The 98,613-nt window shown below is 68.2% G+C and carries 73 protein-coding genes and 1 tRNA gene; 47 read left to right on the top strand and 27 right to left on the bottom strand.

Annotation, left to right across the window (positions count from 1 at the left end):
• Nucleotides 1-271: 271 nt before the first annotated feature.
• Nucleotides 272-1,654, bottom strand: a complete 1,383-nt coding sequence (locus B0E52_RS18090; protein WP_077486084.1) for an L-serine ammonia-lyase — start codon at nucleotides 1,652-1,654, stop codon at nucleotides 272-274.
• 65 nt (nucleotides 1,655-1,719) lie between these two features.
• On the opposite strand from B0E52_RS18090, the gene B0E52_RS18085 reads away from it, so the two are divergent.
• Complete coding sequence (locus B0E52_RS18085) at nucleotides 1,720-1,950, top strand: glutaredoxin family protein (RefSeq protein WP_077486082.1); 231 nt, start codon at nucleotides 1,720-1,722, stop codon at nucleotides 1,948-1,950.
• Nucleotides 1,951-2,018: 68 nt separating this feature from the next.
• Here B0E52_RS18085 and B0E52_RS18080 read toward each other — a convergent pair whose 3' ends face one another.
• Genes B0E52_RS18080 through B0E52_RS18070 form a run of 3 tightly spaced genes read right to left on the bottom strand, consistent with a single transcriptional unit; the run spans nucleotide 2,019 to nucleotide 3,765 of the window.
• Complete coding sequence (locus B0E52_RS18080) at nucleotides 2,019-2,576, bottom strand: YceI family protein (RefSeq protein ID WP_077486080.1); 558 nt, start codon at nucleotides 2,574-2,576, stop codon at nucleotides 2,019-2,021.
• Nucleotides 2,577-2,584: 8 nt separating this feature from the next.
• Nucleotides 2,585-3,145 (bottom strand): cytochrome b, encoded by a 561-nt coding sequence (locus B0E52_RS18075; RefSeq protein ID WP_077486078.1) that lies wholly within the window; start codon nucleotides 3,143-3,145, stop codon nucleotides 2,585-2,587.
• Complete coding sequence (locus B0E52_RS18070; protein WP_077486076.1) at nucleotides 3,142-3,765, bottom strand: YceI family protein; 624 nt, start codon at nucleotides 3,763-3,765, stop codon at nucleotides 3,142-3,144. Before B0E52_RS18070 ends, B0E52_RS18075 begins: the two co-directional genes overlap by 4 nt.
• 182 nt (nucleotides 3,766-3,947) lie before the next feature.
• On the opposite strand from B0E52_RS18070, the gene B0E52_RS18065 reads away from it, so the two are divergent.
• Together B0E52_RS18065 and B0E52_RS18060 are read left to right on the top strand one after the other, a co-directional pair.
• Entirely contained in the window at nucleotides 3,948-7,526 is a 3,579-nt protein-coding gene (locus B0E52_RS18065; protein WP_343124511.1) for an ATP-binding protein, read from the top strand.
• 229 nt (nucleotides 7,527-7,755) lie between these two features.
• On the top strand, nucleotides 7,756-11,283 hold the full coding sequence (locus B0E52_RS18060; protein WP_343124510.1) for an ATP-binding protein: 3,528 nt from the start codon (nucleotides 7,756-7,758) through the stop codon (nucleotides 11,281-11,283).
• A gap of 5 nt (nucleotides 11,284-11,288) precedes the next feature.
• Here B0E52_RS18060 and B0E52_RS18055 read toward each other — a convergent pair whose 3' ends face one another.
• Both B0E52_RS18055 and B0E52_RS18050 read right to left on the bottom strand, forming a co-directional pair.
• Complete coding sequence (locus B0E52_RS18055; RefSeq protein WP_077486070.1) at nucleotides 11,289-11,708, bottom strand: DNA polymerase III subunit chi; 420 nt, start codon at nucleotides 11,706-11,708, stop codon at nucleotides 11,289-11,291.
• A gap of 86 nt (nucleotides 11,709-11,794) precedes the next feature.
• Nucleotides 11,795-13,285 (bottom strand): leucyl aminopeptidase, encoded by a 1,491-nt coding sequence (locus B0E52_RS18050; protein WP_077486068.1) that lies wholly within the window; start codon nucleotides 13,283-13,285, stop codon nucleotides 11,795-11,797.
• Nucleotides 13,286-13,380: 95 nt separating this feature from the next.
• Between B0E52_RS18050 and lptF the strand changes: the two genes are divergently transcribed.
• Genes lptF through recQ form a run of 4 tightly spaced genes read left to right on the top strand, consistent with a single transcriptional unit; the run spans nucleotide 13,381 to nucleotide 18,489 of the window.
• Nucleotides 13,381-14,493: an LPS export ABC transporter permease LptF gene (lptF, locus tag B0E52_RS18045; protein ID WP_077486066.1), complete on the top strand. Its 1,113-nt coding sequence runs from the start codon at nucleotides 13,381-13,383 to the stop codon at nucleotides 14,491-14,493.
• Nucleotides 14,490-15,584, top strand: a complete 1,095-nt coding sequence (gene lptG / locus B0E52_RS18040) for an LPS export ABC transporter permease LptG (protein ID WP_077486064.1) — start codon at nucleotides 14,490-14,492, stop codon at nucleotides 15,582-15,584. Before lptF ends, lptG begins: the two co-directional genes overlap by 4 nt.
• Nucleotides 15,585-15,594: 10 nt before the next feature.
• A complete protein-coding gene (ltaE, locus tag B0E52_RS18035; protein WP_077486062.1) occupies nucleotides 15,595-16,614 on the top strand; it encodes a low-specificity L-threonine aldolase in 1,020 nt (339 codons plus the stop codon).
• Between the two features lie 60 nt (nucleotides 16,615-16,674).
• Nucleotides 16,675-18,489 (top strand): DNA helicase RecQ, encoded by a 1,815-nt coding sequence (gene recQ, locus B0E52_RS18030; protein WP_077486060.1) that lies wholly within the window; start codon nucleotides 16,675-16,677, stop codon nucleotides 18,487-18,489.
• A gap of 148 nt (nucleotides 18,490-18,637) precedes the next feature.
• On the opposite strand, the gene B0E52_RS18025 is transcribed toward recQ, so the two are convergent.
• The gene (locus B0E52_RS18025; protein ID WP_077486058.1) at nucleotides 18,638-18,898 is read right to left on the bottom strand and encodes a hypothetical protein; all 261 of its coding nucleotides are present in this window, start codon (nucleotides 18,896-18,898) and stop codon (nucleotides 18,638-18,640) included.
• Nucleotides 18,899-19,201: 303 nt separating this feature from the next.
• On the opposite strand from B0E52_RS18025, the gene B0E52_RS18020 reads away from it, so the two are divergent.
• Nucleotides 19,202-20,926 carry an MASE1 domain-containing protein gene (locus B0E52_RS18020; protein WP_168174227.1) on the top strand — a complete coding sequence of 575 codons (1,725 nt, stop codon included), beginning with the start codon at nucleotides 19,202-19,204 and terminating at the stop codon, nucleotides 20,924-20,926.
• A gap of 24 nt (nucleotides 20,927-20,950) precedes the next feature.
• Here the strand turns inward: B0E52_RS18020 and B0E52_RS18015 are convergent, their stop codons facing one another.
• The 6 genes from B0E52_RS18015 to ftsY all read right to left on the bottom strand — a co-directional run bounded on the left by B0E52_RS18015 (nucleotide 20,951) and on the right by ftsY (nucleotide 25,396).
• A complete protein-coding gene (locus B0E52_RS18015) occupies nucleotides 20,951-21,409 on the bottom strand; it encodes a hypothetical protein (protein ID WP_254426864.1) in 459 nt (152 codons plus the stop codon).
• Between the two features lie 193 nt (nucleotides 21,410-21,602).
• Nucleotides 21,603-21,678 (bottom strand) — tRNA-Phe (locus B0E52_RS18010).
• A gap of 81 nt (nucleotides 21,679-21,759) precedes the next feature.
• Complete coding sequence (locus B0E52_RS18005) at nucleotides 21,760-22,038, bottom strand: oxidative damage protection protein (RefSeq protein ID WP_077486052.1); 279 nt, start codon at nucleotides 22,036-22,038, stop codon at nucleotides 21,760-21,762.
• 101 nt (nucleotides 22,039-22,139) lie between these two features.
• Nucleotides 22,140-23,186 carry an A/G-specific adenine glycosylase gene (gene mutY, locus B0E52_RS18000; protein ID WP_077486050.1) on the bottom strand — a complete coding sequence of 349 codons (1,047 nt, stop codon included), beginning with the start codon at nucleotides 23,184-23,186 and terminating at the stop codon, nucleotides 22,140-22,142.
• A complete protein-coding gene (locus B0E52_RS17995) occupies nucleotides 23,183-24,289 on the bottom strand; it encodes a membrane assembly protein AsmA (protein ID WP_077486048.1) in 1,107 nt (368 codons plus the stop codon). The genes mutY and B0E52_RS17995 overlap by 4 nt, the downstream gene beginning before the upstream one ends.
• A 24-nt stretch (nucleotides 24,290-24,313) precedes the next feature.
• Nucleotides 24,314-25,396 carry a signal recognition particle-docking protein FtsY gene (gene ftsY / locus B0E52_RS17990; protein WP_077486046.1) on the bottom strand — a complete coding sequence of 361 codons (1,083 nt, stop codon included), beginning with the start codon at nucleotides 25,394-25,396 and terminating at the stop codon, nucleotides 24,314-24,316.
• Between the two features lie 77 nt (nucleotides 25,397-25,473).
• Here ftsY and rsmD point away from each other — a divergent pair, with 77 nt between their 5' ends.
• From rsmD to bla, 8 genes are all read left to right on the top strand, one after another.
• Complete coding sequence (rsmD, locus tag B0E52_RS17985; protein ID WP_077486044.1) at nucleotides 25,474-26,043, top strand: 16S rRNA (guanine(966)-N(2))-methyltransferase RsmD; 570 nt, start codon at nucleotides 25,474-25,476, stop codon at nucleotides 26,041-26,043.
• Nucleotides 26,044-26,073: 30 nt separating this feature from the next.
• Nucleotides 26,074-26,628: a pantetheine-phosphate adenylyltransferase gene (gene coaD / locus B0E52_RS17980; protein ID WP_077486042.1), complete on the top strand. Its 555-nt coding sequence runs from the start codon at nucleotides 26,074-26,076 to the stop codon at nucleotides 26,626-26,628.
• The gene (locus B0E52_RS17975; RefSeq protein WP_077486040.1) at nucleotides 26,621-27,127 is read left to right on the top strand and encodes a hypothetical protein; all 507 of its coding nucleotides are present in this window, start codon (nucleotides 26,621-26,623) and stop codon (nucleotides 27,125-27,127) included. The genes coaD and B0E52_RS17975 overlap by 8 nt, the downstream gene beginning before the upstream one ends.
• A 102-nt stretch (nucleotides 27,128-27,229) precedes the next feature.
• Nucleotides 27,230-27,490 (top strand): YfhL family 4Fe-4S dicluster ferredoxin, encoded by a 261-nt coding sequence (locus tag B0E52_RS17970; protein ID WP_077486038.1) that lies wholly within the window; start codon nucleotides 27,230-27,232, stop codon nucleotides 27,488-27,490.
• Between the two features lie 22 nt (nucleotides 27,491-27,512).
• The gene (ggt, locus tag B0E52_RS17965; protein ID WP_077486037.1) at nucleotides 27,513-29,237 is read left to right on the top strand and encodes a gamma-glutamyltransferase; all 1,725 of its coding nucleotides are present in this window, start codon (nucleotides 27,513-27,515) and stop codon (nucleotides 29,235-29,237) included.
• Between the two features lie 189 nt (nucleotides 29,238-29,426).
• Nucleotides 29,427-30,293 carry an MBL fold metallo-hydrolase gene (locus B0E52_RS17960; protein ID WP_077486035.1) on the top strand — a complete coding sequence of 289 codons (867 nt, stop codon included), beginning with the start codon at nucleotides 29,427-29,429 and terminating at the stop codon, nucleotides 30,291-30,293.
• Nucleotides 30,290-31,345: a TMEM43 family protein gene (locus tag B0E52_RS17955; RefSeq protein WP_254426863.1), complete on the top strand. Its 1,056-nt coding sequence runs from the start codon at nucleotides 30,290-30,292 to the stop codon at nucleotides 31,343-31,345. Before B0E52_RS17960 ends, B0E52_RS17955 begins: the two co-directional genes overlap by 4 nt.
• A gap of 96 nt (nucleotides 31,346-31,441) precedes the next feature.
• Entirely contained in the window at nucleotides 31,442-32,329 is an 888-nt protein-coding gene (gene bla, locus B0E52_RS17950; protein ID WP_077486031.1) for a subclass B3 metallo-beta-lactamase, read from the top strand.
• A gap of 1 nt (nucleotide 32,330) precedes the next feature.
• Here bla and B0E52_RS17945 read toward each other — a convergent pair whose 3' ends face one another.
• Both B0E52_RS17945 and B0E52_RS17940 read right to left on the bottom strand, forming a co-directional pair.
• A complete protein-coding gene (locus B0E52_RS17945) occupies nucleotides 32,331-32,897 on the bottom strand; it encodes an NUDIX hydrolase (RefSeq protein WP_077486029.1) in 567 nt (188 codons plus the stop codon).
• Nucleotides 32,897-33,898, bottom strand: coding sequence for a polyprenyl synthetase family protein (locus B0E52_RS17940; RefSeq protein ID WP_077486027.1), 1,002 nt, complete (start codon nucleotides 33,896-33,898; stop codon nucleotides 32,897-32,899). Before B0E52_RS17940 ends, B0E52_RS17945 begins: the two co-directional genes overlap by 1 nt.
• A 136-nt stretch (nucleotides 33,899-34,034) precedes the next feature.
• On the opposite strand from B0E52_RS17940, the gene B0E52_RS17935 reads away from it, so the two are divergent.
• From B0E52_RS17935 to B0E52_RS17895, 9 genes are all read left to right on the top strand, one after another.
• Nucleotides 34,035-35,030: a DedA family protein/thiosulfate sulfurtransferase GlpE gene (locus B0E52_RS17935; protein WP_077486025.1), complete on the top strand. Its 996-nt coding sequence runs from the start codon at nucleotides 34,035-34,037 to the stop codon at nucleotides 35,028-35,030.
• A 280-nt stretch (nucleotides 35,031-35,310) separates the two neighbouring features.
• A complete protein-coding gene (gene kdpF, locus B0E52_RS17930) occupies nucleotides 35,311-35,403 on the top strand; it encodes a K(+)-transporting ATPase subunit F (protein WP_077486023.1) in 93 nt (30 codons plus the stop codon).
• Nucleotides 35,400-37,202: a potassium-transporting ATPase subunit KdpA gene (kdpA, locus tag B0E52_RS17925; protein WP_077486021.1), complete on the top strand. Its 1,803-nt coding sequence runs from the start codon at nucleotides 35,400-35,402 to the stop codon at nucleotides 37,200-37,202. Before kdpF ends, kdpA begins: the two co-directional genes overlap by 4 nt.
• A 3-nt stretch (nucleotides 37,203-37,205) precedes the next feature.
• On the top strand, nucleotides 37,206-39,278 hold the full coding sequence (gene kdpB / locus B0E52_RS17920; protein WP_077486019.1) for a potassium-transporting ATPase subunit KdpB: 2,073 nt from the start codon (nucleotides 37,206-37,208) through the stop codon (nucleotides 39,276-39,278).
• A gap of 53 nt (nucleotides 39,279-39,331) precedes the next feature.
• Complete coding sequence (locus B0E52_RS17915) at nucleotides 39,332-39,565, top strand: hypothetical protein (RefSeq protein WP_077486017.1); 234 nt, start codon at nucleotides 39,332-39,334, stop codon at nucleotides 39,563-39,565.
• Between the two features lie 46 nt (nucleotides 39,566-39,611).
• On the top strand, nucleotides 39,612-40,424 hold the full coding sequence (locus tag B0E52_RS17910; protein WP_077486015.1) for a TorF family putative porin: 813 nt from the start codon (nucleotides 39,612-39,614) through the stop codon (nucleotides 40,422-40,424).
• 52 nt (nucleotides 40,425-40,476) lie between these two features.
• Nucleotides 40,477-41,061, top strand: a complete 585-nt coding sequence (kdpC, locus tag B0E52_RS17905) for a potassium-transporting ATPase subunit KdpC (RefSeq protein WP_077486013.1) — start codon at nucleotides 40,477-40,479, stop codon at nucleotides 41,059-41,061.
• Between the two features lie 75 nt (nucleotides 41,062-41,136).
• Nucleotides 41,137-43,812 carry a sensor histidine kinase KdpD gene (locus B0E52_RS17900; RefSeq protein WP_077486011.1) on the top strand — a complete coding sequence of 892 codons (2,676 nt, stop codon included), beginning with the start codon at nucleotides 41,137-41,139 and terminating at the stop codon, nucleotides 43,810-43,812.
• The gene (locus B0E52_RS17895; RefSeq protein ID WP_077486009.1) at nucleotides 43,809-44,498 is read left to right on the top strand and encodes a response regulator transcription factor; all 690 of its coding nucleotides are present in this window, start codon (nucleotides 43,809-43,811) and stop codon (nucleotides 44,496-44,498) included. Before B0E52_RS17900 ends, B0E52_RS17895 begins: the two co-directional genes overlap by 4 nt.
• A 28-nt stretch (nucleotides 44,499-44,526) precedes the next feature.
• Here the strand turns inward: B0E52_RS17895 and B0E52_RS17890 are convergent, their stop codons facing one another.
• Nucleotides 44,527-46,002 (bottom strand): PLP-dependent aminotransferase family protein, encoded by a 1,476-nt coding sequence (locus tag B0E52_RS17890; RefSeq protein WP_077486007.1) that lies wholly within the window; start codon nucleotides 46,000-46,002, stop codon nucleotides 44,527-44,529.
• A gap of 431 nt (nucleotides 46,003-46,433) precedes the next feature.
• On the opposite strand from B0E52_RS17890, the gene B0E52_RS17885 reads away from it, so the two are divergent.
• From B0E52_RS17885 to B0E52_RS17830, 11 genes are all read left to right on the top strand, one after another.
• Entirely contained in the window at nucleotides 46,434-46,685 is a 252-nt protein-coding gene (locus tag B0E52_RS17885) for a transposase (RefSeq protein WP_168174226.1), read from the top strand.
• 240 nt (nucleotides 46,686-46,925) lie between these two features.
• Complete coding sequence (locus B0E52_RS17880) at nucleotides 46,926-50,009, top strand: TonB-dependent receptor (protein ID WP_343124509.1); 3,084 nt, start codon at nucleotides 46,926-46,928, stop codon at nucleotides 50,007-50,009.
• A 140-nt stretch (nucleotides 50,010-50,149) separates the two neighbouring features.
• Complete coding sequence (locus B0E52_RS17875) at nucleotides 50,150-51,112, top strand: thioredoxin family protein (RefSeq protein WP_077486001.1); 963 nt, start codon at nucleotides 50,150-50,152, stop codon at nucleotides 51,110-51,112.
• A gap of 544 nt (nucleotides 51,113-51,656) precedes the next feature.
• Nucleotides 51,657-54,269 carry a Fe/S-dependent 2-methylisocitrate dehydratase AcnD gene (acnD, locus tag B0E52_RS17865; RefSeq protein WP_077485997.1) on the top strand — a complete coding sequence of 871 codons (2,613 nt, stop codon included), beginning with the start codon at nucleotides 51,657-51,659 and terminating at the stop codon, nucleotides 54,267-54,269.
• Nucleotides 54,266-54,850: a 2'-5' RNA ligase family protein gene (locus B0E52_RS17860; protein ID WP_077485995.1), complete on the top strand. Its 585-nt coding sequence runs from the start codon at nucleotides 54,266-54,268 to the stop codon at nucleotides 54,848-54,850. The genes acnD and B0E52_RS17860 overlap by 4 nt, the downstream gene beginning before the upstream one ends.
• A gap of 29 nt (nucleotides 54,851-54,879) precedes the next feature.
• The gene (prpF, locus tag B0E52_RS17855) at nucleotides 54,880-56,064 is read left to right on the top strand and encodes a 2-methylaconitate cis-trans isomerase PrpF (protein ID WP_077485993.1); all 1,185 of its coding nucleotides are present in this window, start codon (nucleotides 54,880-54,882) and stop codon (nucleotides 56,062-56,064) included.
• A 312-nt stretch (nucleotides 56,065-56,376) separates the two neighbouring features.
• Nucleotides 56,377-56,886: a single-stranded DNA-binding protein gene (gene ssb, locus B0E52_RS17850; protein ID WP_077485991.1), complete on the top strand. Its 510-nt coding sequence runs from the start codon at nucleotides 56,377-56,379 to the stop codon at nucleotides 56,884-56,886.
• 271 nt (nucleotides 56,887-57,157) lie between these two features.
• Nucleotides 57,158-57,766, top strand: a complete 609-nt coding sequence (lexA, locus tag B0E52_RS17845; RefSeq protein WP_217316713.1) for a transcriptional repressor LexA — start codon at nucleotides 57,158-57,160, stop codon at nucleotides 57,764-57,766.
• 1 nt (nucleotide 57,767) lies between these two features.
• Nucleotides 57,768-58,382 carry a translesion DNA synthesis-associated protein ImuA gene (gene imuA, locus B0E52_RS17840; RefSeq protein WP_077485987.1) on the top strand — a complete coding sequence of 205 codons (615 nt, stop codon included), beginning with the start codon at nucleotides 57,768-57,770 and terminating at the stop codon, nucleotides 58,380-58,382.
• A gap of 3 nt (nucleotides 58,383-58,385) precedes the next feature.
• The gene (locus B0E52_RS17835; RefSeq protein ID WP_077485985.1) at nucleotides 58,386-59,813 is read left to right on the top strand and encodes a DNA polymerase Y family protein; all 1,428 of its coding nucleotides are present in this window, start codon (nucleotides 58,386-58,388) and stop codon (nucleotides 59,811-59,813) included.
• Entirely contained in the window at nucleotides 59,810-62,881 is a 3,072-nt protein-coding gene (locus tag B0E52_RS17830; protein ID WP_077485983.1) for an error-prone DNA polymerase, read from the top strand. Before B0E52_RS17835 ends, B0E52_RS17830 begins: the two co-directional genes overlap by 4 nt.
• A 98-nt stretch (nucleotides 62,882-62,979) precedes the next feature.
• On the opposite strand, the gene B0E52_RS17825 is transcribed toward B0E52_RS17830, so the two are convergent.
• The 7 genes from B0E52_RS17825 to B0E52_RS17795 all read right to left on the bottom strand — a co-directional run bounded on the left by B0E52_RS17825 (nucleotide 62,980) and on the right by B0E52_RS17795 (nucleotide 70,281).
• Nucleotides 62,980-63,255 carry a DUF4234 domain-containing protein gene (locus B0E52_RS17825; RefSeq protein WP_077485981.1) on the bottom strand — a complete coding sequence of 92 codons (276 nt, stop codon included), beginning with the start codon at nucleotides 63,253-63,255 and terminating at the stop codon, nucleotides 62,980-62,982.
• Between the two features lie 83 nt (nucleotides 63,256-63,338).
• Entirely contained in the window at nucleotides 63,339-64,184 is an 846-nt protein-coding gene (locus B0E52_RS17820; protein WP_077485979.1) for an AraC family transcriptional regulator, read from the bottom strand.
• A 61-nt stretch (nucleotides 64,185-64,245) separates the two neighbouring features.
• Nucleotides 64,246-65,847, bottom strand: a complete 1,602-nt coding sequence (locus B0E52_RS17815; protein ID WP_077485977.1) for an alpha-amylase family glycosyl hydrolase — start codon at nucleotides 65,845-65,847, stop codon at nucleotides 64,246-64,248.
• A complete protein-coding gene (locus B0E52_RS17810; RefSeq protein ID WP_077485975.1) occupies nucleotides 65,844-66,668 on the bottom strand; it encodes an alpha/beta hydrolase-fold protein in 825 nt (274 codons plus the stop codon). The genes B0E52_RS17815 and B0E52_RS17810 overlap by 4 nt, the downstream gene beginning before the upstream one ends.
• Nucleotides 66,665-67,783, bottom strand: a complete 1,119-nt coding sequence (locus B0E52_RS17805) for a zinc-binding dehydrogenase (protein WP_077485973.1) — start codon at nucleotides 67,781-67,783, stop codon at nucleotides 66,665-66,667. The genes B0E52_RS17810 and B0E52_RS17805 overlap by 4 nt, the downstream gene beginning before the upstream one ends.
• Nucleotides 67,780-68,619: a phytanoyl-CoA dioxygenase family protein gene (locus tag B0E52_RS17800; protein WP_254426862.1), complete on the bottom strand. Its 840-nt coding sequence runs from the start codon at nucleotides 68,617-68,619 to the stop codon at nucleotides 67,780-67,782. The genes B0E52_RS17805 and B0E52_RS17800 overlap by 4 nt, the downstream gene beginning before the upstream one ends.
• Before the next feature lie 213 nt (nucleotides 68,620-68,832).
• Complete coding sequence (locus B0E52_RS17795; protein ID WP_254426865.1) at nucleotides 68,833-70,281, bottom strand: MFS transporter; 1,449 nt, start codon at nucleotides 70,279-70,281, stop codon at nucleotides 68,833-68,835.
• A 315-nt stretch (nucleotides 70,282-70,596) separates the two neighbouring features.
• Between B0E52_RS17795 and B0E52_RS17790 the strand changes: the two genes are divergently transcribed.
• The 7 genes from B0E52_RS17790 (at nucleotide 70,597) to B0E52_RS17760 (ending at nucleotide 86,774) form a co-directional block, all read left to right on the top strand.
• A complete protein-coding gene (locus B0E52_RS17790) occupies nucleotides 70,597-72,558 on the top strand; it encodes a serine hydrolase domain-containing protein (RefSeq protein WP_077485969.1) in 1,962 nt (653 codons plus the stop codon).
• A 245-nt stretch (nucleotides 72,559-72,803) separates the two neighbouring features.
• Nucleotides 72,804-75,506 carry a glycoside hydrolase family 2 protein gene (locus B0E52_RS17785; RefSeq protein WP_305793692.1) on the top strand — a complete coding sequence of 901 codons (2,703 nt, stop codon included), beginning with the start codon at nucleotides 72,804-72,806 and terminating at the stop codon, nucleotides 75,504-75,506.
• Nucleotides 75,503-78,094 carry a glycoside hydrolase family 3 protein gene (locus B0E52_RS17780; RefSeq protein ID WP_254426861.1) on the top strand — a complete coding sequence of 864 codons (2,592 nt, stop codon included), beginning with the start codon at nucleotides 75,503-75,505 and terminating at the stop codon, nucleotides 78,092-78,094. Before B0E52_RS17785 ends, B0E52_RS17780 begins: the two co-directional genes overlap by 4 nt.
• Nucleotides 78,091-79,536 carry a glycoside hydrolase family 125 protein gene (locus B0E52_RS17775; protein WP_077485963.1) on the top strand — a complete coding sequence of 482 codons (1,446 nt, stop codon included), beginning with the start codon at nucleotides 78,091-78,093 and terminating at the stop codon, nucleotides 79,534-79,536. The genes B0E52_RS17780 and B0E52_RS17775 overlap by 4 nt, the downstream gene beginning before the upstream one ends.
• A gap of 37 nt (nucleotides 79,537-79,573) precedes the next feature.
• Entirely contained in the window at nucleotides 79,574-82,024 is a 2,451-nt protein-coding gene (locus B0E52_RS17770) for a GH92 family glycosyl hydrolase (RefSeq protein ID WP_077485961.1), read from the top strand.
• A 3-nt stretch (nucleotides 82,025-82,027) separates the two neighbouring features.
• Complete coding sequence (locus B0E52_RS17765) at nucleotides 82,028-83,395, top strand: alpha-L-fucosidase (RefSeq protein WP_077485958.1); 1,368 nt, start codon at nucleotides 82,028-82,030, stop codon at nucleotides 83,393-83,395.
• 352 nt (nucleotides 83,396-83,747) lie between these two features.
• Nucleotides 83,748-86,774, top strand: coding sequence for a TonB-dependent receptor (locus B0E52_RS17760; RefSeq protein WP_077485956.1), 3,027 nt, complete (start codon nucleotides 83,748-83,750; stop codon nucleotides 86,772-86,774).
• Between the two features lie 123 nt (nucleotides 86,775-86,897).
• Here B0E52_RS17760 and B0E52_RS17755 read toward each other — a convergent pair whose 3' ends face one another.
• From B0E52_RS17755 to B0E52_RS17740, 4 genes are read right to left on the bottom strand one after another with little or no spacing between them, the layout of a single operon-like run.
• Nucleotides 86,898-88,136 carry an AGE family epimerase/isomerase gene (locus tag B0E52_RS17755; RefSeq protein ID WP_077485954.1) on the bottom strand — a complete coding sequence of 413 codons (1,239 nt, stop codon included), beginning with the start codon at nucleotides 88,134-88,136 and terminating at the stop codon, nucleotides 86,898-86,900.
• Nucleotides 88,137-88,162: 26 nt separating this feature from the next.
• Nucleotides 88,163-89,137 carry a carbohydrate kinase gene (locus tag B0E52_RS17750; RefSeq protein WP_077485952.1) on the bottom strand — a complete coding sequence of 325 codons (975 nt, stop codon included), beginning with the start codon at nucleotides 89,135-89,137 and terminating at the stop codon, nucleotides 88,163-88,165.
• A 1-nt stretch (nucleotide 89,138) separates the two neighbouring features.
• Nucleotides 89,139-90,473, bottom strand: a complete 1,335-nt coding sequence (gene fucP, locus B0E52_RS17745) for an L-fucose:H+ symporter permease (RefSeq protein ID WP_077485950.1) — start codon at nucleotides 90,471-90,473, stop codon at nucleotides 89,139-89,141.
• A gap of 29 nt (nucleotides 90,474-90,502) precedes the next feature.
• Nucleotides 90,503-91,561 (bottom strand): LacI family DNA-binding transcriptional regulator, encoded by a 1,059-nt coding sequence (locus B0E52_RS17740; protein ID WP_077485948.1) that lies wholly within the window; start codon nucleotides 91,559-91,561, stop codon nucleotides 90,503-90,505.
• Between the two features lie 176 nt (nucleotides 91,562-91,737).
• On the opposite strand from B0E52_RS17740, the gene B0E52_RS17735 reads away from it, so the two are divergent.
• The 4 genes from B0E52_RS17735 (at nucleotide 91,738) to B0E52_RS17720 (ending at nucleotide 98,460) form a co-directional block, all read left to right on the top strand.
• Nucleotides 91,738-94,056: a GH92 family glycosyl hydrolase gene (locus B0E52_RS17735; RefSeq protein WP_077486086.1), complete on the top strand. Its 2,319-nt coding sequence runs from the start codon at nucleotides 91,738-91,740 to the stop codon at nucleotides 94,054-94,056.
• Nucleotides 94,057-94,450: 394 nt separating this feature from the next.
• Nucleotides 94,451-96,247, top strand: coding sequence for an ATP-binding protein (locus tag B0E52_RS17730; protein WP_077485946.1), 1,797 nt, complete (start codon nucleotides 94,451-94,453; stop codon nucleotides 96,245-96,247).
• On the top strand, nucleotides 96,244-96,690 hold the full coding sequence (locus B0E52_RS17725) for a response regulator (protein ID WP_077485944.1): 447 nt from the start codon (nucleotides 96,244-96,246) through the stop codon (nucleotides 96,688-96,690). Before B0E52_RS17730 ends, B0E52_RS17725 begins: the two co-directional genes overlap by 4 nt.
• Nucleotides 96,691-96,900: 210 nt before the next feature.
• Nucleotides 96,901-98,460 carry a response regulator gene (locus B0E52_RS17720; RefSeq protein WP_077485942.1) on the top strand — a complete coding sequence of 520 codons (1,560 nt, stop codon included), beginning with the start codon at nucleotides 96,901-96,903 and terminating at the stop codon, nucleotides 98,458-98,460.
• Nucleotides 98,461-98,613: the final 153 nt, after the last annotated feature.

The following is a 98,613-nucleotide window of genomic DNA, read 5'->3' as shown; positions in this document are numbered from 1 at the left end:
ACGTCATCGAGTGCTAGGCGCGAGGCCGCCGCGCGAGGTCGAGCCCGAATCGACATGCGTTGAAGCGCATGTCGATCGGAGCGAGGGCGAGCCGTGAACCGGCGAGCGGTGAAATGGCAGAGCCGGCCTCGCGCCTAGCACTCGATGACGTTCACCGCGAGGCCGCCGCGCGAGGTCGAGCCCGAATCGACATGCGTTGAAGCGCATGTCGATCGGAGCGAGGGCGAGGCGTGAACTGGCGAGCGGTGAAACGGCAGAGTCGACCTCGCGCCTAACACTCGATGACGTTGACGGCGAGGCCGCCGCGCGAAGTCTCCTTGTACTTGTCCTTCATGTCGCGGCCGGTGTCGCGCATGGTCTTGATCACCTTGTCCAGACTGACGCGATGCTTGCCATCGCTCTTCAGCGCCATGCGGCTGGCGTTGATCGCCTTCACCGAGCCCATCGCGTTGCGCTCGATGCAGGGGATTTGCACCAGGCCGCCGATCGGGTCGCAGGTGAGGCCGAGATTGTGTTCCATGCCGATCTCGGCGGCGTTCTCGACCTGGTGGATGCTGCCGCCCAGCGCGGCGGTGAGGCCGCCGGCGGCCATCGAACAGGCCACGCCCACCTCGCCCTGGCAGCCGACCTCGGCGCCGGAGATCGAGGCGTTCTCCTTGTAGAGGATGCCGATCGCGGCGGCGGTGAGCAGGTAGTCGATGATGCCGTTCTCGTCGGCCTTGGGGCAGAAGCGCAGGTAGTAGTGGCCCACCGCGGGCACGATGCCGGCGGCGCCGTTGGTGGGGGCGGTGACCACGCGGCCGCCCGCGGCGTTCTCCTCGTTCACTGCCAGCGCGTAGAGATTCACCCAGTCGAGTATGGTGAGCGGGTCCTTCAGTGCGGCCTCGGGTGCGTTGCGCAACTCCTCGGCCATCGCCGGCGCGCGGCGTGTCACATGCAGGCCGCCGGGCAAGGTGCCGGGTGAGCGCAGGCCGCGCGTCACGCAGTCGGCCATGGCCTTCCAGATCGTGAGCAGGCCGGCGCGGGTTTCGGCTTCGGGGCGCCACACGGCTTCGTTCGCCATCATCAGCTGGGCGATCGTGAGCCCGTGTTTCTCGCACAGCGCCAGCATCTGGTCGCCGGTGGAGAACGGGTAGGGCTGTTCAGTGGTGTCGGCGACGATGCGGTCTTCCGCCGCCTCGTCGGTGTTCACCACGAAGCCGCCGCCGACCGAGTAGTAGTCGCGCGTGGCCAGCTCGTTGCCGTCGGCGTCGTAAGCGGAGAAGCGCATGCCATTGGTGTGGAACGGCAGCTTCTGGCGTTTGTTGAAGACCAGGTCCGCCTTTTCGTCGAACGCGATCTCGCGCTTGCCGAGCAGGCGCAGCCGCTGCGTGGTGCGAATGCGCTTGAGCGTCTCGGGGATCAGGTCGGGATCGACCGTGTCCGGATGCTGGCCCTCGAAGCCCAGCAGCACCGCCTTGTCGGTACCGTGGCCGCGGCCGGTCATCGCCAGCGAGCCGTACAGCTCGGCGCGCACGCGCGCGACTCGGTCCAGCACGCCTTTCTCCTCCAGCCAGCGCTCGGCGAAGCGTGCCGCCGCGCGCATCGGCCCCACCGTATGCGAGGAGGACGGCCCGATGCCGATCTTGAACAGGTCGAATACGCTGACGGCCATGATGCGCTGCGAGTGGGAAGGGGAAACCGCTATTCTACGCAGGCACCCGATCCATGCGCAGGCGCATGCCCAACCTCATCCTCTACCAGCGCGACTACTGCCACCTGTGCGACCTCGCGCTCGCCGTCATGGCCGAGGCGCAGGCGCCGGAGTTCGACAGCGTGTGGGTGGACGATGCGCCGGTGCTGGAGGCGCGCTACGGCACCCGCGTGCCGGTGCTGCGTGACGCGCGCGACGGGCGTGAACTGGACTGGCCGTTCGACGCGGCGGCGGTGCAGGCCTTTTTAATCAGGTAAACGCCTGCGCGCAGCGCACGCATTCGCCTCCTCCCCCGCATGCAGGGGAGGATTGAGGTGGGGTCACCCTACTTGGCCAGCAGCACCAGGTGCGCGTGCACTTTCACGTCGGCGCCGATCACGGAGGTGTCGGCGTAGTCGCCGCCGCCCACGCCGAAGTCCAGCCGCTTGAGTGAGCCGTCCACGTCGAGCGTGGCGTTCTTCCCCTGCGACTTGAAGTCCACCGCGAGGCTCACTGGCTTGGTGACGCCGCGCAGGGTGAGCCGGCCGTCGGCGACTACCTTGCCACCCACGTTGCGGAAACCGGTGCTGACGAAGTGCGCGCTGGGGTATTGCTCCACGTCGAAGAAATCCTTGCCGGGCAGCGCGCCCTGCTGATCCTTGTCGTTCACCGCGACGCTGGCCGTGGCCACGGTCACGTCGAACTTCGATTGCGCGAGCTGGGCGGGGTCGTAGCTGATCGCGGCATGCCACTGCTTGAAGCTGCCGTCGAAACTCGCGCCCTGGAAGTTGCCGGTGAAGCCCAGCGTGCTGGCCGGTTGCACCGTGTAGTCGGTGGCCAGCGTGGCGCCGGGCAGGGCGAGTGCCAGCAGCAGGCCGGCGCAGAGAGTATGGATCTTCTTCATGGCAGTTCTCACTTGTCGTTGCGCAATTTGCCGAACGGCAGCATGCGCCTGAGTACATTGTCGCCATCGAACACATGGTGCTTCAGCGCGGCGCCCACGTGCCCCACCAGCACCAGCACGAGGAACCAGAACAGGTATTCGTGCACTGCGTGCGAGAAATGGCGTAGCGCATCGTTCTTCGCACCGAGGCCCGGCAGGTTGAACAGCTTGAAGAACTGCAGCGGCTTGCCGGTTACCGTATTGAACCACCATCCGCTCACCGGGATGGCCAGCGCCAGCAGGTACAGCAGCGCGTGGGTGGTGCGCGCGGCCCATTGCTGCCAGCGCGGCGCAGGCAGTTCGCGCGGCCGTCCGTCCGGCCAGCGCCAGGCCAGGCGCAGCAGCATCAGCGCCAGCACGGTGAGGCCGATCGACTTGTGCAGCGCCAGCCAGTTGATCTTCTGCATCGGGTTCGATGCCAGGTCCATGCACAGGCCGAACACGCCGTTGCCGAGGATGGCCAGCGCCACGATCCAGTGGAAGGACTTGGCGATGCCGCCCCAGTGGCGGTCGTCGCTGCGCAGCTTCATGGGGAGTCCTTGGCGGCAGGGGTGTCGTTGGAAGAATGGTCGTCGCGGATCGCTTCCAGTTCCATCCACACCGACACCTGATGGCCGATCGAGTTCGGAAAGGCGGTGATGCCGAAGTCGGTGCGGTCGAGGCTGGCGGTGGCCGAGAAGCCGGCGACGGCGTGCAGGCCGTACAGCGTGCGCGCCACACGATTGAGGCGGAACGGAATGGTCAGCGGTCGGCTCACGCCGTGCAGGGTCAGCGTGCCGTGCAGTACGCCGTGGTCCGCGTCGGTGCGTTCCACCGAATGGCTGACGAAATGTGCCTCGCGGTATTGCGCGCAATCCAGCAGGGCGTGCCCGCAGACCGCCTTGTCCCAGCCGGCGTCGCCCATGTCCGCGCTGGTCAGGTCGATGTCGAGTTCCGTGCTCGCATGGTCCAGGTCGTCCGGGTCGAGGCGCAACCAGCCACGTGCGATGTGCAGCCGCCCGAACGGTCGCGAATAGCCGTCGTGGTCGATGCTGAAGACGATCTGGCTGTGCACGGTGTCGTAGCGGTACTCGTGCGCGTCGGCGAACGCGGCCATGGCCGGTACGGCCAGCAACAGCAACAACCAGCATGTGGGGCGCGCGCGGGACATGCGGCGAAGTCTGGACGATCGCCGATCGCGGCGCCAGCGACGACGCCGGAACGCAGCGTTCGCGCCGCGGATCGATGCCGTGGCGACAGCCGGGCGCGCTCGCGCGGGTATCGCCGTTTTGGCATGATGCGGCGAGGGGCAGGGGATACGCCATGTTTGCATCACTCGTGTTGGGAGCCGTCTTGTCCGCTGCCATGCCGTTGGCCGCCGGCGGCGCGGGGCAGGCAGGCGCCGCGGCGGCGAGCGCCGCGCCAGGCACAGGCCTGCTGCCCACGCCGCAGTTCAGGCACTACGACACCGGCGATGGCCTGCCCAGCTCGGCGATCAATGCGGTGGAGCAGGACGGGCGCGGCTTCATGTGGTTCGGCGGCTCCGGCGGCCTGGTGCGCTACGACGGCGTGGAGTTCAAGGCTTATGCACATACGCCTGGCGATGCGGATACCTTGTCCTCGAACGACATCACCCAGCTGGTATGCGCCACGGACGGGCGGCTGTGGATCGCCACGGGCGATGCCGGGCTGGATCGACTCGATCCGGCCACTGGTCATTTCGAGCACTGGCGCCACGACCCGAAGCGCCCGGACAGCCTGTCCGGCGACGCGGTGCTGGCGCTCGCGCGCGATCGCGACGGCAGCCTGTGGGTGGGCACGCGCGAGGGGCTCGACCACCTGTCGGCGGACGGCCGCCAGGTGCGGCACGTGCCCTACCTGCAGGCCGCGGATGGTGGCTCCGGCAACAGCAGCCGGGACAGGATGGTCGGCGCGCTGAAGGTCGACGACGACGGCGTGCTGTGGATCGGCACCTGGTCGGGACTGCTGCTTAAGCGGCTGCCGGACGGCAGCATCCGGCAGGTCGAGGTCGTGCATGGCGAAGACAAGCCCGACCAGATCTGGCGCATCAACGGTAGCGGCAAGGACTTGCGCATCGGTACACGGCTGGGCCTGTTGCACGTGGACGCCGACGGCGTGGCGCGACCGATGTTCAGTGCCGCGCAGATGAAGCCGGAATACGTCTTCGACAGCACGCGCGACCGCGCCGGACGGCTGTGGATGGTGACGCTGCACGGCGTGGTGATGGACGATCCGCGCACCGGCATCCATCGCTTCCACAGCCAGCCGCTGGTGCTGGGCGGCTTGCCGGGCGAGTGGACCTGGCGCGTCGTTGCGGATCGCGAGGGCGGCCTGTGGTTCACCTTCTACGACGGCGGCATCGCCTACCTGGCGCCCGGCTGGGAGGGCTTCTCGCGCTACACGCACGTGCCCGACGATCCCGCCAGCCTGCGCGACACGCTGGCCTCCGTGGTGGCGCCCAGCGCGGACGGCAAGCTGTGGGTGGGCGAGCGCGGCAAGATCGACAAGCTTGACCCGCTTACCGGCGAGGTCCGGCACGTGGTCGATGGCGTGAACACCGAAGTGATCTCGATGGTCGACGACGGCAGCAGCCTGTGGTTCACCGTGCGCGGGGCGCTGCAGCGATTCAAGGACGGCAAGCTCACGACGATCGATCCGGAGCGCCGCCAGATCACCCGGCCCGAAGTGCTGGTGCTGGGCGACGACGGCGCGTTGTACCTGACGGTGGCGAAGTATGGCGTGGTCCGGATCGATACCCGGACGCTGCAGGTGACGCCGCTGCCGATGCCGGCGGACGCGAAGGACGTCGACCTGCGGGTATCGGGCCTGGACTGGCACGACGGCGCGCTCTGGTATGCGAGCGGTGCGGGCCTGATGCGCTGGAGCCCCGCCAGCCAGCGCATGGAATTCGTGCCCGGCATCCCCCGGGGCGAAGACGTGCTTGGCTTCACCTCGATCGGGTCGACGTTCTGGCTGGTGCGCGGCGACGGGCTGGAGCATTACCACTGGGAAGGCGACCGGGCCGTGCGCGATTGCCTGGTGGGGACGGCGCAGGGTTGGAAGAATCCGGTGACGCTCGGCATGCATGTGGACCGGCTCGGGCGCCTGTGGATCTTCAGCCAGGTCGGGTTGTGGCGCTACGACCCACGCGACGGCGGCTTCAAGCACTTCGGCGCGCAGGACGGCCTGGTCAACAACGAATTCCTCGGCGGCCCGGTGCGGCCGGTGCCCGGCGGCCCGCTGTTTGCCCCCACGCAAGGCGGCGTGATCGGCTTCAACCCCATGCAGCTGCATGAGCGGCCGGCGGTGCCGTCGCCGGCGGTGACTGCCCTCGACGTGCGTGGCAGCCGGGGCATGCGGGCCTTGCCGACCAACCAGCGCGACATCGGCCTGGTCTGGAACGACCGCGACTTGCGCATCGGCGTGCGCGCGCTTTCCTACGTCAATCCGCGGGCGAACCGCTACCGCTTCCGCTTGGACGGGGTGGACGACGACTGGGTCGACACCGGCAACAGCGGCGACCGCGAATTCGTGGGCATGCATGCCGGCGACTACACCTTGAATGTCGAGGCGGCCGGCGCCTACGGCGGGTGGGGCCGCTTGGCACAGCCGCTGCGCATCCACGTGCAGGCGCCGCCGTGGCTGCGCTGGTGGGCGTGGCTGCTGTATGCGCTGGCGCTGGCGGCGGTGGTGGGCTGGATCATGTGGGCGTGGCGGCGGCGACTGGCGCAGCGCCACCGCATCGAACTGATCGAGCAGCGCCGCGCGCTGGCCGAGCAGGCCAGCGCGGCGAAGACGCAGTTCCTCGCCACGCTGAGCCACGAGATCCGCACGCCGATGACCGGCGTGATGGGCATGGCCGAGTTGCTCTTGAACACGCCGCTGGATCCGAAGCAGCAGGACTACACGCGGGCGATGCAACGCTCCGGCAGCATGCTGCTGAAGCTGCTCAACGACGCGCTGGACCTGGTGCGCATCGATGCCGGGCGGCTGGAGCTGGAGCCGGCGCCGTTCGACCCGCGCCAGCTGGTCGAGGACGTGGCGCAGCTGGAGCAGGGCCAGGCCTGGAGCAAGGGCCTGCGCTTCGTGGTGGAGATCGCCGACGACCTGCCGGCGCAGACGATCGGCGACGCGGTGCGCGTCAAGCAGGTGCTGCTGAACCTGGCGAACAACGCGCTGAAGTTCACCGCGCACGGCAGCGTGACTCTGCGCGCCGCGCGCGGCGGCGACAGCCTGCTGTTCAGCGTCAGCGACACGGGGCCGGGCATTCCCGAAGGCAGCCAGGCGCGGCTGTTCCAGCGCTTCGAACAGGAGGACAGCCCGCAGCGCCGCGCTGGCAGCGGTCTGGGTCTGGCGATCTGCCGCGAGCTGGTGGAGATGATGGGCGGCAGCATCGAGCTGCAATCGCGGCTGGGCCACGGCAGCAGCTTCCTGGTGCGGTTGCCGCTGATCGAGGTGGGCCACGTCGCGGATGAACAAGCCTCGCCGTCACCCGCCGATGAACATCCGCTGCGCCTGCTGCTGGTGGAGGACGACCCGATCGTGGCGGCGGTGATCACCGGCCTGCTGCAGCAGCAGGGCCATGCGGCCTGCCATGTGGCGAACGGCTTGCTGGCCTTGGCCGAGCTGGAGCGGAACTGCTACGACGCGGTGCTGCTGGACCTGGACCTGCCGGGCGTGGACGGTTTCCAGGTGGCGCGGCTGATCCGCCAGCGCGAGACGGGGCCGCACCTGCCGATCGTGGCGGTGACGGCCCGCTCGGGCGAGACGGACGAGGCGCACGCGCGCGAGGCGGGCATGGACGGCTTCCTGCGCAAGCCGCTCAGCGGCGAACAACTGGCGGCGATGCTGGCGCGCGTGCTGCGTGCGACAGGCGACGAGGAGGATGCCGAGGCGGTTGCGGCCGGGTAGGGTGCATTCCGCGCCGCTCCCGCGCGCCGGGTGCGCGGGGCAGCGGCCCCGCATTCGCTTCCCCGGCCTTGTTTTGGCATGATCCGCGGACGAAACGGTGCAGGCCGTGCGGGGTCGCCGCGCCTGCCCGGGCGCCGCCATGCAGGGGAACGTGATGGGTTGCAGGCCGATGCTGTCGGCAGGTTTGTCCGGCCTGCTCCTGCTCCTGCTCATCGCGGCGCCCGCGTCCGTGAAGGCGGCCGCCCCGCCGGCCCCCGCCGCGGCGGCGGTGCCCATGGTCACGCCGCAGTTCCGCCGCTACGGCGTGCCCGACGGCCTGCCCAGTTCCAATGTCTACGCCGTGGTGCAGGATCACGCCGGGGCGATCTGGTTCGGCACCAAGGGCGGCATCGCGCGCTATGACGGCGTGCATTTCAAGGTGTTCCGCCACGTGGCGAACGATCCGGGTTCGCTGTACGACAACGGCGTTGCCACGCTGCTGGTGGATGACCGCAACCGCCTGTGGGCGGGCGGCCTCAATGCGGGACTGAACCGCTACGACGCGGTCACCGGCAAGTTCGAGCACTGGGGACACGACCCCGACGATCCCGCCAGCCTCGCCAGTGACCGCACATGGTCGCTCGCGCAGACACCGGACGGCACGCTGTGGGTGGGCACGGGGCAAGGGCTGGACCGCATGCGGCCGGATGGCCGCGGCTTCGAGCACGTGAGCTACCGGGCGCCCGGCGGCAAGGCCGAGAGCTTCGGCCTGGTCGGCGCGCTCCATGTCGATGCCCGCGGCCAGCTGTGGATCGGCAGCGACCTCGGCGTGTTCCGCCGCGATGCGCAGGGGCAGGTGCATCCGGTGCTGGCCGCCGATCCGCGGCAGTCGATGTCAGCCTGGAGCATCGGCGGGAATGGCGACGACGTGCGCATCGCCACCATCCGCGGCCTGATGGTGGTGGGGCCGGACGGCTTGGCGCGGCATTTCGGCGGCAGCACGATTCCCGCCACCAACGTGATGGCCAGCGTGCGCGACGATGCCGGTCGGCTGTGGGTCGGCACGCAGCGCGGGCTGTTCATGCAGCCGCGCGCGGACGCCCCGGTGATGCCGGTGACCAACCAGCCCGCGTTGAACGGCGACCTGCCCGGCACCTGGGTATGGCAGATGCTGGTCGATCGCGCCGGCGGGCTGTGGTTCGCACTGTTCGACGGCGGCGTCGGCTACCTGGCGCCGGGCTGGGACAGCTTCAGCCGCTTCACCCATATCCCGGACGATGCGGCCAGTCTGCGCGACTCGATCGCCACCACCATGGCGCGCGGCAAGGATGGTCGCCATGTCTGGGTGGGCGAGCGCGCCGGCCGGGTGGACCGGCTCGACCCCGTCACCGGGCAGGTGGAGCACAGCTACTCGGATCTCGGCGGCGACGTGGTCGGCATGACCGAGGACGCGCGCGGGCGCCTGTGGGTGGTGGTGCAGGGGGCGATCGAGGTGTGTGACGACCCGCGCCATCCCTGCATGCGCGTCGATCCCGCGGGCAGCAGCGGCATGCGGCGTCCGCTGGAGGTGGAGCCGGGCCCTGACGACAAGATGTATGCGCGCACCTTCGGCGAAGGCATCTTCCGCATCGATCCGGACACGCTGGCGGTGAGTCCGGTGGCGATGGACCAGGCCAACGAGAAGGTGCGCTGGGGCAGCCAGATGACGTTGCGTGGTGGCGTGTTCTGGTACGCCAGCGACGGCGGCATGATGCGGCTGGACGGTGCGCGCGACCGTTTCGTGATGGCGCCGGGCGCGCCGCAGGGGCAGAGCGTGGACGCGTTCGCGTTTACCCCGCACGGCATCTGGATGGCCAACGCGAATGGCCTGGCGCACTACCGCATCGAAAGCGACGGCAAGCTGGTGCGCGAGCGCACCGTAGATGCGGCGCATGGCTGGCCGTCGATCAACGTGGTGGATCTCAAGGTGGATACCGGGGGCCGGGTCTGGGTATTCGGTCACGACGGCCTGTGGCGCTTCGACCCGGCGAACGGGCGTTTCCGTTCCTTCGGCCTGCAGGACGGGCTAGCCAACGGCGAGTTCTCGCGCGGCTACGCCCTGATGCCCAGCGGCTACCTGTATGCACCGACCCTGGGCGGCGTGGTGGCCTTCGATCCGGACCGGATCGGCGTGCAGAAGACGGCGTCGCCACTGGCGATCACCGGCATCAACGTGCGCCGGCACGGCACGCAGCAGGCGCTGCCGATCGGCGCCGGGGTGGTGAAGGTCGGCTGGCGCGACCGCCAATTGGACATCCGGGCGCGCGTGTACTCGTACCTCGATCCCGTGGACAACCACTATCGCTTCTTCCTGCACGGCTTCGATCCCGGCTGGGTGGACGTGGGCAACCAGGGCGAGCGCGACCTCTCCGGCTTGGGCGGCGGCGACTACACGCTGGACGTGATGGCGACGGGAGCGGAGGGTGTGTGGTCGCATCTGGCCACGCCGCTGCGCATCCACGTGCAGGCGCCGCCGTGGCTGCGCTGGTGGGCGTGGCTGCTGTATGCGCTGGCGCTGGCGGCGGTGGTGGGCTGGATCATGTGGGCGTGGCGGCGGCGACTGGCGCAGCGCCACCGCATCGAACTGATCGAGCAGCGCCGCGCGCTGGCCGAGCAGGCCAGCGCGGCGAAGACGCAGTTCCTCGCCACGCTGAGCCACGAGATCCGCACGCCGATGACCGGCGTGATGGGCATGGCCGAGTTGCTCTTGAACACGCCGCTGGATCCGAAGCAGCAGGACTACACGCGGGCGATGCAACGCTCCGGCAGCATGCTGCTGAAGCTGCTCAACGACGCGCTGGACCTGGTGCGCATCGATGCCGGGCGGCTGGAGCTGGAGCCGGCGCCGTTCGACCCGCGCCAGCTGGTCGAGGACGTGGCGCAGCTGGAGCAGGGCCAGGCCTGGAGCAAGGGCCTGCGCTTCGTGGTGGAGATCGCCGACGACCTGCCGGCGCAGACGATCGGCGACGCGGTGCGCGTCAAGCAGGTGCTGCTGAACCTGGCGAACAACGCGCTGAAGTTCACCGCGCACGGCAGCGTGACTCTGCGCGCCGCGCGCGGCGGCGACAGCCTGCTGTTCAGCGTCAGCGACACGGGGCCGGGCATTCCCGAAGGCAGCCAGGCGCGGCTGTTCCAGCGCTTCGAACAGGAGGACAGCCCGCAGCGCCGCGCTGGCAGCGGTCTGGGTCTGGCGATCTGCCGCGAGCTGGTGGAGATGATGGGCGGCAGCATCGAGCTGCAATCGCGGCTGGGCCACGGCAGCAGCTTCCTGGTGCGGTTGCCGCTGATCGAGGTGGGCCACGTCGCGGATGAACAAGCCTCGCCGTCACCCGCCGATGAACATCCGCTGCGCCTGCTGCTGGTGGAGGACGACCCGATCGTGGCGGCGGTGATCACCGGCCTGCTGCAGCAGCAGGGCCATGCGGCCTGCCATGTGGCGAACGGCTTGCTGGCCTTGGCCGAGCTGGAGCGGAACTGCTACGACGCGGTGCTGCTGGACCTGGACCTGCCGGGCGTGGACGGTTTCCAGGTGGCGCGGCTGATCCGCCAGCGCGAGACGGGGCCGCACCTGCCGATCGTGGCGGTGACGGCCCGCTCGGGCGAGACGGACGAGGCGCACGCGCGCGAGGCGGGCATGGACGGCTTCCTGCGCAAGCCGCTCAGCGGCGAACAACTGGCGGCGATGCTGGCTTGGGTGTTGCGCGGAGCGGGCGGGGGTGAGCTGGCGATGGCCGGCTGAGCCGCTTACATGTCGTTCTTGTGCAGCTCGAAGCCGCGACGCTTGTATTCGCTCCAGCGTTCGCGCGATCCCGTGCGCTCCGCCTCGTCGGCAGGCACCACTTCCAGCACGCGCTGGAACTGGCCGCTGGCGCAGCCCTCGCGGAGGTTGATGACCAGCGGGCGATCGGGCGTGTCCACGCCGGGCGGCACGATCAGCACCGCGGTACCCGCATCGTCGTCGTCGCCGGCGAGCTGGTGCGGGATGAAGGCATCCTCGTCGAACGCCCACAGCAATTCGTCGATCGCCTCGGCCTGCGCGTGGTCGCGGGTGAGGATCAGCGTGGGCTGCTGTGCCGCGAACGCGCGCTTCACCAGCTCGCATACCAGGAGCAGCGGCTGTTCGCGGAAGCGCGGCTTGTCGATCAGGTAGAAGTCGGCGCGCATAAGGCAGGAGTGAGTAGGGAGGAGGGAGAAGTGGCATGGGCATGATGCCTCAAACCTTCAGCTCTCACTCCCCCACTTCTCTTCACTCACTTCTCGCAACGATCCAGCAACCACTGCGCCAGCAGCGCCACCGGGCGGCCGGTGGCCAGGCCCTTGCGGCCTTCATCCCAGGCCGTGCCGGCGATGTCGAGGTGCGCCCAGCGCTGGCCTTCGGCGAAGCGCGACAGGAAGCAGGCGGCGGTGATCGCGCCGGCGCTCTTGCCGCCGATGTTGGCGACGTCGGCGAAGCCGGAGTCGAGCTGCACCTGGTAGTCGTCCCACAGCGGCATGCGCCACGCGCGGTCCAGCGCGTGCTCGCCCGCGGCGAGCAGTTCGGTGGCGAGGTCGTCGTGCCTGCTGAACAGGCCGCTGGCGTGCTTGCCCAGCGCGATCACGCAGGCGCCGGTCAGCGTGGCGGCATCGATCATCGCCTGCGGCTGGAACGTCCGCGCGGTCCAGGTCAGCGCGTCGCACAGGATCAGCCGACCCTCGGCGTCGGTGTTGAGCACTTCGATGGTGAGGCCGGACAGGCTGGTGAGCACGTCGCCGGGACGGTAGCTGTCGCCGTCGGGCATGTTCTCGGCCGAAGGCACCACGCAGACGAGGTTGTGCCCGACGCCCATTTTCACCGCGGCAACGAACGCGCCGAGCACGCCGGCCGCACCGCCCATGTCGAACTTCATCTCCTCCATGCCGGGGCCGGGCTTGAGGCTGATGCCGCCGGTGTCGAAGGTGATGCCCTTGCCCACGAAGGCGTAGGGCGCCGCGCCCGCGGCGCCGCCGTGGTACTGCAGCGCGATCAGCTTCGGCTTGTTCGCCGAGCCACGACCCACCGCGAGCAGCGAGCCGAAGCCGAGCTTCTCCATCTCCACGTGGTCGAGCACGCGGCAATCGACCTTGTCGTGCGCGTCGGCGAAGGCCTGCGCCTGCTCGGCGATGTAGACGGGCGTGCAGATGTTCGGCGGCAGGTTGGCCAGTTCGCGCGCGAAGCGCACGCCCTCGGCGATGCCGCAGGCCTGCGCCAGGCCGGCTTCCGCATCGGCGCCCGCGGCGAAGGCGAGCGACGCCAGTTCCGTCTGCGCGCTCTTCTCGCGCGGCTTGAAGGTGGCGGTGTAGCGGTAGGCGGCATGGTCGGCGGCCAGTGCGGCGGTGCGCACGCGCCAGGCGGCGTCGCGGCCCGGCACGTCCACCTCGGCGAGATACCACGTCGCCTCGGCGAGCGGCAGCTTGCCCAGCGCGCGGGCGGCCTCGATCGCCACTTTCTGGTAGCGCGCCGCGTCGAAACCCTTCTGCGTGCCCAAGCCCACCACCAGCACGCGCTTCGCCGCGATGCCGGTCGGCGCGTAGAGCAGGGTGGTGCTGCCGGCCTTGCCGCTGATGTCGCCGCTCTCCACCTGGCGCTTGATCGCGCCACCGGTGGCACCGTCCACACAGGCGGCAGCGCTGGTCAGCACGCCCTGTTCGTACACGCCCACCAGCACGCAGGCGGTGTCGGCGGTTTCGGGAGCGGCGGTGGTCAGGCTGAACTGGAGGGTCATCGGGCGTTCCTGCGTGGGCGCGGCCAGCGGCGAACCGGCTAAACTGGCGGTTCGCCGGCGGGGTCGGCGTTGACGGAAGCCCACAAGTTTATCGCATGCTGAGCATTCTCGACCGCTATTTCCTGCGCGAGCTGGCGCAGACCGTGGCCGCCACCGTGGTGGTGCTGATGGTGATCGTCGCCGGCACGGCGTTCGCCAGCGTGCTGCAGCAGGTGGCCAGGGGCAGCTTTCCGGCCAGCGTGATGTTCCAGGTGCTGGGCCTGCGCACCTTGGGAGGGCTCACCAACATGCTGCCGCTGGCCAGCATGATCGGTGTGCTGATGGCGCTGGGCCGGATGTACCGCGAAAGCGAGATGCACGTGCTGATGTCCTCTGGCATGGGGCCGAACGGGCTGCTGCGGCCGATGGCGATACTCGCCGTGGCGCTGGTGCTGCTCACCGCGGTGGTGTCGCTGTGGCTGGGGCCGTGGGCGGCGCGCACCAGCGATGCGATGGTGACCGCGGCGAACCGTTCGGTGGTTGCCGCCGGCCTCGACGCCGGCCGCTTCACCGAGCTGCCCGGCAAGGGCGGCATCATCTTCGTCGACACGCTGAGCCAGGACGGCACCCGGCTGGGCCGCAGCTTCGTGTCCACCCAGCGCACCAGCAAGGACGGCCAGCTGCACGTCAAACTGGTCACCGCCAGCAACGGCCAGCTGTACCAGGAGAGCAACGGCGCGAACCGCTACATCGCGTTCCACGACGGCTGGCAGTACGACATCCCGCTGGGTGCGGACAGCTGGCGGCGCATGCAATACCAGCGCAACGATTCCTCGCTCTCCAACGTGACCAGCGACGACGACGAGGATCCCGCCGAGAGCATGTCCACGCTGGATCTCGCGCGCTCCACCAATCCGCTCGCCCTTGCCGAGCTGGCCTGGCGCACCAACGCGCCGGCGCTGACCCTGGTGATGCTGATGCTGGCGTTGCCGCTGTCGCGGCAGAGCCCGCGCGAACCGCGCTACGGCCGCCTGATGCTGGCGATGCTGAGCTTCTACCTGTACTACCTGCTGCTGGCGCTGGGGCGGGCGCAGATCGGCAAGGGCCACTGGCACCACCAGACGGCGCTGTGGATGCTGCACGTGCTGATGCTGGCGTTCGCCGCGTGGCTGTGGCGCAAGCAGTACGCGCCGCGCAAGCCGCGCAACGAGAAGGCGCTGCCTGCATGAAGTTCGCGATCAAGAGGGTGGATCGGCTGGTCGCGTTCAGCGTGCTCGGTTCGCTGATTGGCGTGTGGCTGGTGCTCACCGGCTTCGATGCGGTCACCCAGTTCCTGCGCCAGCTCAGCAATGTGGGCAAGAATGGTTTCACGCTGACGAATGCGACGGTGTACGTGCTGGTGACCACGCCACGCCGCGCCTACGAGATGTTCGGCAACGCGGCGCTGATCGGCGGGCTGCTGGGCCTGGGCGGCCTCGCCGCCACCGGCGAGCTCACCGCGCTGCGCGCCGCCGGCATGTCGCGCCTGCGCATCGCCGCCTCGGCCACCGGAGTGATCGCGGTGCTGATCGTGGGCGTGGTGATCCTGGGCGAGACCGCCGCGCCCTGGGGCGACCAGCTGGCGCAGACCATGCAACTGCGCATGAAGAGCGGCAACATCGGCGCCACCGGCAGCGGGCTGTGGGCGCGCGACGGCGACCGCATCATCAACGCGCGCGGCAGCGTGGTGCGCCGGGTGGGCGACCACGACGCGGTGCAGCTCACCGACGTGCGCGTGTTCACGCTCACCGCCGACGGTCAGCTCAGTCGCTTCGACTGGGCGAAGACCGCCGACCACGACGGTCACGAGTGGATCCTGCACGAGGTGCGCAGCACCACGCTGGACGCCACCGGCACGCACAGCAGCACCGCGGCCAGCGAGCAGTGGCAATCCAGCCTCAACCCGCAGGTGCTGGCGCAATCGGTGATCCAGCCGCAATACCTGTCGATGCGCGACCTGCGTCGCAGCATGAGCTACCTGGAGCGCAACGGCGAAAGCCCCGGCGTGTATGCGGTGGCGTTCTGGGGCCGTGCGCTGTATGCGCTCAACGTGCTGGTGCTGGTGCTGTGCGCGATGCCGTTCGCGTTCGGCGCGATGCGCTCGGGCGGCCTCGGCAAGCGCATCTTCATCGGCATGCTGCTGGCGATCGCGTGGTACTTCCTGCAGAAGGCGATGGTGAACTTCGGCACCGTCTACGGCATGCCGCCGCTGCTCGCCAACCTGCTGCCCGCGACCCTGCTGGCGCTGGTGGCGTGGCTGTATTTCCGCAAACACGCCTGAGGCGAGTGCCATGAATGTGGTCGACCTGCGCAGCGACACCGTGACCCGTCCCACGCCGGCGATGCGTACCGCGATGCTGGACGCCGAAGTGGGCGATGACGTCTACGGCGAAGATCCCACCGTCAACGCGCTGCAGAAGCGACTGGCCGACGAGCTCGGTTTCGAGGATGCGCTGTTCGTGCCCAGCGGCACGCAGAGCAACCTGCTCGCACTGATGAGCCACTGCGAGCGAGGCGACGAATACCTGGTCGGGATGGATGCGCACACCTACAAGTTCGAGGGCGGTGGCGCCGCGGTACTGGGCTCGATCCAGCCGCAACCCATCGTGCAGGACGAGGACGGCACGTTGCCGCTCCCGCGCGTCGCCGCGGCGATCAAGCCGGTCGATCCGCACTTCGCGCGCACGAAACTGCTCGCGCTGGAAAACACCTGGCACGGCCGCGTGCTGCCGCTGGACTACCTCGGAGCTGCGCACGACTTCGCCCGCGAGCGTGGGCTGGCGCTGCACCTGGACGGCGCGCGCCTGTACAACGCGGCCGTGGCCAGCGGCGTTTCGGCGCGCGCCATCGCGCAGCTCTTCGACAGCGTGTCGATCTGCCTGTCCAAGGGACTCGGCGCACCGGTAGGCTCGGTGCTGGTGGGTTCGGCGCCGCTGATCGAGAAGGCACGCCGCTGGCGCAAGGTCGCCGGCGGCGGCTGGCGCCAGGCCGGCATGCTCGCCGCCGCGGGCCTGCACGCGCTCGATCACCACGTGGCGCGCCTCGCCGACGACCATCGTCGCGCGGCGTACCTCGCCGGTTGCCTGCGCGAGATCGCCGGCGTGGACCTGCTCGGCCAGCACACCAACATGGTTTTCGTCGACGTGCCGACCGCGCGCCTGCGCGCGCTGGACGCGCACCTGCGCGCGGCGAACATCCGCATCAGCATCGGCTACCTGCCCACGCTGCGGCTGGTGACGCATCTCGACGTGGACGATGCGGGCATCGAGAGGGTAGTGGGCGCGTTCCGCGCTTTCTTCGGCAAAGCCTGACGCGGCTTCGCTGTCTCCGCGTCGTTCGGTCTGCGACGCCGGTTTGCTAGCATGCGTGCGATGATTTCCAGCGCGCTCGACATCCTCCAAAGCGTTTTCGGCTATTCGAGCTTCCGCGGCCAGCAGGAGGCCATCGTCGAGCACGTGGCCGAGGGCGGCGACGCACTGGTGCTGATGCCGACCGGCGGCGGCAAGTCGCTGTGCTACCAGATTCCCGCACTGCTGCGGCAGGGGACTGGCATCGTGGTGTCGCCGCTGATCGCGTTGATGCAGGACCAGGTGGATGCGCTGCGTGCGGCGGGCGTGGCGGCGGCTTATCTCAACTCCAGTCTCGACGCGGCGTCGCAGCGCGAGGTGGAGCGGCAGCTGCTGGCGGGCGAGCTGAACCTGCTCTACGTGGCGCCGGAGCGCCTGCTCACCGGGCGTTTCCTGGGCCTGCTGGAGCAGGTCGAAGTGGCGCTGTTCGCGATCGACGAGGCGCATTGCGTCTCGCAGTGGGGGCACGATTTCCGCCCCGAATACCGCGAACTGACCGTGTTGCACGGGCGCTTCCCGCGGGTGCCGCGCATCGCGCTCACCGCCACTGCCGACCCGCGCACGCGCGAGGAGATCGTGGAACGGCTGGCGCTGGGCGCTGCACGCCAGTTCGTCGCCAGTTTCGACCGGCCGAACATCGGCTACCGGGTGACGCTGAAGCACAACCCGCGCACGCAGCTGATGCAGTTCCTCGACGGCCATCGCGGCGAGGCCGGCATCGTCTACGCGCTCAGCCGCAAGAAGGTGGACGACACCGCCGCATGGCTGGCCGAGGCCGGCATCGAGGCGCTGCCGTACCACGCCGGCCTCGATGCGGCCACGCGCGCGAAGAACCAGCAGCGCTTCCTGCGCGAGGACGGCGTGGTGATGGTGGCCACGGTCGCGTTCGGCATGGGCATCGACAAGCCCGACGTGCGCTTCGTGGCACACCTGGACCTGCCGCGCTCGATGGAAGGCTATTACCAGGAGACCGGCCGCGGCGGCCGCGACGGCTTGCCGGCCGAGGCGTGGATGATCTACGGGCTCGCCGACGTGGTGACGATGAGCCAGATGATCGCGCAATCCGAATCGGCGGACGAGCGCAAGCGCATCGAGCGGCAGAAGCTGGAATCGCTGCTGGCCTATGCCGAGGCCACGCGCTGCCGGCGCGAACTGCTGCTGGGCGCGTTCGGCGAGGACTACCACGGCCCTTGCGGCCATTGCGACAACTGCGTGGAACCGCCGAAGACCTGGGACGCCACCGTGCCCGCGCAGAAGGCGCTGTCCGCGGTGTACCGCAGCGGCCAGCGTTTCGGCGCCGGCCACGTGATCGACATCCTGCGCGGCGTGGACAACGAGCGCATGAGCCAGCTCGATCACGACAAGCTCAGCACCTTCGGCATTGGCGCCGATCTGGACGAGAAGGGTTGGCGCTCGGTGTTCCGCCAGTTGCTCGCGGCCGGGCTGCTCGCCACCGACGCGGAGGGTTACGGCACCTTGCGGCTCACCGCGAGCAGTCGCGAGGTGCTGCTGGGCAAGCAGCGCGTGCACCTGCGCGAGGATGCGAAACCCGTGCGTTCCGCGCGCCGTCGCCGCGACAGTCAATTGATCACCGGTGCCAACCTCGGCATCGAAGCCTACGAGCAGCCGCTGTGGGATGCGTTGCGCGCCCTGCGCACGCAGTTGGCGCGCCAGCAGGGTGTGCCGCCCTACGTGGTGTTCCATGACGCCACCTTGCTGGCGATGCTGCGCGCGATGCCGGCCAACGAAGGCGAGCTGGCCCAGGTCAGCGGCGTGGGCGAGGCCAAGCTCGCGCGCTACGGGCGCGATTTCCTCGCGGTGATCAACGCGGTCGAGTGAATCGCCACGGCGGCGTGCCCGTGCGCGTCATCGGATGCCCTTTAATGGGAGTCGTCGCGCGCCCGCCAGGGGCTTCCATGCACGAAGCCTCGTGCATCGCCACCCTCGTCAGCGGCATCGTGCCGGCCGCCGCCCGAATCACCGCGGCTCAGCCGGCCAGCAGCCAGTCGTCGTTGTCGTTGACGCTGATCTGAACCAGCCGTGCCGGCGGTTCACCCAGATAGCGCCAGTGCTCCAGTGCTGCCGGCAGGCGGGCTCGCGGGCAGCTCGCGTGCAGGTAGGCCAGCGCCGCGGCCACGTCGTCGTGCCGCGCCAATTCGCAATCCCCCAGCAGGCTGCGCCAGCGCCGCCCGTGCCGCACGATGCGGAACAGGCCGAACTTCGAGGGGGCAACGTATTGCGCCGGCATGGCCGCGGTCCTCGGGAGACGGGGCGGACAGTCTGGACGGCGCAGATGGCCCGCCGGTGATCCGCGGGTGGCAGCGGGGTGACAGCCGGCGTGGAGCAGCGGCCGTTGGACGGCATTGCGTTGGCGCGAGGGTTGGGACTGTTTGCTTGTATGCCCTGCAGCGGATTGGAGCGTTCCACGAAGGCGCACCTTCGGGGCCTGCAAGCCTGAGGCGTCGGAGCGGCGGACTTGGCGACCAGTTGGCAAGCTGGCATTGCTTTTGCTTGAACATCATCGATGCGGCGGACCCATGCCGGGGCTGGCATGGCCCACAATCCGGTTCTATGCTTCTTCGGGTTGCGCCGCGGGACGGTGGTTCGGCACAAGTACCGCGATGATGGCGGCGTGATCGGGTCTTCGGGGCAGGGGTCAAGGATCGAGCGGGGGGACGCAATGCGCGTTGGATCGTGGTCGGGGGCCGTGTTGCGGCAAGCCTTGGTGGCAGGTGTCTACCTGGCTGTGCTGTCCCTGTTTCATGCGGTTTCCATCCGGCATTGGGTCATCCTGGCCGGCCTTCACCTTGCCGCGTTGATGCTGGTCCCGTACCGCTACTGGCCAGCACTCTTCTTTGCGGACACCGCCTGTCAGGCCTACGTCAGCTACATTTGTTTTGATCAATTCGGTCTGCTCTGGACCGTGCTCAACACAATTCCATCGCTAGCCTATGAGGCTCCCGTGGTGTGGTGGTTTCGGGAGCGCTGGCGGCTGTTTCCGTCGCGGGGAACGGTCAACATGCCGATCTTCGTACTGTGCGCCTTGATCATTGCGATCATTGCGACGGTTGAGACCATCGTACAGGTGCGGTTTGCGACGCTCCCACCAGGCTATGTCGTCCATTACAGCGCGGTGACGGCTCGCATGGTGCTGGGCAATTTCATGGGCGTGCTCACGGTCGCGCCGATCACGCTGGTGGTCTACCAGAGTTTCGCAGCTGCCGATTTCCAGTGGCGGCGTTGGCTGCCGGCACTGCTGGAGAGCCGCTTCCTGATCGAAGGTGCGTTGGGAGCGCTCCCGCTCATCGCGTTCCTGGTCTGGCTCGGCGACCACAATCCCCAGATCCGAGCCATGGTGCAGATGGCCATGTTCCTGCCGGTCATCTTCATGGCATTCCGGCATGGCTGGCAGGGTGCGGCGGTGGCTGGTACCTTGGCCAGCTTGGGCATCGTGATGCTGATGCCCGCCACCAACGATCCCGCCACCCTGCAGGCCGAGACCTTGGTGGCCTTGGCCATTTCCACCATGCTGCTGGTGGGCGCCCGCATGACGGCGCTGACGCAGCGGGTGGAGCAGGAGCGTTTCGATTCGCGCATGGCGATGGCCTTGGCGCATCGCAATGCGGCCTTGGGCGAAGCTCAGCTGCGCGTCACGGCGCAGGCGCTGGATCAGCTAGGTCAGTCGATCCATGGTGCGTTCAAACTGATACTCGGGCGCCTGCGCTATCTGCAGCCGGTGACGGACGACATCGGTTATCGCCGGCACGCCGAGAGCGCCCAGGAGCAGCTTTTCCTGCTGACCGACAGCCTGAACCCCGGCGTGCTGCGCGAACATGGCTTGCCCGGGGCCTTGAACCAAGGGGCCTTGGCCCGTGTTCTGCACGAGGCCGGCATCAGGTACTGGTGTGACTTGCGCGGACCCGTGGGCGGCTTTCCGCGCGAGCTGAGCTTGGTCGTTTACCGTGTGGTGTGCGAAGCGATCTCGGAGGCCTGCCTCACGCACGAGCCCGCGGATGTGCTGGTGAAGGTCCGCTGCGGCACCAAGGGCCGGACATGGGCGGTCGTGATGATCGACCTCCGCTGGAATCCGGCGCGATCGCTGCACGTGGACTGGGTGACCCTGCGGCAGCGTCTGCGCATCAGTGCCACGGGCCTGGGGCGCGAGGCCATCATGGATCGGGCCGCCACCTATGGCGGCCAACTGCGCGAACGCGCCATGCCCGATGGCAAGCAGGTGGTGGTCTCGTTCCTGGAGCCGAACCACCCCCGCATCTGATACGAGGGCGGCTGGCTGCAAGCTTCAGTGAATGCCTTTGAGACTGCAGTCGATCGGGTCACACGGGAGCTGGGCGGCTGCAGCATTGAGGCGCATGGTGCCATCACTCAACGGTGTGGCCGTCACCGCCGTGGTGCCGTCGTTGTAGACCGTGGCGGCTGAAGCCGTGGCGGCGGCGGTCGTGGGCGCGCTGGCCGGCTGGCTGGGCGTGACGACCTGCTGGGCAAAGCGACCGATCGGCAGCGTGATGAACTGGCCACCCGCGGTGCCGACACTGCCGAGCACGTTGCCGTTGAGATCGTTGACCTGGATGTATTCGACGCCGCCCATGGCGAACACATACACGTGGAAATTCGGGTTGGTGCTGACGTCCTGGGCATTCGGCCAGGCCTGGCCGAGGCCGGTGGCGGGCGTGGCCGCGAAGACAGCCCCGGTGGCTATGGCGAACGACGCCGCGAAGATTGCACGAGTCAACATGCGCATGGTGGACCCCTTGATTTATGGAGGGCGATCTGCCCGAGCCGAAACTACCACTACCGAAGCAAGGCAAATGCATCCCCAGTTGGCAATCCGCATGCGATGAGTGGCGCCGCCGCCGTGGCCATCGCCGCGCAGGAGCGGGCGGTGAGGGGCGAAAAACGAAGCGCGCCACATGGGCGCGCCTGATGCATGACGATGGTGGCCGGGGACGGAATCGAACCGCCGACACGGGGATTTTCAATCCCCTGCTCTACCAACTGAGCTACCCGGCCAAGTGCCTTGCCAGCAGGACGGGCGTTGCGCGCGTCGGTGTGGCGTGGAGCCGTGCATTAGACCGAATGCACGGCTTGTCGTCAAGACTGCAGGTCGGGCGGGGTGAAGCCGGCGGCCTGGTCGACCTCGCCGCCGAACAGGAATTTCTCCATCTGCTCGGCGAGGTATTTGCGCGCCTTCGGGTCGAGCGGATTGAGTCGGTATTCGTTGATCAGCATGGTCTGGTGGGCCAGCCATTGCTGCCATGCGGGCCTGGAGATCTCGGCGTAGATGCGCTGGCCCAGCGGACCGGGCCAAGGCGCGAAATCGAGGCCCTCGGCATCGATGCCGAGCTTGGTGCAGTGGATGGTACGGCTCATGGATTTTCCTCGGGTCTTTGCCTGGCCGGGCAGGAGCGCACCTGTGCGCGAACGCTTTTGCTTCGATCAGGGTACGAAGCATTCGCGCACAGGGTGCGCTCCTACGACGGCGGGTTGGCGATGTCGAGCAGCAGCTTGCGCACGGGTGCCGGCAGGCCGAGCGCAGCCAGCTCTTCGGCGCTGCACCAGCGCAGTTGGGGATTGTCGGCGATGCCGCGCGGTGCCGTTGCGCCGTCGAACAGCAGCGGCTCGATACGCAGCTTGTAGTGGCTGAATACGTGGACGAATGGCGCGAGCGCCTGCGCGTCGTCGATGTGCGCATGTCGCTTGGCATCACGCCACGCGCCGTCGATGTCGGCGGCTTCGGGCAGGCTCCACAGGCCGGACCATACCCCTTGCGAGCCGCGCCGCTCCAGCAGCACGCGATCATGCGCATCGCGCAGGATCAGCATCACGGTGGCGCGCACGGGCGTGGTTTTCGTCGGCTTCGGCGACGGCAGCTGCGCGACAAGTCCATCGCGTCGGGCGACGCAAGCCTCGGCCAGCGGGCAGGCTTCGCAGCGCGGCTTGCCGCGCGTGCAGACCGTGGCACCCAGATCCATGATCGCCTGGGTGTAATCGGCTACTCGAGTGGCCGGGGTATGCGCGTCGGCGTGTCGCCACAGCTGCTTCTCCACCGCGCTCGTGCCGGGATGGCCGTGGATGCCGTGATAGCGCGCCAGCACGCGCTTCACGTTGCCGTCGAGGATGGGGAAGCGCAGGCCGTGCGCCTGGGCGAGGATCGCGCCCGCGGTGGAACGGCCGATGCCGGGCAGGGCGGCGAGCGCGTCGAAGTCGCGCGGCAGCTTGCCGCCGTGGCGCTCCACGCAGAGCTGCGCGGCAAGATGCAGGAAGCGCGCGCGCCGGTAGTAGCCGAGGCCCGACCACAGCGCGAGCACCTGGTCCTCGGGCGCAGCGGCGAGCGCGGGCAGATCGGGCAGCGCTGCGACGAAGCGCTCGAAGTAGCCGACCACGGTGGCGACCTGGGTCTGCTGCAGCATGATCTCGGACAGCCACACGCGGTAGGCGTCGCGCGGGTGTTGCCAGGGCAGGTCGTGGCGGCCGTGGCGGTCGAACCAGGCCAGCAGGGCATCGGCGAACGGCTTCACTTCGACTTGCTGCCTGGCTTGCCGCCTGCACCGGACTTGACCGGTGCCGCTGCGGGTTTTGTCACCGTGCCGGCTACGGCGGGGGCGTCGCCACCGGCCTGCACGCTGAGTCCCTCGATGGCGAGGTTGCCGACCTGCAGTTTCGCCACCTGCAACGTGCCGCTGCCGGGCGGCACGCTGGGCAGCGGCCCGGCTTGCCGGTCGGCTGGTGCGTTGAGCGTGCTCCACCAGTGCGCCAGCGCCAGCGGCGGCAGGCGCAGGTCGGCGTGGTTGTCCGGGCCGTCCAGCTTCAGGTGCAGCAGCAGCGGGTCGGTCTGGTTGGCCGGTGCGAGCGTCAGCGCGATGTCGTAGCTGCCGGCGTCGGCCTGGTCGAGCTTGCCGCTGAGCTGCGCGGCTGCATCGGCCGCGCCGTGCCAGCGGGCGTTGCCGCTCAGCGCGAGCGTGGTGCCGCTGCCCTGCGACAGGTGCAACTGGATGTGGTCGAGCTGCATCGCGTTGCCCTGCATGTGCGGGGTGGCGGTGAGCCGCAGCTGCAGCGGCAGGCCCGCGGCGGTGCTGGCGGACATGCTGAGCGGGAATTCCTGGCCGGGCGCGAGCGTGCCGGCCGTGAGCGTCACGTTGTTGAGCAGCAGCTGGTCGCCGCGCACCACGCTGCCGTGCTCGATGCTGATGCCGGCATCGATGCGCGGGATCGTCGGCGCGGTATTGGCCGGCTGCGGCGGCAAGGTGGCCAGCCAGTCCTGCAGCGCGTCCAGATCCACCCGCGGCGCATCCACTTCCATTTGCGCGATCGCGGTGGGGCCGCCGAACAGGGTGCGCCAAGGCAGTACCAGCCGGCCGCGCGAAGCGAGCAGGATCGGGCTGTCCGCGCCCTCGGCATTGAGCGTGATGCCGCGCAGATCCAGCGCCGGGCGCGGGAACAAGGTGGGGCTGGCGGGGCTGGCGAGGTTCAGCACCAGGCCGGCATCGTGCGCCTGCTCCTGCAGCATCGCGGTGAAGCGATCGGGCTGCAGCAGCAGGTAGACCACGACCAGCACGGCGAACAGCGCGGCGAACGCCAGGGCGCCCGCGCCGATCAGCAGCCGTCGTAGTCCGCGCGTCATGTCAGCGCCGCACTCTTTCGATGCTCAGACATGGCCGGCGGGCAGCAGGCCGTCGACGAAGGCGGCGGCGTCGAAGCTGCGCAGGTCGGTGGCGGTTTCGCCCAGGCCCACGTAGCGGATCGGCAGGCCGAACTCGCGCGCCAGCGCGAACACCACGCCGCCCTTGGCGGTGCCGTCGAGCTTGGTGACCACCAGGCCGGTGACGCCCACGATCTGGCGGAACTGGCGCACCTGGTTCACCGCGTTCTGGCCGGTGGTGCCGTCGATCACCATCAGCACCTCGTGCGGCGCCTCGGGGTCGAGTTTCTTCAGCACCCGGGCGATCTTGCCCAGCTCGTCCATCAGGCCGCCCTGGGTATGCAGGCGGCCGGCGGTGTCGGCCACCAGCACGTCGGCGCCGCGCGAGCGCGCGGCCTGCAGCGCGTCGAAGATCACGCTGGCGGCGTCGGCGTCCTGGCCCTGCGAGATCACCGGCACGCCGTTGCGCTCGCCCCAGGTCTTGAGCTGTTCGACCGCGGCGGCGCGGAAGGTGTCGCCGGCGGCCAGCAGCACGTTGTGGCCCTCGTCGCGCCAGCGGCGTGCGAGTTTGCCGATCGTGGTGGTCTTGCCCACGCCGTTGATGCCCACGGTGAGCACCACGAAGGGCTTGCGGCCGGCGGGTTCCAGCGGCTGCTGCACGGGCCTCAGCAAGGCGACCAGCGCCTCGCGCAGCGCCTCGCGCAAGGCCGTGGCGTCGGCGAATTCGCGTTTGTGCATGCGCCGACGCAGGTCTTCCACCAGCGCGGTGCTGGCTTCCACGCCTACGTCGGCGCTGATCAGGGTGGTCTCCAGCTCGTCCAGCAGATTGTCGTCGAGCTTGGGGTTGCGCTGGAACAGGCTGCCCAGACCGCGACCCAGCGCACTGCCGGCGAGGCGCTCGCGCCAGCCGCGTTTGCCCGGCGCCGCTTCCGGCGTTTCGGCGACGGCGGGCGCGGAAACCTCGGCGGCGACTGTCTCGACCGGTGACGCAACCGGGGTCGCCGCTTCCTGCGGCGCATCCGCGGCCGGCGCCTCGGCGGGAGGCGTGGACGGGATTTCGGCGGGCTTCTTCTTCCAGAACTTGAGCATTGCGGAGGCGATTCAAAGACAATGGGCGGCATGCTAACACCCCCATCCGTACCGGCCGCTGAGCCGCGGCAAGTCCGATGAACAGCCGTCCCGGCCGCATCCGCATCATCGGCGGCAGCCTGCGCAACTCGCGGTTGGAGGTGCCCGAGCTGCCCGGCCTGCGGCCCACGCCGGAACGCGTGCGCGAGACGCTGTTCAACTGGCTGGCGCCGATGATCGAGGGTGCGCGCGTGCTGGACCTGTGCGCGGGCACCGGCGCGCTGGGCATCGAGGCGCTGTCGCGCGGCGCGGCCAGCGCCTGCTTCGTCGAGCCCGATGCGCGGGCGGCGCGGGCGTTGCGCGACAATCTCGCGCGGCTCAAGGCGGCGGATGGCGAGGTGGCGGCGGTTGATGCGCAAGCCTTCCTGCGCGGTGCGGCGCGGGCCTTCGACCTGGTGTTCCTCGATCCGCCGTTCGCTCTGGATCTGTGGAGTGCGCTGGCCGAACGCCTGGAGCAGGGCGGCTGGCTGGCCGAACGGGCGTGGATCTACGTGGAGTCACCGCGCGAACAGGTGCCCGTCCTGCCGCTGTGCTGGTCGCTGCACCGCGAGGGACAGGCCGGCGAGGTGCGCTTTGCGCTCTACCGGCGCGCGCTTCCGTTAAGCTAGGGCCTGTTTCCGCTGCCGTTCCTGTCCTTTGTGAACAAACCCTCCGGCAATCCCCGCCTGGCCGTGTACCCGGGCACCTTCGATCCGATCACCAACGGCCATGCCGACCTGGTGGCGCGCGCCGCACCCCTGTTCGACCGCGTGGTGGTCGCGGTGGCCGAAAGTTCGGGCAAGGGGCCTGGCTTCAGCCTCAACGAGCGCATCGCGCTGGCGCGGCTGGCGCTGGCCGATTTGCGCAACGTGGAAGTGCGCGGCTTCGACAGCCTGCTGGCCGATTTCGTGGCCGAGATCGGCGCCGGCGTGATCATCCGCGGGCTGCGCGCGGTGTCGGACTTCGAGTACGAATTCCAGCTGGCCAGCATGAACCGGCATCTCATTCCGCAGGCCGAGACGCTGTTTCTCACGCCGGCCGAGCAATACAGTTTCATTTCCTCGTCGCTGGTGCGCGAGATCGGCCGCCTCGGCGGCGATATCTCCGGTTTCGTGCATCCGGCGGTGCAACAGGCCATGCGTCAGCGCTGGCACAAGGGCCGCAGCGGCGGCCTTCCCAAGCAACCCGAAACAGAAGGTGACCATCATGCGTAAGTTCGCTCTCATCACCGCCATCGCGCTGGCCGCCGGCTTGGCGCTCGCCGGCTGCTCCAAGCACGCCGACGAGCAGGATCAGGCCTCCGCCCAGCAGGCCAAGGCGGTTACCAAGCCCACCGACGTCAACGACACCAAGGCCTGGCAGACCTATCTGGGGCCGCTGGTGCAGAAGAACCTGCAGGGCATGGCCGCACAGCAGCCCTACATCTACTTCATCACGCCGGGCCAGACCGACGACGACAAGGCGATGAACGATCGCCAGTTGCAGAACGTGCAGGACACCGTGGCGCGTGGCGTGCTGCCGGGCAACCTGCTGGCCTTCACCGGTCCGGTGTCCGCCACCACTGCCGACTTGGCCGTGGCGGCATTCAAGGACGCCAAGCCCGGCACCTTCAAGGACGTGATCGTGATGTTCATCGGCGACAAGGCCGACGAGCAGCGCGTCGAGGACGTGATCAAGCCGACCGGCGCCACGTTCCGCTTCGTGCAGATGTAAGAACAGTAGTGAGTGGTGAGGAGTGAGAGAAAGCTTGGGCGCGGCAAACGCTGTGCCCTCTCTCGCTTCTCACTCCTCTTCACTCGCTCCTCGCTTGTCCCCATGTCCCTGAAGATCCTCGACACCTGCGTCAACTGCGACGTCTGCGAACCGGTCTGCCCGAACAAGGCGATCTCGCTGGGCGAGGAGTACTACGTGATCGATCCGGCGCTGTGCACCGAGTGCGTGGGTCACCACGACGAGCCGCAGTGCGTGGAGGTGTGCCCGGTCGAATGCATCATCGTCGACCCCGAGCGCACCGAGTCGCGCGAAACGCTCGAACTCAAGTACCGCCACCTGATGGGATCGGGCACCGCCGCTTGAACTAGCCTAAGGAGTTCGCCGCATGAAGTTCCAGATGCACGGCCGCGTGTTGTTGCTGAGCCTGCTGCTGACCAGCGGCGCGGCGTTTGCCGCCGATGGCACGCCGGAGACCGCGCCGGCCACGGCCCCCGCACCGCAGGCACAGCGACCCGGCCACGCCGGCATCGCCAGCGCGAACTTCCTCGCCACCAACGCCGGTTTCGAGGTGCTGGCCAAGGGCGGCAACGCGTTCGACGCGGCGGTGGCGGTGGCCTCCACGCTGTCGGTGGTGGAGCCGGAGAGCTCGGGCATGGGCGGCGGCTTCATGGCCACGCTGCACATCGCCAAGACCGGCGAGAACGTGTTCATCGATGCGCGCGAGACCGCGCCGATGGCAGTGAACCCCAAGGATTACCTCAACCCCGACGGTACGCCGAACCGCGACGCCGCGCTGAAGGGGCCGCTGTCCGCCGGCATTCCCGGCGAGCCGGCCGGCCTGGTGCTGTTGGCGAAGAAGTTCGGCAAGCTGCCGCTCAGCGTGTCGCTGGCGCCGGCGATCCGCACCGCCCGCGACGGCTTCAAGCCCGATCCGCGCCTGCTGCACTCGATCGCCGAAGAACAGAAGAACCTCGAGCGCTGGCCCGCTTCCGTCGCCAAGTACCTGCCCGGCGGCAAGCCGCCGGTGGCGGGCGAGATCTGGCGCGATCCGGACCAGGCGCGCACCTGGGAGCTGATCGCCGAGAAGGGTGATGCCGGCTTCTACCACGGCGAGGTTGCGCAGAAACTGGTGGACGCGGTACGCGCCGCCGGCGGCAACTGGACGCTGGAAGACCTGGCGAACTACCGCGCCAAGGAGCGCACGCCGATCACGATCGACTACCAGGGCTACAAGATCGTCACCGCGCCGCCGCCGTCCTCGGGCGGCGTGGCGATCGCCGAGATCCTCAACATCCTGCGCGGCTACGACCTCGCGAAGATGGACCAGGCGCATCGCGTGCACTACATCGTCGAGGCGATGCGCCGCGCGTTCCGCGACCACAACGACTACCTCGGCGATCCGGATTTCGTGAAGATGCCGCTGGACATGCTGCTGTCGCCGTACTACGCCGACGGCCTGCGCCAGAGCATCCTGGCGGACCAGGCCACGCCATCCTCCATGCTGCCGCACGGACCCGCGCACGATCCAGGCATGCACACCACGCATTTCTCGATCATCGACAAGGACGGCAACATGGTGGGGATCACCTCCACCGTGAACTACATCCTCGGCTCCACCTTCGTCGCCAAGGGCACCGGCGTGCTGCTCAACGACGAGATGGACGACTTCGCGCTGGTGCCGAACAAGCCGAACGTCTACGGCCTGCTCGGCAGCAAGGCGAACGCGCCGGTCGGCGGCAAGCGCATGCTGTCCTCGATGTCGCCCAGCCTCGTGCTCGGCAAGGACCGCAGCGCGGTGATCGGCTCGCCCGGCGGCTCCACCATCATCACCCAGGTGCTGGAAGGCATCCTGCATTTCGTCGACGGCCAGAGTGCGCAGCAGATCGTGGCCGACAAGCGCTTCCATCACCAGTTCCTGCCCGACGAGGTCTTCGTGGAGGATGGCGTGTTCGACGCCGCCACCAGCGAGCAACTCAGGAAGATGGGCTACACGCTGAAGCCGCGCGAGCCCTGGGGCTTCATGAACGTGGTCACCTGGGACCACCGCGACAACAAGCTCGATGCAGCCAGCGATCCGCGCCGGCCGTCGGGATTGGGCAAGGTGGAGTGATTTTGCGGCAACGCCGGGTGGCCGACGCAAGCGCCCTCGTAGGAGCACACCCTGTGCGCGAAATGCTTTTGCTCCGGCCAGTGCCAAGGCATTCGCGCACAGGGTGCGCTCCTACATCGGTTGGCCATCGCTTGCGTTGCCGCCCGCCTGGCTTCTTCGACCCGCGCGTGACGCGATAAGGTACGTGTCATGGAATTCTTCTCGTTACTAGGCAACTCCCAGCGACTCGATGGCGGCGCCATGTTCGGCAATGCGCCGAAGGCGATGTGGTCGCGCTGGATCGCGCCGGACGAGCAGAACCGCATCCCGCTGGCCTGCCGCTGCCTGCTGGTGAAGGGTCTCGCGGTGAACGGCGTGCCGGGCCGCAACGTGCTGTTCGAGACCGGTATCGGCGCGTTCTTCGAGCCGTCGCTGCGCGAGCGCTGCGGCGTGGTGGAGGATCGCCACGTGCTGCTCGACTCGCTGGCCGCAGTGGGCCTGACGCACGAGGACGTCCATGCGGTGGTGCTGTCGCACCTGCACTTCGACCACGCCGGCGGCCTGCTGGCGGCGTGGCAGGAAGGGCGGCCGCCGCGACTGCTGTTCCCCAACGCCACTTATGTCGTGGGTGCAGCGCACTGGCAGCGTGCGCAGAAGCCGCATCCGCGCGATCGGGCCTCGTTCATCCCGGAACTGCCGCAGCTGCTCGTGGACAGCGGTCGGCTGGAGCTGGTCGAGGGCGAGCACTCGCAGGCACTGGGCGAAGCGGTGCGCTTCCACTATTCGGACGGCCATACGCCGGGCCTGATGCTGGCCGAAGTCGGCGGCGTGGTGTTCTGCGCCGACCTGATCCCGGGCCGCGCCTGGGTGCATGTGCCGATCACCATGGGCTACGACCGCTACCCGGAGAAGCTGATCGACGAGAAGCGCGCGTTCCTCGACGACAAGCTGGCGCGCGGCATGCGACTGTTCTTCACCCACGACCACGCCTGTGCCGCAGCGCGCGTGCAGCGCGACGAGCGTGGCCGCTACGGCTGCGCGGACGAATTGCCCGAACTGCGCGGGAGCCTCGGATGATGTCCTTCGGCCGCATCGTTGCCTTGCGCGGCCCGGCGGCCATCGCGGTCGGCCTGGCAGCGCTGGTAGTGGGCATCGTGCTGGCGGCGTGGACCGAGCGCAGCCTGGGAAACTACCAGCTGGCGTTGCAGCTGCATGGTGGCGGGGTGGTCGACCTGGGCCACAGCATGGAGCCGCAGGATGGCCTGCAGGGCCGGATGGTGCGCATCAGCGGCACGCCGCGGGTGGTGGAGGCGCCCTACGATTCCGATTTCAACCAGCAGGCGGCCACGCCGGTGCTGGCGCGCCACGTGCGGATGTTCCAGTGGCGCGAACTGCGCCTCGGCAGCAACGTGACCTATGAACTGGATTGGGCGGACAAGCCGCAGGACTCCAGTCGCTTCGCGCAACCGCAAGGTCACGCCAATCCGGGGCCGTTCCCGATCGCCAGCAAGCGCTTCGACGCCGGCAACGTGGAGCTGGGGGGCTACAAGCTGGATGCGGCGCTGGTGCATGCCTTGCCGGACAGCGAGCCCGTCGCGCCGGTTGTGAAGGCATTGCCGGCGAACCTCGCGGCCAGTTTTTCCCTGCAGGACGGTGCGCTGGTGACCAGTGCCAACCCGGGCAATCCGCGCCTGGGTGACTTGCAGGTGAGCTGGAGCGCGGTGCCATTGCAGGAAGTGACGGTGATCGCGCGCGTCGATGGCGACCATCTCGTGGCGGTGCCGAACGCGGTCGACGGCGACGGCTACGAAGTCAACGTGGGCGACAGCACGCTTCTGGACATGCGGCCCGACATCGCGGCGCAACCGGTGCTGATCTGGCCGCGACGCATCCTCGCCGTGCTGCTGGCGGTCTTGGGCATGTGTCTGCTGTTGCGACAGCGGGATGCGACGCGCATCGACCCGCGGCTGGCCCTGGGTGGTGGCCTGCTGGTGGTGGGCGTGTTCGCCGCGTTGCCCTGGCTGGGCAGCAGCACGGCCGCTGCCCTGGCCTGGCTCGGCGTCGCATTGGTCGGCCTGGCCTTGCTGCTGTGGCATCGCCGCGCGTCACGCCGGCATTCCCACCACTGAATCGCTGATCGCCATCGGCAAAATGTCGGTATCGTGCCCGCGACAGGCCCGCCGTGGCGGTCATGCTGCGCATCCGTTCCCATGGATGACCTTCCCATGCACCTGCGTTCGCTCTCCGGCGCCGTCCTTGCGCTGAGCCTGATCTTGGCGGCCACCCATGCGGCGCCGTCCCCGTATGATGTCGACCGCATGCAGTGGAACGCACCGCAGCAGCCGTTCCGCATCTACGGCAACACTTGGTACGTCGGGCCGCACGGCCTGTCTTCGATCCTGGTGGACACCGGGCAGGGGCTGGCGCTGTTAGACGGCGACCTACCCGAATCCGCGGCCCAGATCGAGGCGCATATCCGCAAGCTCGGTTTCCGGGTGCGTGACGTGAAATGGATACTCAACTCCCACGCGCACGTCGATCACGCGGGCGGCATAGCTGCGCTGCAGGCCGCTAGCGGTGCGCAGGTATTCGCGAGCGTTGACGGCGCGCAGGAGCTGGAGCTTGGCGGCGCGTATCACGCCGATCCGCAATACGGCTTTGGGATGCGATACACGCCCTTGCAGAACGTGCGAGTGGTCCGCGATGGCGAAACCCTGCAACTCGGTCATGTGGCGGTCACCGCGCACTACACCCCGGGCCACACGCCGGGCAGCACCTCGTGGACTTGGGAGTCCTGCTCGGGCCGGCGCTGCCTGCACATGGCCTACGCCGACAGCCTCAGTGCCATCGCCGCACCCGGCTACCGCTTCACCGACCATCCCGCTTACCTGGCCCGGTTCCGCGAAGGCATTGCCACCGTGGCCGCGCTCCCCTGCGACATCCTGCTGACCCCGCACCCCGACGCCAGCGACTTCTGGCGGAAAGTGGCGAAGCGCAAATCGCCGACGGACGCGGCGCCGCTGGTCGACGCGAACGCCTGCCGCGATTACGCGGCCGCGGCGGCGAAGAACCTGGACGCGCGGCTGGCGCGGGAGCACGCCGCGTCACGGTGAATCAGGCGGTGGGGCCGTGCTCCAGCAACCACAATCCGGCGAACAGCTTGGGGTCGATGGAATATCCCTCGGCGGCGCGCGCGAACAGCCATGCTCCCGCCTCGCCCCGCGGCACCTCGTGCACCACGATGTTCTCGCTGGCATCGCCGCCGCCCGTGCCCACCTTCACCAGGTCGAATGCGCGCACGTAGGCGATCATTTCGGTGCTCATGCCCGCCGAGGACGGCCCTTGATGCAGGAAGGCCATGCGGGCACTGCGCCAGCCGGTTTCCTCTTCCAGTTCGCGCCGCGCGGCCAGCAGCATGCCTTCGTCTTCCTGCCCTTGGATGTCGCCGATCAGCCCGGCCGGCATCTCGATGGTGCGGGACCGGATCGCCACGCGGTACTGCTCCACGAACAGCACGCGGTCTTCAGGCGTCACCGCGATCACGATGACCGCGCCGCCGGGGTTGTTGCGCTCGGCGTACTCCCAGCGGCCGCGCTTGCGCAGGCTCAGCCAACGGCCCCGGTACAGGGTTTCCTCCGGCGCGTCGGCATCGGGGGGCGCGAGATGGTCGCGAGGGTCCATCAGGACGTGCGCTGCACCGAGTAGTCCGCCAGCGTGGCCAGCGCGTCGCGGTACGGCGATGCGGGAATCGCGGACAGCGCCTGGTGTGCGGCGACGGCATGCACCTCGGCGCGGGCGCGGGTGCGCTCCAGCGCGCCGGAGTCGCGGATCGCGGCGACGATGCGGTCCAGCGAATCCAGGCCGCCATGCTCGATCGCGTGGCGCAGCGAGGCGACCTGTTCCGGCGTGGCGCTCTGCAGCGCGTAGATCAGCGGCAGCGTGGGCTTGCCCTCGGCGAGGTCGTCGCCGATATTCTTGCCCAAGGTGTCGGCGTCGCTGGTGTAGTCGAGCAGGTCGTCGGCGATCTGGAACGCGTAGCCCAGTTCCATGCCGTAGCGGCGCAGCGCGGAAACCTGTTCCTCGGGCAGGCCGCCGAGCAGGCCGCCAAGCTCGGTGGCGGCGGCGAACAGCACCGCGGTCTTGCGTTCGATCACCGCGAGGTAGGCGGCCTCGTCCACGTCGGCGTTGCCGATGTTGAGCAGCTGCAACACTTCGCCTTCGGCGATGGTGTTGGTGGTGTCGGCGAGGATGCGCATCACGCGCATGTCGTCAAGCTCCACCATCAGCTGGAACGAGCGCGAGTAGAGGAAATCGCCCACCAGCACGCTGGCGGCGTTGCCCCACAGCGCATTCGCGGTCTGGCGGCCGCGGCGCAGGCCGGATTCGTCCACCACGTCGTCGTGCAGCAAGGTGGAGGTATGGATGAACTCGATCACGGCGGCCAGCTTGACGTGCTGCTCGCCGCGGTAGCCCGCGGCGCGCGCGGCCAGTGCATGCAGCATCGGCCGCAGCCGCTTGCCGCCGCCGGCGATGATGTGTTCGGCGATTTGGTTGATCAGCACCACGTCGGAAGCCAGCCGCGTGCGGATCAACTGGTCGATGCGCCGCATGTCGGCGTCGGCGAGCGCGCGCACGGTGGCGAAGTCGGCGGGGCGGTTGGCGTCGGCTGGGATCGAGTTCATGGGCTATCGCGGTCCGGGTCCGGCGATTATAGGGGCACGTCGCCGCGAACCATCATCCGGCGGCCGATTGCAAGCCGGGCCGGCCGGCCCAATGATGGGGCGACGGCATGCCGTTGCCGCCGAAGGGGCTGCTCCGATGGCTCATGAAATCATTGCGTTGATCGCCCAGTACGGCCTGCTGCTGGTGTTCCTGAATGTGCTGGCGGCGCAGGCGGGCGTGCCGGTGCCGGCCGTGCCCACTTTGATCGTGGCCGGCGCGCTGGTAGCGGGCGACCGCCTGCCGCTGGCCGGCATCGTGACGGCGGCGCTGGCCGGCAGCCTGCTCGGCGACCTGGCGTGGTACCTGGCAGGCCGGCGCTATGGCGCGGGAGTGATGCGCACGCTCTGCCGCATCTCGCTGTCGCCGGATTCCTGCGTGAAGCAGTCGGAACTGCGCTTCCATCGCTGGCGCGGTCGGGTGTTGCTGGTAGCCAAGTTCGTGCCGGGATTGTCGATGCTGGCGCCGCCGCTGGTCGGCGCGATGGGCCTGCCGCCACGGCACTTCCTGCTGCTCGACGGCTTGGGCGCGCTGCTCTGGGCGGGCGTGGCGATCGCGCTTGGCTACGCCTTCGCGGGCGAGGTCGACCGCGTGCTGGACGCCGTTGCGAATGCCGGCACGGTGGCAGTCGAGCTGGCGGCAGCGCTGCTCGCGGTCTACGTGCTCGCCAGGTGGTGGCGGCGCGAACGCCTGCTGCGTTCGTTGCGAATGGCACGCATCGGCGTCGAGGAACTGGTCGGCGCGATCGCGGCGGGCCGCGCGCCGGTGGTGATCGACGTGCGTTCGGCGGTGGCCCGACAGCTGGACGACCGGATCATCCCCGGCGCCCTGATCGCCGATGTCGAAAGCATCGCGCAGGTCGTCGTCGCGATACCGTTCGATCGCGAGCTGGTGGTGTATTGCAATTGCCCGAATGAGGTTTCCGCCGCCCATGCGGCGCAGGCGCTGATGACGCGCGGCTATCGTCGCGTGCGGCCGCTGCAGGGCGGCCTGGATGGGTGGGAGGCCGCTGGCCAGGCGGTGCAGCGGCTGGCCCCCGTCGTGGCGGCCGGGGTGGGGCAGGGCGTGGACGACTCCGCGCCGACGGCAGTCTAGGGATGCTCTGATCAACCCCGGGCACGCGACTCTCGCCGCCGAAAAATTTACGCGTTCTATACGCGCTGGCCGCGGATCGCTACCCCTTTCTTATGCGGCACTTCCTACAGTGCGCGTCGTCCTTTCATGGAGTCGACGCCGATGGATTTCGTCTACCTGCTGTTCCTGTTCGTGCTGTGTGCGGTGGTGTTGGGTTTCGTGCTGCTCTGCGATCGGCTGAGTCCACGCAAGTAGGGCGCTGCGCCGTGCCTGCCTTCCTTCATTGCATGAGTTTCCCGTCATGAATGTCCTCTACCTCCTCGCCGGCGTGATCGCGGTGGCGCTGACCGGCTACCTGTGCGTGGCCTTGCTCAAGCCGGAGTGGTTCGAATGACCACCAACGACATCTTGCAGGTCGGCCTGTACCTGGTGGTGTTGCTGCTGCTGGTGAAGCCGCTCGGCAATTACATGGCGCTGGTGTTTGCCGAAGCGCCGAACCGCGTGACGCGATTCGGCGGCCGGATCGAGCGCGTGCTCTATCGCCTGTGCGGCATCCGCGCCGACGAGGAGATGGGCTGGAAGCGCTACGCGCTGGCCATGCTGCTGTTCAACGTGCTTGGCGTGCTGGTGGTGTATGCCTTGCAACGCGTGCAGCAGTGGCTGCCGTTGAACCCGCAGCACTTCGGCGCGGTATCGCCCGATTCGGCGATGAATACCGCGATCAGTTTCGTCACCAATACCAACTGGCAGGGTTACGCCGGCGAGTCGACGATGAGCTACCTGACCCAGATGACGGGGCTGGCGGTGCAGAACTTCCTGTCCGCGGCCACCGGCATCGCGGTGCTGGTGGCGGTGGTGCGCGGTTTCAGCCGGCGCAGCGCGGTGGGCATCGGCAACTTCTGGGTCGACCTGACCCGCAGCACGCTGTACGTGCTGCTACCGCTGTCGTTGCTGATCGCCATGCTGCTGGTGTCGCAGGGCGTGGTGCAGAACTTCAAGCCGTACGTGGATGTGCCGGTGCTGCAGACCAGCACGTATGCCCAGCCGGTGACCGATGCGGCGGGCAATCCCGTCAAGGACGCCGCCGGCAACCCGGAGACCAAGCCCGCGCAGCTCACCACGCAGACCTTGCCGATGGGCCCGGCCGCCTCGCAGGTCGCGATCAAGATGCTCGGCACCAACGGTGGCGGCTTCTTCAATGCCAACTCGGCGCATCCGTACGAGAACCCCACGCCGTTCTCCAACTTCATCGAGATGCTGGCGATCTTCCTGATCCCCGGCGCCCTGTGCGTGATGTTCGGCCGCATGGTCGGCGACCGCCGCCAGGGCTGGGCGATCCTCGCCACCATGCTGCTGATCTTCATTCCGCTGACGATCGGCCTGGTGGCTGCCGAGCAGGCCGGCAATCCGGCGCTGCACGGGTTGGCGGTGGATGCGCATGCGTCCGCGCTGCAGGCCGGCGGCAACATGGAAGGCAAGGAGACCCGCTTCGGCATCGCCGCCAGCAGCCTGTTCGCGGCGATCACCACGGCGGCCTCGTGCGGTGCGGTGAACGCGATGCACGATTCGCTGACCCCGCTGGGCGGCCTGATTCCGATGTGGTTGATCCAGCTGGGCGAGGTGATCTTCGGCGGCGTCGGCTCGGGCCTGTACGGCATGCTCGCGTTCGCGGTGGTGGGGGTGTTCATCGCCGGTTTGATGGTAGGTCGCACGCCGGAATACCTCGGCAAGAAGATCGAGGCCCACGAGATGAAGATGGCCAGCCTCGCCGTGCTCTTGCCGTGTGCGCTGGTGGTGATCGGCACGGCGGTCGCGGTGATGTTGCCGGCGGGTGTGGCAGGCATCGCCAATCCCGGGGCGCACGGTTTCAGCGAGATCCTCTACGCGGTCAGCTCGGCCTCCAACAACAACGGCAGCGCGTTCGGCGGTCTTTCGGCGAACACGCCGTTCTGGAACGTGCTGCTCGGCATCTGCATGTTCCTGGCGCGTTTCCCGCTCGCGATCGCGATGCTGGCCATGGCCGGTTCACTGGCCGCCAAGCGCCACGTGCCCGAATCGGCCGGCACGCTGCCGACGCACACGCCGCTGTTCATCACCCTGCTGGCCTCCGTGGTGATCGTGGTGGGCGCACTGACTTTCCTGCCGGCGCTGGCCCTGGGGCCGATCGCCGAATTCCTGATGTCGGGACACTGAATCATGACCGCACAAACTCAAGCAGCCAGCGGCTTCAGTCGCGAGCTGGTGCTCACGGCGATGGCCGATTCGTTCCGCAAGCTGTCGCCGCGGTTGCAGTTCCGCAATCCGGTGATGTTCGTGGTGTTCGTCTGCAGCGTGCTGACCAGCTTGCTGTGGGTGCAGGCGCTCGCCGGCAAGGGCGAGGCGCCGACCGGTTTCATCTTCTGGGTCAGCCTGTGGCTGTGGTTCACCCTGCTGTTCGCGAACTTCGCGGAGGCGCTGGCGGAAGGCCGCGGCAAGGCGCAGGCCGATGCGTTGCGCAGTTCGCGCAAGGACGTGGTCGCGAAGAAACTGGCCGGCCCCGACAAGACGGCCGCGATCACCTTCGTGCCGTCCAGCGACCTGCGCACCGGCCATCACGTGCTGGTCGAGGCCGGCGAGCAGATGCCCGGCGACGGCGAGGTGGTGGCCGGTGCGGCCAGCGTGGACGAGAGCGCGATCACCGGTGAATCCGCGCCGGTGATCCGCGAGTCCGGCGGCGACCGCAGCGCGGTCACCGGCGGCACCAAGGTGTTGTCGGACTGGCTGGTGGTGCGCATCACCAGCAATCCCGGCGAAAGCTTCCTCGACCGCATGATCGCGATGGTGGAAGGCTCCAAGCGCCGCAAGACGCCGAACGAGATCGCGCTGACCATCCTGCTGGCGAAGTTCACCCTGATCTTCCTGCTCGCCTGCGCCACCTTGCTGCCGTATTCGATCTACAGCGTGCAGGCGGCCGGCATCGGCCATCCGATCACGTTGACCGTGCTGGTCGCGCTGCTGGTCTGCCTGATCCCCACCACGATCGGTGCGCTGCTGTCGGCGATCGGCATCGCGGGCATGGACCGGATGATCCGCGCCAACGTGATCGCCACGTCAGGCCGTGCGGTCGAGGCGGCCGGCGACGTCGATGTGCTGCTGCTGGACAAGACCGGCACCATCACGCTGGGCAATCGCCAGGCGGTCGCCTTCCATCCCGCGCCCGGCGTGGCGGAGAGCATCCTCGCCGAAGCCGCCCAGATCGCCTCGCTGGCCGACGAGACGCCGGAAGGGCGCAGCATCGTGGTGCTGGCCAAGCAGCAGTTCGACCTGCGCGGGCAGCCGCTGGAGGCGATGCACGCGCAGTTCGTGCCGTTCACCGCGCAGACCCGCATGAGCGGCGTGAACCTGGGTACGCGGCAGATCCGCAAGGGCGCGCTGGATGCGGTGGAGAAACATCTGGAGGCGCAGAACAGCCACCTGCCGCCGCTGGTCAAGCGCATGGCCGAGGACGTCGCGCGGCGCGGCGCCACCCCGCTGATCGTGGTCGAGGGAGCCCGTGCGCTGGGCGTGATCGAGCTGAAGGACATCGTCAAGGGCGGCATCAAGGAGCGTTTCGCCGAGATGCGCAAGATGGGCATCAAGACCATCATGATCACCGGCGACAACCCGCTCACCGCGGCGGCGATCGCCGCCGAGGCAGGCGTCGACGATTTCCTCGCCGAGGCCACGCCGGAAGCCAAGCTCAAGCTGATCCGCAGCATCCAGGCCGAGAACCGGCTGGTGGCGATGTGCGGCGACGGCACCAACGATGCGCCGGCGCTGGCCCAGGCCGACGTGGCGGTGGCGATGAACACCGGCACGCAGGCGGCGAAGGAAGCCGGCAACATGGTCGACCTCGATTCCAACCCGACCAAGCTGATCGAGGTGGTGGAGATCGGCAAGCAGATGCTGATCACCCGCGGCTCGCTGACCACGTTCTCGATTTCCAACGACATCGCCAAGTACTTCGCGATCATCCCGGCCGCGTTCGCGACCACCTATCCGGCGCTCAACGCACTCAACGTGATGCGCCTGGCGACGCCGCAGAGCGCGATCCTGTCGGCGGTGATCTTCAACGCGCTGATCATCATCTTCCTGATCCCGCTGGCGCTGAAGGGCGTGAAGTACCGCGCGCTCGGCGCTGGTGCGCTGCTGCGCCGCAACCTCTTGGTCTACGGCCTGGGCGGCATCGTGGTGCCGTTCCTCGGCATCAAGCTCATCGACATGCTGCTGGTCCTGTGCGGACTGGCCTGACCCTTTTGTTCGTCATTCCGGCGAAGGCCGGAATCGCATCATGGAGTTGTGTCATGCAGATTTTGAAAGTATCCGTATCCCTGCCTGACGGCTCTCGACAGCCGGATGGCCGGTCAACCCGTGCCGACATCGAGCTGCGCCTGTCGGCCAACGATCCGGATTGCGACGTGGTGATCGCGTTGCCGCTGCACCCGCGCAGCGAGCCGGTCACCGTGGCGACGGCGCAGGCGGACGTCCGGAGCGCAGCCGCGGATGCCGACGACGTCGGTGGATACGCCGGCACCTGATCCTTTCCTACCGAGGTACATCGCATCAAGCGGTGTGGAGAACCCCATGAGCAGACTTTTCACTTCCATCGTCGTGGCCGGCCTGGTCCTGGCGGCGACGGATACGGTCAGGGCCGATATGGCACCGACCACCACGTTCACCGGCAACGTCGAACTGACGACGAACTACATTTTCCGCGGACTCACCCAAAGCTGGGGCAAACCGGCGGTGCAGGGTGGCGCGGATCTCTCCTTGCCGAATGGCTTTGCCGCCGGCGTCTGGGGTTCCAGCATCAGCGACCGCAGTTATCCGGGCGGATCGATGGAGCTGGATCTGTACGCCAGCTACGGCCGGACGATCAACGACGACTGGTCATGGCGTGCCGGCCTGTACGGCTATATCTATCCCGGCGCCAATCTGGATCATGCCGGCCTGGCCCCGCGCTCGCTCAACACGGCGGAAGCCAACGTGGCGCTGTCCTGGAAACTGTGGACGCTGAAATACAACTACGCGCTCACCGATTACTTTGGCGCGGATCGCGAGCAGGGCTTCCGCGACAACTCCAAGGGCACCAGTTATCTGATGCTGGAAGGCGCGTACCCGCTGAACGACCAGTGGAGCCTGACCTTGCACACGGGCTATACCCATTACAGCACCGAGCTGGCGTTGCCGATGGCCGACGGTGCGCGCGATCCCGGCTACGCCGATATCGGTGTCGGTGCGAAATATGCGATCGACAAATCCTGGACCGTGGTCGGCGTGCTCACCCACGCCACCAACGATCGCTACTACCGCCACACCGTCAGTTTCGTGAATGGCAACGACAGCATGAATGTCGGCGGCACCGGCGGCTTCGTGATGTTGCAAGGTTCGTTCTGAAAATGCCGGATTCTCCCGCCACGCGCGGAGAATCCCTGTCCGGAGAAGATCCATGAAATCCATCGTTCGTCCCGCGCTTACACTCTTGCTGCTGCTGACCGTGATCACCGGCGTGATCTATCCGCTGGTGGCCACCGGGCTGGCCCAGCTGGTCTTTCCGCAGCAGGCCAATGGCAGCCTGATCGAGCGGGACGGCAAGCCGGTCGGCTCCGTGCGGATCGGGCAGTCGTTCACCGATCCGAAGTACTTCTGGGGCCGGCCGTCGGTGACCTCGCCGCAGCCGGACAACGGCATCAACTCCGGCGGCTCCAACCTGGGGCCGAGCAATCCGGCGCTGACCGACGCGGTGAAGCAGCGCATCGCCGCGCTGCGTGCCGCCGACCCCGGCAACACAGCGCCGGTGCCGGTGGACCTGGTCACCGCCTCGGGCAGCGGCCTCGATCCGGAAATCAGCCCGGCCGCGGCGCAGTACCAGATTGCGCGCGTGGCGCGGGTGCGCGGACTGAGCGAGGCGCAAGTAGCCGCCTTGGTGGCGCGGGCCACCAAGGGGCGCCAGCTGGGCGTGCTTGGCGAGCCGCGGGTCAACGTGCTGCAGCTCAATCTTGCGCTGGATGCGTCGCAGACGCACGGCACGTGATCGCGCTAACTTAGGAGCCTGCCCGGCCAACCAAAGCCCACAGATTCCCGCGCCATCCATGGAACCGACGAGCGCATGACCGAACCTTCCCGTGAAGCGCGTGCCGATGCCCTGCTGAGTGCCGGACAGGACGAGCGCAACCGTCGGCTGAAGATCTTTCTCGGCGCCGCGCCCGGCGTCGGCAAGACCTACGCGATGCTGTCCGCCGCGCGCGAGCTGAAGCGGCAAGGCGTGGACGTGGTGATCGGCCTGGTCGAGACGCACGGCCGCGCCGAGACGGCCGCGCTGCTGGAAGGCATGGAAGTGCTGCCGCGCCGGGCAGTGCGTTACCGCGACCGCGATTTCACCGAGTTCGATCTCGACGCGGCGCTGGCGCGCAAGCCCGCCGTGCTGCTGGTCGACGAGCTGGCGCACAGCAACCTGCCGGGCGGCCGCCATGAACGCCGCTGGCAGGATATCGCCGAGCTGCTCGATGCCGGCATCGAGGTCTACAGCGCGCTCAACGTGCAGCACCTGGAAAGCCTCAACGACCAGGTGCGGCGCATCACCGGCGTCACCGTGCGCGAACGCGTGCCCGACGCCTTCCTCGACCGCGCGCGCGACATCGTGCTGGTCGACCTGCCGCCGCGCGAACTGATCCAGCGCCTGAAGCAGGGCAAGGTGTACGTGCCGGAAACCGCGGCGGCGGCGCTGGACGCGTTCTTTTCGCCCACCAACCTCGCCGCGTTGCGCGAGCTGTCGGTGGATACCGTGGCCGGCCATGTCGAGAGCGACTTGCGCGGCGCCATGCTGGCGCGCGGCGGTGTGATGCCGGTGCGCCGCCGGGTGCTGGCGGCGATCGACGGCCATGCGCAGAGCGAATACCTGGTGCGGGTGGCGCGGCGGATCGCCGAGCGCCGCGGCGCGCCGTGGAGCGTGGTCTTCGTCGACACCGGCGCGCGGCTGGAGCCGGCGCGGCGCGAACGGCTGGACAGCGCGATGCGACTGGCGCGGCGGCTGGGCGGCGACGCCGTGGTGCTGCGCGGCCACGCGGTCGCCGACGAGCTGCTGGCGCACGCCGAGCGCGAAGGCGTGGGGCAGATCCTGCTGGCGCGCACCCGCGAGCGGCTGTTCGCGCGCATGGTCGGCCGCTCGCTCACCCAGCAGCTGCTGCGCCGCGGCGCCCACCTGGAGCTGACCATCGTCGCCACGCCGGCCGAACGCGCCGCGTCGCGTCGCCGCCTGCGCCTGCCGAACCTGCCGGGCGGCGTCGGTCGCCGCGGCGAGTACCTGTACGCCACGCTGGCCTCGCTGGCGGCGCTGGCGCTGGCCTTCATCGGCGAGCGTTACCTGTCGGTGGCGAACCTGTCGCTGATCTTCCTCACCGCGGTGCTGGTGGTGGCGGTGCGCACGCGCATGGCGGTGGCCGTCTACACCGCCATCCTGTGTTTCGTCGGCTACAACTTCTTCTTCGCGCCGCCGCGCTATTCGCTGGAGATCGCCAACTCCGACGACGTGCTGGCGGTGTGCCTGTTCCTGGTGGCGGCGCTGGTGTGCAGCCGGCTGGCCACGCGGCTGGCGCTGCAGGTGGAGTCGCTGCGCACGGCGCACGTGCATGCGCGCGCGCTGCTCACGCTGGGTCAGCGGCTGGCCAGCAGCACCGACGCCGAGGGCATCCGCACGGTGGGCGCGGCGGCGCTAGCGCAGGCCCTGCGCTGCGAGGCGGCGCTGCTGGCCCGCGATGCCGGCGGCGCCCTGCAGGCGGCGGCCACCGCGCCGCGCGAGTGGCCCCTGCAGACGCAGGACCTCGCCGCGGCCGACTGGTGCGAGCGCCACGCCGAACAGGCCGGCCGCTATACCGAGACCCTGAACGCGGCGCCGTGCTGGCTGCTGCCGCTGGGCGGCGAGGATCATCCCCTCGGCGTGGCGGCGCTGCGTTTCGCGCCGGACGCGGGAGAGCCCGATCCGGAGCGGCGCAGCATGGCGCTGGCGATGGTGCAGGACATCGGCCAGGCACTGGCGCGGGCACGAATGGCCGACGAACTGGAGGGCGCGCGCGTGCAGGGCGAGACCGAGCGCCTGCGCAACGCGCTGCTGTCCTCGGTGTCGCACGACCTGCGCTCGCCGCTGGCCTCGATGATCGGCGCGGCCGGCACCCTGGTCAGCTACGAGGACAAGCTGCCGCGCGACGAGCGCCGGCAGCTGCTGGAGGCGATCCTTGGCGAGGGCCAGCGGCTGGATCGCTATATCCAGAACCTGCTCGACATGACCCGGCTCGGCCACGGCACGCTCAAGCTCAACCGCGACTGGACCGACGCGGCCGAGATCGTGGCCGCCGCGGTGCATCGCCTGCGCAAGCTGTTTCCCGCGCTGCGGGTGGACACCGAGCTGCCGCCCGACACCGTGCTGCTCCACGTGCACCCGGCGCTGATCGAGCAGGCGCTGTTCAACATCCTGGAGAACGCGGCGCGCTTCTCGCCGGACGGCGAGCCGGTGTCCGTGGCGGTGCGCGTCGAGCGTGAGCGCCTGCTGCTCGAGGTCAGCGACCGAGGCCCCGGCATCCCCGAGGACGAGCGCGCACGCATCTTCGACATGTTCTATTCGGTCTCGCGCGGCGACCGCGCCAGCCAGAGCACCGGGCTCGGCCTGGCGATCTGCCGCGGCATGATCGGCGCCCACGGCGGCAGCGTGGAGGCCTTGCCGCGCGAGGGCGGCGGCACCACCATTCGGGTCAGCCTGCCGCTGCCCGAGCCCGCCGCCAGCCCCGCATGAACCCGTCCCTCCGCATCCTGGTGATCGACGACGAGGCGCAGATCCGCCGCTTCCTCGACATCGGCCTGCGGGCCGAGGGCTACGAGGTGCTGTTGGCCGGCACCGCGGCGGAGGGGCTGGCGCTGGCGGCCACGGGCGGCCCCGACCTGGTGATCCTCGACCTCGGCCTGCCCGACCGCGAGGGCCACGAGGTGCTGGCCGAGTTGCGCCAGTGGAGCCAGCTGCCGGTGCTGATGCTGTCGGTGCGCGACGCCGAGACCGAGAAGGTGCGCGCGCTGGACGCCGGCGCCAACGACTACGTGACCAAGCCGTTCGGCATCCAGGAACTGATGGCGCGGCTGCGCGCACTGCTGCGCCAGCGCCCGCCGGGCGAGCCGGAAGCGCCGCCGCGCTGGGACGACGACCGGCTCAGCGTCGACCTCGCGCGGCGCGAGGTGCGGCTGGACGGCGCCGAACTGGCGCTGACCCGCAAGGAGTACGCCGTGCTGGCGATGCTGCTGCGCCATGCCGGCCGCGTGGTCACCCAGCCGCAGCTGCTGCGCGAAGTGTGGGGCCCCAGCCACGCCGCCGACAGCCAGTACCTGCGCATCGTGATCGGCAAGCTGCGCCAGAAGCTGGGCGACGACCCGGCCCAGCCGCGCTGGCTGAAGACCGAGCCGGGCGTGGGCTACCGCTTCCTCGGCTGAGCGAGGCGCCCCGCAAGCGGGGCGACCTTCATGCCCGCCGGCGTCGCGTCGGCGACAGTTCCCGCGCTGCGGCATCGATCGCATCCAGGCACTCGCCGAACAGCTGCGTCGCTTCGTGCAACTGTGCCTTGGAAAGGCCGCAGTAGCCGAGGATGAGGCCGGGCACGTCCGGCGGCTTCTGGTAGTGCGGCGCTATGGAATACAGGCCCAGTCCGCGCTCGTGTGCATCGGCGATCAACGCATCGACCTGCGCGTGATCGTAGGCGGACAGCCAGACCGTGATGTGCATGCCGGCATGCGCATCCGCGATCCGCACGCGATCGCCGGCATGCTGTTGCAACCCGGCGATCAGCTCGCGGCGCCGTGAGTTCAGCTCCTTGGTCATGAAGCGCAGATGGCGATCGAAGCCGCCGTTCTCCATGAAATGCGCGAGCGCGGCCTGCTGAACCGCCGGGCTCCCGCGATCGCACAGGTACTTGGCATTGATGAAGTCGTCGCACAGCACTTCCGGCAGCACCATGTAGCCAAGCCGCAGCGCGCCGAACATCACCTTGGAGTAGGTGCCGACATAGATCACGCGGTCGTCGTCGTCGAGTGCGCGCAGGGCCGGCAGCGGCGGCGATTCGTAACGCAGTTCGCCGTCGTAGTCGTCCTCCATGATCCAGCAGCTTCCGATCCTTGCGTAACGCAGCAACTCCTGCCGGCGCGCCATGGAAAGCGTCGGGCCCGCGGGAAACTGGTGTGACGGGGTGACCATCACCAGGCGCGGAGCCTGTTTCGGCAGGGCGCTGCAGACCAGGCCTTCCTGATCCGTGGGGATCGCCAGCAGTGACGCGCCATGGGCGCCGAACTGCTGCCAGGCACTGAAATAGTGCGGTTCCTCGATGGCCACCTCGTCACCTTCGTCCAGCAGCACGCGCGAGGCCAAGGTAATTGCCTGCTGGGTGCCGCTGACGATCAGGATCCGGTCCGGCGAGGTGCGGATCCCGCGGCGCCGGGCCAAGTGGTCGCAGATCTGTTCGCGCAGTACCGGCAGCCCCTGGACGTTGCTGTATTCGAGCCGGGTGTGCGTCGCGGCCCAGGCGAGTTCGCGTCCCCAGAGGGTGCCCAGCGTGGGATTGACCTGCGGGCGGCCGTATTGCATGTCCAGGCGACGGTCGCGATGCCTGGCCGGGATCGACCAGTCCACCAGCTGCCGCGCACGTTTCGCATAGCGCGTGAGTGGTGTGATCGACCGGCTCGGCGCCTGTTGCGGCGGCATCGGTTCGGCGCGCGATGTACTCACGTAACTGCCGGAGCCCACGCGGCCGACGATGTAGCCCTCGGCCCGCAGCTGTTCGTAGGCCGTCAGCACCGTGATGCGCGAAACCCCCAGCTCCTCGGCCAGCGCCCGGGTCGGGGGCAGGCGGGCGCCGGCGACCAGCCGGCCGCTGAGAATGGCGGACTTCATGGCGCGGGTCAGCTGGCTGTAGTGCGGGCCATGCCCATCGAGTTCGAGAAACATGTTGCCTCCATATTGGTTATGGATGCTTCCGTGGAATTGGTCATGTGCACGACGTGGCTTCGCCAGACCAAGACGTTTGATGCGTCGAAAATTTGAAATAACGACGATCTGCCGGGGAACAAGATGTCGATTGGCTTGGTTTTACATCGCCGGATGACACTGTCATGTGCCACAAGGCATGGCAAGGCTTTGAGTGCAATGCGAACAAGTCGTGCGGAGCGATGGACATTGGCCATGCCTGTTTCATTTCGATTGGTTCTGTAAAGACCGCAAATGTTTATTTAATGTGACCAAAGGGCCGATTCAATGAGATGACCCGTTCGGCATATGGACACGGCATTGCATGAAGCCGGTTGGCTCGATATGCCGATCGGTGGGTTCTTGCGACATGAAATCACACATGATGAGGCGCGGGAGACTGGCAGATGCGCATGAGGTTCTATCCGGACGAGCTGAAGGACGAGGCTATCCGGCTGGTGGTCAAGCACCGGTTCACGGCGGGCGAGGCGGCTCTGCAGCTGGGTTTGCGCAGTGAGGTCGTCCGGGTCTGGGTGCGCCGGTTTCGCAGCAGCAAGACACGTCCCAATGATGTCGACCAATTGCGCGCGTGCGTGCAGAAACTTGCGATCGAGCGCGACACGCTTGCCGGCATTGCTGCCCGCCTGCTTGAGAAAACAGGCTGAAGTCACGCGCGATTGGTATGCACGTGCTGGAAGCTCGTGATTGTCCAGGCAAGGAGGCCATTCATTCCGTTGTTTGTGCAGCCGTTTCAAATCGCGAGCAAGAAACCTTTTTGGGGTCGCGGGCCAGCGAGGCCGGGGCCTTTGTTTATGGCATACGCTCTGGGGAGTCGCTTGATGAATATCGCAAAGCTTCGTAATTCACCGTCGCATGGCGCACGACTGCGTCGTACGGCATTGGCCTTGGCCATCGCCACCAGTGCCGGCATGACGGGACAGGTGCTGGCGCAGGCCACCACGAGCACGATTTTCGGTACCGCGCCGGCCGCGGCCGGCGAGACCGTGCAGATCGTTGGCGGTGCGGGTTTCAACCGCACCGTGCCGGTGGACAGCACCGGCCGTTATTCGGTGACGGTACCGGTGGGCACCTATACCGTGAACCTGCTGCAGAACGGCAACATCGTGCAGTCGCAGGCCAACATCACGCCGAAGGTGTCGGGTGCGCAGGCGGTCAACTTCATCGAGGCTGGCGCCAGCGCGAAGAACGCGCAGAACCTGTCCACAGTGACGGTCACGGGCAACGCCCTGCCAGCGATCGACGTAACCTCGACCCGCGAGGCCTCGGTGATCACCGCCGAGCAGCTGAAGCATCTGCCGGTGGCGCGCAGCGGCGAAGCGATCGCCCTGCTGGCCCCGGGCACGGTGCAGGGCGCAGGCATGCTGGGCAACGGTCCGACCGGACAGCCGATGGTGTCCTTCGGTGGTTCGTCGGTGGCCGAGAACGCCTACTACATCAACGGCTTCAACACTTCCGATCCGCTGGGCAACGCAGGTGGCATCACTCTGCCGTACGGCTCGATCTCCCAGCAAGAAACCCTGACCGCCGGCTACGGTGCCGAATACGGCCGTTCGGCGGGTGGGGTGATCAGCCAGATCGGCAAGAGCGGCACGAACGACTGGCACTTCGGCGGTCAGGCGCTGTGGCAGCCGGCGTTCGCGCGCGCCAACTACATCAACACCCATTACGTGAATCCGCGTTCGGATATCCCCGGTCAGACGGCCGGCAGCATCTATGACTATCGCAACCGCGACAGTCGTTGGGAAAACGTCTATGACGCCTACGTCAGCGGTCCGCTGATCAAGGACAAGCTGTTCTTCTTCATCGCGGCCGAGTCCGACAAGCAGCAGCGCACCAACGTGCAATCCGTCGAAGCGGGTACGGTCTACTACCGCAAGTACAGCATGCCGAAGTTCTACGGCAAGCTGGACTGGAATATCAACGACAGCAACATCCTGTCGCTGACCGGCGTGCGGAACAAGGAGCAGTACTCGGCCTCCATCTACGACTACAACTACGCGCCGAACAACAACTACTCGCAGAACTCGGTGGGCGCGTTCAACAGCCTGGACCAGAGCTTCAAGAATGCGTTCAGCATCTGGATCGCCAAGTACACCTCGTACATCACCGACAACCTGACGCTGGATGCGATGTACGGAAAGATGCGCGGGACCTACTACACCGTGCAGCCGGCCTATCCGGGTTTCGATCCCACGCTGGCGCACATAATCCAGGGCGGGCGAGCCAACCCTGCGCTGTGGCCCAACGGGAAGCCGCCGCAAAACAACAACGCGAACACCAACGTTCCGAGCCCGGATCACAAATCGAGCACGACCAACCTGCGTCTCGACCTGGATTGGAAGCTGGGGCAGCACGATATCAAGTTTGGTATCGACAACATGACCACGATTGACATGGGCGACGGCAGCGCAATGAGCGGCCCGGGCTACGCCTGGGATTACGACAAGGCACCCAGCGCCACCGTTCCATTCGTGGGCTCGGACGTCAGCCAGGCCCCCTTTGTTGACGCCACGGGCAATTATCCGAATGGTGCGGGTGGTTACATCGTCAGCAAGTACGTCTTCGTGACCGCGGCTGCAGTCAAGGTCAGCCAGCGCGCCCAATACATCGAGGACAACTGGCAGATCACCCCGAACCTGCTGCTGAACCTCGGCCTGCGCAACGACCAGTTCACCAACTACAACCCCGACGGCGTGCCCTATGTGCGCCTGACCAAGCCGCAATGGGCGCCGCGCCTGGGCTTCAGCTGGGATGTGTTCGGCGACTCGACGCTAAAGGTATACGGCAATGCGGGTCGTTACTACCTGGCGTTGCCGGCTGGCGTGGCGCTCCGCGAGGCCTCCGGCTCGACGTATGTGCAGTCGTACTACACCTACTCGGGCATCGATGCGAACGGCGTCCCGCAGGGTCTCACCCCGATCATGTCGCATGGCTTGACCCAGGGCCCGGGCGTGCCGGTTTCGAACAACAACGAGTACGGCCAGCCACTCGACCCGAATACCGTGCGCTCGACCAACCTCAAGGCCGAGTACCAGGACGAGTTCGTGCTGGGCATGCAGCAGCAGATCAACCCGTCCTGGGTGTATGGCGTGCAGGGCACGGTGCGCAAGCTGGGTCGCATCGTCGACGACGTTGCCGATACCCGCACCCAGTGCGCCCAGCTGCTCGCGCAGAACCCGGGCCTGACCGACACGAACTGCAGCGACTACGCCTTGCAGGGCAGCGTGCTGATCAACCCCGGATCGACCAACCAGTTCCGGATCTCGGACGGCCACGGCGGCTACTACAGCTACACCGTGTCGCCGGAACAGTTCGGCTTCCCGAAGGCCAGCCGCAAGTACTACGCGCTGGAGGCCTACCTGGAGCATCCGTTCGATGGCAAGTGGCAGGGCAAGATCGACTACGTGTTCTCCAAGAGCTACGGCAGCACGGAGGGCCCGGTGCAGTCGAACATCGGCCAAGGCGGCAGCTCCGTGTCCGCCACCACGCAGTGGGACTACGGCCAGCTGATGCAGTACGCGAACGGCGTGCAGGCGAACTCGCGCAAGCACGTGCTGAAGGCCTACGGCACCTACCAGGTCACGCCGGAATGGACGGTCAGCGGCATCCTGACGGTGGCTTCGGGTACGCCCAAGTCATGCCTTGGTTACTACGGTCCTGGCGAGACCAATCCGGGCAATGGCTACGGTGCGTTCTATCACTGGTGCGGCGGTGTGCCGACACCGGGCGGCAGCACGGGCTACACCCCGTGGATCCACCCGCTGGATCTGAGCGTGGAGTACCGGCCGGAGTGGGCGGACAAGAAGCTGGGCTTCCAGTTGCAGGTCCACAACGTGCTCAACGAGCAGAAGATGACGCAGGCCTATGAACACTACGGCAGTACCGCGATTCCGAACCCGCGGTATGGCCAGCCGTTCGCTACCGAAACGCCGCGCTACGTGCAATTCGGTGTCACTTACGATTACTGATGACTGAAAGCGCGCAAGGATGCGCAGGTACCTCGTGACTCTGCCGCCGGAGCTTTCCGGCGGCAGGTTGCAGGCAACAACTTGTCCCGGCAGGTGGCACGATTCCATGGCCAGTCTGCCGTTCCCAGACAGGTGCGCCCATGAAAGCCCTGGCCCACGCAGTTGTTCTTGCCCTCCTGTGTCTGCTACCCGGCGGCGCACGGGCCGATACCGCGCCAAGCCAACCGCCCGAATTCGCCGGCATCGCCGAATGGCTCAACTCTCCGCCGCTTACCATGGCAGGCCTGCGCGGCAAGGTCGTGCTAGTCGATTTCTGGGCCTATTCCTGCATCAACTGCGTTCGTGCGTTGCCGCATGTCGAGCACCTATACCAGACCTACAAGGACAAGGGCTTGGTGGTGGTCGGCGTGCACACGCCGGAGTTCGATTTCGAGGCGAATCCGGCCAACGTGCGGGCCGCGATACAGCGCCTGGGCATCACCTACCCGGTGGCGATGGACGACCACGGTGGCACTTGGAGCGCATGGCACAACCAGTTCTGGCCGGCCGAGTACCTGATCGACCAGAACGGCCGGTTGATCGGTCATCACTACGGCGAAGGCGCCTACGACGTCATGGAGAACGCCATCCGATCCTTGCTCGGCATGGGGCTGCTGCCTGCCAATGCCGCTGCAACTGGCGGAGTTCCCGCGGCCAAGGAAACGCCGGAGCTGCACCTCGGCAGCGCGACCCAATTCGGTCTGGACAGTTCCGAAGTCAATGATGGTGGCAACGGCATGCACCGGTTCAGTGCGCCGGGCCAGCCGGCCGCCAACCACTATGCCTTGAACGGGCGATGGGAAATCACCGATGAATACGCCCGCCTGGCCGGATCACAGGGTGACATCAAGCTGCGTTTCAAGGCGGCGAAGGTCTACGTGGTGGCCAGCGCCGCGCAGCCGATTGCCCTTCAGGTGACGGTCGACGGCAAGCCGCAGCCGGCAGTCACAGTGCAGGGCAGTCGGCTCTATACCTTGTACGACGGCGTGGCTGATGGCGAGCATGTGCTGGTGCTGCACGTCCCGCAAAAGGGCCTGCAGGTCTACAGCTTCACCTTCGGGTGACTGGTCTTCTTCAGGACTCGAACTGGCTGCGCAACGCCGCCAGCGGCGCGGTGTAATGACCGCTCCGCAATGTGTCTGTCGCAGGGGGCGACGTACCCGCGCCGCGCTGGCCCTGCTGTGAGCTTCGCGCTGGGTGCGGTGTGGCGAGAGGCAGGCCCAATCGAAGCCCAACCGGCAGAAATCGAGCGGGCGCCTCACCTGCAGCTCGGTTTCCCTGAGCAGGGACTCGTGCGAAAAATCCAGGACACGCGCCGGATGGCGTTCCAGCCAGTACAGGCTCAGCTGCTGGTAGTCCTTGCAGTGTGCGGCCATCGCGTCGAGGTCGTACGCGCGCCCGCAAGTACCGGTTTGCCCGCCTGGGCGACGCACGCGCCCGGTGCCCGCGCCTCGCATTGCCGGATGCGCACCATGTGCGCCTTGCGGTCGCCGTCGATGCCGTCCTGCATGGCAGTCAAGCCGGGGCTCTGAAGGGAGGGGCTTTCACCCGCTAAAATACGCCGTCGACACCTCAGTCGGGCGTTCACTTCCAAGGTTCCTGATATCCATGAATACCGTCTACCGCCAATCCCTCCCCGGCACGTCGCTGGACTATTTCGATGCGCGCGCCGCCGTGGAGGCGATCCGGCCGGGCGCCTATGACGCGCTGCCCTACACCTCGCGCGTGCTTGCAGAGAACCTGGTACGCCGGTGCGATCCGGCGATCCTCGTCGAGTCGCTCAAGCAGCTCATCGAGCGCAAGCGCGAGCGCGATTTCCCGTGGTTCCCGGCGCGCGTGGTGTGCCACGACATCCTGGGCCAGACGGCGCTGGTGGATCTGGCCGGCCTGCGTGACGCCATCGCCGACCGCGGCGGCGATCCGGCCAAGGTGAACCCGGTGGTGCCGGTGCAGTTGATCGTCGACCACTCGCTGGCGGTGGAATGCGGCGGTTTCGACCCGGATGCGTTCGCGAAGAACCGCGCGATCGAGGATCGCCGCAACGAGGACCGCTTCCACTTCATCGAGTGGACCAAGCAGGCGTTCGAGAACGTCGACGTGATCCCGCCGGGCAACGGCATCATGCACCAGATCAACCTGGAGAAGATGTCGCCGGTGATCCAGGTACGCCACGATGAGAACGGCAAGGGCGTGGCCTATCCCGATACCTGCGTGGGCACCGACAGCCACACGCCGCACGTGGATGCGCTCGGCGTGATCGCTGTCGGTGTCGGCGGCCTGGAAGCGGAAAGCGTGATGCTCGGCCGCGCCTCGTGGATGCGCCTGCCCGACATCGTGGGCGTGGAACTGACCGGCAAGCGCCAGCCCGGCATCACCGCCACCGATATCGTGCTTGAGCTCACCGAGTTCCTGCGCAAGGAGAAGGTCGTCGGCGCGTACCTGGAGTTCCGTGGCGAAGGTGCGGCCAGCCTCACGCTGGGCGACCGCGCGACCATCTCGAACATGGCGCCCGAGTACGGCGCCACCGCCGCGATGTTCTTCATCGACGGCCAGACCATCGACTACCTGCGCCTCACCGGCCGCAGCGACGAGCAGGTCAAGCTGGTGGAGACCTACGCCAAGGCCGCCGGCCTGTGGGCCGACACGCTCATCGCTGCGCAGTACGAACGCACGCTGACGTTCGACCTGTCTTCCGTCGTGCGCAACATGGCCGGCCCGTCCAACCCGCACAAGCGCCTGCCTACGTCCGATCTCGCCGCGCGCGGCATCGCCGGCGAGTGGAAGGAGCAGCCGGGCCAGATGCCCGATGGCGCGGTGATCATCGCCGCCATCACCAGCTGCACCAACACCAGCAACCCGCGCAACGTGATCGCGGCCGCACTGCTTGCGCGCAACGCGAACAAGCGCGGCCTCACGCGCAAGCCGTGGGTGAAGAGCTCGCTCGCGCCCGGCTCCAAGGCCGTGCAGTTGTATCTGGAAGAAGCGAACCTGCTGCCGGAGCTGGAGAAGCTCGGCTTCGGCATCGTGGCGTTCGCCTGCACCACCTGCAACGGCATGTCCGGCGCACTCGATCCCAAGATCCAGCAGGAGATCATCGACCGCGACCTGTATGCCACCGCCGTGCTGTCCGGTAACCGCAATTTCGACGGTCGCATCCATCCGTATGCGAAGCAGGCGTTCCTGGCCTCGCCGCCGCTGGTGGTGGCCTACGCCATCGCCGGCACCATCCGCTTCGACATCGAGCAGGACGTTCTCGGCATCGACGCCAACGGCCAGCCGGTGACGCTCAAGGACATCTGGCCCAGCGACGAGGAGATCGACGCGATCGTGTCCTCCAGCGTGAAGCCCGAGCAGTTCCGCAAGGTCTACGAGCCGATGTTCGCGCGTACCGGCCGCAGCGGTATCCGCGCCACGCCGCTGTACGCCTGGCGCGCGCAGAGCACCTACATCCGCTGTCCGCCGTACTGGGAGGGCGCGCTCGCGGGCGAGCGCACGCTCACGGGGATGCGTCCGCTGGCGGTGCTGGGCGACAACATCACCACCGACCATCTGTCGCCGTCGAACGCGATCCTGCCCGACAGCGCCGCGGGCGAGTACCTCGCGAAGATGGGCCTGCCGGAAGAGGACTTCAATTCGTACGCGACCCATCGCGGCGACCACCTCACCGCGCAGCGCGCCACCTTCGCCAACCCCACGCTGCTCAACGAGATGGCCGTGGTCGACGGCGAGGTGAAGAAGGGTTCGCTGGCACGCGTGGAGCCGGAAGGCAAGGTCATGCGCATGTGGGAAGCGATCGAGACCTACATGGGCCGCAAGCAGCCGTTGATCGTGATCGCGGGCGCCGACTACGGCCAGGGCTCGTCGCGCGACTGGGCGGCGAAGGGCGTGCGGCTGGCGGGCGTCGAGGCGATTGTCGCCGAGGGGTTCGAGCGGATTCATCGCACCAACCTGATCGGCATGGGCGTGCTGCCGCTCGAATTCAAGCCGGGCACGAACCGCAAGACGCTGGGCATCGACGGCACCGAGACCTTCGATGTGATGGGCGAACGCACGCCGCGCGCCGACCTCACGCTGGTTGTCCACCGCAGGAACGGCGAGCGCGTCGAGGTGCCGGTGACGTGCCGGCTCGACACTGCCGAAGAAGTGTCGATTTACGAGGCGGGTGGTGTGCTGCAGCGTTTCGCGCAGGATTTCATCGAGGCCTCGCAGGCGGCGGCATGAGCCGGATTGCGGAGCGTCGTTTGTTCTTCATGGCCATGCCTCCGCCGGCATGGGTGGATGACACGCGCGCTCTGCTGGTGCGGCTTGGGCTGGAAAAGCGTCTGCGAAGCGCGCTGTTTGCACCGGCGAATTGGCATCAGTCGTTTTCCGAGCGCATTTTTTCACCGACCGAGGAAGAATGCGCTGCGTTGCTGCAGGTTGGCTCAGCCGTTTCCGCATCCTCGTGCACGCTGCATTTCAACCGCATCGACGGACCGGCCGACATGCCAGGCCGGATTCATTGGACGATGCGTGCACGTGGCGTGCCGAAAGCGTTTGCCGCCTTGTTGCAGGAGGTTCGTGACCGCCTTGGCCATGCAGGATTCGGTCGCATCGCCACTGGCGTGACGCCGCACATGACCTTGAGCTATTGCGCGCACGATACGCTGGACAAGATCGTGCTCGATCCGCCCGTCGCATGGACCATCGACGAGTTGTGTCTCGCCATCGGTGGCGGCGATCCGTACCGCTACGACATCATCGGCCGTTGGCCATTGCTGCCTGAAATTGATCCACCCGCCACGCAATCTGGCTTGTTTTGAGGCGGCGGCGAACACTTCCGGAGATTCCCATGTCGCATGCTGCACAAATCCGCATTGCCGCCACCTACCTGCGCGGCGGCACCAGCAAGGGCGTGTTCTTCCGCCTGCAGGACTTGCCCGAGGCGGCGCAGGTGCCGGGCGCGGCGCGCAATGCGCTGCTGCTGCGCGTGATCGGCAGCCCCGATCCCTACGGCAAGCAGATCGACGGCATGGGCGGCGCCACCTCCAGCACCAGCAAGACGGTGATCGTGTCCAAAAGCACGCGGCCGGACCATGACGTGGATTACCTGTTCGGCCAGGTGGCGATCGACAAGGCGTTCGTCGACTGGAGTGGCAACTGCGGCAACCTCTCGGCGGCAGTCGGTCCGTTCGCCATCGCGGGTGGCTTGGTCGATCCCGCGCGCGTCCCGCGCGACGGCATCGCCACGGTGCGCATCTGGCAGGCCAACATCGGCAAGACGATCATTGCCCACGTGCCGATGACCGCTGGCGCCGTGCAGGAAACCGGCGATTTCGAACTGGATGGCGTGACGTTCCCCGCTGCCGAAGTGCAGTTGGAATTCATGGACCCGGCTGCCGAAGAAGAGGGCGCCGGCGGCGCGATGTTCCCGACCGGCCATCTCGTCGACGATCTGGACGTGCCGGGTGTCGGCACGCTCAGGGCGACCATGATCAACGCCGGCATCCCGACGATCTTCGTCGAGGCCGCCGCGATCGGCTACGCCGGCACCGAACTGCAGGACGCCATCAACAGCGACGCGAGGGCGCTCGCGATGTTCGAGACCATTCGCGCGCACGGCGCACTGCGCATGGGCCTGATCGAATCGCTGCCCGGGATCGCCACCCGCCAGCACACGCCCAAGGTGGCTTTCGTCGCCAAGCCGGCCGATTACGTCGCGTCGAGCGGCAAGCCCGTGCAGGCGGGCGACATCGACCTGCTCGTGCGCGCGATGTCGATGGGCAAGCTGCACCACGCCATGATGGGGACGGCGGCGGTGGCCATCGGCACCGCCGCGGCCATCCCGGGCACGCTGGTGAATATCGCCGCAGGCGGCGGCGAGCGGAAGGCGGTGCGCTTCGGCCATCCGTCGGGAACGCTGCGGGTGGGTGCCGAGGCGGTGCTGGCTGACGGTGCATGGACCGTCACCAAGGCGATCATGAGCCGCAGCGCGCGCGTGCTGATGGAAGGCTGGGTACGTGTGCCTGCGGGGTGAGCCCGCCGTAGGGGCACCGACCCGATTCGGCGGCGGCAACTCGGCCCGGCCCTGCGCATCGACGGGCGCTTCCGGAGCGGCTCCGCCCGCCCACGGGTCGACCGGCCAAACGGGCCTGTACCGCGCGGCCTTCACGGCGGCGCGCGGTGGACCGGCTTTTGGCAGGAATCGTGGAGCCGGATCGCCCGGGGCCGACAGCGCCCCGCGGCGCCGGCCGCGTGCTTCCGGCCGGCGACAAGGTAAGATGCCCATTCTACCAACCCCGGCCGCAATCCAACCTCACGTGCGGCTGGCTCAACCAGGAACGAATCCATGGCACGCGGCATCAACAAGGTCATTCTGGTCGGCAACCTCGGCAACGATCCGGAGGTGCGTTACACCGGCAGCGGCACCGCGATCGCCACGCTGAGCGTGGCCACTTCCGAAAGCTGGACCGACAAGCAGAGCGGCGAGCGCCAGGAACGCACCGAGTGGCACCGCGTGAAGATGTTCGGCAAATTGGCGGAGATCGCCGGCGAGTACCTGAAGAAGGGCCGGCAGGTCTACATCGAAGGCTCGCTGCGCACCGAGAAGTACACCGACAAGAGCGGCGTGGAGAAGTACTCCACCGACATCGTCGCCAGCGACATGCAGATGCTCGGCGGTCCCGGCGGTGGCGAAGGCGGCGCGGGTGGCGGCGGCTTCCAGCGCGAGCGCCCGCAAGGTGGCCAGCGCCAGCAGGGCGGCGGCGGTTACGGCAACCAGCCGCGCGGCGGCGGCGCCCCGGCGCCGTCGGCGCCCGCCGGCAGTGGCGGCTTCGAGGACGACGACATTCCGTTCTGAAACCTCCCAGCTCTCTTTTTGTTGTAATTGATCTAAGCCCGCGATTTAGCGGGCTTTTTTTACACTCGGCGAGACCGGAGCGATGCGTTCGTAGGTGCTTATTTCCGCCCATGGAGTGGTTGCAATTTTGGGCATGAGCGAACAGACGCTGCAGCGTCAAAGCCTTTGTCTTCGCAAGCGACGAGCGAGTCCCCTTGCTTCTGGACTCCAACGCGCAGCCCCTGGTGACGCTTCTAGCCAAGCTTGGCTAGGTAGAGTACAAATGTACTCCATGCCTGATCTCAGCCCCCGCCGTGCCGCCATCCTCACCTTCATCCGCAAGCGGGTGACGGAGCAGGGGCAACCGCCGTCCCTGGCCGAGATCGCCGAGGCCGGCGGCCTGGCCTCGCGCGGGGCGGCGCGCAAACACGTGTTGGCGCTGGCCGAGGCGGGACTGATCGAGGTGGCGTCCGGGCAGGCGCGCGGCATCCGCCCGGCCGGTTCGCGCACGCGCACCAGCTTGCTGCAGGTGCCGGTGCTGGGGCGGGTGGCGGCCGGTCCGCCGATCGGCGCCGATGCTGGACTGGTCGACACGCTGTCGCTGGACGCGCGGCTATTCTCCACGCGACCGGACTACCTGCTGCGCGTGCAAGGCGATTCGATGATCGGGGACGGCATCCTCGACGGCGACCTGGTCGGCGTGTGCCGCACGCCGGAAGCCCGCGACGGGCAGGTGGTGGTGGCCCGGCTCGAGGGCGAACTGACGATCAAGCGCCTTGCCCGCGGCAAGGGTGGATTCCGGCTGCTGCCGCGCAATCCGGCCTATGCGCCGATCGAAGTGCGGCGTGGGCAGGACTTCGCCATCGAGGGCGTGTTCTGCGGCCTGGTGCGCCGGGGGTGACATGGGCGCGGTGGTGGCGATCGATGCACTGCTGCATCCGCAGCAGGTCTGGCGTGGTCGGCCGGCGATGCCGCCGGCCGGTACGCAGCCCACCGGCCATGCCGGCTTGGACGCGGTGCTGCCCGCCGGCGGCTGGCCCGAGGCTGCGCTGAGCGAACTCCTGATCCCGGCGGACGGTGTCGGCGAACTGCAATTGCTGTGGCCGGCCCTGGCGCGCCTGTCGCGGGCGGGCGAACGCGTCGTGCTGGTCGCGCCGCCGTATCTGCCGTTTGCACCGGCATGGCAGCAGGCCGGTGTGGATCTGCGCCAGCTGCAGGTCGTGCACACCGGGACACCGCGCGATGCATTGTGGGCGACCGAGCAATGCCTGCGCTCGGGCAGCTGCGGCGCCGTGCTGTGCTGGCCGCTGGGCGTCGACGACCGTGCGCTACGTCGCTTGCAGGTTGCGGCCGCCTCGGGACGCACGCTGGCGTTCGCGACGCGACCGCTAGCCGCGGCCATCCATCCGTCGCCGGCGGCGCTGCGCATCGCCATCGATGCGGCGCCGGCGCAGTGGCGCGTGCTCAAGTGCCGCGGCGGGGCGGCGCCGGTGCAGCCGATCCCGCGGGGAGCGTGAGCCATGCGCTGGGCCTGCATCCTGCTGCCCCAGCTGGCGCTGGACGGCGTGCTTCGCCGCTGCGCGGATCCGGATGCGCCCCGCGTGCTGGTCGGCGGATCGGCGCAACGGCGCATGCTGTATGCGGTGAATCCTTCGGCGCGGGCACTGGGCCTGCGCCGGGGCATGGCGCTGACCGCGGCGCAGGCATTGGCCCATGGCTTCGCGACGGCGGCGTACCGGCCCGAGGACGAGGCGCGCTGGCACCGCTTTCTTGCCGGCTGGGCCTACGGTTACAGCTCGCAGGTCAGCCTGCAGTTTCCGCACGCGCTGCTGCTGGAGATCCAGGGCAGCCTGGGGCTGTTCGGGCCGTGGCCGCGCTTCGAGGCGCGATTGCGCGAGGAACTGACGGCCCTCGGTTTCCGGCATCGCATCGTCGCCGCGCCCAACCCGGTGGCGGCGCGCGTGCTGGCCAACGGGCACGACGGGCTGGCCATCGAAGGCGACGCGCCGTTGCGTCGCGCACTGGGGCAGTTGCCGATCCAGCGCGCGGGCTTCACGCCGGAGGTGGCCACCGCGTTCGCGCGCATGGGCCTGCGCACGTTGCGCCAGGTGTGGGCGTTGCCGCGCGACGGCGTGGCGCGACGCTTCCCGGCCGAGGTACTGCGTCACCTCGATGCCTTGCTGGACGAGCGCGACATGGCGCTGGAAAGCTATCGCCCGCCCGATCGCTGTGAGCTGCGGATCGAGCTCGGCCATGAAGTCGAATCGTCCCAGGCGCTGCTGTTTCCGCTGAAGCGGCTGACCGCGGACCTCGCCGCCTTTTTGGCCGGGCGCGACGGCGGCGTGCAGCGCTTTGTCCTGCAGTTGGAGCACGGCCACGACGCGCGCACCAAGGTGCCGGTCGGCCTGCTCACCCCCGAGCGCGACGCCGCGCTGCTGTTCGAGCTCGCGCGCGGCCGGCTGGAGCAGGTGCAGTTGCCGGCGCCGGTCGGCGCGATCGCGCTCTGCGCCGACGAGCTGCCGCCCTTCGTGCCGGTGCATCGCGAGCTGTTCGACCAGCGACCCCAGCAGGCGATGCCGTGGGAGCAACTGCGCGAACGCTTGCGTGCGCGCCTGGGCGAGGATGCCGTGCACGGCGTGCAGGCGCGTGCCGACCATCGCCCGGAGTGCGCCTCGCTCAGTCCGCCGGAGGTTCCGGTACGGCACGAGGCATCGTCGCCCGGCACCGCTCCCGGTGCGCGCCCGGGCTGGCTCCTGGCGAAGCCCGTGCCGCTGCGCGGGCCGATGCCCCGGCTCGTCGCCGGGCCCGAGCGCATCGAGAGCGGCTGGTGGGACGGCGATGACGTGCGCCGCGACTACTACCTTGCGCGACTGGCCAGCGGGCAGGACGCCTGGGTATTCCGCCCGGTCGGCGGCGGCGGCTTCATGCTGCACGGCTGGTTCGCATGAGCTACGCCGAGCTGCATTGCCTGTCGAACTTCAGCTTCCAGCGCGGGGCATCGAGCGCGCACGAACTGTTCGAGCGCGCGAAACGGCACGGCTACCAGGCGCTGGCGATCACCGACGAGTGCACGCTGGCCGGCATCGTGCGCGCCTGGCAAGCCGCGAAGGCGGTGGACCTGCCGCTGATCGTGGGCAGCGAAGTGCGGATCGATGGCGGTCCGAAGCTGGTGCTGCTGGTGGAGCACATCGCGGGCTACCGGGCGCTGTGCCGGCTCATCACCGAAGCACGCCGGCGTGTACCGAAGGGCAGCTATCGACTGCTGCGGGAAGATTTCCCGCACACGACGGACGGCCTGCTCGCTCTGTGGGTGCCGGACGATCCGGACGACGCGCGGGAAGGCGACTGGCTGCGCGCACGCTTCCCGCGGCGGCTGTGGATCGCGGCGGAACTGCACCGCGGCCCGGACGACACGGAGCGGCTGGCGCGGCTGCAGGCGCTGGGCCGATCGCTGCAGTTGCCGCTGGTCGCCGCCGGCGACGTCCACATGCATGCACGCGGGCGCCGCGCGCTGCAGGACGTGATGACCGCGATCCGCCACCACACCACCGTGGCCGAGGCCGGCGCGCGGCTGTTTCCCAACGGCGAGCGTCACCTGCGGCCCTTGCCTGCGCTGGCGGAACTGCATCCACCGGAGCTGCTCGCCGAGTCCGTGCGCATCGCCGGCCGCTGCACGTTCCACCTCGGCCAGTTGCGCTACCAGTACCCGCGCGAGCTGGTGCCCGACGGGCACACGCCGGCCGCGTGGCTGCGCGAGCTGACCGGGCAGGGCCTGCACTGGCGCTGGCCGGGCGGCATCCCGGCGAAGGCGCAGAGCCTGGTCGAGAAGGAGCTGGCGCTGATCGCCGAGCTGGGCTACGAGAGCTACTTCCTCACCGTGCACGACATCGTGCGCCATGCCCGCAGCCGGGGCATCCTCTGCCAGGGGCGGGGCTCGGCCGCGAACTCGGTGGTCTGCTATGCGTTGGGTATCACGGAGATCGATCCTGATCGCATCGGCATGCTGTTCGAGCGCTTCGTCTCGAAGGAGCGCGACGAACCGCCCGACATCGACGTCGACTTCGAGCACGAACGGCGCGAGGAAGTCATCCAGTACGTGTTCGCGCGCTACGGCCGCCACCGGGCGGCGATCACCGCGGTGGCCAGCACCTACCATGGCGCCGGCGCCGTGCGCGACGTGGCCCGCGTGCTGGGGCTGCCGCCCGACCAGGTCGATGCGTTGGCCAACTGCTTCGGGCGCTGGAGCGATGCGCTGCCACCGGCCACACAGCTGCGTGAGCAAGGCTTCGATCCGGGCAGCCCGCTGCTGCACCGGGTGCTGGTGCTGACCGCCGAACTGATCGGATTTCCGCGGCACCTGTCGCAGCACCCGGGCGGCTTCGTGATTTCCGAACAGCCGCTGCACGAGCTGGTGCCGGTGGAAAACGCCAGCATGGAAGGCCGCACGGTGGTGCAGTGGGACAAGGACGACCTCGATGCGGTGGGCCTGCTCAAGGTCGACATCCTGGCGCTCGGCATGCTCAGCGCCTTGCGCCGCTGCCTCGGCTTGGTCGAACGCCACCACGGGCGCTCGCTGACGCTGGCGACGATACCGCCGGAGGATCCCGACACCTACGCCATGATCGGCAAGGCCGACACCATCGGCGTGTTCCAGATCGAGTCGCGGGCGCAGATGGCGATGCTGCCGCGGCTGCAGCCGCGCAACTTCTACGACCTGGTGATCGAGGTGGCGATCGTGCGGCCGGGGCCGATCCAGGGCGACATGGTGCATCCCTACCTGCGCCGGCGCACCGGCGAGGAGCCGGTGAGCTATCCCTCCGAGGCGCTGCGCAAGGTGTTCGAACGCACGCTCGGCGTGCCGCTGTTCCAGGAGCAGGTCATGCAGCTGGCGGTGGTGGCGGCTGGCTACACGCCGGGCGAGTCGGACGACCTGCGCCGCTCGATGGCGGCCTGGAAGCGCCATGGCGGGCTGGAGCACCACCGCGACAAGCTGACCCGGGGCATGCTGGAGCGCGGCTACTCGGCCGACTTCGCCGCGCGCATCTTCGAGCAGATCAAGGGCTTCGGCAGCTACGGCTTCCCGGAGTCGCACGCGGCCAGCTTCGCGCTGCTGACCTACGCCAGTTGCTGGCTCAAGCGTCATTACCCGGCGGCCTTCACCTGCGCGCTGATCAACAGCCAGCCGATGGGTTTCTACAGCCCCGACCAGTTGCTGCAGGACGTGCGCCGCCATGGCGTGGCGGTGCTGCCGGCCGATGTGCGCCACAGCGACTGGGACTGCACGCTGGAACCCGACCGGCGCGGCGGCCATGCACTGCGCATGGGCCTGCGCATGGTGCGCGGATTCAGCGAGGACGATGCGCGGCGCATCGAGCAGGCGAGGGCGGCGAAGCCGTTCGTGGACATCGCCGATTTGTGCGAGCGGGCCATGCTTGACCCTCGCGCACGCGAGCGCTTGGCCGATGCCGGCACGTTGCGTGGTCTGGCGGGGCATCGGCACCGGGCACGCTGGGCGGTGGCGGGCGTGGAAGAGCAGCGTCCGCTGCTCGGCGCGGCCACGCAGCCACGGGAGTCGCAGGTCGCGTTGCCGTTGCCTGGCGTCGGTGAGGACCTGCAGACGGACTACGCCACGCTCGGCACCACGCTGGGACGCCACCCGCTGGCCCTGCTGCGTGCACAACTGCGGGCGCGGCGCTGCCGCAGTTCGAAGGAGCTGGCGGACATTCCCGCCGGACGCCACATCGTCGCGGCCGGGCTGGTGGTCGGTCGCCAGCAGCCGCAGACCGCCAGCGGCGTCACCTTCGTCACGCTGGAAGACGAGCACGGCATGATCAACGTGGTGGTCTGGCGCCACCTTGCCGAACGGCAGCGTCGCCCCTTCCTGGAATCGCGGCTGATGATGGTGGAAGGCAAGCTCGAAGCCGAGAGTGGCGTGCGCCATTTGATCGCTCGAAACCTGCATGACCTGACGCCGTTACTGAGCAGCCTGGATGTGCGAAGCCGTGATTTCAGGTGACGCGTCATCTGATCTAACGCCTTCGATGATTGAAGGTCGACGCCTACAACCCCAGCCACCCAGCGTGCGCAACCTGCGCATGCCCCGTGAGTCAGGCCCTATCCGGCGATGGTCAGTCCGGCTGCAAGCGGACGACGCGCGATCAGGCGCGGGCTGGTGACCGGGGTGCCCTTCAACGACTGGGGCAAAGCGCAGTTGGCCTGGATGAAGGGCCAGACGATCGCGAAGATGCCCAGCGTGAGGATGCTGAGCAGGAAAACCCAGCCCCAATGCAGCGAAGGCGGGGGCGGCAGGTAGGCGTGATCGGCGGCCTCCGTGTGCCAGGTCTCGGCATCCCGATCTGCAAGCCCTGACATCGTGTCGTTGCGCTCCATTCCATTCCCCTTTGCCGGATCGAAAAATTATGCGCACATCCTCCATTGAAGCAAGATGCGAACCGGGGGAATACAGGCACGGATCAGTTGCGCCCGGCGCGCCGGTATTCGCCCGGCGTGATGCCGTAGCGGCGCAGGAACAGCTCGCCGAAGTGCGAGGGCGTGGCGAAGCCGAGGTCGGACGCGATGGCGGCGACGCTCTGCTCCGTTTCGAGCAGGCGACGGCTGGCCAGGTGCAGGCGATGCGTGCGCACGTAGTCGCTCCAGCTCATGCCGACCTGTTGCTTGAAGCGGCGGCTGAAATACGCGGCCGACATCGCGCACAGTAACGCGGCCTGCTCCGCACCGGGCGCATCCGCGGGGCGGCGGCGCAGGCGGTCGATGGCGGGGCGCAGGCGCTGCAGGCCGCGTGTGTCGGCGGCCAGTTTTTCGCCGGCGATCGCTGGCGCCAGCGCGGCCGCGCGCAGCAGCAATTCGGCCAACGGCAGGGCCAGCGGATCGCGTGCGTCGAGCTCGACCAGCCAGCCGGCGAGTTGTTGCAGGCGCCGGCCGAGACGTCGGTCCGGCCTGGCGCAGAACGGCTCGTGCAGGCGTTCCAACCCCGGCGCACGCGCAATCGCCTCGCCGGCGGCGGCCTCGACCTGCAGCAGCACCCAGTCGCGCGGCCCGGCTTCCAGCGAGAAGTCGTGCTGGCGCATCGAGGGAATGAAGGCGATGCAGCCTGGCACCAACGCGTAGCGGTGATCCTCCACATCGAAATGCCCGGCCACGCGGCCGAACAGCACCAGTTCGTGCACGTCGTGGAAATGCACGAACGGTTCGCTGCGCATCGCGTTGCCACCTTGCCGGATGCGTTCGATCCGCAGCGGCGCACCCGGTGGCAGTTCCACCGGTTCGCAGATCGGACGATCGAGGTGAGGTAGGGCCATGGCCGTTGCCTGTGCCGCCGTGACCCGCCGGATTGTCCCCGATTTCGCGTGCCCGAATGGTTCAGTGTGGCGAGGACGTGCCCACGAGACGCACCTGCATCGGTTGCAGCACCGCGTCCGCGGTGCCGGGCTTGCCGTCGTCGAGCAGGTCGACCCAATGCGTGGCGCCGGCGAGTTGCGTGCCCAGGTTCGGCCGCGCCGCAGCCTTGCCGAGGTTGACCAGCAGCAGCGTGCGCCGCTCGCCCTCCTCGCGCAGTATGCACAGCACCGCGCTGTCGTCGTCGCAGAGGATGCGCTGGTCGCCGCCACCGATTTCCGGTCGCGCATGGCGCAGCGCCAGCAGTTTGCGATACCAGTGGTAGAGCGAGTCGGGCCGGACTTCCTCCTCCCGCAGTGAGACGCCGTCATGCGAGCGGTTGTAGCGGTCCTTCCAGAACCACTGGTCGCCGCGATACCAGATCGCCGAACCCGCCGCCTCCAGGTCGGTGTTCCAGCGGAACGCCTCGCGCACCGGGATGCCGACGGCGTCGGTGAGCGGGATGCCGCCGGATTTGCCGACGTTCTTCGGCTGCACGCCGCGCATGCCCAGTTCCTGGCCGTAGTAGATCAGCGGATCGCCCTTGAGCATCAGCGCGATCGCAGCGCCGGCGCGCGCCTTCGCGGGGTCGTCGTGCACCTCCGACATGTAGCGGTCGACGTCGTGGTTCTCCAGGAAGATCACCTGCTGCTTGCCCGGTGGCGTGGCCGCATCGGTGGCGCGGATGTTCCGGACGATGGTCTGCTTGTCCAACGACACCAGCGCGCCGCGCAATGGGAAGGCGAACACCATGTCGACGTGGCCCGCGGTCAGCCACTTTTCGCCGTAGCCCCAGTCGGCCTGCTCGGCGAGGATGCGCAGCTCCGGCCGGCGCGTCTTCAGCGCCTGGAAGATCGGCGCCCAGAAGCCGGCGAACAGGTTCTTGTCCAGGCCCTTGTGGTCGAGGTCGTCCATCATGTGGTCGATGCGGAAGCCGTCCACGCCGTCGCGCCCGCTGCCGTCGCCATGCGGGTCGGCCCAGTACAGCAGCAAGTCCTGGAAGTACGCGCGTACCGCCGGGTTTTCCAGGTTCACCATCGCGATGCCGACGTCGCGGCCGTCGTAGCCCAGCCACTTCGCCTTGCCGAGGTAGGGCTCGGCCACGCAGTGCTGCTTGTCTTTCCACAGGAGGTAATCGGCGTACTTCGCGTGCGCCTTGCAGATCGAATCCTTCCACCACGGATGCCCTTCGGCGACGTACTGGAATTCCTCGTCGAGGTAGACCTTGAGGCCTTGCGCGTGCGCGGTGCGGACGAAGGCGAAGTAATCGTCCAGCGTGCCGTAGGCCGGGTCGATCGCCTTGAACGCGGTGGCGAAATAGTTGTGGTAGTACGGCGAGGGCTGCAACGGAGTCAGCAAGATCGTGGTGGCGCCGAGCTGCTTGATGTAGCCGAGCCTGGAGGTCAGCCCCTTGAGGTCGCCGATGCGGTCGCCGTTGGAGTCGCGGAAGCTGCGGAAGAAGATCTGGTAGAAGACCTGGCTGCCCGGTTGCGCGGGTGGCGGTGTCGCGGCGCGTGCCGCAGCCACGGACAGCAGTGCGAACAGGCTCGCGGCGAGCCAGGCGAGCAGGGGGCGTGCGGGTTTCATGCGTCGTCCTCCTTTGCGTGCAATACCTGGCCGAAGAAGCGCAGCGTGTGTTCCAGCGTGGCCGACCAGTAGCCCCAGTCGTGGCCACCGGGAGCTTCGGCATAGTGGTGCGCGATGCCGGCGCGCTGCAATTCGAGGTGCAGTTCGCGGTTCGCTTCGAGGTAGGGGTCGTCGAGGCCGCAGTCGATGCGCAGCGCCGGCCGCGGACCGCTGCCGTCGGCGAGCGCGGCCAGCACACTGCGGTCGGCGGACGCCGCGCTCCAGCCGGCGCGGCTTTCCTCGATCAGCGCGTCGAACTGGCTGGCGTCGGTCACGGCCGACAGCGCCGCCGCCGCCGCGATGCGCCGCGGGTACTTGCCGGCGAATCGCAGCGCACCGAAGCCGCCCATGCTGAGCCCGGCCAGCAGCAGCGGCGAACGTGCGCTGCAGCCAGCGACGAGTTCCCGCGCCAGCGCCGGCATCTCGTCGACGATCCAGTGCTCGACATCGTGGTCCGCGTGCACCACGTAACCGGAACCGTCGCCCCACAGGCCGTCCGAGGGCATCAGCAGCGCCACCGGCGGCAGCGCGCCTTGCGCGATCAGGCGCGCGACGGTGAGGTGCGCGCGGCCTTTCAGCGCCCACGCCCAATGCGAGCCGTACACGCCGTGCAGCAGCACCACGATCGGCAGGTCCGCCACGCCCTGCGCCACCGGCGGCACGTACAGGGTGACGTCGGCGCGCCGGCGCAGCGCGCGGCTTTTCACGGTGACGAAGCTGAGCCCGTCCGCCGCGATGGCGGGATCGGAAACTTCGATGGTGCGGAAGGTTTCGTCGTTCATGCGATGCGCAGCACGCCCTTGCTGCTGCGTCCGGTCAGCATGTCGTCGAACGCGCGCTCCAGCGCTTCCATCGGATAGTGGTGGGAGATCAGCGCGGCGAGTTCCAGCCGGCCATCGGCGATCCACTCGAACAGCCGCGGGAAATCGTGCGCGGGCACGCAGCCGCCGTACAGCGGCGCGAGGTAGCGCTTGTTCCAGAACAGCTCGGTGAGTTCGAGCGTGGCGGGGCCGTGCGCGCCGCTCACCTGCAGTGCGTTGCCGCCGTTGCGGGCAAGCTTCAGCGGCAGGAAGGCGAGCGCGGGCACGCCGGTGGCCTCGAAGGCGTGGTCGACGCCGCGGCCACCGGTGAGTGCGCGTACTTCCGCGACGAGCTGCGCGTGGTCGCCGTCGTGCTCGTGCGGCGCCAGGGTGTGGGTGGCGCCCAGTACGCGGGCGCGTTCCAGTCGTGCCGGCACGCGGTCGATCGCGATGATCGTGCTCGCACCGGCGATGCGCGCGCCCTGGATCACGTTCAGGCCCACGCCGCCGCAGCCCAGCACCGCCACCGTGTCGCCGGGAGACGCCTGCGCCACGTTCACCGCCGAGCCCACGCCGGTCATCACCGCGCAGCCGAGGATGCAGGCGGCGTCGAGCGGCAGCGTGGGGGACAGCGGCGTGACCGCCTCCGCGCGCACCACGGTGTGGCTGGCGAAGGTGCCGAGATGGAACGCACGCTCGATCGCTTGCCCGCGCCAGCGCGTGGCGCCGACGTGCGCGCGGCTGTTGCCGAGGCGGGCTGCGTCGAGTTCGTGGGTGCGTTCGCACAGCGCAGCGGCGCCGTGTTCGCACTGCCAGCAGTGGCCGCAGGGGATCGCCCAGTTCAGCAGCACGGGCAGGCCGATTTCCAGACCTTCCACGCCTGCGCCGATGGCTTCGACGTGGCCCGCGCCTTCGTGGCCCATCACCAGCGGGCCCGGCCAGCGCAGCGAGGCATGATCGGTGTGGCAGACGCCGGCGGCGGCGATCGCCACGCGCACCTCGCCCGCGGCGGGCGGATCGACCTCGATGGTGTCGACGACGAAACGGCCCGCGCCGTCGGCGATGATCGCGCTGCCGCGGACGACGCCGGCCGTCATGCGACCGCCGTGCCCCCGGACCGTCGACCCTCGAACAGCACCGGGTTCTTCGGCGTGTCGATGACCGCACCAACTGCCGCACCGGGGCACCAGCGTTCCCAGTCGGCCTGCTGCATGTGGTTGTCCGGCGCCTTCAGGCGCATGTCGCGATCCATGTAGATCACCGTCATCACTGCGCGCGGTTGGGCGGAGCGGTTGGGGCCGGCGCGGTGGAAAGTCCAGCCGGAGTGGAAGCTCACCTCGCCCAGGTCGAACGGTTCGTCCACCACGGGGAACCCGTGCGCCTGCATGTTCGCGGTGATCGCGCGTTCGCTTTCGTCGGAGATGCCGAGGTCGCGGCCGAATTCCACGTGCTGGCTGCCGGCGAAGAAGGCCAGCGGGCCCATGTCCTGCGGCACCGCCTGCAGCGGCATCCAGGCAGTGATGGTGCGGTCGCTGGCCAGCGGCCAGTAGTACTGGTCGGCATGCGCGGGCGTGATGCCGCCGCCCGGCTCCTTGTACAGCGACTGGTCGTGGTACAGCCGTACGCCGTCCGCTTCCATCAGCGCGGCGGCGATGCCGGCGAGGCGCTTGCCGAACACGAACTCGCGCACGACGCCGCTTTCCTCCCACAGGTTCATCACCTGCAGGAAGGCGCGGTCGTAGGTGCTGCGTTCTTCAAGCGGCTTGGTCTGCGTGTTCAGCGCGATGGTGAGACGGGCGATCTCCGCGCCGTAATGGGCAAGTTCATCGGCGTCGAACACCTGCTTGAGCTTGATGAAGCCGTCGCGGCGGTAGTCGGCGATTTGCTGCGCGCCGAGTGGGTAGGGGCAGTCGAGGTCGATGGCCATGGGCATGGGCATGCTTCTGCAGGGATGGGTGCCATCCTAGGAAGCCGGCGATGGCTGCGCATCGGTACGGCATGCTCAATGAAGCCGCGAAACTGTCGGATTCGTGACCTTGGCGAAGCATGACCGTGCCCACACGGACATAGCGTAGGAGCGCATCCTGTGCGCGATTGCCTTTGGTTCCGGTCGAAGCGCCAGAGCCTTCGCGCACAGGGTGCGCTCCTACGGCGGCTCCGCCAGCCGCACCCGCAACGTGCACAGCCCCGCCACCAAGAGGCTGGCGCCGCCCGTCGCCAGCGCCCACACCGGCTGGCCGTGGAAGCAGCGCTTCAGCAGTTCGCCCAGCACGCTGGCGGCGACCAGCTGCGGGATCACGATGAAAAAGTTGAAGATGCCCATGTAGACGCCCATCTTCGCCGCAGGCAGGTTGTCGGAAAGCATCGCGTAGGGCAGCGACAGGATCGAGGCCCAGGCGAAGCCCACGCCCAGCATCGGCAGCAGCAGCCAGTGCGGATCGCGGATGAACAGGAACGCCAGCAGTCCCGCACCGCCCAGCCACAGATTGAGCAGGTGGCTCGCGCGCAGGCCCCAGCGGCGCACCATCCACGGGATCGCGAACGCGGCCAGCGCCGCGCAGCCGTTGTAGACGCCGAACAGCACGCCCACCCAGTTCGCCGCCTCGTTGTAGCGCGCCGAGTGCGCATCGGTGACGCCGTACTGCATTTGCGCCACGGTGGCGGTGGCGTAGATCCACATCGCGAACAGCGCGAACCACGAGAACAGCTGCACCCAGGCGAGCTGGCGCATCGCGGCGGGCATCGCGTGCAGGTCGCCCAGCACGTGGCCCAGCAGGCCACGCTGCCGATTCAATGCGGGCCGCAATTTCAGTGCGAGGTTGTAGCCGAGCAGCAGCAGGCCGTACAGCGCCAGCCCGGCGGCCAGCAGGTACACCTCGTCGCGCAGCCGGTAGCGCTGGATCAGCCACGCCGCCACGCCGCCGGCCAGCAGCCACGCGGCGCCGTTGCGCCAGATCCCGTGCAGCGCGGGCAGCGCATCGGCGTCGGGTGCGGGGTCGAAGGCGCGCAACTGCTCCGGCGGGTATTCGCGCGTGCTCGCCACCGTCCACAGCACCGCGCCCAGCAGCGCCGCGCCGCCCGCGTAGAACGCGTACTTCACCGTGTCGGGGATGACGCCCGGCGGCGCCACGTTGCTGACGCCGAGGTGGGTGAGGATCCACGGCAGCATCGAGGCGATCACCGCGCCCGTGCCGATGAAGAAGCTCTGCACCAGATAGCCCAGCGGGCGCTGGCGCACCGGCAGCTGGTCGGCGACGAAGGCGCGGAACGGCTCCATCGCCACGTTGAAGGTGGCGTCCATCAGCCACAGCGCGATCGCCGCCATCCACAGCGTGCCGGCGTTCGGCATCCACAGCAGCGCCAGCGTGGCCAGCAGCGCGCCAGCCAGGAAATACGGGCGCCGGCGACCCAGCCGCGTCCAGGTGCGGTCGGAGCAGTGGCCGATGATGGGCTGCACGATCAGCCCGGTGATAGGCGCGGCCACCCACAGCAGCGGGATCTGTTCCAGCGAGGCGCCCAGGGTCTGGAAGATGCGGCTGACGTCGGCGGTCTGCAGTGCAAAGCCGAACTGGATGCCGAGGAAGCCGAAGCACATGTTCCAGATCTGCCGAAACGACAGCTCGGGGCGCGCGATCGCGCCGCCGGCGGGGTGCGTGCCGTGCCGCGATGCCTGGAGGGATGACGTCAAGGAGATGATCCTGCGCGAGGCGAGTCGTGCAAGCTTAGGCAGCATCGCAATGCAGCAACCAGTGTTCACAAGCGTATTCATTCGAAAGAGTCGCCAGTCGCGACGGGCAGGATGCGAACACGGTCGCGGCTCCGGCACGTTGTCACTTGCCGTTGGCTGGATTTCACGAACGGCGTGCTTTGATGGCGCGATCGCGTTCCTGCCGTTGCCACGGATACCGCCATGAGCCGCCCGTTACGCCTGTGCCTGTGCGCCCTGCTGTCGATGCTCGCGACGACGGCGATGGCGCAGATCGAGATTCGTCCGTTGGCGGAACAGGCGCCGCCAAAGCCGGTGCCGCTGGGTGCGCATCAGCTGATGGCGGACGATGCCGGTGCGTGGCTGGACGGCCTGATGCCCTACGGCCTGGCGAAGAACGACCTCGCCGGCGCGGTGGTGGTGGTCGTCAAGGGCGGCCAGGTGCTGCTGGCGAAGGGTTATGGCCACGCCGACGTGGCGGCGGGCAAGCCGGTGGATCCGGCCAGCACGTTGTTTCGCGCGGGCTCGATCTCCAAGCTGTTCACCTGGACGGCGGTGATGCAGCTGGTGGAGCAGGGCAAGCTCGATCTCGACGCGGACGTGAACCAGTACCTCGACTTCAAGATACCGCCGAAGGACGGCCAGCCGGTGACGTTGCGCGAGCTGATGACGCATACGCCGGGTTTCGAAGAGACGATCAAGAACCTGTTCGCGCCCGATGCGCGGCACTTCCGCGGCAACGCGGCGTGGGTGAGGGAGTGGGTGCCCGCACGCGTGTACCCGCCGGGCCAGGTGCCGGCGTATTCCAACTATGGCGCGGCGCTGGCGGGCTACATCGTGCAGCGTGTGTCGGGCCAGCCGTTCGACGATTACGTCGAAGCGCACATCCTGCAGCCGCTCGGCATGCAGCACGCGACGTTCCGCCAGCCACCGCCGGCCGCGCTGGCACCGTACATGGCGAAGGGCTACGCGCAGGCCGGTGCGCCGCCGAAGCCGTTCGAACTGGTGAACGCGGCGGCGGCCGGCGCGCTGTCGGCCAGCGGCGAGGCGATGGCGCGCTTCATGCTCGCCGAGCTGCAGGGCGGCAGTTACAACGGCGCTCAGATCCTTGCACCGGCCACGCTGCGCGAGATGTTCGATTACCGTCGTGCCGCGGTGCCCGGCTTGCCCGCGATGGCGCTGGGTTTCTATCACATGGATCGCAACGGCCAGGACATCCTCGGCCACGCCGGCGACACCCAGTGGTTCCACAGCGAACTGGCATTGTTCCCGCAGCAAGGCGTGGGCGTATTCGTGGCCATCGACGGTGGCGGCGATGGCGGCCTGCGCAAGCAGCTGCTGGATGGCTTCACCGATCGCTATTTCCCGGCGCCGCCGGAAGTGGCGCAACCCGCCTTGGCGAGCGCGCGCAAGAACGGCGCCCTGCTGGTGGGGCGTTATGCGAACAGCCGCGCCTCGCAGTCGAACTTCATGGCGATGCTGGGCCTGTTCTCGCAGGTGCGCGTCGAGCAGGCGGTCAACGGCGAACTGGTGACGCCGGATTTCCACAACCTCGCGGGCGCGCCGCGGCACTGGCGCGAAGTGGCGCCGTTCCTGTGGCGCGCGGCGGACGGCCACGAGCTGCTCGGCGCACGGGTGGAGCAGGGCCGGGTACGCTGGATCTCGATCGACGCGGTCTCGCCGGTGATGGTGTTCCTGCCGGTGTCGGCTTGGCGATCGGTGGCGTGGAACCTGCCGCTGCTGGTCCTGATCGTGCTGGTGTTCGCGTTGGCGGCGCTGTTGTGGCCGGTGGCTGCGCTGGTGCGGCGCGCCTGCGGCAAGCCGTTCGCGCTGGCGGGGCGGGCGCGGCTCTGGTACCGGCTGAGCCGCGTGGCAGCGATCCTGCAGCTGCTGTTCTATGCCGGCTGGGCCGGCGTGCTGGCGCGCCTCGACGCGAACATCGCGGCCATGAACAGTGGCTTCGACGGCACGCTGCGGTTGATCCAACTGGTCGGCGTGCTGGCGGTCCTCGGCATCGCCGCGGCGGCGATGAACGCGTGGCATGCGTGGCGCGTGCCGGGCGGCTGGTGGCGCAAGCTCAACAGTCTGGCTCTGCTCCTGGCTTGCCTCGCCACGCTGTGGTTCATCGCCAGCCTGCATCTGCTCGGCCTGCACTTGAACTATTGAGCGGGCCCGCGGTATCCGTGTTCGCGCCGGGCGACGGTATGCTTTGGATCGGTTGAAGCGGTCATGGGATGTCGTTCCACGACTTTGTGCCCGATTTATTGCGGTGCGGCATGCGCCATGGCCGGGTCGGTGTTAGCGTCCACATGGATCGATCTAAATCGGTGGCGACAGTGGCCGTGACGGCGCCTGCCCGGGCCCGACGATGCGGTTCCCGGAATGCGGGCGAGATTATAGAGGGGCGGGCGATGGCAAACCGGATGGCGCGGCGCACGATGGGGGCACGCATGGAGCGCCGCACGCATGAGCGGGCAGGCGGCTTGGGACGCTGGCTGGCAGGTGCACTCCTCGCCGTCGCGCTGGGTGCGCCGCTGCCAGGCATCGCGGCAGGGCTGGCGACGCAGTCGCTGGACGCCGGCTGGCAGTTCCGGCTCGCGCCAGGTGACCGCCACGCCGCGGCGCACCCGCAAGCCGCGCAATGGCTGCCGGCGACCGTGCCCGGCACGGTGCAGACCGACCTGATGGCCGCGAAGCTGGTCGCCGATCCCTATGTCGCCGACAACGAGGCGAAGATCCAGTGGGTGGGCCTGTCCGACTGGCAGTACCGCAGCACGTTCACCGTGGATGCGGCCACCTTGGCGCGCAAGCACGTCGAGCTGGTGTTCGACGGGCTGGACACGTTCGCCGACGTCAAGCTCAACGGCCACCCACTGCTCGCCGCCGACAACATGTTCCGCCGCTGGCGCATGCCGGCGAAGGCGTGGCTGCACGCGGGCGCGAACACGCTGGAAGTCACCGTGCATTCGCCGATCGCGCGGCTGCAGCCCTGGCTGCTGAAGCAGCCGTATGCGTTGCCGGGCGAGTTCGACTCGGCCTTCGGCGACGAGCCGGAGGGCAAGCAGACGGCGAACTACGTGCGCAAGGCCGCCTACCAGTACGGCTGGGACTGGGGCCCGCGCATCGTCACCGAGGGTATCTGGCAGCGCGTGAAGCTGGAGAGCTGGGACACGCTGCGCCTCGCCGACTTCCATGTCGCGCAGCCCAAGGTCGATGCCGATGTGGCGCAGCTGCAGGCGCAGTTGCGCATCGCATCCGATGTGGCGGGCAAGGCGCAGGTCACGCTGCGCTGGCGCGCACCGGACGGCGGCACGCAATCGCTGCGGCGCGAGGTGACGCTCAAGGGCGGCGACAACGAAGTGTCGCTGCCGTTCGAGATCGCGCATCCGCAACGCTGGTGGCCGGTGGGTTACGGCAAGCCGAACCTGTACGACTTCCACGTCGATGTCGCGGTGGACGGCAAGAAAGTCGCCAGCGCCGAGCGCGAGACCGGCCTGCGCCGCGTCGAGCTGCTGCGCCAGAAGGACCAGTGGGGCAAGAGCTTCGCGTTCGTGGTGAACGGCGTGACCATCTTCGCCAAGGGCGCGAACTTCATCCCGATGGACAGCTTCCCGAACCGCGTCACGCCGGCGCGCATCGATGCGATGTTGCAGTCGGCGCGCGACGCCAACATGAACATGCTGCGCATCTGGGGCGGCGGCTATTACCTCGAGGACGCGTTCTACGCCGAGGCCGACAAGCTGGGCCTGATGGTGTGGCAGGACTTCATGTTCGGCGGCGCCATCCCGCCCTACGCCGCGGCCTTCCGCGACAACACGCGCGCCGAGGCGATCCAGCAGGTGGATCGCCTGCGCGACCATCCGTCCATCGTGCTCTGGTGCGGCAACAACGAGGTCGAGACCGCGTGGGAGTCCTGGGGCACCAGCCTGGATTTCCAGAAGGCGCAGGGCAAGGCCGAGAGCGCACGCGTCGAACAAGGCATGCGCGAGCTGTTCGACCACACGTTGCGCGACGCGGTCGCCTCGCAGTCGCCCGAAGTGCCGTACTGGCCCAGCACGCCCAGCAGCGACTACGACGGCAAGGCGAACGTGCTGGACGACGGCGACTACCACTACTGGAACGTGTGGTCGGGCGACGCACTGCCGGCCACGACCTACCTCGACGTCACGCCGCGCTTCCAGTCCGAATACGGCCTGCAGTCCTTCCCGGCCATGGCGACGCTGCGCAGCGTGCTCGAGCCGGCCGACCTCGCCATCGACTCGCCCGTGTTGCGCGCGCACCAGAAATTCGACAAGGGCAAGGGCAACCAGCGCCTGCTGATGTACGTGGAACGCGAGTACGGCAAGCCTAAGGACTTCGCGTCGCTGGTGTATCTCAGCCAGGTGATGCAGGCCGAGGGCATCCAGCTCGCCGCCGAGCACTTGCGCGCGGCGCGCCCGCAGAGCATGGGTTCGCTGTATTGGCAGCTCGACGACGTGTGGCCGGGCGTCACCTGGTCCAGCGTGGATTACTACGGCCGCTGGAAGGCGCTGCAATACCACGCGAAGCGTTTCTACGCGCCGCTGCGCGTGGTGGCGATCCGCAAGGATGGCCATGTGAAGGTGTCGCTGGTCTCCGACCGCACCGTGCCGCTGGCCGCCGAGCTGCGCGTTCGCGTGCTGGACATGGACGGCAAGACCGTGTGGGAACACACGCAGCCCGCGCAGGTGGCGGCGCTGGCCAGCACGCCGACGGGCGACTACACCGATGCGCAACTGCTGCACGGCGCCGATCCGCACCGCACGGTGGCGGTGTTCGAGCTGCTGGATCACGGCAAGCCGCTCAGCCGCCATCTGGTGTATTTCGCGCAAGCGAAGGATCTGCATTTGCCCGATCCCGGACTCGAGGCCGAGCTGTCCGCCGATGGCCGCAGCGTCACGGTGAGTGCGCAGCACTTCGCGCGCGAAGTATGGATCGATTTCGGCGACCTCGATGCGCGCCTGTCCGACGATGCCTTCAACCTGCTGCCCGGCGAATCGGTGACTTTGCAGGTGGAAAGCAAGGCCGATCCCGCTGCACTGCGCAAGGCCTTGCAGCTGCGCAGCCTGTACGGCGCCACGGTGGCCACCCCGTGACGACAGCTGCCGCCTGCACCGCGCTGTTCGCGTTGCTGTTGGCGGCGGGTACCGTGGCGCAGGCGCAGGATGCGTCCGCTCGCGCGCAGGCGCTGGTGGCGCAGATGACGCTGACGGAGAAGGTGGCGCAGCTGCAGAACGACGCGCCGGCGATTCCTCGCCTGGGTGTGCCGGCCTATGACTGGTGGAACGAGGGCCTGCACGGCGATGCCCGCGACGGCCATGCCACCGTGTTCCCGCAGGCGATCGGCCTGGCCGCGAGCTGGGACGCGCCGCTGCTCGAAGCGGTGGGCACGGCGATCTCGGTGGAGGCGCGCGCGAAGTTCAATGCGGTCGGCGCGGGCAAGGCGCACGCGCGCTACCAGGGCCTGACGATCTGGTCGCCGAACATCAACATCGACCGCGATCCACGCTGGGGCCGCGGCCAGGAGACCTACGGCGAGGATCCGACCCTCACCGGCCGGCTCGCCGTGGCTTTCGTGCACGGCATCCAGGGCGACGACCCGCGGCATCCGCGCGCGATCGCCACGCCCAAGCATTTCGTCGCACACAGTGGCCCGGAGCCCGGCCGCGACAGCTTCGATGCGAAGGTCACGCCGCACGATCTGGAGGACAGCTACCTGCCGGCGTTCCGCGCCGCGGTCGTCGAGGGCGGCGCCGGTTCGCTGATGTGTTCCTACAATGCCTTGAACGGCGTGCCGATGTGCGCGAACGCGGCGCTGCTGGATGCGCGCCTGCGCAAGGACTGGGGCTTCACTGGCTACGTGGTGTCCGACTGCGACGCGGTGGGCGACATCTCGGCGTTCCATCACTACAAGCCGGACGACGCGCAGGCTGCCGCGGCCGCGCTGCGCGCGGGCACCGATCTCGACTGCGGCCACACCTACGCCAGCCTCGCTACCGCGGTGCGCAAGGGTGAACTTCCGGAATCTGCGCTGGATGCTTCATTGGTACGCCTGTTCACCGCACGCTATCGCCTCGGCGAACTCGGCGGCGACGATCCGTATGTGCATATCGGCGCCAGCGAAATCGATAGCGCCGCACATCGCCAGCTCGCGTTGCGGGCCGCGCAGGAATCGCTGGTGCTGCTGAAGAACGTGCATGACGCGTTGCCGCTGCGCCCCGGCCTGCGCCTCGCGGTGATCGGCCCGGATGCGGATACGCTGGAAACGCTGGAGGCGAACTACCACGGCACCGCGCGCGCTCCGGTGACGCCGTTGCAGGGGCTGCGTGCGCGCTTCGGCGCCGACCGCGTGGGCTATGCGCAGGGCGCGCCGGTGGCGCCCGGCGTGCCGATTCCCGTGCCGGAAACCGCGCTGCGCACGAAGGACGGCGCCATCGGCCTCAGCGGTGCGTACTACGCGAACACCGATTTCCGCGGCGCGCCGCGGCTCGCGCGCATCGACCGCACGATCGACTTCGACTGGGATCGCGTGGCACCGGCCGCCGGCCTCGATGCCGGCCATTACGCGGTGCGCTGGAGCGGCGAACTGTTGCCGCCGGGGCCGGGCGACTACGTGCTGGCGGTGCACGTGGATCGCTGTTTCGACTGCGACGCGCACGATGCGGTGCGCCTGTACGTCGACGACAAGCCGGTGCTCGTCGACGCCGGTGACGACAAGAACATGCAGGCGAAGCTGCATTTCGCCGACGACAAGCCGCATGTACTGCGCCTGGAACTGGTGCACCGCAGCCGCGACCAGGGCGTGCGCCTGCAGTGGCTGGCACCCGCCGCGGCGCAGCTCGCCGAGGTCGACCGCACGCTGCGTGCGGCCGATGCCGTGATTGCCTTCGTGGGCCTGTCGCCGGACGTGGAAGGCGAGGCGCTGAAGATCGACGTGCCGGGCTTCGACGGTGGCGACCGCACCGATCTCGCCCTGCCGGCGCCACAGCGCGCGCTGCTGGAACGCGCCGCCGCCTCCGGCAAGCCGCTGGTGGTGGTGTTGCTGTCCGGCGGTGCGGTGGCGCTGGGCTGGGCACAGCAGCACGCCGACGCGATCCTCGCCGCGTGGTATCCGGGCCAGGCCGGCGGCACCGCGATCGCGCAGGCGCTGGCCGGCGACATCGATCCGGCTGGCCGCCTGCCGGTGACGTTCTATCGCTCGGTGCGCGACCTTCCGCCATTCGCCAGCTACGCGATGGACGGACGCGGTTATCGCTATTTTCGCGACACGCCGCTGTATCCGTTCGGCTACGGGTTGAGCTATACCCGTTTCGCCTATGCCGCGCCCACGCTGTCGGCAGCCGCGCTCAAGGCCGGCGCTCCGCTGGAGGTCAGCGCGGAACTGCGCAACACCGGCGCGCGCGCCGGCGACGAGGTGGTGCAGGTCTATCTGGACTATCCGCCCTCGCCGCTGGCGCCGCGGCATGCGCTGGTCGGCTTCCGGCGGGTACAACTCGCGCCGGGCGAACGGCAGCGCGTGCGCTTCACGCTCACGGCGCGAGACTTGAGCAGCGTCGACGCGGCCGGCACGCGCGCGGTCGTGCCCGGCCGCTACCGCGTCTTCATCGGCGGCGGCCAGCCCGGCGATGCCGCGGGCGTCGCCATCCCATTCACCATCGACGGCCGCGAGGTGCTGGCGCCATGACCCTGGACTCACTCACCCGCCGCGACCTGCTCAAGCTGCTGGGCGGCAGTGCGGCGGCACTCGCGATGCCCGACTTTGCGCTGGCGGCAGCGGCGCCGGCCGCGCGCTTCGCCAGCCATCGCCCGCCCGTGGCCAAGCGCAAGTTCAGCAGCGCGGCGGTGGAGGCGGAGATCGCCCGCGTGCAGGCGAAGATCGGCGACCCCGAGCTGGCCTGGATGTTCGGCAACTGCTATCCGAACACGCTGGACACCACGGTGCAAATGGACACGCTGCACGGCAAGCCGGACACCTTCGTCATCACCGGCGACATCGACGCGATGTGGCTGCGCGATTCCTCGGCACAGGTGTGGCCCTACCTGCCGCTGGCCGCGAAGGACGAGTCCCTGCGCCGGCTGTACCGCGGCCTGATCCGCCGCCAGGCGCTGTGCATCGCTATCGATCCGTACGCGAACGCCTTCCTGCCCGATCCACGGGGCAAGACCACGCTGGACTGGGCGCAGCACGACCTCACCGACATGAAGCCCGGCGTGGCCGAGCGCAAATGGGAGATCGATTCGCTGTGCTGGACGATACGCATCGCCCACGGCTACTGGAAAGCCACCGGCGACCGCACGCCGTTCGACGACGACTGGCGTGGCGCGGTGCACCTGGTGCTGGCGACGTTCCGCGAGCAGCAGCGCAAGCATGGGCCGGGGCCGTACCACTTCCAGCGCGCATCGGCGGTGCCCACCGACACCGTGCCGCTGGGCGGCTTCGGCAATCCGGCGAAGCCGGTGGGGCTGATCTGGTCGATGTTCCGGCCTTCGGACGATGCCTGCATCTATCCGCTGTTCGTGCCGGCCAACGCCTACGCCGTGGTCTCGCTGCGCCAGCTCGCGGAGATGTCGCGTGCGCTGCACGGCGACGTCGCGTTCGCCGCCGACTGCGAGGCGCTGGCGAGCGAAGTGCAGGCGGCACTGGAACAGCATGCCGTGATGCACGAGGACGGCGCCGACTTCTGGGCCTACGAAGTGGACGGCTACGGCAACCAGTTGTTCATGGACGACGCCAATGTGCCCAGCCTGCTGTCGCTGCCGTACCACGGCTTCTGCGCGCGCGGCGACGCGCGCTACCGGCGCACCCGCGCGCGGGCATGGGGCGAGCGCAATCCGTACTTCTTCCGCGGCAAGGCGGCGGAGGGCATCGGTGGGCCGCACGAGGGCCTGCGCATGATCTGGCCGATGTCGCTGATGGTGCGCGCGCTCACCAGCGACGACGCCGGCGAGATCCGCCAGTGCCTGCATTGGCTCAAGACCACCCATGCCGGCACCGGCTTCATGCACGAAGCCTTCGATCAGGACGATCCCGCGAAATTCACGCGGCCCTGGTTCGCCTGGGCCAACAGCTTGTTCGGCGAACTGATCGCCGGACTGGCCGACCATCACCCCGAGCTGCTGCGGTAGCCGCCGCATCGACCCATCCCCGAAGGAGCCCACGAACATGGTGACCCGTAGACGATTCCTGCAAGGCGCGACGGCATTGACCCTGCTTGGCGGTCTCGATGCGCAGCGCGCACTGGCCGCGACGCACAAGCAGGCTGGCGCGGATGCGCTGTCACTGGCCAGCCTGCCGAAGAACAACGTGTCGAAGCACGTCGACATCTTCGTCGGCACCGGCGGCCACGGCCACACTTATCCCGGCCCCACGCTGCCGTGGGGCATGGTGCAGTTGTCGCCCGACACCAACAACTCCGGCTGGGACGCGTGCTCGGGCTACCACCAGGCCGATGGTTCGATCATGGGCTTCTCGCACACCCATCTCAGCGGCACCGGCGGTGCCGACATGCTGGACGTGCTGGTGATGCCCGCGCAGGGCGAGGTACTGCTCGATGCCGGCGAGCGTGGCCTGCCCGATCAGCTGTACTACTCCAAGTTCGACGGCGCGGCGCACGGGCCGCACCTCACTGCAGACGTGGTGGCGCACCCGGGCAAGGGCTATCGCTCACGCTTCGACAAGGGTTCCGAACGGGCGGTGCCGGGCTATTACCGCGTGCGCCTCACCGACCACGACATCCTCGCCGAGCTCACCGCGACCTTGCGCACGGGCCTGCACCGCTACACCTTCAACAAGCATGGTCCCGGCCATCTGCTGGTCGATTTCGCGCATGGTTACCAGGACAAGCCGGACATCCCGTGCAAGGTCACCGACGCCGAGCTGCGCCTGGTCGGCAACGACACCCTGGTCGGCGGCCGACGCGTGCATGAATGGGCCGATGGCCGCTACATCTACTTCGCGATGAAGCTGTCGCGGCCGTTCTCGCACGCCGGGCTGTATTCGGATGACAAGCCGCTGCCTGCCGGTGCGACCGAGGCCAAGGGCAACAGCCTGAAGGTCGCCTTGCACCTGGAAGACGCCGCGAAGGCGCCCTTGCTGGTCAAGGTGGGGCTCTCCGCCGTGGACATCGACGGCGCCCTGCGCAATCTCGAAGCGGAACTGCCCGACTGGGATTTCGATCGCGTGCAGCGCGCAGCCGCACAGCAATGGGAGCAGGAACTCTCGCGCATCCGCATCGAAAGCCCGTCCAACGTGGTGCTCAAGACGTTCTACAGCTCGCTTTACCACACGATGGTCGCGCCCACGCTGTTCAGCGACGTCGATGGCCGCTATCGCGGCATGGACCTCAAGGTGCATACCTTGCCGCTGGGGCAATACACCTACAGCACGTATTCGCTGTGGGACATCTACCGCGCGCTGCATCCGTTGTACACGTTGTTCCAGCCGGAGCGCATTCCCGGCTTCGCCAACGACCTGATCCGCCAGGCGAACGAGAGCCCGCAAGGCCCCACGGTGTGGCCGCTGCAGGGCGTGGAGACCGGCACCATGATCGGCTACCACTCCATCGTGCTGCTGGCCGAGGCACAGGCCAAGGGCTACCCGGGGATCGATTTCGACAAGGCGTGGCCGGTCTTTCGCAAGCGCGCCTTCGACGACGATTGGCGTGGCCTGCCGTACTACCGCAAGCTCGGCTACATCCCCAGCGACAAGGAGGGGGAGGCGGTCAGCAAGACGCTGGAATACGCCTACGACGACTGGGCCATGGCGCGCCTCGCCGATGCGGTGGGGCAGCATGCGGATGCCGAGACGCTGCGCAAGCGCTCGCGCAACTACCGCAACGTGTTCGACACCAAGCTCACCTTCATGCGCCCGCGCGACGGCGCCGGCAAGTGGATCGAGCCGTTCGATCCGCGCGAGATGGGCCACTTCGAGAAGTGGCGCGACTTCACCGAGTCCAACCCGTGGGAGGCGACCTTCCTCAACCAGCACGACTTGTATGGCTACATGCCGATGTTCGGCGGGGTGGCGGCGTTCGAGCGCAAGCTGGACGAACTGTTCACCACCAGCTCCGCGTTGCCGGCCGACGCGCCGCCGGACATCGCCGGCATGATCGGCCAGTACGCGCACGGCAACGAGCCCAGCCACCACGTAGCCTTTCTCTACGCCTATACGGGCTCGCACTGGAAGACGCAGTCGCGCGTGCGCATGCTGCTGGAAACCATGTACCCGCCGCTTCCCGACGGCATCGCCGGCAACGACGACTGCGGCCAGATGGCGGCGTGGTACGTGCTGGGCGCGCTGGGTCTGTACGCGGTGGATCCGGTGAGCGCCGAGTGGGTGTTCGGCAGCCCGCTGGTGGACCGCGGCGAGGTGACGGTGGGCGAGGGCAAGAAGCTCGTCGTCGAGACCAAGGGCAATGGCCCCGGCAAACCCTACATCCAGTCGGTGACATGGAACGGCAAGCCGTGGTCGAAGAGCTGGATCAGCCACGCGGACCTCGCCGCCGGCGGCACGCTGGTGTTCGAGATGGGCGACAAGCCGAACAAGAAGTTCGGCGCGGCCCCGGAAGACCGCCCGCCGTCGTTCGGTCGGCTGGCCGGCAAGGGCGAGGCCTGAGCGATGCGGCTCAAGCTGCATAGCCTTGGCCTGCTGCTCGCCTGTGCCTGCGCAAGCCTTGCCGCGCACGCTACGCCGCCGCCCGCGGCGTCGGCACCTGCCGAAACTGCGCCCACGGATGCGCAGCGCATGCAATGGTTCGCCGATGCGAAGTTCGGCATCTTCATCCACTGGGGCATCTACGCGGTGGACGGCATCGACGAGTCGTGGTCGTTCTACGACGGCTACGTCAGCCACGACCACTACATGCAGCAGCTGAAGGGCTTCACCGCGGCGAACTACCACCCGCAGGCCTGGGCCGACCTGATCCGCGAAAGCGGCGCGCGCTACGCCGTGCTCACCGCGAAGCACCACGACGGCGTGGCGCTGTGGGACACCACGCAAGGCCTCAACGTGGTGAAGGACACGCCGGCGAAGCGCGACCTGGTCGGGCCGTTCGTGCAGGCGCTGCGCAAGGACGGCATCAAGGTGGGCCTGTACTTCTCGCTGATCGACTGGTCGTACAAGGACTACCCCGGCTTCACCAAGACCGAGTCGCGCTACGACGCCAAGGCCGACCCCGCGCGCTGGAATCGCTTCGTGAGGTACTACCAGGGCCAGTTGAAGGACTTGTCGCGGCGCTACAACCCGGATCTCTACTGGTTCGACGGCGACTGGGAGCACAGCGCCGAGGAGTGGCACGCGAAACAGGATCGCGAGATGCTGCTGGCGCGCAACCCGGGCGCGATCATCAACTCCCGCCTCGCCGGCTACGGCGACTACGCCACGCCGGAACAGGGCGTGCCGATCACGCGCCCGCCCCAGAAATACTGGGAGCTGTGCCTGACCATGAACAACTCCTGGGGCTGGCAGCCGAACGACCAGCACTTCAAGAGCGCGAACCAGCTGATCCGCATCCTCGCCGACACCGTCGGCATGGGGGGCAACCTGCTGCTGGACATCGGCCCGCGCGCCGACGGCACGATCCCGCAGCAGGAAGTCGACACGCTGAAACAGATCGGCCGCTGGACGCACAAGCACGCCGAGGCGATCTACGGCACGCAGGCCGGCATCCCCAAGGACTACTACGCCGGCTCCAGCACGCTGTCGAAGGACGGCAGCACGCTGTACCTGTTCGTGGATGGACGACCGAACGGCCCGGTGCTGGTGAAGGGCCTGATGAACCGCGTGCTGCATGCCCGCGTGGTCGGCAACGGCACCACGCTCGACACCCAGGTGGTGGGCGGCTCGTACTGGAGCAAGGTGCCGGGCCTGCTCTACATCGCCGTGCCACCCGCCACGCTGGATCCCGAGGTCACCGTGCTCGCGCTCAGCCTGGACGGGCCGGTGCGCCTGTTCCACGACGAAGTGAAGCTGATCGAGAGCAACTGAGCCGCAGTGGGCTGCGGATGGCGCCGCCGCGGAGCCATCCGGCGGCAGCCTGCCCGATGGAAGTGACCGCCATATTGCAATGCCGCTTGCAACGTTCATGGGTGAGTGATAGTTTCAAATATGAATCGATCTAAACCGGAGATGGGCCTTCCGGTCGAAGCGGCAGGGCAAGAGAAAAAGAGGGTGTTGTGCGGCGTTTTGCGGGCCATGGCGTGCGACATGCCGCGATTGATTGACACGATCCAAATATGTTCCTTGGTCGCGAGACCTGATTGACGAAAGGTCGGGAAGCAGGGGTTCTCCCGGCCACGCAACAACACAGACAACAAACACGTTTGAGGGAGGGGTTTCCATGCGTCATGCCATCGCCTTGCGTCGCAACGCACTCGTGAGTGCGCTTTCCATTGCCCTGCTGTCGCCGCTGGTCGCCTACGGGCAGGCCGCGTCTGCGTCGGGCACCGACCAAACCGCCACGCCGCAGTCCAGCAATCAGTCGTCTGCAGCGCCTAGCCAGCAGAAGGCAGTGAACCTGAAGACGGTCACGGTCACCGGCTCGATGATTCCGCGCGTGGAGATCGAGGGCGATGCGCCCGTGGTCACCATCACCGGCGCGGATATCAAGAAGCAAGGTTTCACCACATTGTGGGAGTTCCTGGATTCGCTGCCGCAGATGGGCCCGCAGGTGCAGGATCCGGCTTCCTGGGGTGCCACCGCGGTCAATGCGCGTCCGCTCAATCTGCGCAACCTGGGCCCCGGCTTCAGTCTGCTGCTGATCGACGGCCATCGCGTGGTGGACTACCCGCAGTCGCTGTATGCGCACAGCAACTTCCAGAACTACAGCAACATCCCCGCCGGCATGGTCGATCGTATCGAAATCCTCGCCTCCGGCGCCTCGTCGATCTACGGTTCGGACGCGGTGGCCGGCGTGGTCAACGTGATCCTGAAGAAGAACTATCAGGGTAACGAGTTGCGGGTGACTGGCGGCGGCGCGCAGCACGGTGGCCGCGCCTATGGCGACATCAACTTCCTGGGTGGCACGTCCGGCGACAACTGGCACATCCTCTACAACGTGGAGAAGTCCAACCGCTCGGCGATGTGGGGCATGGATAGGCCGTATCAGGACTCGGAGTCCGATGCGGGTTATGGCGCCTGGAATCCGAATGCCCGCATGTTCGGTTACCCGGACAGCCCCGCCCTCATGGCCCAGGACGCCTCGGGTAACTACATCACGCCGCCCGCCGGCACCTGCGACAAGTTCAGCAACTCGCAGCTCTACCATGCACACACCGTCAGCACCAATGGCACCCAGGTCACCGGTGTGACTGACAACGGCTACTACTGCAAGCAGCCTGCCCTGTTCCAGAACTGGGTGCTGACGCCGGGCAGCCGCAGCAACAACGGCTACCTGGCCGGCGAGTACGACTTCAGCAACGGCCTGCAGCTCTACGGCTCGGCGGCCCTGTACGACACGGTGGGCATCTCCAACACCCAGTTGTGGGGCTTGGGCACGGGCGAGTTCTACGACCAGACCACGGGCCAGGTCATCAGCAACGCCGCGCGCCAGTACACCGCGCAGGAAATCGGCACCTCGGGCAACACGCACGACCGCGAGCAGAACTGGAACATCACGACCGGCCTGCGCGGCACCATGTTCGACGGCAACTTCAACTGGGACTTGAGCCTCAATACCCAGAAGTACATCGTGCATGAGGACTACACGGCCTTCAACCAGCAGGCCACGGACAACTTCTTCCTCGGCCCTCAACTGGGCACCACCACCGACAGCAAGGGCAACAACATTCCGATCTATGCCATGAACTGGCAGCAGTGGTGGAATCCGATCACGCCGCAGCAGTACAGCCAGTTCTCGGTCAACGGCCAGGACAGCGCATCGTCGTGGCTGGACCAGGCGCAGTTCCGCATCAACGGCGACCTGTTCAAGTTGCCGTGGGTGGATCAGCCGGTGGGTTGGGCGGCGGTACTGGAAGCCGCGCACAATGGCTTCCAGCTTTCGCCCGACGCGCGCGCGACGAATTCGGCGACGTTCGTGAACCCGTTCTATTCCGACAACACGGGTGCCGGTACCCGCCAGCGCTACTCGCTGGGCACGGAGTTCCGCGTGCCGGTGCTGGATTCGCTGACTTGGACCATCTCCGGCCGACTGGACAAGTACAACGACCACAGCCGCGCCGATGTGGCCCGCACCTGGGGCACCGGCCTCGAATGGCGTCCCTTCGACAGCCTGCTGATCCGCGGCACCTACGGCACCAACTTCAAGGCGCCGGACATGCAGGCGGTCTACCAGACCGGCTCCACCGTGCCGGTGGGCATCTACGCGGATGATCTGACCTGCATCAACGCGCTCAAGGCAGGCGATACCAACAACACATGGTGCAACGGCAACATCCAGCGTCCGCAGTCGCAGTACTACACCTCGTTGACGGGTGGCAGCAAGTTGCTGCTGCCGGAAACAGGTCACTCCTGGACCTACGGTTTCGTGTTGCAGGTGCCGGGCGTCGAGGGCTTGTCGGTATCGGCCGACTACTGGCACATGGGTGTGGACAACTCCATCCAGTACCTCGGCAACTCCACGGTACTGCAGGACGAGGCGGGCTGCCTTACCGGCTTGCAGGTCGTGGGCACCAGCACGTTGCAGCCATACACGGCACACGTGCCGGGTTCGGCGTATTGCCAGATGGTGATCGCCATGGTCCAGCGCAATGCGGATGGCACCATCAACACGGTGCACTCCGGCCCGATCAACGAGGCTTCGTTGTACGTGAGCGGCGTGGACGCCTCGCTGGACTACAAGTGGCGTAACGAGAATTACGGCGACTTCACCGCCAGCATCAACTACACCGACAACCTCTCGTACAAGCAGCGCGTACTGGCTTCCGACCCGTTGCTGAACACCCGCTACAACAATGCGGCGAGCAGGGTCACGTGGATGGGTACCTGGCACAAGGGTGACTGGGACGCGTCGATCTCCGGCGTGCGTGTCGGCAGCGTGCGTGCCAACAACTACGGAGGTTGCAACGTGTTGGACAACGGCATCCAGCCGGCCATGGGCACGGCTACCGCGGCCAACGGCACCGTTTACAGCACCGGTGTCTGCACGGTGGCGTACAACGGCGGCTCCGAAGTCGTCGCCGACAGCATGTACATGGGCCGCGTGCCGCCGTGGATCACCTGGAACGGCTCGGTCGGCTGGCAGATCAACCCGGAGACCAAGGTCAGCTTCACCGTGTCCAACATCTTCGACAAGATCGCGGCGATTCCGTACTACGCCGGTGGTTTCGAGTTCGTCCCGACCAATCAGTCCGCCGACGAATACACCGGCCGCGAAATGTTCCTGTCGTTCGACTACAAGTTCAACTGATCCCTCTCAGGTTGAGCTTGTTCCCCCAGCCCCGGCTTCGGCCGGGGCTTTTTTGTGCGTGCAAACCGCCGGCACAAAAAAACGCGCCGCAATTGCGCGGCGCGCAGGGGAATGCTGTCGGGTTCAGGCTGCCGGGCCGTACAGCTGCAGCAGCTCGTGGCAGGCGCCCATGGTGTGGTAGTCCACCTTGCCGGCGGGGCTCTTCTCGTCGCTGTACTTGCGGTTGTCGACCGTGAGGATGCGGTACCAGGCGCCGTACTCGTGGTCGACGAAGTGCTTCCACGAGTAAGCCCACAGCTTGTCGTACCACGCGGCATAGCCGGCGTCGCCGCTGCGTGCGTGCAGCAGGGCGGCGGCGGCGAGCGATTCGGCCTGCACCCAGAAGTACTTGTCGTCGTCGCACACGCTGCCGTCGGGGGCGAAGCCGTAGCTGAGGCCGCCATGGGTGTCGTCCCAGGCGTGTTTCACTGCGGTGTCGAACAGGTGGCGCGCGGTGGGCAGCAGCCAGTTTTCCTCGCGGTTGCGCTCCAGCAGCAGCGATTCGAGGATCAGCAGCAGCTTGGCCCACTCGGTCTGGTGGCCGGGCTGGAAGCCCCAAGGGCGGAACAGGTGCTTGGGATTGTCCCGGTTGTAGTCCCAGTCGATGCGCCACTCGGCGTCGTAGTGCTCCCACACCAGGCCGTCGGCCAGCGCGGCCTGGCGGCGCGTCATGTGGTCGGCGAGCGTGAGTGCGCGCTCGAGGTAACGCGGCTCGTCGCTGGCTTGGTAGGCGGCCAGCATCGCCTCGCACATGTGCATGTTCGCGTTCTGGCCGCGATAGGCACTGAAGTGCCAGTCGGCGTCGGCCTCGTCGCGGTACAGGCCGGCCTCGGCGTCCCAGAACCGGCGTTCCAGCAGTTCCCACGTTTCGTCCATCCAGGCGGCGGCCCCGGCAACGCCGGCCTTGCGCGCGCTGGCATAGGCCAGCAGCACGAAGGCGACGCCGTAGGCATGGTTGGTGCGGTCCTCCGGCTGGCCGTCGCGGATCGTCCAGGCGTAGCCGCCGGTGTGTGGGTTGCGATGCACCTCGCGCAGGTAGCGCAGGCCGTGCAGCATGGCGTCGCGGTATTCGGCGGCGAGCTGCGCGTCCGCGCCGAACTCCAGCGCGGCCATCGCGTAGTTGTAGACGAAGCGCGTGCTGCTCACCAGGTGGCGGTGGCTGCGGTCGTAGATCGCGCCGTCGTCCTTGAAGTAGTGGAAGAAGCCGCCGGCCGGATCGATCGCGCGCGGATGGTAGAGCGCCATGGTGTCGGCGATGTGCCGGCGCAGGAAGGTGGGTGAACGGAAATCGGGCAGCGGCGCGAGGGGGAGGACGGTGCTCATGCGTGCGGGACTCATGCGTGCAGGACTCAGGCGTGGGATGCCATGAAGGCGTGGACTTCGTTGGTGGTCGGCAGCGAAGCGAACGAGCCTTGCCGGGTCACCGCCAGCGCGCCGGCCGCGGCGGCGTGGCGCAGCGTGGCGTGCAGGCGCGGCAGCGTGGCGACCAGGTTGTCGAGTCCGGCGGCGCCGATCTCCTGCTCGGCCAACTGCTGCAGCAGGCCGCCGACGAAGGCGTCACCCGCCGCGGTGCTGTCCACCGCGGGCACGCGGTAGGCCGGCAGTTCGCCCTCGGCATCGGGGTGGAACCAGCGCAGCGGGCCGGGGCCGTCGGTGACCACCAGCAGGCGCGTCCGGCCTTGCCACAGGCGATCGAGCACGGCGGCTTCGCCGTCCACGGCCAGCCAGGCGAATTCCTCGGCGCTGAGTTTCACAAGGTCGGCCAGATCCAGCGCCGGCCAGACCTGAGGGCGTGCATCCACGTCGAGCGGCCACAGCGCAGGGCGCAGGTTGAGGTCGAAGCTCACCAGCGCGCCGGCAGTGCGGGCGCGGCGCATGCCTTCGCGCGTGGTTTCCGCGGCATCGGGTTCGGTCATGCTGTTGGAGCAGACGTGGAACACCGCGGTGTCGGCGAACGCATCGGCGCGGAAATGTTCGGGACGGAACAGCAGGTCGGCCGAGGGCGGCCGGTAGAAGCTGAAGCTGCGTTCGCCGTGGGCGTCCAGCGCCACGAAGGCCAGCGCGGTGTTCGCCTCGCCGGTGCGCGCCACGTCGCGGGTGTCCACGCCGGCATGCTGCAGGCTGTCCAGCAGCAGGTCGCCGAACAGGTCGGTGCCCAGCATGCCGGCGAAGCGCGCGACGCCGCCGAGCTTCGCCACCGCCACCGCCACGTTGGCGGGGGCGCCGCCGGCGAACGGCACGAAGGCGCGCGGGTAGCCGTGCGGGTCGCGGCCCTCGGCGTGGAAATCGATCAGCGCTTCGCCGAAGCAGAGTATGGAACGCATTTCAGTCCGTTGCCTCCGTGGCCGATGCGGTGGCAGGCGCACTGGTGCGGATCCGCGAACCGGAAAGACCGTAGAAAATGATGTACGCGTAGCACAGCAGCGGCAGCACGAAAGCCTGCTGCAGGCCGATGCGATCCGCCAGCACGCCCAGCAGCCAGGGCACCACGGCGCCCCCCACGATGGCCATGATCAGCAAGCTCGACGCCTTGCTGGTCATCGGCCCCATTCGCTCGATGCCGAGCGCGAAGATGGTGGGGAACATGATCGAGTTGAACAGTCCGATGGCGATCACGCTGACCATGGCCACTTCGCCGTGGCTGAACATGGTGGTCAGTACCAGCGCCATGTTGATGGCGGCGAACGCGGCGAGCAGCTTGCGCGGCGATAGCATCGCGGTGAGCCACGAGCCAAGGAAGCGACCGACCATCGCCCCGCCCCAGTAGAACGAGGTGTAGTAGGCGGCCTGCCGTTCGCTGATGTGGCCGATGTCGGGCATCGACAGGTAGTTCACCATCGCGCTGCCGATCGAGACCTCGGCGCCCACGTAGAAGAAGATGCCGAGCACGCCGAAAAGCACGTGCGGATGGCGCAGCACGTCGAGGTAGGTGTGGTGGACCACGTCGGCCTTGTCGGTGGCCTCGCGCAGTGCGGGCAGGCGGAACAGCCACACGAACACGGCCAGCAGGAACAGCACCACAGCCAGGCCGATGTACGGCCCTTGCACCGCGTGCGCTTGCTGCGTCTGGTAGGCGAGCTGCTGCGCCGGCGCCATCCGGGCGATCGCGTCCGGGGTCTGCACCACGCTGGAAAGGATCAGCTTGCCGCCGAACCACAGCGCCAGCGCCGTGCCCAGCGAGTTGAGCGCCTGGGCCAGGGTGAGGCGGCTGGAGCTGGTGCGCTCCGGGCCGAGCAGGGACACATACGGATTGGCCGCCACCTGCAGCACGGTGATGCCGGTCGCCAGCACGAACAGCGCGGCGAGGAAGGCGTCGTACAGGTGCAGCGCCGCCGCCGGCCAGAAGCCGAGTGCGCCGACGCCGGCGATGGCGAGTCCCGCCACCACGCCGTTCTTGTAGCCCAGCGTGGCCACCAGCTTGCCCGCCGGCAACGACATCAGAAAATACGCGCCGAAGAACGTCGACTGCACCAGCATCACCTGTGCATAGTCGAGCTGGAAGGTCGACTTCAGGTGCGGGATCAGGATGTCGTTCAGTGCGGTCAGCAGACCCCACATGAAGAACACGGTGGTGATGACGCCGAGCGCCATCGGGTAGTCGGTGTAGTTCCGGCGCCCGCCCGATGCGGGTGTGGGCTGCAGTGGTGCGGTGAAAGCCATGCGGTTCCCCTCTGGGTGGGTGCGTGCGCTCAGGCGCTGGGCGGTGGACAGCTGCTGCCGCGCACCACCAGTTGCACCGGAACCACGGTGCGTTGCGCCGGCGCCTGCGGGTCGCGCAGCCGCTGCAGCAGCAGTTCGGCGGCCTGGCGGCCACGCGCGCGCGGCGTGGAGGCAAGCGTGGTGAGCGGCGGTGCGCTGAGTCCGGCTTCGGCGATGTCGTCGAAGCCGGTGACGGCGAAGTCGCGGCCGGGCCGGATGCCGCGCTGGTGCAGGCCCAGCATCAGGCCCAGCGCCACCGCGTCGTTGTAGCAGACCGCCGCGGTGGGCGCGGGCGCGTCGAAGAACAGCGCGCCGCATTGCGCCGCCGCGTCCACGCGGTTCGGTGCGGATTCGATGCGCCAGTGCGGCTCGATGGTCAGGCCCGCCGCCTTCATCGCCTCGACGTAGCCGGCGTGGCGCTGCTGGCAGGAGCTGGAGCCGGCATGGCCGCCGAAGAACGCGATGCGCCGCTGGCCCAGCGCGATCAGGTGCTCGGTGGCCAGCCGCGCGCCACGCTGGTTGTCCAGCATCAGCCGGTCCCAAGGCGCCTCGGTCGAGGCCTTGCCGCCGAGCTCGCGGTTGAACAGCACCATCGGCGTGCGCAGGCCGATCGTCCGCAGCACGCTGCCGGCGTCGCTGCCCTCGGCGGGCGAGAGGATGATGCCGGCCGGGTCGTGTTCGAGCAGCGAGCCGAGCACCGCCTGTTCGCGCGCGACCGACTCGCCGGTGCTGCCGAGCAGGGTGACGTAGCCGGCGCCGCCCAGCGCCTCGTCCACGCCGGTGGCAAACTCGGCGAAGAACGGGTTGGCGAGGTCGTTCAGCACCAGCGCGATGCTGGAGGAGGTGCGTCGGCGCAGGTTGGCAGCGGCGCGGTTGTACACGTAACCTTGGCGGCGCAGCTCCTCCTCGACCCGTGCGCGGGTGAGCTTGTTCACCAGCGGGCTGCCGCGCAGCACCAGCGACACCGTGGCACGCGACACGTCGCAACCAGCGGCGATATCGGTGAGGGTAACCTTGCGATTGGCGTGAGGCGTGCTGTCCGTGGCCATGCTCGTCGTCGTGGTCGATTGGAACGATCAAAATGTACCGGAAGCGTGCCGCGGATGCTTCCGCGTTGCAACATGCGCCAGCACACGACCCGGTGTTAGCGTCTGCAGCTTGGAACGATCCAAATTTTGATGCGAGGGGAGGGTCCATGAAGCAGCACGCTCCACAGACATGGCTGATGTTCGCGTTGGCCACCGGCCTGGCCCTGTGCTCCACCGGCGCGGTGGCGGCGAACGGCCATGCGGCCGAGGTCGATCCGCGCATCGGCACCGGCGGCGACGGCCACACCTTCCCCGGCGCCACCGTGCCGTTCGGGATGATCCAGCTCTCGCCCGACACGGCGATGCCGGACTTCAAGCACGCCTACAAGTGGGCCGCCGGCTACCAGTACGGCGATCCCACCATCATGGGTTTCTCGCACACCCACTTCTCCGGTTCCGGCCATTCGGACCTGGGCGACGTGCTGGTGATGCCGATCGCGGGCGACGTGAAGTTGGACCCCGGCGATCCCGCGAAGCCGGGCAGCGGCTACCGCTCGCGCTTCAGCCACGCCAGCGAGGTGGAGCAGGCCGGCTACTACGCGGTGACGCTCTCCGACTACGGCGTGCGCGCGGAGCTGACCGCCTCGACGCGCATCGGCTGGCACCGCTACACCTTCCCGAAAGGCAAGCCCGCGCACCTGCTGCTCGACCTGCGCCCCAGCATCTACGACTACCCCGGCAAGGTGCTGTGGTCGCGCCTGCGCGTGCGCGCCGACGGCACCGTCAGCGGCTGCCGCACCACGCGCGGCTGGGCGCCGGGACGTGAGCTGTGCTTCGCGATGCGCTTCAACCAGCCGATGGTCTCGCGCACGCTGTACGACCGCGAGACGGACGTGCTCTACAAGGGTTTCGCGGGGCCGGGCAACCAGCCCGAGGACCATGACGCCGAGAACGGCCGCGCGCTGGAAGGCGTGTTCGACTTCGGCAAGCTCGACAAGCCGCTGCTGGTGAAGGTGGCGATTTCGCCGGTGAGCGAAGCCAACGCGATCGCGAACCTCGACCAGGACGGCAAGGGCTGGGATTTCGATACTCGTCGCGCCGACGCCACCGCGGCATGGAACAAGGCGCTGTCCGTCATCGACGTGGAGGGCACGCCGGCGCAGCGCACCGGCTTCTACACCTCGCTCTACCACGCGATGCTCGCGCCCACGCTGAGCATGGACGTCAACGGCGAATACCGCGGCCCCGACCACCAGGTGCACAAGGCTCAGGACAAGCAAGGGACTTTCGACTTCTATTCCAGCTGGTCGATGTGGGACGTCTACCGCGCCGAGGAACCGCTGATGGTGCTGCTGCGGCCCGACCTCAGCACGCAGTTCATCCGCTCGCTGATCGCGGCGCAGCAGGACAGCCCGTTCGGCATGCTGCCGGTATGGGCGTACCAGGGCCTGGAGACCTGGTGCATGACCGGTTATCACGCGGTGGCGATCATCGCCGACGCGTACATCAAGGGCGTGCGCGGCTTCGATGCCGACCAGGCGCTGAAGGCGATGGTGTCCACCGCCACCTACGGGCCCTACGGCGACCTGGCCGACTACATGAAGCTCGGCTACGTGCCGATCGACAAGGAAACGGAAGCCGGTTCCAAGACCCAGGAATACGCCTACGACGACTGGGCGGTCGCGCAGATGGCCAAGGCCCTGGGCAAGCACGGCATCTACGCGACCTTCGAGAAACGCGCGGCCAACTGGCGCAACGTGTGGGATCCGAAGACGGACTTCATGCGCGCCAAGTTGAGCAACGGCCAGTTCCGCACCCCGTTCGATCCGACTTCGGCTGCGTACGGCAGCGACTACACCGAGGCGAATGCCTGGCAGTACTCGTGGTACGTGCCGCAGGACGTGGCCGGGCTGGTCGCCGCCTATGGCGGCGACCAGAAATTCGTCAGCAAGCTCGACCAGCTGTTCGACGCCAAGGTCGATCCGGCCATCTTCAAGAACGTCGAGGACATCACCGGCCTGATCGGCTGGTACGCGCACGGCAACGAGCCCAGCCACCACATCGCCTACCTGTACGACTACGCCGGCGCGCCCTGGAAGACGCAGCAGCGCCTGAAGCAGATCATGGACAGCCAGTACCACGACGGCCCGGATGGCCTGGTCGGCAACGACGACCTGGGCCAGATGTCGGCCTGGTACATCTTCACCGCGTTGGGTTTCTATCCGGTGACGCCGGCCAGCGACGAGTACGCGATCGGCCGGCCGTTCGTGCCCAAGGCGGTGCTGCACCTGCCGAACGGCCACAGCTTCACCGTGGTGGCCGAGCACCTGGACGACGCGCATCCCTACGTCGGCGCGGTCACGCTGAACGGCAAGCCGCTGGACCGGGTCTACCTGCGCCACGGCGAGATCCTCGCCGGTGGGGAGCTGCGTTTCACGATGCAGGCCGAACCGAACCGGGAGTGGGGCACGGCGGTGGCGGCGCGGCCGGCGGCGATGAGCCCGTACGGGAAGTAGTCGCCTGCGCTTCCGGTTGCGCGCCGTCATGCCGGCTTGGCCCGCGGCGCGAAACCTGCGCAGAATAGCCCCTGCCTCAGAGCCTGTTTATGATCTCCAAACACCCCGCGTTGTCATCGAGTGGCCGCCAGGTGGTAGTGCGTGGCGCTGCGCCTGACTGGCCGTCAGGTCAAGCCGCGCGCTGCCGCATGGTGGCCACTCGGTGGCAACCCGAAGGGCCGGGTCTGTTTGCCCGCATGCTGGCGTCATCACTCGGTCGTGGACGGACGTCCACTCCCTCGTTCTTCCTTGGCCTGCGCGCAAACAGCTCCCGGCGCGGGGTGCTTGGAGATCGTAAACAGGCTCTTAGCGAACCGGACGTGGTCCGGCGGGGTCAGCCGATGCGGTCTGTCCAATGAAAGTCAAGGGTCTGCTGCGCTGGCGTGTCGCCGGCCTGCTGCTCGCGATGGTCGTCATCGTGGTGCTGCCGTATCTCGCCACGCGAGTGATGGCCGACGAAACGCAGCAGGCCAACCTCTGGCTCAACCACGCCAGCACGGTCAAGGCGCTCACCTACCGCATCGCCTACCTGATCCGCGACAGCGAGGCGGCGAGCTATCGCATCCTCGCCGGCGACGGCGACGCGCCCACCGAGCAGCGCGCCGGCGGCGCGAAGGACCAGGTGCCGGCCCTGCTGACGCAGCTGCGCGGCCTCACCCGCGACAATCCCGACCAGCAGGCGCGCATCGGCGCGCTGGAGAGCGTCACCAACGGCCGCATCATCCTGGTGGACCAGGCGCTCGCGCGGCTGCACCAGGGGGATGCCGTCGGCGCGCGGCAGTCGCTGCGTGACACCGGCGACCTGTTCCACATGCACGAGCTGATCGACGGCATCGCGCAGACCGAGGATCGCCTGCTGGTCGAACGCACCCGCGACGTCGAGCAGCAGGTGAGCCGCGGCCAGTTCGTGCTCGGGCTCACCGCGCTGGCGCAGTTGGTGCTGCTGATCGTGGTGGTGATCTCCTCGGAGCGGCAGATCGGCAAGCGCCTGCTGGCGGAAACCCGCGAAGGTCGCGCGGTGCTGCGCTCGCAGATGATCGTGCAGGCGGTGCGCGAACCGATCGCGCTGTTCGACGAGCAGCTGCGCAGCCTGCTGGTGAACGCCGCCTTCAGCGAGCTGTACGGGCTGGACCCGAAGCACCACCGCGCGCTGCCGCTGCCGCAGATCGGCGACGGCGCCTGGAGCGACGGCGCACTGCTGCAGCGGCTCAACGACGTGCTGCTGCGCAACCGCGAGCTGTGGGACTACGAGCTGGTGCAGCGAACCGTCGACGGCGTGGACCGCCACGTGGTGATCAACGCGCGGCGCATCCAGCAGCAGGACAGCGACGCGCAGGCGCTGCTGCTCACGGTGAGTGACGTCACCGCGCGCGCGCTGGCCGAGCAAAAGGTCAACGAGCTGAACCACCAGCTGGAAGGCAAGGTCGCGCAGGTTTCCGATGTCAATCGCGAGCTGGAGGCATTCAGCTACTCCGTCTCGCACGACCTGCGCGCACCGCTGCGCCACATCGCCGGTTTCGCGCGCAAGCTGCGCCTGCACCTGGGCGAGCGGGTGGACGACACCGGCAGCCACTACCTCGACGTGATCGGCAACTCGGCGCAGCGCATGGCGCAACTGATCGACGATCTGCTGGTGTTCTCGCGCCTCGGCCGCGGCGCGCTGCGTCTGCAGCCGGTGGACATGCAGTCGCTGGCGGAAGAGGCGCGTGCATTGAGCGAGGGGGAGGCGCCGGGGCGGCGCATCAGCTGGTCGATCGCGCCGCTGCCGATCGTGGTGGGCGACGAGAACATGCTGCGCACGGTGTGGCAGAACCTGATCGGCAACGCGGTGAAGTACACCGGCAAGCGCAAGCTGGCGCACATCGCGGTGGACGTGCGGCGCGGCCGCAACGGCGACTACGAGTTCACCGTGAGCGACGACGGCGCCGGCTTCGACATGCAGTACGCCGACAAGCTGTTCGGCGTGTTCCAGCGCCTGCACCGCACCTCGGATTTCCCCGGCAACGGCATCGGCCTGGCCAACGTGCGGCGCATACTCGCCCGTCACGGCGGCCGGGTCTGGGCCGAGGCCGAGCCGGAGCGCGGCGCACGCTTCCACTTTTCGCTGCCGGCACGGGACCTGTCCGGCACCTCCACCGAGAGAACCACATGATCAATCGCCACATCCGCACCATCCTGCTGGTCGAGGACAGCATGGCCGACGCCGAAATGTCGCTGGACGCGCTGCGCGAGGCCAACCTCGCCAACCCGGTGGTGCACCTGCAGGACGGCGTGGAATGCATGGACTGGCTGCAGTGCCGCGGCGCCTGGGCCACGCGCGAGCCCGGCAACCCGGCGGTGGTGCTGCTCGACATCAAGATGCCGCGCATGGACGGCCTGGAAGTGCTCACCCGCATGCGCGCCGACGAGCACCTGCGGCGCATCCCGGTGGTGATCCTGTCCTCCTCGCGCGAGGAGAGCGACCTGGCGCGCAGCTGGGATCTGGGCGTCAACGCCTACGTGATCAAGCCGGTGGACGTGGACCAGTTCTTCACCGCAGTGCGCACGCTGGGCCAGTTCTGGGCGGTGCTGAACCAGGCGCCCGAGCAGGAGTGATGCGGAATCGCGACCGGCGGTCAGGGGTTACCATGCCGACATTCCGGCGAACCGCGTGGCCGCAGCCGCAGGCCGATCGGGCGGCGGGCCACGGGCGATGGAAGTCGCCGGATGACGAACAAAAAACATTCGGCAAGGAAGGCGGCAGCATTTCGTACGATTGAAATGCATGGCGTTTGAAGCGAGGCAGCGAGACGAGGGGAGGAGCCCATGCACGGTGCGCACGGCAGCGACACACGCCCGATCCGGGTGCTGCTGGTGGAGGACAACCGCAACGACGCCGAGCTGGCGCTGGTCGAGCTCGACGACGACGGGCTCGCGCACGAGGCGCGGGTGGTCGACGAGGAGGAGGCCTATCTCGTCGCGCTGCGCGAGTTCGTGCCCGACATCGTGCTGTCCGACCTCAGCCTGCCGAGCTTCTCCGGCCAGCGCGCGCTGGAGCTGCTGCGCCAGCGCGACCCGGACCTGCCCTTCATCTTCGTCTCCGCCACGCTGGGCGAGGAGGCGGCGATAGCGGCGCTGCGCAACGGCGCCACCGACTACATCCTCAAGCAGAATCCCGCGCGCCTCGCCAGCGCGGTGCGCCGCGCGCTCGCCGAGGCCGCCGAGCGGCGTGCCAGCCAGCGCGCCCAGGCCGAGCTGATCCGCGCCCAGCGCTTCGAGAGCCTGGCAATGCTCGCCGGCGGTCTCAGCCACGACCTGCGCAACCTGCTGCAGCCGCTGCTGCTGGCCGGTGACAGCCTGCGTGACCGCGCCGACGACCCGCAGCTGGCGCGGCTGGGCGAACTGGTGCGCGACTGCGGCAAGCGCGGGCTGGACATGGTGCAGTCGATGCTGTCCTTCGCCCGCGGCGCGCGCCGCGCCGAGCAGGTGCGCCTGGGCGCGCTGATGGACGCACTGGGCTTGCTGCTGCAGGGTAGCGTGCCGCGCGCGATCCGCATGGAAATGGCGGTCGACGCCCCCGAGCTCGCGTTCGCCGGCAACCACACCGAGCTGCAGCAATGCCTGCTCAACCTCTGCCTCAACGCGATCCAGGCGATGTCCGAAGGCGGCGAGCTGCGCATCGAGACCGCGCAGCAACGGCTCGACCCGGAGTTCTTCCTGCCCGGGGAAGAGCCGCATCCCGGCCGCCACCTGCGCCTCAGCGTGGTCGACAACGGCCCCGGCATGAGCCGCGAGGTGCTGGCGCGGCTGTTCGAACCGTTCTTCACCACCAAGGAGAACGGCACTGGCCTCGGCCTCGTGTCCTGCCGGCGCATCGTCGCCAGCCACGGCGGCGTGATGCGGGTGGACAGCGCGTCGGGCCGCGGCACCCGCTTCGACCTGTACATCCCGTTGCAGGAATTGGCGGCCGACGCCGTCGACGCGAACGGCGACGACAGTGACAGCCTCGAAGGCGCCGCCGAGCAGGTGCTGGTGGTGGCCGAGGCGGCCAGCCAGCTGTCCCTGCTCACCGATACGCTGGACGCGTGGGGCTACCAAGCCCATGCCAGCCAGAGCGGCACCGCCGCGCTGCAGTGGATCGGCGCGCACGGCCTGCCCGACCTGGTATTGATGGACGCCGACATGAACCTGTTCACCGCCGTGCGCACGCTGGGCGCGTTGATCGAGCAGGGCTACGACAGCGCGGTGGTGATGCTGATACGCCCCGACGCGCCGCCCCACCTCGACGAACTCCCCCCGCTGCCGCGCCTGCACGTGCTCGACAAGCCGGTCACCACGCGGAAACTGCTGCGCACGCTGCGCTTGGCGCTGGTCAGCGCCGCTTGAAGCCCTCTCCCCTTCGGGGCACGCGGGGAGCGGCCATGGATGGCCGCAGCTTTCCTCGCTCCCCAGAGCCGAGCACATCCCTGTGCTCTCTCCGCGTGGAGGAGCGAGGAGAGGGTTGGGTGAGGGGCGGGTGCTCGCGACGCTGCTACGGGT

This window comes from Rhodanobacter sp. C06, from assembly GCF_002001105.1.
In the GTDB taxonomy this organism is placed as follows: Bacteria; Pseudomonadota; Gammaproteobacteria; order Xanthomonadales; family Rhodanobacteraceae; genus Rhodanobacter_A.
The sequence above is the reverse complement of the archived record's forward strand: the minus strand, read 5'-3'. Positions and strand labels throughout refer to the sequence as shown.

What these genes read in the sequence shown, in the direction of transcription:
- B0E52_RS18090 (WP_077486084.1), bottom strand. Translation starts at nt 1,654, where the DNA reads ATGGCCGTCAGCGTATTCGACCTGTTCAAGATCGGCATCGGGCCGTCC.
- B0E52_RS18085 (WP_077486082.1), top strand. Translation starts at nt 1,720, where the DNA reads ATGCCCAACCTCATCCTCTACCAGCGCGACTACTGCCACCTGTGCGAC.
- B0E52_RS18080 (WP_077486080.1), bottom strand. Translation starts at nt 2,576, where the DNA reads ATGAAGAAGATCCATACTCTCTGCGCCGGCCTGCTGCTGGCACTCGCC.
- B0E52_RS18075 (WP_077486078.1), bottom strand. Translation starts at nt 3,145, where the DNA reads ATGAAGCTGCGCAGCGACGACCGCCACTGGGGCGGCATCGCCAAGTCC.
- B0E52_RS18070 (WP_077486076.1), bottom strand. Translation starts at nt 3,765, where the DNA reads ATGTCCCGCGCGCGCCCCACATGCTGGTTGTTGCTGTTGCTGGCCGTA.
- B0E52_RS18055 (WP_077486070.1), bottom strand. Translation starts at nt 11,708, where the DNA reads ATGCGCGCCGACTTCTACCTGATCGACAAGCCGCGCTTCCGCGAACAG.
- B0E52_RS18050 (WP_077486068.1), bottom strand. Translation starts at nt 13,285, where the DNA reads ATGACCCTCCAGTTCAGCCTGACCACCGCCGCTCCCGAAACCGCCGAC.
- lptF (WP_077486066.1), top strand. Translation starts at nt 13,381, where the DNA reads ATGCTGAGCATTCTCGACCGCTATTTCCTGCGCGAGCTGGCGCAGACC.
- lptG (WP_077486064.1), top strand. Translation starts at nt 14,490, where the DNA reads ATGAAGTTCGCGATCAAGAGGGTGGATCGGCTGGTCGCGTTCAGCGTG.
- ltaE (WP_077486062.1), top strand. Translation starts at nt 15,595, where the DNA reads ATGAATGTGGTCGACCTGCGCAGCGACACCGTGACCCGTCCCACGCCG.
- recQ (WP_077486060.1), top strand. Translation starts at nt 16,675, where the DNA reads ATGATTTCCAGCGCGCTCGACATCCTCCAAAGCGTTTTCGGCTATTCG.
- B0E52_RS18025 (WP_077486058.1), bottom strand. Translation starts at nt 18,898, where the DNA reads ATGCCGGCGCAATACGTTGCCCCCTCGAAGTTCGGCCTGTTCCGCATC.
- B0E52_RS18020 (WP_168174227.1), top strand. Translation starts at nt 19,202, where the DNA reads ATGGCCCACAATCCGGTTCTATGCTTCTTCGGGTTGCGCCGCGGGACG.
- B0E52_RS18015 (WP_254426864.1), bottom strand. Translation starts at nt 21,409, where the DNA reads ATGCGCATGTTGACTCGTGCAATCTTCGCGGCGTCGTTCGCCATAGCC.
- B0E52_RS18005 (WP_077486052.1), bottom strand. Translation starts at nt 22,038, where the DNA reads ATGAGCCGTACCATCCACTGCACCAAGCTCGGCATCGATGCCGAGGGC.
- B0E52_RS17995 (WP_077486048.1), bottom strand. Translation starts at nt 24,289, where the DNA reads ATGACGCGCGGACTACGACGGCTGCTGATCGGCGCGGGCGCCCTGGCG.
- ftsY (WP_077486046.1), bottom strand. Translation starts at nt 25,396, where the DNA reads ATGCTCAAGTTCTGGAAGAAGAAGCCCGCCGAAATCCCGTCCACGCCT.
- rsmD (WP_077486044.1), top strand. Translation starts at nt 25,474, where the DNA reads ATGAACAGCCGTCCCGGCCGCATCCGCATCATCGGCGGCAGCCTGCGC.
- B0E52_RS17975 (WP_077486040.1), top strand. Translation starts at nt 26,621, where the DNA reads ATGCGTAAGTTCGCTCTCATCACCGCCATCGCGCTGGCCGCCGGCTTG.
- B0E52_RS17970 (WP_077486038.1), top strand. Translation starts at nt 27,230, where the DNA reads ATGTCCCTGAAGATCCTCGACACCTGCGTCAACTGCGACGTCTGCGAA.
- ggt (WP_077486037.1), top strand. Translation starts at nt 27,513, where the DNA reads ATGAAGTTCCAGATGCACGGCCGCGTGTTGTTGCTGAGCCTGCTGCTG.
- B0E52_RS17960 (WP_077486035.1), top strand. Translation starts at nt 29,427, where the DNA reads ATGGAATTCTTCTCGTTACTAGGCAACTCCCAGCGACTCGATGGCGGC.
- B0E52_RS17955 (WP_254426863.1), top strand. Translation starts at nt 30,290, where the DNA reads ATGATGTCCTTCGGCCGCATCGTTGCCTTGCGCGGCCCGGCGGCCATC.
- bla (WP_077486031.1), top strand. Translation starts at nt 31,442, where the DNA reads ATGCACCTGCGTTCGCTCTCCGGCGCCGTCCTTGCGCTGAGCCTGATC.
- B0E52_RS17945 (WP_077486029.1), bottom strand. Translation starts at nt 32,897, where the DNA reads ATGGACCCTCGCGACCATCTCGCGCCCCCCGATGCCGACGCGCCGGAG.
- B0E52_RS17940 (WP_077486027.1), bottom strand. Translation starts at nt 33,898, where the DNA reads ATGAACTCGATCCCAGCCGACGCCAACCGCCCCGCCGACTTCGCCACC.
- B0E52_RS17935 (WP_077486025.1), top strand. Translation starts at nt 34,035, where the DNA reads ATGGCTCATGAAATCATTGCGTTGATCGCCCAGTACGGCCTGCTGCTG.
- kdpF (WP_077486023.1), top strand. Translation starts at nt 35,311, where the DNA reads ATGAATGTCCTCTACCTCCTCGCCGGCGTGATCGCGGTGGCGCTGACC.
- kdpA (WP_077486021.1), top strand. Translation starts at nt 35,400, where the DNA reads ATGACCACCAACGACATCTTGCAGGTCGGCCTGTACCTGGTGGTGTTG.
- kdpB (WP_077486019.1), top strand. Translation starts at nt 37,206, where the DNA reads ATGACCGCACAAACTCAAGCAGCCAGCGGCTTCAGTCGCGAGCTGGTG.
- B0E52_RS17915 (WP_077486017.1), top strand. Translation starts at nt 39,332, where the DNA reads ATGCAGATTTTGAAAGTATCCGTATCCCTGCCTGACGGCTCTCGACAG.
- B0E52_RS17910 (WP_077486015.1), top strand. Translation starts at nt 39,612, where the DNA reads ATGAGCAGACTTTTCACTTCCATCGTCGTGGCCGGCCTGGTCCTGGCG.
- kdpC (WP_077486013.1), top strand. Translation starts at nt 40,477, where the DNA reads ATGAAATCCATCGTTCGTCCCGCGCTTACACTCTTGCTGCTGCTGACC.
- B0E52_RS17900 (WP_077486011.1), top strand. Translation starts at nt 41,137, where the DNA reads ATGACCGAACCTTCCCGTGAAGCGCGTGCCGATGCCCTGCTGAGTGCC.
- B0E52_RS17895 (WP_077486009.1), top strand. Translation starts at nt 43,809, where the DNA reads ATGAACCCGTCCCTCCGCATCCTGGTGATCGACGACGAGGCGCAGATC.
- B0E52_RS17890 (WP_077486007.1), bottom strand. Translation starts at nt 46,002, where the DNA reads ATGTTTCTCGAACTCGATGGGCATGGCCCGCACTACAGCCAGCTGACC.
- B0E52_RS17885 (WP_168174226.1), top strand. Translation starts at nt 46,434, where the DNA reads ATGAGGTTCTATCCGGACGAGCTGAAGGACGAGGCTATCCGGCTGGTG.
- B0E52_RS17875 (WP_077486001.1), top strand. Translation starts at nt 50,150, where the DNA reads ATGAAAGCCCTGGCCCACGCAGTTGTTCTTGCCCTCCTGTGTCTGCTA.
- acnD (WP_077485997.1), top strand. Translation starts at nt 51,657, where the DNA reads ATGAATACCGTCTACCGCCAATCCCTCCCCGGCACGTCGCTGGACTAT.
- B0E52_RS17860 (WP_077485995.1), top strand. Translation starts at nt 54,266, where the DNA reads ATGAGCCGGATTGCGGAGCGTCGTTTGTTCTTCATGGCCATGCCTCCG.
- prpF (WP_077485993.1), top strand. Translation starts at nt 54,880, where the DNA reads ATGTCGCATGCTGCACAAATCCGCATTGCCGCCACCTACCTGCGCGGC.
- ssb (WP_077485991.1), top strand. Translation starts at nt 56,377, where the DNA reads ATGGCACGCGGCATCAACAAGGTCATTCTGGTCGGCAACCTCGGCAAC.
- lexA (WP_217316713.1), top strand. Translation starts at nt 57,158, where the DNA reads ATGCCTGATCTCAGCCCCCGCCGTGCCGCCATCCTCACCTTCATCCGC.
- imuA (WP_077485987.1), top strand. Translation starts at nt 57,768, where the DNA reads ATGGGCGCGGTGGTGGCGATCGATGCACTGCTGCATCCGCAGCAGGTC.
- B0E52_RS17835 (WP_077485985.1), top strand. Translation starts at nt 58,386, where the DNA reads ATGCGCTGGGCCTGCATCCTGCTGCCCCAGCTGGCGCTGGACGGCGTG.
- B0E52_RS17830 (WP_077485983.1), top strand. Translation starts at nt 59,810, where the DNA reads ATGAGCTACGCCGAGCTGCATTGCCTGTCGAACTTCAGCTTCCAGCGC.
- B0E52_RS17825 (WP_077485981.1), bottom strand. Translation starts at nt 63,255, where the DNA reads ATGGAGCGCAACGACACGATGTCAGGGCTTGCAGATCGGGATGCCGAG.
- B0E52_RS17820 (WP_077485979.1), bottom strand. Translation starts at nt 64,184, where the DNA reads ATGGCCCTACCTCACCTCGATCGTCCGATCTGCGAACCGGTGGAACTG.
- B0E52_RS17815 (WP_077485977.1), bottom strand. Translation starts at nt 65,847, where the DNA reads ATGAAACCCGCACGCCCCCTGCTCGCCTGGCTCGCCGCGAGCCTGTTC.
- B0E52_RS17810 (WP_077485975.1), bottom strand. Translation starts at nt 66,668, where the DNA reads ATGAACGACGAAACCTTCCGCACCATCGAAGTTTCCGATCCCGCCATC.
- B0E52_RS17805 (WP_077485973.1), bottom strand. Translation starts at nt 67,783, where the DNA reads ATGACGGCCGGCGTCGTCCGCGGCAGCGCGATCATCGCCGACGGCGCG.
- B0E52_RS17800 (WP_254426862.1), bottom strand. Translation starts at nt 68,619, where the DNA reads ATGCCCATGGCCATCGACCTCGACTGCCCCTACCCACTCGGCGCGCAG.
- B0E52_RS17795 (WP_254426865.1), bottom strand. Translation starts at nt 70,281, where the DNA reads ATGTGCTTCGGCTTCCTCGGCATCCAGTTCGGCTTTGCACTGCAGACC.
- B0E52_RS17790 (WP_077485969.1), top strand. Translation starts at nt 70,597, where the DNA reads ATGAGCCGCCCGTTACGCCTGTGCCTGTGCGCCCTGCTGTCGATGCTC.
- B0E52_RS17785 (WP_305793692.1), top strand. Translation starts at nt 72,804, where the DNA reads ATGGCAAACCGGATGGCGCGGCGCACGATGGGGGCACGCATGGAGCGC.
- B0E52_RS17775 (WP_077485963.1), top strand. Translation starts at nt 78,091, where the DNA reads ATGACCCTGGACTCACTCACCCGCCGCGACCTGCTCAAGCTGCTGGGC.
- B0E52_RS17770 (WP_077485961.1), top strand. Translation starts at nt 79,574, where the DNA reads ATGGTGACCCGTAGACGATTCCTGCAAGGCGCGACGGCATTGACCCTG.
- B0E52_RS17765 (WP_077485958.1), top strand. Translation starts at nt 82,028, where the DNA reads ATGCGGCTCAAGCTGCATAGCCTTGGCCTGCTGCTCGCCTGTGCCTGC.
- B0E52_RS17760 (WP_077485956.1), top strand. Translation starts at nt 83,748, where the DNA reads ATGCGTCATGCCATCGCCTTGCGTCGCAACGCACTCGTGAGTGCGCTT.
- B0E52_RS17755 (WP_077485954.1), bottom strand. Translation starts at nt 88,136, where the DNA reads ATGAGCACCGTCCTCCCCCTCGCGCCGCTGCCCGATTTCCGTTCACCC.
- B0E52_RS17750 (WP_077485952.1), bottom strand. Translation starts at nt 89,137, where the DNA reads ATGCGTTCCATACTCTGCTTCGGCGAAGCGCTGATCGATTTCCACGCC.
- fucP (WP_077485950.1), bottom strand. Translation starts at nt 90,473, where the DNA reads ATGGCTTTCACCGCACCACTGCAGCCCACACCCGCATCGGGCGGGCGC.
- B0E52_RS17740 (WP_077485948.1), bottom strand. Translation starts at nt 91,561, where the DNA reads ATGGCCACGGACAGCACGCCTCACGCCAATCGCAAGGTTACCCTCACC.
- B0E52_RS17735 (WP_077486086.1), top strand. Translation starts at nt 91,738, where the DNA reads ATGTTCGCGTTGGCCACCGGCCTGGCCCTGTGCTCCACCGGCGCGGTG.
- B0E52_RS17730 (WP_077485946.1), top strand. Translation starts at nt 94,451, where the DNA reads ATGAAAGTCAAGGGTCTGCTGCGCTGGCGTGTCGCCGGCCTGCTGCTC.
- B0E52_RS17725 (WP_077485944.1), top strand. Translation starts at nt 96,244, where the DNA reads ATGATCAATCGCCACATCCGCACCATCCTGCTGGTCGAGGACAGCATG.
- B0E52_RS17720 (WP_077485942.1), top strand. Translation starts at nt 96,901, where the DNA reads ATGCACGGTGCGCACGGCAGCGACACACGCCCGATCCGGGTGCTGCTG.